This window comes from Sphingomonas sp. BGYR3, from assembly GCF_025153455.1.
Taxonomy (GTDB): Bacteria; Pseudomonadota; Alphaproteobacteria; order Sphingomonadales; family Sphingomonadaceae; genus Sphingomonas.
Genome location: NZ_JANZNT010000001.1, coordinates 2,180,580 through 2,295,922, shown reverse-complemented (window position 1 = coordinate 2,295,922; position 115,343 = coordinate 2,180,580). Strand labels below are relative to the sequence as shown.

Here is a 115,343-nt window from a genome sequence, read left to right as displayed (position 1 = left end):
TCGCCACTGCTGATTGCGCAGGATCACCGCGCGACCGAAGCGCTGATTGCCGCATCGGGCCTGTCCGCCACGGTGCTGCGCAACGGCTGGTACACCGAAAACTGGACCGGCACGCTGGGCGCCGCGCTGGAGGCAGGGGCGCTGATCGGCGCCGCCGGGGCCGCGCGGTTCACGCCCGCCACCCGCCGCGACTATGCCGAAGCGGTCGCCATCGTCGCGGCCGATGCGGGCCATGGCGGCGCAACCTATGAGCTTGGCGGTGATGAGGCGTTCACCCTGTCCGACCTTGCCGCCGAAGTCGCCCGTCAGACCGGCAAGGCTTTCCCGTACAACGACCTGCCGCCACAGGTGTATCAGGGCATCCTCGAAAGCTTTGGCCTGCCCGCCGGGTTCGCCGCGATGCTCGTGGATGTCGATGTAAAGGCCCCCGACGGATGGCTGGAGGACGAAAGCGGCACGCTTGCCCGCCTGCTTGGCCGCCCCACCGCCTCCCTCAGCAGCGCGGTCGCGGCGGCCCTCGGCTGATCCTTCGCGGCCCGTGTGCGGACAGCCATCAACCGGCTGTCCGCGCAACCATCCGGAGGGCGCAGACAACCCGCGCTTGACCCGCCCCCGCCCGCGCGCAATCCCCTGTCCATGCCGTCTGCCCCGCCATCGGACCTGGTCGCTCGCTTTCATGGCCATGCGCTGACGCTGCTGCCCCATCCCCCCGCCGCCGCCGCGCCGCTTGCCCTGGCGGTGTCGGGCGGGGCGGACAGCATGGCCATGCTGGCGCTTGCCCATGCCGCCTTTCCCGATGCAGTCATCGCCGCCACGGTCGATCACGGCCTGCGTACCGGCTCGGCGGATGAGGCGCAGATGGTGGCGGATCATTGCACCGCGCTGGGCGTGCCCCATGAAATCCTTGCCCTGACCGGCCTTGCCCGCGGCCCGGCGGTTCAGGAACGGGCACGCACCGCGCGCTATGCCGCGCTTGGCGAATGGGCCGCCCGCCACTGCGCGCTGGCGCTGGCGACCGCACATCAGGCGGACGATCAGGCGGAAACGATGCTGATGCGCGCCGCCCGCGGCGTCGGCCTTACCGGGATGCGCGGCATCCCGGCCATCGGCATGGCACAGGGCCTCGCCGTGATCCGCCCGCTGCTCGGCTGGACACGGGCCGATCTGCGCGCGCTCTGCTTTGCTCACGCCATCCCGTTTGCCGACGATCCCGGCAATGCCGACCCCGCCTATGAACGGGTGCGCGTCCGCGCGATGCTGGGGCAGCAGGCGTGGCTCGACCCCCGGATGCTGGCGCGCACTGCCGACCGGCTGGCACAGGCGGATGGCGCGCTCGACTGGGTGGCCGAACGCCTATGGACGGAACGCGCCAGCGCCGGGCCGGACGGGGCCGTCACCCTTGCGGCGGGCGATCTGCCGCGCGATCTCGCCCGGCGGCTGGTTCGCCGTGCGATCCAGCGGGTGCGCGCCGATGCCGGTATCGATTCGCCGGGCTTTGCCGATAGCGCCGATATCGAACCGCTGCTCGATGCGCTGACCGGCGGCGGCGGGGCCAGCCATGGCGGCGTCATGGCGCGCGCGAATGGCGAAAACTGGCAGTTCCGCCCCGCTCCGCCGCGTCGATTACCCTGATCGACACTGTTCCATTGCTATTAAGGGTCGCTGGCCTATCTTGGTGTTGGAAAGGTGTCTGTTTCATGAGCGACAACGAAAAGCCTACCGGTTCCGGCAACAATGGCGGCGGCAACAATCCCTGGATGAAAAGCCTGGCGATCTGGGTGGGCATCCTGGCGGCGCTGGCGCTGTTCGTCACCCTGCTGGACGGCACGCGCAGCGGCCAGGCCGCGGGCGCTGATCTGCCCTATTCGGCGTTCCTTGACCGGGTCGAACAGGGACAGGTGAAAACCGTCAACATCTCCGGCGAAGTCATCACGGGCGATCTGGCCGATGGTAATCGCTATCGCACCTATGCGGTGCCGGATCCCAACCTCACCGACACGCTGCGCAAGGCAGGCGTGACCATCAATGGTCAGCCGCAGGAGCGCACGTCGATCTGGCAGGTACTGCTCATTCAGTCGCTGCCGTTCGTCCTGTTCCTGGGCATCGCGTTCTTCGTGGTGCGCCAGATGCAGAAGAACGCCGGTGGCGGCGGCGCGATGGGCTTTGGCAAATCGCGCGCCAAGATGCTGACGCAAAAGGAAGGTCGCGTGACCTTTGACGACGTGGCTGGCATCGACGAAGCGCGTGAGGAGCTTCAGGAAATCGTCGAGTTCCTGAAGGATCCGACCAAGTTCGCCCGGCTGGGCGGCAAGATTCCGAAGGGTGCGCTGCTCGTCGGTTCGCCCGGCACCGGCAAGACGCTGCTCGCCCGCGCCATTGCGGGTGAGGCTGGCGTGCCGTTCTTCACCATCTCCGGCTCGGACTTTGTCGAAATGTTCGTCGGCGTCGGCGCAAGCCGCGTCCGCGACATGTTCGAACAGGCAAAGAAGAGCGCGCCCTGCATCGTCTTCATCGACGAAATCGACGCGGTCGGCCGCCATCGCGGTGCCGGCCTTGGCAACGGCAATGACGAGCGTGAGCAGACGCTCAACCAGCTGCTCGTCGAAATGGACGGGTTCGAGGCGAATGAAGGCATCATCATCATCGCTGCGACCAACCGTCCGGACGTGCTCGATCCCGCGCTGCTCCGTCCCGGCCGTTTCGACCGTCAGGTCGTGGTGCCGCGCCCGGATATCGAAGGCCGCGTGAAGATCCTTCAGGTCCATATGAAAAAGGTGCCGCTGGCCCCCGATGTCGATGCGCGCACCATCGCGCGCGGCACGCCGGGCTTCTCCGGTGCCGATCTCGCAAACCTCGTCAACGAGGCCGCGCTGACCGCCGCACGCAAGGGCAAGCGCCTGGTTGCGATGCAGGAGTTCGAGGAGGCGAAGGACAAGGTGATGATGGGTGCGGAACGCCGCTCCATGGTCATGACCGACGATGAAAAGCGGATGACCGCCTATCACGAGGCGGGCCATGCCATCGTCTCCGTCCACGAACCGGCGTCGGATCCGATCCACAAGGCGACGATCATCCCGCGCGGTCGTGCGCTGGGCATGGTGATGCGCCTGCCGGAACGCGACAGCTACAGCTACCACCGCGACAAGATGTACGCGAACCTCTCCGTAGCCATGGGCGGCCGCGTGGCCGAGGAAATCATCTTCGGCTATGACAAGGTATCGTCCGGCGCATCCGGCGACATTCAATATGCCACGGGCCTGGCCCGCGACATGGTGACGCGCTGGGGTATGTCGGACAAGGTCGGCCCGGTCGAATATGCACAGCCAGAGGGCGAGAGCTTCCTTGGCTATTCGTCCAGCCAGCCGGTGCGGATGTCCAACCAGACGCAGCAGCTGATCGACGCGGAAATCAAGTCGATCGTCGAGGGCGGCCTGGATCGTGCCAAGCACATCCTGACCACGCATATCGACCAGCTGCACAAGCTGGCCGAGGCGCTGCTGGAATTCGAAACCCTGTCGGGGGACGAGATCAAGCAGCTGCTCGACGGCGGCACGATCGACAAGGGCGGCGTTGCGGTGTCCGGCTCCAGCTCGGTTCCCGCTGGCGGCAGCGCGATCCCGAAGATCCGGCGGCCAAAGGGGCCGTTCGGCACCCCCTCGCCCCAGGGCGCGTGACCATCCGGTCACCGGCCGCAAGGCATTGAGCGATTTGGCCCGTCAGACCCGGTTCTGGCGGGCCTTTTCGTGGATCAGCACCAGCGCGGGACGCTGGCGCCCGGCCGCCTGGCCAACCCCTCCTCGATCAGCACGGCCCCGATCGACACGCCCTGCCGCATCACGATATGGCGCTCGGCTCCCCGCTTGCCCTTGCCGAGCGACTGCGGGGAAATGACGAACGGCCCATCATTCAAGAGCGACGCCAGCCGCGCCAACGAGCGCGCGCCAATGATCGCTTCTTCCTGACACGCCGGCAGGCGCGGATTGGGCACCTCTGCATCGGCCAGTTCCACGATGCGGTTGTTCCAGCGGAACTGCGCGCCGTCGATCACGCACTGCGTCACCCCGGACGAGCATCGCCGAAATCCCGAAACGCCCCGCGCGGCACCCTGTTGCGGCGCGATGCCACCGCGCGCCTCGCTCGCGGCTACCCGTTCAACGGCCGCATCCCAGCGCGGCGTGGCAACAGGCGCCGCCGCGTCCTGGCGCTGCTCCGTCCGCCGGCCAGTGTCTCGCTGCTTCGGGCCGAGCATCCCGCCGGACCGGGGGCGCTTCGTCCCCTGGCCTGCATCCGCCAACCCCTTGCCTGCGCCCTTGCCGGCCGGGGCCGCGCCCAGCATCGGGCCACGCCCGTCATCGCGGGCAAAGGCATCTGTGCTGGCCCCGACCACCTGTCGTTCCGCCGGCCATGCCATCCACACCAGACCGGCGATCAATCCCATGCCGCCCATCGACAGCATGATCCACTGGCGGATCTTCTGCGCCTGTTCCTCCTGCTTGCGGGCAAGCAGCTGCGGCGAGCCATCGTCGTCGGAACGAAAGGCGTAAAGCGGGTCCTGAAATTGACGCTGCCTGGCCATCATGACCGGAAACGCTAGCCGGAACCGGCTAATTTCCCGTTAACCGCACCCGCCCATGTTCAGCCGACGCGATTGGCGACCAGATCGTCGACCACCGCCGGATCGGCCAGGGTCGATGTATCGCCCAGCGACGACACATCGCCCTCCGCAATCTTGCGCAGGATGCGGCGCATGATCTTGCCACTGCGCGTCTTGGGCAGGCCGGGGGCGAACTGGATCGCGTCGGGCGTGGCAATCGGTCCGATTTCGTTGCGCACCCATTTGATCAGATCGCTGCGCAGCGCCTCGTCCGCCTCGACCCGCGCGTTCAGCGTGACATAGGCATAGATACCCTGCCCCTTCACCTCATGGGGAAATCCGACGACAGCCGCCTCCGCCACCTTCGGGTGCAGGACCAGCGCGCTTTCGACTTCCGCCGTCCCCATGCGGTGGCCGGACACGTTGATCACGTCATCCACCCGCCCGGTGATCCAGTAATAGCCATCCTCGTCCCGGCGGCACCCGTCGCCTGTGAAATATTTGCCGGGATAGGTGGTGAAATAGGTCTGGAAAAACCGGTCATGGTCTCCCCAAACGGTGCGCATCTGCCCCGGCCAGCTGCGCGCGATGACCAGATTGCCCTCGGTCGCGCCGTCCAGCACCCGGCCCTCGGCATCGACCAGCTGCGGCTCCACCCCCGGCAATGGCCGGGTGGCCGAACCGGGCTTCAGGTCGGTTGCCCCCGGCAGCGGCGCGATCATCGCCCCGCCCGTTTCGGTCTGCCACCAGGTGTCGATGATCGGGCACCGTCCCTCGCCCGCGACATCGTGATACCAGCGCCATGCCTCGGGATTGATCGGCTCCCCCACCGTGCCCAGCAGGCGCAGCGAGGCACGGCTCGTCGCCTTCACATAATCATCGCCATCCTTCATCAGCGCGCGCAGCGCCGTCGGTGCGGTGAACAGCGTCTGCACCTGATGCCGGTCGACAACCTGCCAGATGCGGCTGGCATCGGGCCAGTTCGGCACGCCTTCGAACATCACGGTCGTCGCGCCATTGGCCAGCGGGCCATACAGGATATAGCTGTGCCCAGTGACCCAGCCGATGTCGGCGGCGCACCAGAACACCTCGCCCGGCCGGTAATCGAAACACAGCTCATGCGTCAGGCTGGCCCACAGCAGATATCCGCCCGAACTGTGCAGCACGCCCTTGGGCTTGCCCGTCGATCCGCTGGTGTAGAGGATGAACAGCGGGTCTTCCGCGCCCATCGGCTCCGGCTTGCATTCGGCGGGAACGCCCGCCGCGGCCTCATGGTACCAGACATCCCGGCCCTCGGTCATCGCAACCTCGCCGCCGGTTGCACGGATCACGATCACGCGTTCCAGCACCGGCGCGCGCGATGCGGCGGCATCGACATTGGCCTTCAGCGGTACGCGCTTGCCGCCCCGGCATCCCTGATCGGCGGTGATGACGACGCGGCTGTCGCAATCGGTGATGCGTCCGGCCAGCGCATCGGGCGAAAAGCCGCCGAACACCACCGAATGAATCGCCCCGATGCGCGCGCACGCCAGCACCGCGAACGCCGCCTCCGGGATCATCGGCAGGTAAATGGTGACGCGGTCGCCCTTCTGGACGCCCTGGGCCTTCAGCACATTGGCAAAGCGGCACACCTCTGCGTGCAGTTCGCGATAGGTGATGCGGCGCGGCTCGGCGGCCGGATCGTCCGGTTCCCAGATGATCGCCACGCTGTCGCCGCGCGTCGACAGATGCCGGTCGATGCAATTCGCCGCGACGTTCAGCTTGCCGTCGGCAAACCACTGGATGTGGAAATCGGCCTCATCGAACGACCAGTCCCCGGCGATTTCCGGCCGCTTGATCCAGTCCAGCCGCCGCGCCTGTTCCAGCCAGAAACTGCCCGGATCGGCCAGCGCCCGCCCGTACAGCCGCTCATATCCTGCCGCATCGACGCGCGCCTTGCGACGCCATTCGTCTGGCACGGGATAGAGTGCGGCATCGGCCATTCTTGCTCTCCTTGGTCCGGTCGCGCGCTGTTTCCCCGCTGGCGATGGTCTTTGCAAGCACCTTCGGCACCGAAAGGCGGTATTGCGTGACAGCATCGCCGGTTCGATGGATGCTGCGATCCGAAACGGTCGCGATACATTTTGCGACACAAATGCCTTGGACTTGGGTGTCGGCTCGCTCGTATGCGCTTGGGGGATGTTGGTGAGACGATTCCTGTTCACGCTGGCCGTCGCCGCGCCGCTGGGCGCCTGTTCGGTCGGTCCGCAATACCGCCCGGCCAGCGGGGCCGCGCTTGGCCTGCCGGATGGCTATTCGGTCGGCACCGCGCCTGCCGCCACGCCGGTCGATCTGACGCAATGGTGGACGCAGTTTGACGATCCGTTGCTGACCGAACTGGTCGGCAGCGCGGCCACCACCAATCTGGACGTGGCCCAGTCGCTGACCCGCCTGCGTCAGGCGCGCGAACAGCTTGTCACCTCGCGCGCCGCATTGTTGCCCAGCGTTTCCGCATCCGGCAGCGGATCGCGCAACGAACCGCTGGTCGGCGGCACGCGCACCACCACGCTGCCCGATGGCACGATCATCGAATCAGGCGGCGGCAGCACCAATTTCTCGGTCGGCGGCGATGCGCGCTATCAGATCGACCTGTTCGGCGGAAACGCGGCCAATGTCCGGGCAACGCTCGCCCAATATCAGGCGTCGGGCTATGACCTGGCCGGCGTGCTGATCGCGGTGCAGGGCGAAATCGCCCGCAATTACGTGCAGGCCCGGCTGGCCCAGCTGCAACTGGCCAATGCCCGCGAATCGCTGGGCATCCAGGACGAAAATCTGGAGATTGCGGGCTTTCGGGTCCAGGCCGGCCTTGTTTCTTCGCTGGATGTCGAACAGGCACGGATTTCGCGTGCCCAGACCGCAGCCTCGATCCCGCAGATCGAGGCGTCGTACAACGCCGCCGTCAGCCGGCTTGGCGTGCTGACCGGGCAGGCGCCTGGCGCGCTGAAAAGCCGGATGGAGGCGGTTCGCCCGATCCCCACCGGCCCGGCCCGGATCGCGGCGGGCATCCCCGCCGATACGCTTCGCCAGCGGCCCGATGTCCGTTCGGCCGAACGCAACCTTGCCGCCGCAACGGCCCAGATCGGCGTGGCGCGGGCTCAGCTGTTCCCCGCGCTGTCGATCGGCGGCACCATCGACAGCAACGCCAATGCGATCGGATCGCTGTTCAATGTGGTCAACGGCCGCCTGTTCAGCAGCATCGCCCAGACGATCTTTGACGGCGGCCGCCTGCGCGCACAGGCGCGGTCGGCAGAGGCGGCGGCGGACGGCGCATTCCTCGCCTATAAATCCAGCGTGCTGGTCGCGCTGGAGGATATCGAGAACGCGATTGTCGCGCTTGATTCGGCCAACCGGCGCGAGGCGGAGTTTCAGCAGGCGCTGACCGCATCGACCAACGCCGCGATCCTCGCCCGCAGCCAGTATCGCGCAGGCCTCACCGATTTCACCACGCTGAACCAGACCGAAAACAGCCTGCTCAGCGCCGCAAACAGCCTGGCCCAGGCGCGCGCGGACAAGGCGACCGCCCTTGTCCAGCTGTACGGCGCGCTCGGCGGCGGCTGGAACCCCGACACCCCGGTACAGGCGATCGACACCGCGACGCCTGCCGCCCAAACCCGGAACGACTGATGGCAAATCCGACCACGCCCGATCTCGACAGCTTTCTCGGTGCCGATCGCAAGCCCGGCTGGCGCCGCGTGCTGGACAAACCGTGGATCAAATGGCCGCTGATCGTCATCGGCGTCATCCTGCTGGGCATCGCCGGGACAAAGGCGATGCAGGGGGATCAGGGCCCGCAATACACCACCGCCGATGTGCGGCAGGGCGATTTTCAGGTGACGGTATCGGCCACCGGCAAACTGGCCCCGACCAATCAGGTGACGGTCGGGTCGCAGCTGTCGGGCCTGGTCACCGAAGTCGTCGTGGACGTGAACGACCGGGTGACGGCGGGCCAGGCGCTGGCGCTGATCGATCCGGAACAGCTGGATGACCAGATCAAGCAGGGTCAGGCACAGCTTGCCGCCAATCAGGCACAGGTTGCGCAGGCGCGCGCCACCCTGACCGAAAGCCAGGCGACGCTCGCCCGGTTTGAGGAAGTGAGCCGCCTGTCGCAGGGCCGCGTGCCCGCCAAGACCGAACTGGATACCGCGCGCGCTGCCGTTGCCCGCGCCGCCGCCGCGCTGCGCGTGGCAGAGGCCAATGTCGTCGCCGCCCGCGCCCAGCTGTCCAGCAGCCAGACCCAGCGCGAGCGCGCCGTCATCCGCAGCCCCGTCAACGGCGTCGTTCTGGCGCGTCAGGTCGATCCGGGTCAGACCGTCGCCGCATCGTTCAACACCCCCACCCTGTTCGTCATCGCCGAAGATCTCAGCGCCATGAAGCTGGAAGTCGCCATCGACGAGGCGGATGTGGGCGAGGTGAAGGAAGGGCAGCGCGCGACCTTTGCCGTCGATGCCTTCCCCGGCGAACGCTTCCCGGCAACGATCACGCGCGTCGATGTCGGCTCCAACCTGTCCGCGCAGGAAGCGGCCAGCGGCAGCACGACCAGCACGACGACCACCGCCAATCAGGTTGTCTCCTATGCCGCTGTGCTGACCGTCGCCAATGCCAGGCAGCGGCTGCGCCCGGGCATGACCGCAACCGCCGAAATCGTGACGAACGAGGCATCGAACGTCCTGCTGGTTCCAAATGCCGCGCTCCGCTTCACGCCGCAGACGGCCGATGCCCAGGCGGCGGCGGGTCAGGCGGGCGGCGGTGTTGCCGGTGCGCTGGTGCCGCGCGGGCGGCGCTTTGGCGGCAATACCGCCGAAAAAAGCGCGACGATCGGTCGCGGCTCGCAACAGACGGTCTATGTGCTTGGCCAGGACGGCAAGCCGCAGGCGATCCAGATCACGACCGGCGACACCAATGGTCAGGTGACCCAGGTGACCGGCGGCGGCCTTCGCCCCGGGATGAAGGTGATCGTCGGCCAATTGGCCAGCGGGCAGCAATCGGCCGCATCGGGCGGCAGCGGCCAGCGTCAGGGCGGCGGGGCCGGCGGCGCGGGCGGCGCAGGCGGGGGCCAGCGTCAGGGCGGCGGGGGCCAGCGTGGCCAGTAATCCCCCCGCCCCGATGGCCGATCCCATCATCCGCCTGCGCGGCGTGACCAAGACCTATGGCGTCGGCCCGACGGCGTTTCAGGCGCTGAAGGGCGTGGATCTCGACATTGCGCAGGGCGATTTCGTCGCCGTCATGGGACCGTCGGGATCGGGCAAATCGACGACGATGAACATGCTCGGCTGCCTGGACGTGCCGTCCAGCGGCGAGTTTCTGTTCAAGGGCGTGCATGTCGAACAGCTCGACCGGGATCAGCGGGCACTGCTGCGCCGCAAATATCTGGGCTTCGTGTTTCAGGGCTTCAATCTGCTCGCCCGCACCAGCGCGCTTGAAAATGTCGAGCTGCCTCTGCTGTATCGCGGCGATGACCGGAAAAGCCGCCGCGATGCCGGCATGGCCGCGCTGGAACAGGTCGGCCTCACCAACTGGTGGAAAAACACCCCCGCCGAACTGTCCGGCGGTCAGCAACAGCGCGTTGCCATCGCCCGCGCCATCGTGACCAATCCCGACGTGCTGCTGGCTGACGAGCCGACCGGCAACCTCGACAGCGAACGCTCGGTCGAAATCATGGAACTGCTCAGCCGGCTGAACCGCGAACGCGGCATCACCGTGCTGATGGTGACGCACGAACCCGACATGGCCGCCTTCGCCCGCACCATCGTTCACTTCAAGGACGGGCTGGTGGAACGGATCGAAAGCGGCCGCGTGGCGGGGGCAGAGGTCGCGCACTGATGCTGGGCACCACCTTCACCCTCGCCGTCCGCTCAATCCTGCGGCACAAGCTGCGCTCGTTCCTGACGACGCTCGGCATCATCATCGGCGTCGCCGCCGTCGTGACGATGGTGACGCTGGGCAAGGCGACGACGGTTGCCGTGCAGCAACAGATCGCCTCGCTCGGCACCAACATCCTTCAGGTGCGGCCGGGCCAGGGCTTTGGCCGGGGCGGCGGCGGCCCCCGCCCGCCGGAGTTCGAGGATCAGGACGTCGATGCCATCCGCGATCAGGTGGCGGGGGTTGCCGCCATCGCGCCCACGGCACAGACCAGCGCCACCGCCATCTACAACGGCGCCAATTGGTCGACGCAGATCAACGGCACGACCAACGCCTTTTTCAGCATCCAGCCATGGAAACTGGCCGATGGCCGCCTGTTCAGCCCCGCGGAGGAACAGGCGGGCAAGGCGGTTTGCATCATCGGCAACACCGTCGTGACCAACCTGTTTCGCGGTGGCGGTGCGGTGGGCAGTCGCATCCGGCTGGGCAATGTCTCGTGCGACGTGATCGCGACGCTACAGGCACGCGGTCAGGCCGGGTTCGGCGGCGATCAGGACAATGTCGTCATCATGCCGATCAAGACGGTGCAGCGCCGCTTCACCGGCAACCGGGACATTGCGGCAATCCTGGTCGGCACCGACGCGAACTACCAAACCGCGACCGTCCAGTCGGCGCTCAGCGACCTGCTGCGCGAACGCCGGCGGATCCAGCCGGGTCAGGACGATAATTTCTTCATCTTCGACAGCCGCCAGTTCACCGATACCTTCACTCAGACGACGCAGCTGCTGACCACCATCGTCACGGCGGTGGCGGCGATCAGTCTGGTTGTCGGCGGCATCGGCATCATGAACATCATGCTGGTCAGCGTGACGGAACGGACGCGCGAAATCGGCATCCGCCTCGCCATCGGCGCGGTCGGGCGAGAGGTGCTGACCCAGTTTCTGGTCGAGGCGATCGTGCTGTCGATGCTGGGCGGGATCATGGGCTTGGTGCTGGCACAGCTGGCGATCGGCATCATCGCGCCGCTGGCCAAACTCCCATGGCTGTTCGATCCGGCGATCAACATCGGCGCCTTTGCGATCTCGGCGATTATCGGCGTGGTGTTCGGCTATTTCCCCGCACGGCGCGCTGCATCGCTGAACCCGATCGACGCGCTTCGCCACGAATAGCGGTCAAGGCGCGGACAGCCGGGCCAGCGCCTCGGGCGTGTCCACATCCACCAATGTGGCGGGCGGCGCGGTCACCAGCGCCGCATCGGCCAGCAATGCCCGCCCGCCGCGATCGCCGGACAGCCGGGTCAGCGCCGCGAAATGCGGACGGGTGAACAGGGCGGGCGGCATCGGCCCGCCCGGCCCCGCCATGGCGGCCATCCCGCGTTCGTCCAGCACGCTGAACAGCGCCTCGACCTGCGCCGCCGTCACGCGCGGCATATCGGCCAGCGCGATGACCACCGCCTCTGCCCCCAGCGTGTCCGCTTCTGCCACGCCGATCGCCAGCGACCGCCCCTGCCCCGCCGCCGGCTCGGGATTGGGAACGCATCGCCATCCGGGCAGCACGGGCACCGGATGCCCCGTTACCGCGATCCGCCAGCCAAAGGGCATGGCACCCAGCCGGTCGGCAGCGTGCCGGATCAGCGGCCTGCCCTCCAGCATCGCGGTCAGCTTGTCCGCCGCGCCGAACCGCTGCGACAATCCCGCCGCCAACAGGATCAGCGCGCTGTTCGCGATGCGGGGATCAGGCACCGGCACGCCAGGCACGCACCATGCCCGCCGCGACCGACAGCGCGATTTCGGACGGGCCGATGGCGCCGATATCCAGCCCCGCCGGCCCCTGAATCCGGGCCAGCTGCGCCGCGTCCAGCCCCGCCGCGTCCAGCCGCTCCAGCCGCGCCGCATGGCTCCTGCGCGATCCCAGCGCCGCGACATAGCCGGTTTCCGCCCTCAGTGCCGCGATCAGCGCCGGGTCGTCGATCTTGGGATCATGGCTCAGCGTCACGACCGCGCTGGCCGCATCCGGGCGCAGCTCGGCCAGCGCCTCGTCCGGCCAGCGATCGTCCAGCACGACGCCGGGAAACCGCTCCGCCGTCAGGAACCGGCCGCGCGGATCGATGACCCGCACCGCCACGTCCAGTTCGCGCGCAATCCCGGTCAGCGCCTGCGCGATCTGTACCGCGCCGATGACGAACAACCGGCGTGGCGGGTCATAGCGATTGGCAAAGCCGCCCGGTTCGGCCGCCGCTTCCTCCCGGCTGATGCCGGATTCAAGGTCGGTGACAATCGTGATCGATCGCCCGGCCGCCCGCGCGGCCTCGATTCGCGGGAACAGGTCGGGCGGAAACCCGCTGTCCGATACCGGCTGCACCAGCACCTCGATCTCTCCGCCACAGGGCAGGCCGACCTCCCATGCCGCAGCATCAGCGACGCCATAGCGGCGCAGCTGCGCCCGCCCGGTCTGCATCACCTCGCCCGCCAGCGTCAGGATATCCGCCTCCACACAGCCGCCCGAAACCGAACCGGCAAAGCGGCCATCGGCATGAACGATCAGCTGACTGCCGCGTGGCCGCGGCGCCGAACCCCAGGTGGAGATAACCGTGGCCAGCGCACAGGGCTGGCCCGCCCAGCCAAGGGCCGCATCGATCACGCGGTCATGATCGGCCATCATCGCTCCATCCTGTCATAATTGACGGCTATCCGCTGGGCGGCTCGACGAGAAGGGGAAAGATTTGACGATGCGCACCGCCATGATCCTGTTCGCCCTGCTGGCATCGGCCTGTGCGATGGGACAGGATGCCGCCATGTCGAGCCCTGCGCCCCTCACCGCCGACCACACCGCCGCCGCCCGCCCCATCGTCATCGCACATCGCGGCGCCAGTGGCGACCGGCCCGAACACACGCTTGCCGCCTATGATCTGGCCATTGATCAGGGCGCGGATTTTATCGAACCCGATCTGGTGCCGACCCGGGACGGACATCTGGTTGCGCGGCACGAAAACAACATCACCGACACTACCGATGTTGCCGCGCATCCCGAATTTGCCGCGCGGAAAAAGACAAAGACCATCGACGGAGAGACGCAGACCGGCTGGTTTACCGAGGATTTCACGCTGGCCGAACTCAGGACGCTGCGCGCGAATGAGCGCCTGCCGCAACTGCGCCCGGCCAACACCCGCTATGACGGGCAGTTTGCCGTTCCGACGATCGAGGAAGTGATCGCGCTGGCCAAACGGCGTTCGGCCGAAACGGGGCGCACCATCGGCATCTATCCCGAAACCAAGCACCCCACCTATTTCCGCGCCATCGGCCTGCCGCTGGAGGAAAAACTGGTCGCCGCGCTTCAGGCGGCGGGCTGGAACCGGGCCGATGCGCCGGTTTTCATTCAGTCGTTCGAGGTCGACAATCTGAAACGGCTGCATACGCTGACCCCCGTCCCGCTCATTCAGCTGATGGCGTCAACCGGTGGCCCGGCCGATGGCGCCGCGACCAGCTATGCCGCGATGGCGACGCCCGATGGCCTGCGCGCCATTGCCGCCTATGCCGCCGGAATCGGCCCGGAGAAGGCGATGATCCAGCCCGGAGACGGTCCCGCGACGACGCTGGTCGCCGATGCACACGCCGCCGGACTGAAACTCCATCCCTGGACCTTCCGTGCCGAAAGCTATTTCCTGCCGCCCTCGCTCAAGGTCGGCGGTCCGGCCGATCGCGGGCATCTGGACCGGGAAGTGCGCCGTTTTCTGGACCTTGGCGTGGACGGTGTTTTCAGCGATCATCCCGGCATCGCCGTCGCCGCCCGCGACCGCCCGTCGGAGTAATCGCCATGCGGCTTGCCGCCAGTCTCGCCCCCCTGCTCGTCCTGCCGCTGGTGACCGGCTGCATCGTCAAGACCGCCGCCGATATCGTCACCGCACCGGTGCGTGCCGGCGCTCAGGTCGTCGACTGGACCACGACCAGCCAGGACGAGGCCGACCGCAATTACGGCCGCGAAATGCGCAAGCGCGAAGCACGCGAGGGCAAGGAACGCCGCGCCTGGGAAAAGGCGTGCCGGAAACGGCCCGACGAATGTCGCCCCTATGACGGCTATGTCGCCAGCCGGCCGGACTGACCCCGGCTAAGCGGCGGGTTCAGGCCAGCCCCTCGGCCACCGCGCGCAGCACCGCGGCGCGGCACTGGACCAGCAAATGGCTGGATCGCACCTCGACCGCGCGGCAATTCGGATCATCGGCAGTCACGCAGTTCATCCCCTGAACGAAACCGTCGCTGCGGCTCCAGATCGCCGTGGATGGCACCGGCAACGGCCGCACCGCCTCGGCCAGCCGGTCGCGCACCTGCGGATCGTCGATCTTTTCCCCGGCCAGCAGTTCATAGACGCGCCAGACATTCGTCGCCCGCCCCGGCCCGGCGAAGGGGGAGCTGATCGTCACCACGCGGGACACCAGATCGGGCCGCCGATGCGCGACGAGCCGCGACAGGATGCCGCCCAGGCTGGTGCCGACCAGCGCGACCTTCTGTCCGCCCGCCGCCGCCGACATCGCCTCAACCCGGCCGATCAGCCGGCCCAGATCGGCGCCGACCGTCGGCACGCCGCGATTGACGCCAAGCCCCCATCCCTCCGCCCGATAGCCCAGCCGCAGCAGATAGCGTTTCAGGATGGTGCTCGACGCATCATTGTTGGCCAGGCCGGGCAGCAACATGACGGGGCGGCCGCGCCCCACCCGATCCATGGGCAAGGATCGCCAGCGCACCGCCAGTTCGGTCAGGCCGATCAGCGCGCGTGCCGGCTCGACGGCGAACAACAGGGCGGGGGGCGGCGTGTCGATGCTCATGGCAACTGCGCTACCACGGTCCAGGTGAACGGCGTCCAACGCCCCACCCGAACGCCCGCAGCGCGCAGCGCCTCCCCCACCCAGGCGTTACAGGTATGGACCGCGGAATATCGGCCGCGCCCGTCAAAGAAACTGTCCGACCGGAAATGCCCCGGCCGCCCCGCCCCGCCCGGCTGCGCCCAGCCGGCACGGATGAACATGGCCAGCCGCCGATATTCCTCCGGGCGCAGCGTGACGGCGCGCACCGACGGGCCGGGGACCGGGCGGGGCAGGTGCTGGACATGGATGACGGTCGCATCGCTGCCGATGGCGGCGTTCAGGATGGTGCCAATGCGCACATCGGCCCAGGTCGGCGTATCCTGATAAAAACCGCGCTCGCCCCATCCGATGGCCAGCCAGCCATGCCCGGCCATCCTCGGATCGCGCAGCGCCGCTGCCGGGGCCAGCGGCCGCCAGTCGATCCCGGCTGCAACCTTGGGCACCACGATCCCGGCATGAACGCCATTATCCTCGATATAGATGGTGATGCCGTCGTCCGGCGGCTGCCAGCCGGCATTGGCCGGGATCATGCCGCCGATCGTCCCGGCGATGACATACAGCACGACCAGCGCGGGAATCGCGGCGATGGCCAGGATCAGGCGGCGGATGCGGGCACGGTTTCGGGTCATCCGCTGGCTATGCTATAGCAACGTCATGGTTGATGAAACGCACGTTCTTGATCGTCCGCCGGCCGGGGCAAATCCCGACTGGACGATCCCGCAGGATTGGGAATCCTTCACCCCCGCGGAACATGCGGTGTGGGATACGCTGTATGAGCGGCAGATGAAGCTGCTGCCCGGCCGGGCCAGTGCCGCATTCCTGCGCGGACTGGACGCGCTGCGCCTGTCCGAACGCGGCATTCCGAATTTCGAGGAATTGTCCGACCGGCTTGAGGCGCTGACCGGATGGCGGGTCGTCGCCGTGCCGGGGCTGGTGCCCGACGACGTGTTCTTCGACCACATGGCGAATCGCCGCTTCGTCGCCGGCAATTTCATCCGCCGCCCGGACCAGCTCGATTATCTTCAGGAACCGGACGTGTTCCACGACGTGTTCGGCCATGTGCCGATGCTCGCCGATCCGGTGTTCGCCGATTATCTTGCCGCCTATGGCCGGGGCGGGCTGCGCGCGCTCAAGCTTGGCGCACTCAAGCAGCTGGCGCGGCTTTACTGGTACACGGTCGAATTCGGCCTGATCGAGGAAGCGGACGGCCTTCGCATCTATGGCTCCGGCATCGTGTCCAGCTCGGCCGAAAGCGTGTTCGCGCTGGATAGCGACAGCCCCAACCGCATCCGGTTCGACATGAAACGGGTGATGCGCACCGATTACCGGATCGACGATTTCCAGCAGAGCTATTTCGTCATCCCCAGTTTTGACGAACTGCTGCGCCAGACCGTCGAAACCGATTTCGCCCCGCTTTATGACGAAATCCTGCCCCTGCCATCGCATCCGGTGGACGCGATCGTTGCGGGCGACGACGTCCTCACCCGCGGGACACAGGCCTACGCGCTCAGCAAGGCGTAACCGGCCGGATCACCAGCTTCCGAAACCGGGCGCCGGGCTGGGCACCCTTGGCCCCGGCCGGGTGGTCCGGTCCGCCCCGAACCGGTGGCGGCGGACCAGGCGCAGCGTCGGCCACTGGCCCCGGTCGATCCGTCCGGCCAGCCGCATCCCCTGCCGCCGATAGGCGCGGATCACCGCCTCTGCCTGCGTATCCAGCAGCCCCGCCAGGATCAGCGTCCCGCCCGGCGCAACCGCGGCGCACAGCGTCGGGGCCAGGTCGATCAGCGGCCCGGCCAGGATGTTGGCGATGGCCAGGTCATAGGGCGCGCGGGCGATCAGCATGGGATGCTCCAGCCCCGGCGCGACGGCCAGCGCCAGCGTCCCCTTGCCCCGGCCCAGCGCCACGCCATTGGCCAGCGCATTGTCGCGCGTCACCTCGATCGACATGGGGTCGATGTCCGATGCGGTCGCCTGCGCCGTCGGCCACAGGTGCATCGCGGCAAAGGCGAGCAGGCCGGTGCCCGTTCCCACATCCACCACATGCCGGAACCGCGCGCCCGCCCGCTTCAGATCGTCCAGCATCATCAGGCAGCCACTGGTCGTCTCGTGCGTGCCCGTGCCGAACGCGAGGCCCGCCGGGATCATGAACGGCACGGCGCCCGCCGGCACATTGCCCTTGTTGGTGTCGGTGTGGACATAGAACCGGCCGGCCTGCACCGGCTCGATGCCCGACTGGCTCATCGTCACCCAGTCGGCATCGTCCAGCCGCTCCAGCACCGGCTTTGCCCCGGCCGCGCTTGGGGCCATCGCCAGGACGGCGGCAATCGCCGCCTTGTCGGGCTTGCCCTCGAAATACGCCTCGATCCGCCAGCTGTCGGGATCGTCCTCAACCGATTCGCTGGTCATCAGCACCGGCGTCGGCTCCAGCATGGCCAGCGCGCCCAGATCGGCGTCAATCGCCTCTGCCTCGGCACGGGTACAGGGCAGCGTCAGTTTCCAGCTTTCAGCGGACATAGCTGGCTCCGTTCACGTCCAGCACCGCGCCGGTCATGCTGGCGGGCGCTTCCAGCGCGCAGAACCGCGCCATCGTCGCCACCTCGTCCGGCATCGCCACCCGGCCCAGCGGAATGTCGGCCAACAGCTTGTCGCCGCCCCGGCTGGCCAGATACTCCTCGGCCATCCCCGTCATCGTAAATCCGGGGCAGATGGAAAAGGCCAGGATGCCCTGTGCGGCATAGGCGCGGGCGATCGTCTTGGTCATCGCGACCATGCCCGCCTTTGACGCGGCATAATGCCAGTGCGCGGGGCTGTCGCCGCGATGGGCGGCCCGGCTGGCGATGTTGACGATGCGCCCGCCGCTTTCCCGGCCCTGCCAGTGCAGTACGGCCAGACGGGACAGTTCGGCTGCTGCGGTCAGGTTGATCCGCATGGTCCGCTCCCACCCCGCCAGCCATTCGGCGTCGGAGCTGTCGATCGGCGTCGCCTCGAACACCCCGGCATTGTTGATCAGGACATCGATCCGTCCGTCCAGCGCATCCAGCGCCCGCTGCCACAGCGATGGTGCCGCGACGGGCTGGTTGAAATCGGTGGCCAGCGGCCCCGTCGTCGCCTGTGTGGCAAGCCGGATACCCGGTGCATCAAGGGTCGCGGCAATCGCCGCGCCGATACCCCTGCTGGCACCGGTTAAAAGGATATGGACAGTCATGCCCGGTCGATACCGGCTGGACGACGCGCGCGAAAGCCCGGTTCAGCGGTTGACGCTGTCGGAAAACCGCTCCGCCGCTTCCTTCAGGTCGACCAGCCGGTCGTCGACATGGCCGAAATCCCGTTCCAGCTGGTCCATCTCGCTTGCGACGCTTTCGGTATCTTCGCGGATGGCGGCGATGGTGGAAGACATGGAATCGGCGGCCAGCGCGGTTTCATCGACGGCGGCGGTGATCGCGGTCACGGTCTGCGCCTGCACTTCCATCGCGCTGCGGATGCGATCTGCGCTTTGCTGAACCTCGGTCACCGTCGACCGGATCGACACGTTGGTTTCCACCGTAGATCGCGTCGCCGACTGGATCGCCGCGATCTTGGCCGCAATGTCGTCCGTCGCCCGTGCCGTCTGGTTGGCCAGGCTCTTCACCTCCTGCGCCACCACCGCAAAGCCCCGACCGGCATCGCCCGCCCGCGCCGCCTCGATCGTCGCGTTCAGCGCCAGCAAATTGGTCTGGCTGGCAATGTCGCGGATCAGGCCGAGGATCGATTCGATCGACTTGGCATGGTCGGACAGCATCTCGCTCATCTCAACCGCCTCGCCCGCCTGACCGCTCGCCCGCGTCGCAATGTCCGCCGCCGCCTCAACCTCCGCCCGCGCATCCTCGATCGCCCGGATCAGGCCAGCCGCCGTCTGCGCCGCCTCCCGCATCGCCACCGCAGACTGCTCCGCCGCCGCCGCAACCTCCGACGCCTTGCCCAGCATCCCGCGCGCAGATGCGGAAACGGAATGGGCCTGCGCCCGGCTCCGGTTGCCAAGTCCGGATGTGCCGTCGATCAGTTCGGCGATGCTGTCACGGAACCGGCGCGCATCCTCGCGCCGGGCAGCATCGGTCTGGGTCGCGTCGCGCTCGCCCAGATGGCCGGCCATGATGTTTGCCTCGATCAGCGCCATGCGCTGCACGACCTCCGCCAGCCACCGCATCCGGGCCTTGTCGTCGCCGATCTGCTCTTCGATGATCTGCAGCGTCAGCCCGTGGGCATAGGCCAACGCGGCAAGCAGGGCCTGAAGCGGCATTTTTGCGCGGTGCGAATCGGCGGCATAGCGCCGCGCCGTCTGGACCCATTCGTCACCCAGCGGATCGACATATTTGACCAGCGCATAACGGGCTGAAACCATTACGGCTTCGGCCGTTCGCTGTTCGTCATAATAACCGCGAATGCCCTCGGCTGCGGGTAGCGACAGGTAATGGCGCCAGAAACTCTGGCCAAGCTCGATCGAGCGATCGCCGATCAGCTCGCCGACCTCGCGCGCTCCGGCGACCAGCCTGCCGTCCCAGTCATAGGCGCGCAGGCGATCCGCAACGGATCGCTCGTCCCGTGCCCATTGCCCGACCCTTGCGGATTTTGCAGCCGCCATTTCCCCTCCCCCAACCGCTCTTTATGCGGCAACCTTTGCCACGAATTCTCCGGCTCCGGTCTTCAGCGAACCGAGTTCGCTCTCCAGCACGGCAAAACCCTGACCGACGCGCTCGATGTCGCTTGCGACGCTTTCGGTATCTTCGCGGATGGCGGCGATGGTGGAGGACATCGAGTCGGCGGCCAGCGCGGTTTCATCGACGGCGGCGGTGATCGCGGTCACGGTCTGTGCCTGCACTTCCATCGCGCTGCGGATGCGGTCCGCGCTCTGCTGAACCTCGGTCACCGTCGACCGGATCGACACATTGGTTTCCACCGTCGATCGCGTCGCCGACTGAATCGCCGCGATCTTGGCCGCAATGTCGTCCGTCGCTCGTGCCGTCTGGTTGGCCAGGCTCTTCACCTCCTGCGCCACCACCGCAAAGCCCCGACCGGCATCGCCCGCCCGCGCCGCCTCGATCGTCGCGTTCAGCGCCAGCAAATTGGTCTGGCTGGCAATGTCGCGGATCAGGCCGAGGATCGATTCGATCGACTTGGCATGGTCGGACAGCATCTCGCTCATCTCAACCGCCTCGCCCGCCTGACCGCTCGCCCGCGTCGCAATGTCCGCCGCCGCCTCAACCTCCGCCCGCGCATCCTCGATCGCCCGGATCAGGCCAGCCGCCGTCTGCGCCGCCTCCCGCATCGCCACTGCAGACTGCTCCGCCGCCGCCGCTACCTCCGATGCCTTGCCCAGCATCCCGCGCGCGGAAGACGATGTTTGCGACGCCTGTGCACGCAGGCTGTGGCCTTCATGGCTGGCCCGCTCGACAGTCGAGCCGATGCTGTTGCGGAAATCCGCGGCCAGCCGCTCGCGGCTCACCTGTGCGCTGTACGCGCGATAGCCGGTGTAGATTTCGACGGTGATGTCGCTTTCCAGCGCGGACAGCCGCATCAGCGTGTCGACATGGCGAACCAGATCGGGATCGCCTGCCGGCATCTTCCGCATCAGCACTTCCAGCGCGGTGCGGTCGCTTGCCGAAATCATCGACAGCAGCGCCATCGGCGGCACACCCGCGCCATAGGCGGCGGCAACGGATCGCTCGATCGATTCGATCCAGTCGCGCCGTTCGGTATTCAGGAACCGGTCGCGCAGGAATGCGACGCCCAGGTCGATCATCTTTTCGGTCTCATGCGTCGCCCAGACCCGCTGGTCGGCAAAACAACGCAGCCATTGCAGCCAATATGCCTCTGAAATTGCACGGATATCCGCTTCAAGCACCGCCCAGACGGCCCGCGCGTTGTCGATCAGCACATGGTCGGTATCGAACACCCGCAGCCGGGCCTCCAAATCGACCATGGCCGAAATGCTGCCTGGCGTGGGCAGATCGGTTGCGCTGGATGATACGGTCACGTGATCCCTTTCGGCTCCCTTGCAAGACGGAATTTCCGCTCGGCCCGGTGATACCGGCGCAGGAGTTAAAGGCTGGTTAGTCATGGAACGGCGTCATTCGGCTTGAAACCTGCGCGCGCGGCCGTAGATAGGCAACGCAGCATTCAGGGGAACCCAATTGGCTACCGCGCGCCCGAAAAATCGACCGCTTTCACCGCATCTGAGCATCTGGAAATGGGGACCGCACATGCTGGTTTCCATTTTGCACCGCGTCACCGGGTCGGGCATGGCGCTGGTCGGCCTGGCGCTGCTGGTCTGGTTTCTGGCGGCGCTGGCGGGCGGCGAGGAAAGCTATGCCGCGTTCCGCGACGTGTTCACCTATCAAAGCGGCGCGCTGAACGCGCTTGGCTATCTGCTCGGCATCGGCCTGACGGTCAGCCTGTTCCAGCATATCGGCACGGGCGTCCGTCACTGGGTGCTCGACGTCGGCGCCGGCTATGAACTGCGCGGCAACAAGCGCGGCGCTCTGCTGACGATGGTCTGGTCGATCGGCGGAACGGTGCTGTTCTGGGCTTATCTGACGCACGCCCAGTGGCTGCCGCTGATTTCGGGGAAGTAAGATATGGGTACGGGAAGCAGCATCGGCCGCGTGCGCGGTCTTGGATCCGCCAAGGAAGGCGCGCACCATTGGTGGCATCAACGCCTGACTTCGGCGTCCAACCTGTTCCTGATGGTCTGGCTGCTGGCATCGCTTGCCATCCTGCCGGACTTCGGCTTTGCCCGGCTGACGGAATGGCTGGCCTCGCCCTGGGCGGCGGTGCCGATGTTCCTGCTGGTGCTCAGCCTGTTCTATCACGCCCGGCTTGGGCTGCAGGTCGTGATTGAAGACTATCAGAAGGACGAGACGCGGATCGTCTACCTTGTCCTTCTGAACGCCGCGGTGTTTGTCGGAGGGGCCATCGCCTTGTTTTCCATCGCGAAAATCGCATTCACGGGAAGCGCAGACTGATGACCGACAGTTACAAGATCATTGACCACACCTATGACGTCGTCGTGGTCGGCGCGGGCGGATCGGGCCTGCGCGCAACGATGGGCGCGGCCGAGGCGGGCCTCAAGACCGCCTGCGTGACCAAGGTGTTTCCGACGCGCAGCCACACCGTCGCCGCACAGGGCGGGATCGCCGCCAGCCTGGGCAACAACACGCCCGACCACTGGTCGTGGCACATGTACGACACCGTCAAGGGTTCGGACTGGCTGGGCGATCAGGACGCGATCGAATATCTGTGCCGCGAGGCACCCCAGGCGGTGTACGAGCTGGAGCATGCCGGCGTGCCGTTCAGCCGGAACGAGGACGGGACGATCTATCAGCGCCCGTTCGGCGGCCATATGCAGAACATGGGTGCCGGCCCGCCGGTGCAGCGCACCGCCGCCGCCGCCGACCGTACCGGCCATGCGATGCTGCACGCGCTCTATCAGCAGTCGCTGAAGTACGACGCGGACTTCTACATCGAATATTTCGCGCTCGACCTGATCATGGAAAACGGCACGTGCCGGGGCGTCATCGCCCTGTGCATGGAGGATGGCAGCATCCACCGTTTCCGTGCCCATGCCGTCGTGCTGGCCACCGGCGGTGGCGGCCGCGTGTATCAGTCGGCGACCTCGGCGCACACCTGCACCGGCGATGGCAACGCCATGGTGCTGCGGGCCGGCCTGCCGCTTCAGGACATGGAGTTCGTCCAGTTCCACCCGACCGGCATCTACGGCGCCGGCGTGCTGATTACCGAAGGCGCGCGCGGTGAGGGCGGCTATCTGACCAATGCAGAGGGCGAACGCTTCATGGAGCGGTACGCACCCTCGGCCAAGGACCTCGCGTCGCGCGACGTCGTGTCGCGGTCGATGGCCATGGAAATCCGGGAAGGACGCGGCGTCGGCAAGGAATCCGACCATATCTTCCTGCACCTGAACCATATCGACCCCAAGGTGCTGGCCGAGCGGCTGCCCGGCATCACCGAAACCGGCAAGATCTTTGCCGGCGTCGATCTGACGCGCCAGCCGCTGCCGGTGGTGCCGACCGTCCACTACAATATGGGCGGTATTCCGACCAACTATCATGGCGAGGTCGTCCATCTGAAGGACGGCAACCCGGACACGGTCGTCCCCGGCCTGTTCGCGGTGGGCGAGGCGGCGTGCGTGTCCGTCCACGGCGCGAACCGTCTTGGTTCCAATTCGCTGATCGACCTGGTCGTGTTCGGCCGCGCTGCGGGCCTGCGGCTCAAGGAGCTGCTCAAGCCCAACGCCCCGCACAACCCGCTGCCGCAGGATTCGGCCGAGCTGGCGATCGGCCGCCTCGACCATTTCCGCCACGCATCGGGCGGCACGCCGACGGCAAAGCTGCGCGGCGACATGCAAAAGGCGATGCAGAAGCACGCCGCCGTGTTCCGCGACAGCGCCCTGCTGGCGGAAGGCGTGACCAAGATGGACGCGCTCTATCAGGGCATGGCCGATGTGAACGTGTCGGATCGCTCGCTGATCTGGAACACCGACCTCATCGAAACGCTGGAGCTGGACAATCTGATCGGCCAGGCGGTCGTCACTATCCGTTCGGCCGAAAACCGCAAGGAAAGCCGCGGCGCGCACATGCACGAGGATTTCCCGGAGCGCGATGACGCCAACTGGATGAAGCACACCATCGCCACCTTCGACGGCTGGGGTGGCAAGGGCGGCAAGTGCGAAATCGACTACCGCCCGGTGCACGACTACACCCTGACGGACGAAATCGACTATATCGAGCCGAAGAAGCGGGTGTACTGATCCGCGGCGCGGCGGCGGCTCAGGCTGCCGCCGCCACCTGCGCCTTGGACCCCATGGCCTCTGCCGCGATCGTCAGGCTGCGTTTGCGCGCTGACTGGTCATAGATCGCGCTGGTCAGGATCAGTTCGTCCACGCCCGTCCGGTCGATGAACGCCCGCATCTGCCGGGCAACCGTGTCCGGTCCGCCAATCGCGCTGGCGCTCAGCACGCCGTCCAGCATCGCCCGCGCCTGCGGCGGCAGGCTGTCGCGATAGCCGGGGACCGGCCGCTTCAGCTTACCGGGATTGCCGGTGCGCAGCGCGACGAAGCTCTGCTCCATCGACGATGCCAGCAACGCGCCCTCCGCATCGCTTTCCCCGGCAAACAGGTTGAACCCCGCCATGGCATGGGGCGCGTCCAGCTGGGCGCTCGGCCGGAAATCGCGGCGGTACAGATACAGCGCCTCTTCCAGCATCTGCGGCGCGAAATGGCTGGCAAAGGCATAGGGCAGGCCCAGCGCGGCGGCGAGCTGAGCGCCATAGGTGCTGGACCCCAGGATATAGATCGGCACATCCGCCCCCGCACCCGGCGTCGCGCGGATGCCGGTGCTGCCATCATCGGCGAAATAACGCTGCAACTCGATCACATCGCGCGGGAAACCGTCGGGATCGGCCGTCAGCGTGCGGCGCAGCGCCTGCATCACCCGCTGATCGCTGCCCGGCGCCCGGCCCAGGCCAAGGTCGATCCGGCCGGGATGAAGCGCGGCCAGCGTGCCGAACTGTTCGGCGATCACCAGCGGCGCGTGATTGGGCAGCATGATGCCGCCCGCACCCACCCGGATGGTCCGGGTCGCGGCGGCGACATGGCCGATGACGATGGCGGCGGCACCGCCCGCAACCCCAGCCATCCCGTGATGCTCCGCCACCCAGTATCGGTGAAAGCCCAGCGTTTCGGCATGAGCGGCAATGGCGGCAGCATCGGCCAGCGCGTCGGCGACGCCCGCGCCCTCACGGACGGGGACCAGGTCCAGGAACGATAATCGGGTCATGCCTGCCAAGATAGGAACGACTGCCCCGATTTCCAAAGGCACCTGCCCTTTCAGCCCCCTTGACGCCCCGGTTCCGTGGGGGAAAGCTGGCGACTCATGGGGCATCCACGGATCAGGCGCTGGTCGACAGCCGGGGCGACGCTGCTTGCGGCGGTGTTTGCCGGTTCCGCTGCGCCCGGCCCGCAGGCGGGCTATACCCCGCCCGTCCATACCGGCCTTGCCCAGCAAGGCGTTGCCGCCGCCTCGCCGCAACAGCTTCAATCGATGGCCGATGCCGGGCTGGCCATGGAACGCGCACGACCCGCCGGATGGGCGCTCACTGAATCGCGGCGTCTGGCCGCCGGGGTCGATGCGCTGAAACCGCAGCGGCCCGGCGTGGTCGATGCCTATGTCCTCGTCGCCGGGATGGACAGCGATCCCGTGTTCGGGCGGGAGGCGAGAGAGGCCGCCCGCGTCCTTGAACGCCGGTATCAGGCGCAGGGACGCACGATCCTGCTGGCGGGAACCGACGGCACCGGCCCGTCCACCCTGCCCATGGGGTCGCCCGCCAATATCGAATCGGCACTGTCCGCGATCGCCGCGCGGATGGACCGCAAGGAGGATGTGCTGATCCTCTATACCACCAGCCACGGCGCACCCTGGGGCATTGTCTATCATGACGGGGACAGCGGTTTCGGCGCGATTTCGCCGTTTCGCCTGTGGTCCACGCTGGACACGCTGGAAATCGACCGGGCGATGGTGATGATCAGCGCCTGTTATTCGGGCGTGTTCATCCCCCTTCTGTCCAAATCGACGCGCGTGATCGCCACGGCGGCATCCTCGCGGCGGCCCAGCTTTGGCTGTGCGGCGGAAAATGACTGGACCTTCTTCGGCGATGCGCTGGTCAACCGCGCCCTGCGCAAGCCGCAGCCCTTTGCCGATGCCGCTGCAGAGGCGCAGGGCCTGGTCGCCGGATGGGAAAAGACCGCCGGGGTGGAATCCAGCGAGCCGCAGCTCTTCGTCGGCGAAGATGCCCGGACTTGGCTGACGGCGCTGGATGCCCGCGCGCCCCGGCTGGCGGGCAAGCCGGTGGGCCGCCCCGCCATGGCGATGCTCGATCAGTCCGCGCTTGCGGGCCGCTGACCCCCCGCGCATTTATTCGCCCGATCGCGAACCGGCGGGGAACCCTGCCCGCCACCGCCCGTTCGGCGCGCATGAACCAGTCCCCACATCCCTATCCGCTGTTCGCCCGACCTCATGTCGAGCTTGCCGGCCCCGTCGATCACGCGATGTTCGACCGCTTCCGGCAACAGGTCGATGCAGCGCCCGGCGACGGCCCGATCATCCTGTCGCTGTCAACCCTGGGCGGCGATCCGGAGGTCGCGCGCCTGATGGGGGACGAGGTGCGGATGCTGCGCGACTATACCGGGCGCGAATTGCTGTTTCTGGGCAAGGTCGCGGTCTATTCCGCCGGGGCCACGTTCATGGCGGCCTTTCCTGCGGACAAGCGGTTCCTGACGCGCGGCACGCGAATCATGATTCACGAACGCATCCTGTCAAAGACGGTCGAGCTCAGCGGCCCGCTCAAAACCTGTATCGCCAGCCTGAAGGCGGCCCTGCACGAAATCGAACATTCCATCCGGATCGAGGAGGAAGGGTTCGCCGATCTGGTCGCCGGCACGCGCATCGACCTTGACGACCTGAAAGCCCGCGCCCCGGAAAACTGGTATATCGAGGCAGAGCAGGCCCGCGATCTGGGCTTGGTGCTGGACGTCATTTGATACCGACTGTTCGATTCAATCCCGTCCCATGATCGCAAATTTCGTTTCTGCTGCATTTGCGAGCCCGGCCCGCCTGTTGTAACGCGTGCGGGTCTTGACTGGCGGCGTGCGCTCGCCAGATCGGTACAAACAGCAACGGGAAGTGACCATGGCCGAATTCGCCCTGCCAAAGAACAGCAAGATCAAGAACGAGGGCAAGGTTCACAAAGCGCCGCAAGGCGCCGCCCGCACCAAGCAGTTCAAGATCTATCGCTACGATCCGGACAGCGGTCAGAACCCGCGTTATGACACGTTCGAGGTCGACCTGGACGATTGCGGCCCGATGGTTCTGGACGCGCTCATCAAGATCAAGGGCGAGGTGGATCCCACCCTCACCTTCCGCCGCTCCTGCCGTGAGGGGATTTGCGGTTCCTGCTCGATGAACATCGATGGCAAGAACGCGCTGGCCTGCACCACGGCGATTGAGGATATCAAGGGCGCGATCCGCATCACGCCGCTGCCGCACATGGACGTGATCAAGGACCTGGTGCCCGATTTCACGCATTTCTATGCGCAATATGCCTCGATCAAGCCCTGGCTGCAGACGGTGACGCCGCCGCCCTCGGGCAAGGAACGGCTTCAGTCGCCGGAGGATCGCGCCAAGCTGGACGGCCTGTACGAGTGCATCCTGTGCGCCTGCTGCTCGACCAGCTGCCCCAGCTATTGGTGGAACAGCGACCGGTTCCTCGGCCCGGCCATCCTGCTTCAGGCCTATCGCTGGCTGGCGGACAGCCGCGACGAAATGACCGGCGAGCGGCTGGACGAGCTGGAAGATCCCTTCCGCCTCTATCGCTGCCACACGATCATGAACTGCGCCAATGTCTGCCCCAAGGGGCTGAACCCGGCCCGGGCCATTGGCGAGATCAAGAAGATGCAGGTCGAGCGCGTTCTCTGACGCGCGCCATGCCTGAACGGAATGGATGGGGACCGCGCTGATGAGCGCGGTCCTTTCCGCGTATCGCGCCCTAATTGCGGGTGGCGAACTGCGCCCGGACGCCACTCAGGCCGCGGCTGCGGAGCGGCTGGCCGAACTGGCCACGGCGCTGGAGGCGGTGCCGAAACGCGGATCGACCCTGTGGAAACTGCTCGGCCGCCTGCCCGATCCGCCGCGCGGCGTCTATCTGTGGGGCGATGTCGGGCGCGGCAAATCCATGCTGATGGACCTGTTCTTTCAGCATCTGGATATCCGGCGAAAGCGCCGCGTGCATTTCCATGCCTTTATGCAGGAGGTGCATCACCGCCTGCACATCGCCCGCGGCAGTCAGGTGCCCGACCCCATTCAGCCGGTCGCCGCCACCATGTCGGAAGAGGTGCGGCTGCTCGCCTTTGACGAGATGATCGTCAACAATCCCGCCGATGCCGCCGTCCTGTCGCGGCTGTTCACGGCGATGTTCGATCGCGGCGTCACTATCGTGGCAACGTCCAACCGCGCGCCGACCGACCTGTACAAGGACGGGATCAACCGGTCGCTGTTCCTGCCGTTCATCGACCTCATTCAGCAGAAATGCGATGTGGTCGCGCTGAACGGTCCGGTGGATTACCGGCTGGACCGGCTGGGCCGCATCGACACCTGGCTGGTGCCGAACGGGCCGGAGGCGACGGCCGCGCTTTCGGCCGCCTTTTTCCGCCTGACCGACTATCCGGTCGAGGACCGGGCGAAAGTGCCGGTCGAGGAACTGGACGTGGGCGGCGGCCGCATGCTCCACGTGCCCAAATCGCTTAAGGGCGTTGCGGTATTCAGCTTCAAACGGCTGTGCGGCGAAGCGCGCGGCGCAGCGGATTATCTGGCGGTCGCCCGCCGGTTCCACACCGTCATCCTGGTCGGCATCCCGCGCCTTGGCCCGGAAAACCGCAACGAGGCGGCGCGCTTCGTCACGCTGATCGACGCGCTGTACGAACACAAGGTCAAGCTGCTGGCCGCCGCCGACGCCGCGCCCGAGGACCTGTATGCCACGGGCGATGGCCGGTTCGAATTTCAGCGCACGGTCAGCCGCCTCAACGAAATGCGCAGCTTCGACTATCTGGCCAAGGGGCACGGCGCGGACTGAGCCTGCGCCGACGATCCGGTCAGCGCACGCCTTCGAACACGAATTTCTGCACGCGGCGGCCGGTATTCACCTCGGTCGCATAGATATTGCCCTGCGAATCCGTGTCGATGCTGTGCAGCCAGATGAACTCGCCCGCCTGCCGCCCGTTGCGGCCGATCGCGCCGAGCACCTGATGCGTTTCGCGCAGCAGGATCCAGATGCGGCCGTTCATCATGTCGGCGACATACAGATATTTCTCGTCCGGGCTCATCGCGATGTCGGTCACGGTCCGCGTGCCGCCGGTTTCCGGCGCGATCACCAGGTCGCGGACGAACTCGAAGTTGCCGGCGCGCTTGCGGTACAGCTGCGCCCGGTTGTTGCGCCGGTCGCAGACATAATAATGGTCGTCCTTCGTCTTGACGATGCAATGCACGATGTCGCCAAAGCTTCTGGACGCCGGATTGGCCCCGCCATCGCCGGTGCTGGTCGCCTGGCTCTGATCGAAATTGCCGGCACGGGCCGGGCCGGTTGCGGGACCGCCATAGGCACCGAACGCTGCCGTGTTCCGGTTGGTCCGGCTGTCGAACCCGATGATCCGCTTGTTCTTGTACCCGTCGGCGATCAGCAGCTCGCCATCCTCGTGAAACACGTCCGCCGGATTGCCGAATGTCGTGAGGTCCGCATTGCCGCCGGTCTGCTCGCGCCGGCCATAGGCGCGGATGAACTTGCCATCGGCGGTAAAGTTCAGCACCGCATGGTCGCCATCGCCATTGCCGCCGAACCACACCGTCTTTGCCGTGTCGACATAAACGCCGTGAATGCTTTTCGGCCACTGGTTCACCCCGTCCAGCACCGGGCCGGTATCGGGCAGGCCCCATCCGGCCAGATACGCGCCCTCCCGGCTGAACCGGACGACCGTGGGTGCCGGCTTGCAGCAGACGGCAATCGGCGGGGTCTGTGCGGCGCCCGTGTCGGTCGGGCCAAGCGAATGGGGGCGGTGGACGACCCACACATCGTCATCGCCATCGACGGCAACGCCCGAAACCTGCCCCAGCATCAGGTCGGCAGGCAGCGTCGGCCAGGCGGCGTCGACGCGGAACCGGGGCATCGGCACGCCCTTTGCCACCACCACGGTTTCCACTTGGGCCAGGGCGGGCGGGCGAACCCGCGGCGCCGGATCGGCCGCCAGCGCCGCCGCCCCGATTCCCGCAACCATCATGCCCGCACTCAGCAACCCGGCCCGAATCCGCTTCATCCGATCTGTGCTCCCATGGGAAAGAGAGCCGCAGCGTGCCAGAGCGCCTAACGCTTGTCACGCCCGCCCTTTGCCCGCCAAAAGTGCTTATTGCACATTATTCGCATATGCAAAGATTTCCCGGATTTTCATGATTCTTTAGTTGCCCCGGCTTATGGATCGGCTTAATGCCCACCCGTTTCCGCGGGTCGTGGAGAGTGCCCGCATGGCCCAGAAAGGGAGACCCATGGCTCGCAAGAAGATCGCGTTGATCGGCGCCGGCAATATCGGCGGCACCCTAGCCCACCTCGCAGCACTGAAGGGCCTTGGCGACATCGTCCTGTTCGACGTTGCCGAGGGTATTCCGCAGGGCAAGGCGCTTGACCTATCGCAGTGCGGCCCGGTCGAAGGGTTCGACGCCTCGATCACCGGATCGAACGATTACAAGGATATCGCGGGCGCGGACGTCATCATCGTCACCGCCGGCGTCGCCCGCAAGCCGGGGATGAGCCGCGACGACCTGCTCGGCATCAATCTCAAGGTGATGAAGGCAGTCGGCGAAGGCATTGCCGCCAATGCGCCCGACGCGTTCGTCATCTGCATCACCAACCCGCTCGACGCGATGGTCTGGGCGCTGCGCGAATTTTCGGGCCTGCCGCACAGCAAGGTCGTCGGCATGGCCGGCGTGCTGGATTCGGCCCGCTTCAGCCATTTCCTGGCCGAAGAGTTCAAGGTGTCGGTCAAGGACGTGAACAGCTTCGTGCTGGGCGGCCATGGCGACACGATGGTGCCCGTCCTCGAATATTCGACGGTCAGCGGCATCCCGGTCAGCGACCTGATTGCCATGGGCTTTTCGACCAAAGAACGGATCGACGCGATCGTGCAGCGCACCCGTTCGGGCGGCGGCGAGATCGTCGGCCTGCTCAAGACCGGTTCGGCCTATTATGCGCCCGCCACCAGCGGCATCGCGATGGCCGAGGCGTATCTGTATGACCAGAAGCGCGTCCTGCCCGCCGCGGCGCACCTGACCGGCCAGTATGGCGTCGACGACCTGTATGTCGGCGTGCCCGTCATCATCGGCGCGGGCGGCGTTGAAAAGGTGATCGAAATCAACCTGACGGACGAGGCCAAGGCGAACCTTCAGGTCAGCGTCGACGCGGTCAAGGAACTGCTGGTCGCGTGCAAGGCGATCGACGAGAGCCTGGCCTGAAATTAGCGCTGCCCCGGCCATTGCCGGGGAACAAGGGAGCGAAGACTAGATGAGCATCCTCGTCGACAAGAATACCAAGGTCATCACCCAGGGGATGACCGGCAAGACCGGCACCTTCCATACCAAGGCGGCGCTGGATTACGGCACGCAGATGGTCGGCGGCGTGACGCCCGGCAAGGGCGGCACGATCCATGAGGAACTGGGCCTGCCCAATTTCGACACCGTGGCCGAAGCGGTGGCAAAGACCGGCGCAACCGCGTCCGTCATCTATGTGCCGCCGCCCTTCGCCGCCGATTCGATCCTGGAGGCGATCGACGCCGAAGTGCCGCTGATCGTCGCGATCACCGAAGGCATCCCGGTGCTCGACATGGTCCGCGTCAAGCGCGCGCTGTCGGGGTCGAAGTCGCGGCTGATCGGCCCGAACTGCCCCGGCGTGCTGACGCCCGGCGAATGCAAGATCGGCATCATGCCCGGTTCGATCTTTTCCAAGGGGTCGGTCGGCGTTGTTTCCCGGTCGGGCACGCTTACCTATGAAGCGGTGTTCCAGACGACCAATGCGGGCCTGGGTCAGACGACCGCGGTCGGCATCGGCGGCGATCCGGTGAACGGCACCAACTTCATCGACGTGCTGGAACTGTTCCTGGCGGATGATGCGACCGAATCCATCATCATGATCGGCGAAATCGGCGGCAGCGCCGAGGAAGAAGCGGCGCAGTTCCTGAAGGACGAGGCAAAGCGCGGCCGCAAGAAGCCGATGGTCGGCTTCATCGCCGGCCGCACCGCCCCTCCGGGTCGCCGCATGGGCCATGCCGGTGCGATCGTGTCCGGCGGGCAAGGCGGCGCAGAGGACAAGATCGCCGCGATGGAAAGCGCCGGCATCCGCGTCTCGCCCAGCCCCTCGCTGCTCGGCGAAACGCTGGTCGAGGTGCTGAAGGGGTGAACCCTTAACCCTTCTCCCGCTGGCGGGAGAAGGATACGGAACCTTGGCGCCGCAAGCGCTTAGGTGCAGTTGGATGAGGGTGGCCTTCGCCTCAGCAAGGAAAGCCCACCCTCACCCAGCTTCGACTAAGCCCGGATCAGGTCCGGGCCAAGTCTGCGCAACCCTCTCCCGCCAGCGGGAGAGGGATGGAGGTTGTCATGGGTTACGAAGGTCTGGATTTCGATGCCGTCGCCGGGGTCAGCCCCGCGTTCGTCGAATCGCTCTACGCCAAATATCGGCAGGATCCCGGCTCGGTCGAACCGGGCTGGCAGGCCTGGTTCGACGGGCTGGAGGGCGCGGTGTCCGGGCCAAGCTGGCAGCGCAAGGGCTGGCCGCTGACCGAAACCGATGCGCTGACCGCCGGTCTCGACCCCACCCAGATGGAGGCCGCGCCCAAGCCCGCACGGCCCGGCGCCCCGGCCAAGGCCGCGCCCGCCGCGGCTCCCTCGGCGGAGCAGATCGCGCAGGCCGCGGGCGATTCGATCCGCGCGATGATGCTGATCCGCACCTATCGCGTGCGCGGGCACCTGGCCGCCAATCTCGATCCGCTCGGCCTGTCCAACCGCGAGCTGCCGGACGACCTGAAAACCGAATATCACGGCTTTCCCGACAGCGAGATTGACCGCCCCGTCTATCTGGGCGGCGCGCTGGGGCTGCAGACCGCGACGGTCCGCGAACTGGTCGATATCCTGCGCCGCAATTATTGCGGCAATGTCGGCCTGGAATACATGCACATCGCCGATGTGGAGGAGCGCCGTTTCCTTCAGGACCGGATCGAGGGTCAGGACAAGGCGATCGACTTCACGCCAGAGGGCAAGAAGGCAATCCTGTCCAAGGTGATCGAGGCCGAGCAGTGGGAAAAATTCCTCGGCAAGAAATATGTCGGCACCAAGCGGTTCGGCCTGGATGGCGGCGAAGCGATGATCCCTGCGATGGAAGCCATCATCAAATATGGCGGCCAGATGGGCGTGCGCGAAATCGTGTACGGCATGGCCCATCGCGGCCGGCTGAACATGCTCGCCAATGTGATGGGCAAGCCCTATCGCGTGATCTTCCACGAATTTGCCGGCGGATCGGCCAACCCCGATGAAATCGGCGGTTCGGGCGACGTCAAATATCACCTGGGGTCCAGCACCGACCGCGAATTTGACGGCACCACCGTCCATATGTCGCTGGTGGCCAACCCCTCGCACCTGGAAGCGGTCGATCCCGTCGTGCTGGGCAAGGTGCGCGCGCTTCAGACGATGCGCGGCGACCTTGAGGCGCATGAGCAGGTGCTGCCCGTGCTGATCCATGGCGATGCGGCGTTCGCTGGCCAGGGGATCGTTTGGGAATGCCTCGGCTTTTCCGGCATCCGTGGCTACAACACCGGTGGCTGCGTCCACTTCATCATCAACAATCAGGTTGGCTTCACCACCTCGCCGCAATTCGCCCGTTCCTCGCCCTATCCGTCGGACGTGGCAAAGGGGGTTCAGGCGCCGATCCTGCACGTCAATGGCGATGATCCGGAAGCGGTGACCTTTGCCTGCAAGATGGCGATCGAGTTCCGGCAGAAGTTCCACCGCGACATCGTCATCGACATGTGGTGCTATCGCCGCTTCGGCCATAACGAGGGCGACGAGCCGAGCTTCACCCAGCCGCTGATGTACGCAAAGATCCGCCAGCATCCGCCGGTCAGCGACGTCTATGGCCAGAAACTGTCGAGCCAGGGCGTGATCGACGCCAGCTTTGTCGAGGGCAAGGTGAAGCAGTTCACCGACCTGCTCGAAGACGAGTTCAAGGCCGGTGCCAATTACAAGCCGAACAAGGCGGACTGGTTCGCCGGGCGCTGGTCCGGCCTGTCCGCGCCTGCCGACCCCGAAAGCGCGCGCCGCGCCGTGGATACCGGCATCGATCGCAAGCTGTTCGACAGCCTGGGCCGCACGCTGACCGAGGTTCCGGCCAGCATTCAGATTCACAAGACGCTGACCCGCGTCCTCGATGCCAAGCGGCAGATGTTCGCCAGCGGTGAGGGCTTTGACTGGGCGACCGGCGAGGCGCTGGCGTTCGGCTCGCTGCTGTCCGAGGGGTTCGGGGTCCGCCTGTCGGGTCAGGATTCCGGGCGCGGCACCTTCAGCCAGCGGCACGCCGTCTGGGTCGATCAGACCGACGAGCACAAATACGTGCCGCTGATGGAAATCCCGCACGGCAGTTTCGAGGTGCTGGACAGCCCGCTGTCCGAATATGGCGTGCTCGGCTTCGAATATGGCTATGCGCTGGCCGACCCCAAGACGCTGGTGTTGTGGGAGGCGCAGTTCGGCGATTTCGCCAATGGTGCGCAGATCATGATCGATCAGTTCATCGCCGCGGGCGAGATCAAGTGGCTGCGCGCCAACGGCCTCGTCATGCTGCTGCCCCATGGCTATGAGGGTCAGGGGCCGGAACACAGCTCCGCCCGGCCGGAACGCTTCCTGCAACTGTGCGCTCAGGACAATATGCAGGTCGCGAACGTGACCACACCCGCCAATTATTTCCACCTGCTGCGCCGCCAGATGCGCCGCAATTTCCGCAAGCCGCTGGTGCTGATGACGCCGAAATCGCTGCTGCGGCACAAGATGGCGGTTTCGAAAACGCAGGACTTCCTGGACGACACGCATTTCATGCGCATCCTGTCCGATCCCAACGGGCCGGCCGATGCCGATGTGAAGCGGCTGGTGCTGTGCACGGGCAAGGTCGCCTATGACCTGATGGAAGCGCGTGACGCGGCAGAGGACAAGCACACGGCCATCGTCCGCATCGAACAGCTCTATCCCTTCCCCGGCGATCCGCTGACCGTGCGGCTGAAGCGGATGGCGAACCTTGAAGAGGTCGTCTGGGCGCAGGAAGAGCCGAAGAACAACGGCTACTGGTTCTTTGTCGAACCGCTGATCGAACAGTGCCTGATCGATGCCGGCGTCAAGCCCCAGCGGCCGCGCTATGCCGGCCGTGCGGGCGCCGCATCGCCCGCGACGGGCCTGATGAAGCGGCACCAGCTGGAGCAGGGCGCGCTGATCGCCGATGCGCTGGGCCATAATGTACGCGAAGAAGTCCGCCGGACGCGGAAGGGATAAGAAACGATGGCAACCGAAGTCAAAGTGCCCGTTCTGGGCGAATCGATCACTGAAGCGACCATCGGCGAATGGCTGAAACAGCCGGGCGATGCCGTCGCCGCTGACGAGCCGATCGCAAGCCTCGAAACCGACAAGGTGTCGGTCGAGGTGCCCGCCCCCGCCGCCGGGGTGATGGGCGAACATATGGCCAAGGTGGGCGACACGGTTCAGGTCGGCGCGGTCATCGCGATGATCGACGCTGGCGGCGCCGCTGCGGCCCCGGCCGCCCCCAAGGCGGAGGCGGCACCTGCGGCTCCGGCGGCTCCCGCTGCCCCTGCCGCTCCGGCTGCGCCTGCCGCTCCCGCCGCGTCGGCCCCGGCGCTCGACGCTGCGGCCCTGTCTCCGGCGGTGCGCCGTGCGGTGCTGGAACTCGGCGTCGATCCGTCCTCGATCAAGGGCACGGGCCGCGACGGCCGCATCACCAAGGAAGATGTCGAGGCCGCTGCTGCCGGCAAGTCGGCCGCGCCCGCCCCGGCGGCGCCCGCTCCCGCCGCAGCATCCGCGCCGGTCGCCAGCGAAAGCGCGCCGGGTCGCCGGGAAGAGCGGGTCCGCATGACCCGCCTGCGCCAGACCGTCGCCAAGCGGCTGAAAGAGGCGCAGGACACTGCCGCCCTCCTCACCACCTTCAACGATGTCGACATGACCGCGGTCATCGAGGCGCGGGCCAAGTACAAGGACCTGTTCGAGAAAAAGCACGGCGTCCGCCTCGGCTTCATGGGCTTTTTCGTGAAGGCCGCGTGCCAGGCGCTGAAGGACATTCCCGGCGTCAATGCGCAGATCCAGGGTGATGAAATCGTCTATCACGACTATGCCGACATCTCGGTCGCGGTTTCCGCGCCGCAGGGTCTGGTCGTGCCGGTGATCCGCAATGCCGAAAGCCTGACCGTCGCTGGCATCGAAAAGACGATCGGCGATTTCGGCAAGCGCGCCAAGGACGGCACGCTCAAGATGGACGAGATGAAGGGCGGCACCTTCACCATCTCGAACGGCGGTGTGTTCGGCTCGCTGATGTCGACGCCCATCATCAACCCGCCGCAGAGCGCAGTGCTGGGCCTGCACCGGATCGAGGACCGCCCCGTAGTGCGCGACGGCCAGGTCGTGGTGCGCCCGATGATGTATCTGGCGCTGTCGTACGACCACCGCCTGATCGACGGCCGCGAGGCGGTGACGTTCCTGGTCGCGATCAAGAACGCGATCGAGGACCCGACCCGGCTGCTGATCGACCTGTAATTTCGCCAAACCGCCCCCATGTTGCCGGGGGCGAATGGAGCAGAACATGGCTGAATATGACTATGACGTCCTGGTGATCGGTGCCGGTCCCGGCGGGTACGTCGCTGCGATCCGCGCGGCGCAACTGGGGCTGAAGACCGCGTGCGCGGAAAGCCGCGAGACGCTGGGCGGCACCTGCCTCAATGTCGGCTGCATCCCGTCCAAGGCGCTGCTCCACGCATCCGAGCTGTTCGAGGAAGCGGCCGGCGGCAAGCTGGCCAAGCTGGGCGTCAAGTTCGACAAGGTGAGCCTCGACCTCGACGCCATGCACGCGCAGCGGCTGGATGCGGTGAAGGGCCTGACCGGCGGCATCGAGTTTCTGTTCAAGAAGAACAAGGTCACCTGGCTCAAGGGCCGCGCCGCGTTCACCGACGCCCACACCGTCACCGTCGGCGATCAGACGGTCAGCGCGAAGCACATCGTCATTGCCACCGGTTCCTCCGTCACCCCGCTGCCCGGCGTCGAGGTGGACCAGCAGGTCGTGGTCGATTCCACCGGCGCACTCGAACTGCCCAAGGTGCCTGAGCATCTCGTCGTCATCGGCGGCGGCGTCATCGGCCTTGAACTCGGCAGCGTGTGGAAGCGGCTGGGCGCAAAGGTGACCGTGGTCGAATATCTCGACCAGATCCTTCCAGGCTTCGACGGCGATGTGCGCAAGGAATCGCTGAAGCTGTTCAAGAAGCAGGGCATCGAATTCAAGACCGGCACCAAGGTAACCGGTGTTGCGGTGGATGGCGGCAAGGCGACCGTCACGATCGAACCGGCCAAGGGCGGCGATGCCGAAACCCTGACCGCCGACACGGTGCTTGTCGCCATCGGCCGCCGGCCCAACACCGACGGCCTGTCGCTCGACAAGGCGGGCCTGTCGGTCAACCAGCGTGGCCAGATCGAGGTCGATCACAGCTTCAAGACCGCCGTCGACGGCATCTGGGCGATCGGCGACGTCGTCCCCGGCCCCATGCTCGCCCACAAGGCAGAGGATGAGGGGATCGCGGTTGCCGAAAACATCGCCGGTCTGCACGGTATCGTGAACCATGATCTGATCCCGTCGGTCGTCTACACCATGCCCGAAATCGCGGGCATCGGCCTGACCGAGGAAGCGGCCAAGGAAAAGGGCGAGGTCAAGGTCGGCAAGTTCCCGATGGCCGGCAACAGCCGCGCCAAGACCAACCACGAGCCGGACGGCTTCGTAAAGGTCATCGCGGATGCCAAGACGGACAAGGTGCTGGGCGTGTGGATCATCACCTCGGTCGCGGGCACCATGATCGCTCAGGCGACGCAGGCGATGGAGTTTGGTGCGACGAGCGAGGATATCGCACTGACCTGCCACGCCCACCCCACGCATCCGGAGGCGCTGAAGGAAGCGGCGATGGCCGTGATGGGCAAGCCGATCCACATCTGATCCGCGTCGGCGAAGGGATCAGCCCTGCTGATCCCGGGCGCACAAGACGCGGACGGCATGGGCTTTGCCCGTGCCGTCCGGCCGGATAATCGAATTGCCATGATCACCGACCGCGCCGCGCTTGAATCCCGCTGGCTGGCGCTGACCCGCCAAGACCTTCCCGGCATTGCCAGTGCACGTCGCTGGCCGATCCGCGCCGATCATTGCTTTCAGCGCGTGCTGCTCGATCATGCGGCAGGCGGCGTCTGGTACGATCACATCGCTGGCCGCCCGGCCTATGCCCATGCGGATGCCGCCCTGCTCGCCCGCGCCGTGGCGCTGGGGGAGGCGGTGCTGGCCGGCACCGCCGACTTGCCCGCGCTGAACCGACAGTCCATCGCATGGCGACGCAGTCGCAAGCAGGAAGCGGCAGGCTGACCCGGCAAAGCCGTCCTGACCGGCTCGGCTGATCGCGCTCGCTTGTCGCTTCATCGCAATCGTTCATTTGCAGGCAACCCTCGGCCGCCTGATGCGCTCACTGCGCAACAACCGGACAAACAGGGGATAATCCCATGCAGCGCAAGAATTTGGCGCTGACGGGCGCGGCCATCGGTGTGGCTGCGGCTGTCGGCGGGCTATTGGCCATCGGCAGCCGCACGCGGAGCGGCACAGGATCGCATGATGACGCGCCCGGCCGAACGGCCCGGCGCAAGCCTTCGGACGACAAACGGGTCACCGGCAAGACGGTCCTGATCGCAAAGCCATCGCGCAGCGAACTTTACGATTTCTGGCGAGATTTCAGCAACCTGCCGCTGGTCATGGAAAATCTGGAAGCCGTCGAGCGGATCGACGATGAACGCAGTGGGTGGCGGATCAAGGCGCCGGGCGGCGGTACGGTCAGCGTGGAAACCATCGTCGCACAGGACCGGCTGGGCGAACTGATCGCGTGGCGCTCCACCGAAGCGTCAGAGATCGAAACCGAGGGCCGCGTTACCTTCCGCGATGCCCCGGCCAATCGCGGCACCTATGTCGAACTGGTCATCGCCTATCAGCCGCCGCTCGGGGTGGTCGGACAGGCTGTGGCCAGCCTGCTCCAGCGCGAACCGGCGATCCAGTCGCGCCGCGACCTGCGGCGGTTCAAGATGCTGATGGAAACCGGTGAGGTTGCCACCGCCAGGAACCGCCTTGATCATGAGGAGACGGTCTGATGCGCGCCCTTTGCTTTCACGGAACCAAGAATGTCAGCGTCGACACGGTTCCGGACCCCATGATCGTCAATCCCCGCGATGCGATCATCAAGGTGACAAGTACGGCGATCTGCGGATCCGACCTGCACCTGTTCGACGGCGTGATCCCCGGCACCCGGCCGGGCGACATTCTGGGCCACGAATTCATGGGCATCGTCGAAGAAACTGGCCCAGGCTCGACATTGAAGCGCGGCCAGCGCGTGGTGGTGCCGTTCACCATCTCCTGCGGCAGCTGCTATTTCTGCGGCAAGCAGCAATTCAGCGCCTGCGACAATTCCAATCCGGTCGAAACCCAGGAAATGGGCGAAACCATCTACGGCTATCCGATGACCGGGATCTTCGGTTATTCGCACCTGACCGGCGGCTATCCGGGCGGACAGGCGGAATATGTCCGTGTCCCGTTCAGCGATGTCGGACCCATCGTTATCGAGGATGACGGGCTGGACGACGACAGGGTGCTTTTCCTGTCCGACATCCTTCCCACCGGCTGGATGGCGGCGGAAAACGCCGCGATCGAGCCGGGCGATACCGTTGCCGTCTGGGGCGCGGGACCGGTCGGCCTGTTTGCCGCTCAAAGTGCCCGCATCATGGGTGCGGAACGCGTCATCGTAATCGATCATTATCCCCGCCGGCTCGAACTGGCGCGCGGCCTTGGCTGCGACATCATCAACTTCCGCGAAACCCGTGTGCGCGAAGCACTTGCCGAGATGACCGGCGGCGTTGGGCCGGATGCGGTGATCGACGCGGTCGGGATGGAGGCGCACGGCTTCGCCATCGACAACATGATCGATATCGCCAAACAGACCATCGGTATCGGGGCGGACCGGACCTCGGCGTTGAAACAGGCGATCCTGTCGGTACGCAAGGGCGGACGGATTTCGGTCCCTGGCGTCTATGGCGGCCTGACCGACAAGTTCCCGATCGGCGCGGTGATGGAAAAGGGCGTCACGCTCAGGACCGGTCAGACCCATGTGCAGAAATATATGGGCGACCTGCTGGCGATGATCTCGGATGGAGTGATCGACACGACCTTCCTGATCTCGCACCGCCTGCCGCTCGAACAGGCAGCGGACGGCTATCGCCATTTCCGCGACGAACAGAATGAATATACCAAGATCGTGCTCAAGCCGGGGATGGCGGCATGATCCGGCAGAAACCCCTGAACCAGCAGGTCATGGTCATCACCGGCGCGTCGTCCGGCATCGGCCTGGCCACCGCACGCATGGCATCCTCGGCTGGCGCGAAGGTGCTCTTGGTGGCGCGCAACGACGATGCGCTGGCACAGGCCGTGGCGGATATCCGTCAGGCGGGCGGCACCGCCGACCATCTGGCGGTGGATGTTGCCGATGCAGACGCAGCGCAAAGGATCTCCGCCAAGGCGTTGGCATCGCTTGGCCCGATCGACACCTGGGTCAACAATGCGGCCGTCGCTTTGTTCGCCCGGCTGGATCAGACCACGCTGGACGAACAGCGCCGGGTGTTCGACGTCGGCTATTTCGCCACTGTCGCTGCATCGCTGCATGCGGTCGAACAGATGAAGGCGACCGGCGGCGGCACGCTGATCAATGTCGGATCGGTCCTGTCCGAACGCGCCGCCCCGCTGCAGGGCGCCTATTCCGCCATGAAGCACGCAGTTCTGGGCTTTACGGAGGCGCTGCGCAGCGAGTTGCAACAGGAAGGGGCGCCAATCCAGGTCACCCTGATCAAGCCCCACGGCATCGACACGCCCTATCCCGAACACGCCCGCAACCGGCTGGGCAAACCGGCCCAGATCCCGCCGCCCTTGTACAGCGCCGATCTGGTGGCAAAGGCCATCTGCTTTGCCGCTGCCAATCCCCGCCGCGAATTGCTGGTCGGCGGGGCCGGCATGTCGGCCACCATCGTCGGCAATCTGGTGCCCGGCCTGTCGGACTGGCCGATCGCCAAGCTGTTCGGCCGATGGAACCAGACCACGGATCAGCCGCCGGAACCGGGTACTTCGGATAACCTGTTCGAACCGCGCAGCGACGGGCGCGTGGCGTCCAATCAGCGGCGCTTCGTCCGGCAATCCAGCCTGGCGCTAGCCGCACAGCTCCACCCGGCGCGTATCGCGGGCGGGGCACTGGTTGCTGGCGGCCTTGCCTATTGGATGCTCCGCGGTCGGATGCACCGGACCGGCGACTGACGACAAGACCATCTGTCCTGCTCTTGTTGTCCGACAGCGGATGGGCGACAGTCGCGCGGAATGGACGCTTCGCCAACTAAAGCCGCAGGGATGCCGGAACGCACGCCGTCCCGGCCGCTGCGGGTCGTGGTCGCGGGTGGCACGGGCACGATAGGCAGGGCCACCGTGGCCGAACTCGTGATGCGCGGCCACCGGGTCCTGTGCCTGACCCGTCCGGATCGACCGTCATCGTCAGGCTTGCCGGCGGGCATCGACACTTGTCGCTTCGATCCAGTCGGCCCGGATGACAATCATCGGCCATGGCTTGAAGGCGGTGCTGTGGACGCCGTCATCTCCTGCATGGCGTCGCGCAGCGGCGTTCCGGCGGATGCCTGGGCGGTCGATCACGCCGCCAATCTCGCACTGCTGACCGCAGCCCAACGGGCGGGCGCGGCGCACTTCGTCCTGCTGTCCGCCATCTGCGTTCAGCGGCCCCTGCTCGCCTTTCAGCATGCCAAGCTGGCGTTCGAGGCGGAGCTGATGGCATCCGGCCTTGCCTGGTCCATCGTCCGGCCCACCGCCTTTTTCAAATCCCTGTCGGGCCAGATCGGCCGGGTGCTGGCGGGCAAGCCGTTCCTGCTGTTCGGGGACGGCACGCTGACGGCGTGCAAGCCGATCAGCGACCGGGATCTTGCGCGCTACCTTGTCGACTGTCTCAGCAATCCCGACCGGACGAATCGCCTCCTGCCGATCGGCGGCCCCGGCCCGGCCCGGACGCCGCGCGATCAGGGCATGGCCCTGTTCGACCTGTTGGGCATGCCGCCCCGTTTCCGTTCGGTCCCGCCCGGCCTGCTTTCCGCCATCGCATCCGGGCTTGGCATGGCGGGCCGGATGTTCCCCGCGCTCGCCGCAAAGGCGGAACTGGCGCGCATCGGCCATTATTATGCGACGCAATCCATGCTGGTGCTGAATCCGCAAACCGGCCGTTATGACGCCGATGCAACGCCGGAAACGGGCACCGATACGCTCATCGACCATTACCGTTCGATCATCGAAGGACGCGCCAGCGCAGACCGCGGCGACCATGCTGTGTTCTGATTGCTGATGCGGCGCGGCAATCGCCGCGAAACGCTGGAGCGGGCGAAGGGATTCGAACCCTCGACCCCAACCTTGGCAAGGTCGGCATCACCAGTTTTTGGCGCTATCTCCGTTCATGCCGTTCCCGGATTTCTGCCATTCTTCAAATACCAGTGTTTTAGCCGTTTTCGAGGTTTACCGATCTTTTTGAGCGTTCCCAGTGGGGATTCAGTGGGGCGAAATCCGCACCGCATTACGCACCATCTCAAAATTCCCCACTCGATTCCCCACTGGAATTGATGCTAGGCGGCTTGCAATGCAACCGGGAAGGGTTTGGACATGGCAGGAGTTAAGCGCCCAATCGGTCGGCCAGGTCGATATGCGAAATATGAGGCTTTGGAAGCGTCACTCCCCGACGTGATGACCAAGCGCCCGGTCTATTGCGACGGGATCGGGCTTTTCCGGGGTGCAAAGTCCTTCACAGTCTGGATCAAGGTCCGGCTCCCTCACGGGGGCAGCTATAACAACCGCTCAGTGCCTCCCGGCGGCTCCATCGAGCATAAGGCGGGCAACAGGGCATCATGGACGTGGCAACAGCTTGAAGCCGAACGGGACCGCCTACAGGGCTTGGCGGATCGGAATGAGCCGCTGGAACAAGCACAGGTCGAAACCTTCGCGGCCTATGCGGCTGCATGGCTGGAACGACGCAAGCCGACGCTCAAAGGCTACGGGATCAGCAACGGCCACGTGAAATCTGCGCTCAATCCAACATTCGGAAAGATTGCTTTGAATGCGATCACGGTGGCGGACGTGAACCGCTGGATTGGAAAGCAAAGTGCCACACTCGCCCCTGCTACCGTCAAACGGCAACTGAACACCTTCAATTCGATAATGAATGAAGCGGTGAAAGAGGGCTTGATAGCCGCAAATCCATCGCAGCACGCCAAGCGGGTCAAGGCGGGTGAAGAGCGACAGCGGTTTGTGACCGAACAGGAATGGCAAGTCATTCTGCAAACTTGCGACCGGATCGAACAGGAGCAAGAAGAGCGGCGCGAATTGATGCCACATGAGAAACGTGGCTGGCTGAGGCACTTCGTCGCTTGGGCATACAACTCCGGCATGCGCCGTTCGGAAATCTTGGCGCTGGAATGGGACAATGTGCGGGAGGTGGATGCAGATCATACCGTTGTCGAAGTGCTGAACTCGAAAAACGGCAAGTCTCGCTACGTCACCTGCACGGCAGAAATGCGGAGTATCCTGACGGCGCTAAAAGCATTGCCTCGGGAGGACGGCGATAACCGGCTATTCCCCGTGTCACTGACGACACTCAAACGCGCTCTCACTTCGCTATGGAAAGCAACTGGACTGGGGGACGTGCGCTTGCATGACCTTCGCCGCAGCCATGCGACAATCTTGATCGGACGAGGCGTAGATGTTCGCACAGTCGCTGGGCGCCTTGGCCATACCGGCACCGCCATGCTTGCGAAGCATTATGCAGTCGATCGCGGCGACAAGGAGGCGGCCGGAATTTTCTCGCAGCTTTAACCATTAATGTTTCTGGACTCCATTTGAACGTCAGTTATGCGTGGATGAACCAGTCACATGATCAGGCGATAAGCGGCTCTATGTCGCGGGACACTTGATCTGCCGAATGCTGACATGGGTATTTGGAAGGCGTTAACCGGGCGTCCGTTGGTAAGGGTCCCTTATTGGCAGGGACCTGAAGCGACCCGGCTAAACTAACCGTCACCTTAAAAAGACGGAAAGTGAAGCCTCCTATGAACATGACACCTGAATTCTATGCCGACAAAGACATCGCCAAAATCCTGAACATGTCCCCCGAATGGGTAAGGGGACAGCGCCATCGGCGCAAGCATGGCCTGCCCTGCATTCTCGATCTTGAACCCCGCTATATCGGTGCCTGCCCGCGTTATTCCCGCGACGACGTGGAAGCGTTCGTGGCGGCTCTTAAGGGGTGATAGTCATGGATGCCGTCGATCACGGGCTACGCCCCGTTGGCCATCCGCAGAATGCGGTCCAAGAAGATAAAGCAGCGCAGATCCTCGAACCCGGCCGGGGGGTGTTTTTCGATCCATATTTGGAACTCCGACATCCGGAGGGCAGTGCATTTGCCGAGCACATCCTGTGCGAGCTGGATCGCCTCAAACCGCCTAAGCGAAAAAGGTCGCTCAAGAACGAGGAAAACCATTCTCGCCGCATATGCGCCATCCTGGCCAACGGCATCCTAGCGCACTTCTACCGTCACAACGGCGCGGTACTGTTTTTCCGTAAGGCGGATGCAAGGCAGTATGTCGATTGCCCATCGTGGATGCAGCATGGCTCGCTTGGGAGGGGTGTCGATGCTCTGGTCGATGCGGGAATGCTTGTTTCCATCAAAGGCAAGGCAATGCCCGGAAACGGGAAGCGTCCTGGCTGGGCATCATCCTATGCCCCCACCGACAAGCTGATCGAAACCGCCGAGCAATTCGGTGTTTCAAGCGATACTGTGTGCCACCGCCTTCCGGCTGATCAACTCGTCCGATTGTATGGCCCAAAACCAGCAAGGAAGTATGATTGGCAGGAAAGAAAACTGGTCCAAGCTGGCAAGGCGGAGGCGATCCCCTTTAATGATACCGTTGAAACAACCGATTGGCGTGATTGTCTGAAAGTGATCAATGCCCATTATCGGCAGCAACGCATCGGCCTTGCATTACCGCCTGGCGGCATGGACGATTTGGTTGAAAAGCTGAACCAAGATCGAGGAAATCAGGGTCCGCCCTATAGACTGCCAGAGCTGATCCGAACGGACCTGTATCGACGGTTCAATAATGGCAACCGGGATGATCCTCGGTTTGACGAAGGGGGTCGGCTGTTTGGCGCATGGTGGATGTACATCCCCTCAGCCTTGCGAACGTCGATCACGATTGAGGGTCGGCCAACGATTGAGCTGGATTACGGGGAGTGCTTTCCCCGGATGCTGTATCACCAGCAGGGGCTGGAGGTCGAAGCCCCGTATTTCATTCCAGAGATTGCCCAGTACGAAGCAGATGGTTTGATGCCGGCAGGCTCCAGCCGCAAATGCGCAAAATGGCTGTTTAACCTGTTGATCAACGGCAAGGGAAGGGCGGATTTAGCCGAGGTACCCCCTGACGTCGTTCTCCCAATCGGCGTGAAGCCGTCAGATATCCTGCCGTTCTTGGAAGCCAAGCATCAGCCCATTGCCGCCTCTTTCAACACAGGAGCCGGGTTCCGGTTGATGCGATTGGAGTCAGACATTGCCCTTGAAATCGTCTGGTCAGCCATTGTGGAGGGGTGGACCATCCTCCCCATCCACGACTCATTCATCACAACAGCAGACAAGGAAGAGAGGCTGAGGGATTTGATGATTGGATGTTATCAACAACAGCTGGGTTTCATGCCGGTGCTTAACAAGGTTTAGCATCGCACCCAAAGCTAAGGGGTATAGACCCCCACCCCTGAACCCTTTCTAGGAACTCATAACGATCCATATGCCTTGTTGGCGAGTTTCCGCAGCTCGTCGGCAAGCAGTTGCTGGGCGTCAGCCATTCCCATCCGATACATTTGCTCTTGCTCGCTTTCAGATGGACGGCTGGCGCTCATGGCTGCCAACTGCGCAGTACGGTCGGCAAGACGCGTAAGGGTTTTGGCATACATTTCGGTTGCCTCAACCTCGATGACAGCCTGCATCTCATCATCGTGCGCTTCTTCATCAACGCTTGAAGCATCCCCATTCGGTGCACCGTTGTTGGGGTTGGCGATGCGAAAGGTGCCGTTACGAAGAGCCTGAGCCGCTCGTGTTGCCCCAAAGCTGTTTGCGGCATTCCACATGCAGAGCACCCCCGGTACCAGCGCCCACCACCAGGAGGGGGCAAGGAACCAGACAACTCCCGCTGTTATTAGCCATCCCCAAAAGGCGCTGGCATTGCGATTGGCTGCACGGTCAAAATCGGCTGCCGTAGCAGATCGGGTATCCACCATCGCGTTCCTCACCGTTGCCATTCCCTTCAGGCAAGCATGCATGAAGCTGATGCAAAACCGTCAGGAGCTATGGGACATGGGCATTCGTCAGTATCCAACTCGATAAAGCCAAAAACTAAATGAGGTATAAATGCCCGTGGACTGATAGTCCGCCGATCAGGCCTATCCTCGACGATGGACGAGGATGCGATCCTGCTGGAATTAGGCAACCGGATTAGGACACAACGGAAAGCTATCGGCTTGACCCAAGAGGCTCTTGCCTTGGCTGCTGGCGTGGATCGCTCATATTATGGCGCAGTCGAGCGAGGGGAACGCAACGTGACCTTCACAGTTCTGTGTCGCCTCTGCATCGCTCTTCGGTGCGACGTGGCTAAGCTGACGAGCAAGCTACCCGAGCGGCAATAGAATGTCGCCCTGCAAGGGTATTCATTTTAAAGCGTTCTTAGCGTTATTTGACTGTCCGGCACCAACTATCCAGATCGATGGCTTTTGCGTCTGTACGCGCAGCTATGGGCAAAATGGCGCTAATCGGAATGCAAATTGCCTCATTTACGAAAACGCAAAACACAATCGCCCATGGCAAATGTCATTACCCCATCAGTATCGTCCGCAGGCTCGATGACCTCGACTTCACCCAACTCCCATATGCCGACATATGATTTCCGTCGGCGGATGCCGTCTGGTCCGGGCGGATGGCTCGTAGTGACAATGGCGCGTCTCTGGGATCGCAATTCAGCAATAAAGCCCGGCCATGCCGTATGGCCATTGACGCGATCATCAACGTAGACGCCCCGCACAATCCGATGCTGATGAATGCATGGAATTTTTTCACCGTCCCATTCAGCAAACCAAGAACCGGGATGGCCTTTTGGGAGACGCATCTTTTACACCATAGGATCAAAAGAATGATTGCTGTTTATCGGCGTATGCTTGGCAACCCTCAATAAAACTCTGGCTCTTGCCGCCGCATTGATCGGGATCGGTTATTCCCTTTTGCTCGGCCCATTCATAGCCAGCGCGATGCCCACTACAATCTTGGGTACACCGTCGCCCCGCAAAGCTCGCAGCAGGCGCGTCATCATCTTCGTCGCTGTCCCCATCTTCCGCGTAGCGTTCATCATCAACGGGCTCATCGCTTGTCGCCCTAGCCTCCAATCTCGCCTGGAGATCATGCCGGGCCATATCATCGAAGCGGCATTATGCAGCAAATGCACCAATGCATAGATGACTGTCATCCCTCGCGGTGGCGGCTTTCATCGTTTGCGCTTTAGGTGTTAATTACGGGGCCTTGCATTTCTGCAACGGCGACGTGCGGGCCTTTGCTTCCAAACCGGATCAGGGCTCGAATGAAATCATCTCCGTCAATTCCGTAGCCCGAGTATTTAACCACGAGAACGACGCGGAACTCTCCCAAGCCCTCGTGGACATAAGCTGCTTCTTTCTCCCAAGATCCTTGTGGCGCTATGTGAGCACGCTGAATGTGGCCCGGGGCCATATCCCTGCCGACAGCAATTTCGGCATCCGGGATAGACCATCGGTCTTGGGTATTCGGACAATAGCACCAACTGAACGCGACTCTAATTTTGCTAGCGGGGGTCTGCCCAAAGTTTTTCAATATTACGCATATTTCTGCGATAGAGGGGCTAGCCTCTTCTGGCTCGATTTTCTCGATTTGAACGTAAGGACGAAGCTGCCTACCACTGGTCTCTACCGCGATCCTATTCGATTCGCGCATCTCCTTCGTGGCGTCTCCGGTGTCTTTCACCGCTTCACGAGTAAGCTTGATTTGCTCGTAAAGCAGGATAGTCCCGATCGCTGTTACGGCAGTGCCGGCGAACGAGACAACAACAACCCAGAACGACCAGACTGCCGACGCCTCTTGTGCAGCCAAGTCACGCCGTTCGGTCTCTGTGGCTTCCTTGGGATCGGGATTGGATATGTAGCTTTCCGCAAGCGCCGGGATGCCCGCTCGGTTACGGTCGATCTGATCGGTTTGCTGTCGGCTACTATTGGCGCGCTCTTCGTTGTAGCGGCGCTCCTCGCTAGCGTTCAGCCCTAGTCCAGCAAGTGCTAAGCATCCCCCAATCGCAAAGACGATGCCCCAATCGCTTCTACACATTGGACAAGAAACACCGCTGTAAATTTACCCCGACTTATGTTGTTCCTGATATTCGGCTCAGAGTCCATCACGCCTAAGCTTATCAGACGTTCTGCGAGCTGCGTTGGCCGGAAACGGATGGCGAAGCGGTTTGCCCCAAAGTGCGGCTGTGTCGAAATTTACAACATCATGTCGGGCCGCCGCTTCAAATGCGTTGGCTGTCACCACCAGTTCAGCGTCACCAGCGGCACCATCTTTGCGAGCCGCAAGCTGTCGTTCACCGATCTGCTCGCCGCCATCGTGATCTTTGTGAACGGCGCTAAGGGCGTTTCCGCGCTCCAGGTGAGCCGCGATCTGGACGTGCAATACAAGACTGCGTTAGTCCTCTCGCACAAGCTGCGCGAAGCGATGGCACTGGAAATGGCCAACCGCCAGCTTAACGGCACGGTGGAAATCGACGGCGCATATTTCGGCGGTTACGTGAAGCCGGAGAACGCCAAGGCCGACCGCAAGGATCGCCGCCTAGTCGCCAACCGCACCGGTAAGCGCCAGTTCGTTGTCATCATGCGCGATCATGTTGGCACGCTCGCCACCATCCATGCCGACGAAGGCACCGGTTGGGATGCTCTCCACGCCGGTTGGAAGACGGAGCGCGTCAATCACTCGGTCCAGTTCATGGACAAGGGCGTCTGCACCAATCAGGCGGAAAGCTATTTCAGCCGCCTTCGGCGCATGGAAGTGGGAACGCGCCACCATATCGCGGGGCCGTGTCTGTTTGCTTATGCCGGTGAAGCGTCATGGCGCGAGGATAACCGCCGCGTGTCGAACGGTGATCAGGCGATGCTGGTTGGTGCGTCGGCTATGGCTAGCCTGGTGTCGCGCAAGTGGGCGGGGTATTGGCAGCGCACTCTGTAAACTCTCAGTTTACTCGAAAAAAACTTTGCGCAGTAAATCATTGATATAGAACGAATTTTGTAATTCGTCTCCCGCGCCTCTCACATTTCCCGCAAATCCCCATTGACTTTTGCAATGGTTAATGCAATAACAACAAAATCGGCCCAAGCTATACAGCTTGACCGTTTAACAACTTGGTATGGGACGGGTGGTCGAGCGGTCTAAGGCACCCTACTGATAATAGGGCGTACGGAGCTGCAACTCCGTACCGTGGGTTCAAATCCCACCCCGTCCGCCAGGGTACATGGGAGTCAACCGTTGGTGGAATACGATCTAGAGGCTCTGACTTCTTTTGTCAACGAGCAAATCTCGTTTCATAGCCAGCTTACTGAGCAGGCGGCACGTACTGGCGATGATCGCCGGGCGATGCGTCATCAGACCATAATGAAGCGTTACGGCGAACTGATCGGCGTACTAGCTGAGCAGAAAACAAAGCCGACTAAGGCGGCTCAGCGTCTCGCTCTCACATGGGAAGAGGTTCACGACCTACCGCAAGAGCTTTTAAAGGAACTCAGCGTCTCTGACAGCGACAAGCTAGAATTTCAGATAATCAAAACGATAGAGGATCTCGGCGGCGTTGCATCACTCGACCGGCTTCTCGTCGCGCTGTATCGACAGACGGGCGAAATTTATCAGCGCACATGGCTTAACAATCGCCTCTATCGGATGTGCCAGAAGGACATGATTTTTTCCGTACCTGGGCGCAAGGGCGTGTACTCGCTGGAATCCATAGATAAGGAGACGGCGGCAGCACTGGTTTAAGGTCCTAGCCAGCCAACCCGTAACACACTTGCGCAACGAGAGTGTGTTACGGGGCCGCCTAATTTATCTGACAATCTCCCACTGCAACCAAAGCCCGGTTTCCTCAATCGACCGGACCAGCCACGCCTCTCGCTTGTCCCGTAGGACGTGGCCGACGCGCCGGGTCATCACGTTCAATATCCCCGCGTCATGCTCTAGGCCGCGCTGGGCGACGATCTGGGCGGCATTCTCCCGCGTGGATCGCGGACCCTTCGCTACCCGAAGGATCGACAGGACGGCCCGGCTCATCTCCCCTCGCTTGCTCCATGACTTGGGAGGGGTGAATACCTTTGGCAGCACGCTCTCCGCTACGAAGTCAGGGGCGAACAGCCGTAGCGTTTCGTCCAGATGCTCCAGGTCCGCCGATAGCTTGGCTAGGTCCGCGTGGCACCGTGCGATCTGCCCGGTTATCTCAGCGCGCTTCCGTTTCAGCGCCTCTAACGCAATATCGCTCATACGATGACATTAGGAGCAGCGGGCGATCACATCGATCCAGACGTTGGTGCATTTGCTACATAATGCCGCATTCAAGCGATTGCAGCCTCGTTCTTTCGCCATTTGATCAAGGCGTGGCTCAGATTGCTCAGGCGAAGAGCAGGCGGCCAAAATTGTTATGGCCACTGCCGTGAACAAACGGATTATCATTCAATGTCTAGCTTGGGTAAACCTCGCACGATTTTCATCGTCTCCAAGCTGACGGTTATCATGCGCTGAAATAACAGCAACGGATAGGCGGGATCACCTACCGTCTCGATGGCGTAGCGGTTGGCATCGTTGACGATCCCGCTGGCCTTGTCGGTTTTCACACACTGGCGTTCCATCACCCATTCGAGCGCGGGCTTGCCGTTGACCACATAGTCATAGGCTTCCAGCGGAATGCCGGTCATCGTGATATGGGCGTTGTAGATGACCATGGATTTGTCGTGCTTCCCCTGCTTGCCCGCGAACTTCATCTTTTCCACTCGGTAAAACTTTACCGGGTCCGGGATATGGGCCAGCGCCAAGGCACCTTGGGCGATGGTGACGGGGAACGGTTCCACCTCTTCATAATTCACATGCAATGCCGCCAAGGCGCGGCCTGCCTTGGAGAAATGCCAGAAATCGGCAGCGGCCTTCACGCGGGGGATACGCGGCAACTGCTTGGTAAGGTTGTCGGCAAAGCGGGCGCGATAGTCCTCCGAATGCAGCAGGCCATAGACGTAGTAGAACAGGTCTTTCTTACTGATCACCTCCCCCGGATAGGCGGCTTGGAAGTGGGCAAGCCCCTCATCGGTAATGCCATCGCGCCGGACTATGCGGGTTTGGGTCTGCGGCTGCTCAAAGAGGCCGGGTTGGCTGTCGCTCATTCCTCGTCCTCCATCTCGTAGAGGAACATCGGAAAGCACTGACTGCCCTCGATATCCGCCATGTGCAAGCTGGGAATGGCGTTGCTCATCAGCGCCGTGAAGGGCAGCTTCTGGCCCCCGCCCGACGCGCAGATCACCAGATTGCGTTCTTGTTCCTCCGTCAGCGTCGGATATGATTGTGCTGTGCTGTGCTGTGCTGTGCTGTGCTATCCCTGCGTCCGCCTCGTAGAGATATTCGGGAAAGCACTGCGCTCCCCCGTCGGTTTGCAGTTCGGGGATGGCATTGACCATCAACGCAAGTTGCCCCCCTTCAACGGGGCGAGCCTTCACCATAATAGCCTGATTTGTCGCTTCCCGTTCAGGGAAGAGCTTCGGCATTTGATAGATCATGTCATTGAATGTGCGGCTGAAATACAGCCATTGGCGGGTGAAGGGACGATATAGGCTAGGCGTCACGCACGCTTGGTCAAACTCAAAAGTCCTGCCTTTTACCAGCTCGGCTTTGAGGCCACGGTTCCAACTGATTTTGGTGGCGTCTGCGTCAATGAATCCGTCCACCGCTGCTTCACGCGCCTTGCGATCAGCATTGGGGTGCGACTTGTTGAAGCGATCCACTTCGGCGTTGTAGAAGCTGATCATGGCAAGCATGTTTTTTTCAACAGCTTCGCGGCTACCATTGTAGCACCAAGCATCTCTTGCAGTTGCTACGCCTCTCGAAAAATTCGCAAACAGCGCCGTCGCGCCCTTTGTGTCCTTGTCGCCCATTGCGATGAAGGTGTCGAAACTCTTGTCCCGCTGCCCCAGCCAGTCGCCATGGTCATCGGGCTTGATGAACTGCCATTTGCCCGCTTTTGAAATGCCGCCGATGCTGCCGAACCGGGCAACGATATCCAGCTTTTCCTCTCGGGTTAGATAGTCCCCGATATCGTGGAAACGGATTTGCCCATGGTCCGCTGCATCCGGGTTCTTGACCAGCAGAGCGATGGCAACAGGAGTGCGGCTGCCCGAACCAAAAATCTTGCCGCCTTCACGCCGTGAACGCTCCCCGGACGTGCGTTGGTTGCCGCGCAAATGGAAAACATGAATGCTGGCGAACTCCTCCGCCAAACACAGGCGCAACCCGTCAGCGGTGTTAGCATCAAGCCATCCAGCATTCGAGACATAGGCTACGACACCCTTGTCGCCTATGCGGTCACTAGCCCAGCGGATTGCCCTAATATAACTATCATACAGGGCGTTCTTGTTGGTCGCGTCGGATCGGGCCGCATAGGTTGCCCGAATGCGTCCATCCAGCTTGGCATAAGTCAGATTGGCAGCATTGTCGTTCGCGCTGCCCTGCCCAACAGAATAGGGCGGGTTGCCGAATATGACGCGAATATCGAGTTCCTTTTGCCGCGTCCGCCGGTTGCTGTTGTCGGGCATCAGCTTGGCGAGCAAATCCTTGTCCTGCTCATACAGCTGGAATGTGTCGGTCAGGCAGATACCGTCAAAGGGCGTGTACTGCCCGCCGGAAAGGTTGTGATAAACTGCCTCGATGTTGATCGCCGCGATGTAGTAGGCGAGCAGCACAATCTCGTTGGCATGGATTTCATGCCGGTATTTGTGTTCCAGCTCCTCCGGCTTTATCAGCCCGGATTGCAACAGGCGGGTGATGAACGTGCCGGTGCCGGTGAAGGGGTCTAGGATGTGTACTCCCCTGCTGCCCAGCGTCTGCCCGAACTCGGCTTGTAACACCTCATCAACCGAATGAATGATGAAATCGACCACCTCAACCGGGGTGTAAACGATGCCCAGCCGCTCGGTCATCTTCGGAAAGGCGTTGCGGAAAAACTTGTCGTACAGTTCCACAACGATGCGCTGCTTGGCTTCCGAATTGTCGATGCCAGCCGCACGACGTTTTACGGACCCATAGAAGCGTTCTAGGCTATCCGCCTCCTTGTCCAGCCGGTGTTCGTCCAAGGCGCTGAGAACGGCTTCCATCGCCTTTGAGACAGGGTTATTACGGGCGAAACTGTAACCTTCAAACAGGGCATCAAAGACCGGACGCGTGATCAGGTGTTGTGCCAGCATCTCGATCGCTTCGGCCTGGCTGATACTGTCGTTCAGATCGTCCCGGATTTCGGCAAGGAAGCTGTCAAACGCCTCCCGCTCGCTCGTGCCATCCTTAGATACCAGCGCCGTTATGCGGGTAATGTGCGTCTGCGCGATCTTGGCGATATCGCCCGCCCAATCCTCCCAATAATCGCGCCGTCCGCACTTTTTGACGATCTTTGCCATGATAGCGCGGGAGAACTCATCAAAGACGAACGAGTTCTGGCCTTCGACGCTTTCGCGCGGCTTGCTGTCACCGTCCGTCCGCTCTTCATCGTCCCCTGTTGCACCACCGCCCCCGATGCCAGCCACCCCCTTCTTTGCTGACTTGCCAGCGGGTAGTTTGTTGCTGACTGCGATAACCTCGATCTTGCTGCTGATATCCACGCCAAGGTCGGCTTGGTTCAATTGCGCATCGAACCGTTCGTCATGGGAACGAAGCGCATTCAAAATCTGCCAGACGACGCGATAGCGTTCGTTGTCGTTCAGCGCCTCTTCCGGGGACATGCCTGCCGGAACGCCAATCGGCAGGATGACATAACCCATGTTCTTGCCCGGTGCCCGGCGCATAACGCGCCCCACCGACTGCACAACATCAATCTGGCTCTTGCGGGGATGCATAAACAGGATGGCATCGAGGGCAGGAACATCCACCCCTTCGGACAGGCAACGGGCATTGGTCAAAATGCGGCAAATATGGTCGCCATGGGTTTCTTTAAGCCATTCGAGATGCAAGCCGCGTTCCTTGGCCCCCATGGTGCCGTCAACATGGTGCAACTCGCATTCCAGTGGCTCGATATCGCCCAGCGCCTCCCGCCCTTCATCGGACGCCAGATATTCACTGACAACGGCTGCAAACTCACTGCGGATCAGCTTGGAGGAGGCGATATCTTTGCAGAATGCCAAAGCCCGCTGCATCGGCTGCGGATCGGTAAGAAGTTCATCCTTGAGGCCGGATTTGATCAGCGCCTTGTAGCAGCCGATGATCTTGGTAGCGTCGTCCAGCCTCAGCTCGGATGTGCCGTCCGCAAGGCGGGTTTGGACGCCCCCGCTGACCATGGCTTCATCGACGGCCAGGACCAGCACTTTGTAATCGGTCAACAGCTTGTTTTCGACCGCCCAGCCGAACCCTCGCGTGAACAGCGTTTCGCCATACAGCGCCGCATCGTCCATGGATGCCAGTTCCGCAGAAACCTCGCTGGCCTTGCTCTTGACCGAATCGCCAAACACGCGGGGCGTTGCCGTCATGTAGAGGCGCTTCTTGCCAGCTATGAAATCCTGATTGTGAATCTTGACGAAGTTGCTTTCGTCCTCGCCCGCCAGCGTTGCTCCTGTCGTCCGGTGCGCTTCATCGCAGATGATCAGATCGAACTCTGGAAAGCCATGCCGCTTTTGGGCGTCGGAAATGACCTGGATCGACTGATAGGTGGAAAACACCACCGTCATGCGGTCGCCCGCCGGATGGGATGACCGGGACGCCAGCTTGGCCGCATTAGTCGTCGCCGGATAATCAAGATCATGCAAATCGACCTCGGCAACATCATCAGCATCGCGACGCCGCCTGCCTACCTGCACGTCCGAACAAACAGCATAGGACCGCAAGGGGGTCTGACTGTCGATCGTCCATTCCCGGATGGTCTGACTCATCAATGCCAGCGAAGGTACCAGCACCAGCACCGTGCCGCCTTCTCCAACCAAGTCCTCAGCAATCTTCAAGCCGGTAAAGGTCTTACCTGTCCCGCAGGCCATGATCAGCTTGCCACGGTCCGCCTCTGCCAACCCCTCCCGAACCGCCTTCAAAGCATCCCATTGGTGGGGACGCAATTCCTTGGGCGGGGCAACTCGGATTTCATCTCGCTGGAAATAGGCTGCCCAATCAATCGGGCTGGCTTCCAGCCGGTCGATATCAATGGTCGTGACGTTCAAATCGTCCAACAAGGCGGTAGCGTTTCCGCTCCATGGCGCCCCTGTTGTTTCAATGATCAGCCCGCGCGAAAAATGCTTGGTCTGTGCACTACTCAGGAAGCTGTCGATATCGCTCTTCTGGATGCGATAGCCTTCCCGGTAAAATTTGCACTGGATGGCGCAATAGCTGTCCTCGCCCCTGATCTTGGCAACAGCGTCAATCCCGATATCCCTGCCATCGAGCCGATTGAGCTTGGCCCAGTCGCTAAACAACCAACAGTCCTCATATTCCTGCTGCATCCCGGTGTCGTTCTTGATGAACGCAACAGCCAGACGCTCGAAATACGTACCCTTCTCTCGCTCGCTCTTTGATGCAGCCCGATATTGAGCAAGCAATTGCCGAAGGGGAGTTGTCATTGTGTCCCTGTCTCCAGTTTTTTATATTCAGCTAGGCGGCTTGGTTGGCCAGCCATTCTATACCTAGAATGCTCAAGCAATTTTTTGAAAATTTTGTATCATGCGCCAGGCGGGTTTTAAGCGCGAAATGGAAGTTGGGAGTTTACCCCTCCCCCCCCGGTGCTCATCCACAAAGATTGATTGACGCAGATCGAACTGACACGCCTGGCAAAAGAGCTGAAGCCGTCGTTACGTCTCCAAGCGGGCATAAGGCAATTTCAAATCTGGCCAGTGGGGATATGGTGGGGCGTTTTTTTGCAGGGCTCGCCGTCTCGGCGCTAAACCCTTCAAAACGCTGGAGCGGGCGAAGGGATTCGAACCCTCGACCCCAACCTTGGCAAGGTTGTGCTCTACCCCTGAGCTACGCCCGCTCTGGCATTGCGGTCCGGGCAGTGGATGCCGGTGGACCGGGGCAAGGCGCGTGCCACTAGCACCCACCCCACCCCCTTGCAAGCCCCTTTGCCGATTCGTTTTCCGGGCTTGGTTTGGCGGCATGAAAGTCCCAAATAGGGCGTCGTGACATCGGCCCGCATCGCTGGCCGCCCCTTGACCGCCGGCACGCCGGCCGAATGATTGGAGCATCTGCCGTGGCCACGCTGGGAATGAGCCCTGCCGACAAGGAAGCCGTCGAAGCCTTTCGCCGGACCGTCGTCGAACCGTCGATGACCAAATTGGTCATCATCGATTTCTGGGCCGAATGGTGCGGCCCGTGCAAGGCGCTGGCCCCGATCCTGGACAAGGTCGCCGCCGAATATGCCGACAAGGGCGTGGTGCTGGCCAAGATCGACACCGACAAGGATCAGTTCATCGCCGCCCAGTTCCAGATCCGGTCGATCCCCACCATCTATGCGATGTTTCAGGGACAGCTGGTCGCCGACCTGTCGCAGGCGCGCACCGAATCGCAGCTGAAACAGACGCTGGATCAGCTGCTGCGCCAGTTGCCCGTCGATCCGTCCGCCGCCGCGCCGGGCGAGGATGACGGCATGGACGACATCGCCCCGCTGATCGCGATGGGCGACGATGTGCTGGCCGGCGGCGATGCCGCACGCGCGCTGTCGATCTTTGACCAGATTGCCGACATGGCACCCGATGTGGCGGAGGCGCAGGCGGGCCGTCTGCGCGCACTTGTCGCACTGGGCCGGATGGACGATGCGGCGGCCGTGCTCGCCGCGCTGCCCGATGATGCGGCAAAGCTGCCCGGCGTCGATCAGGCGCGGGCCGCCATCACCTTGGCTGCCGAGGCGCAGCCGGTGGACGATCTGTCCGCGCTGAAGGCGCAGGTCGCGGCCAATCCGGACGATCATGCCCTGCGCTATGACCTGGCCGGAGGTCAGATGGCGGCGGGCGACCGCGACGGCGCGGTCGATTCGCTGCTCGCCATCATCACTGCCGAACGCGACTGGAATGACGGCGCGGCGCGGCAGCGGCTGCTCAAGCTGTTCGAGGCGGTGGGGCTGGAGGATCCGTGGGTCTCGGCCCAGCGCCGCCGCCTGTCCGCCGCGCTGTTCGGTTGACCGCGGTGAGCCAGCGCATTTCCATCTTTCCGCTGGGCGGCGCGCTGCTCTTTCCCGGGCTGCACCTGCCGCTGCACATCTTTGAACCGCGCTACCGGGCGATGGTGTCCGACGCGCTGGCCCGCGACCGCCGGATCGGCATGATCCAGCCGCGCGAGGCGGGCGACCGCCCCGCCCTGTTCGATATCGGCTGTGTCGGCCAGATCATCGATGTCGAGGCGATGGAGGATGGCCGCTACGACATCGTGCTTCAGGGCGTGTCCCGCTTTCGCGTGCTGCGCGAACTGGATGTCACCACCCTGTTCCGCCAGGTCGAGGCGGAATTGATCGACGAACCGTCGGACGAGGTGCTCGGCCTTGGCGCGCGCGCCGCGCTTGAGCTGGAATCGCGCCGATTCGCCGATGCTCAGGGCTATGCCGTGGATTGGGATGCGGTCGGCAAGCTGGACGACGTGTCGCTGGTCAACGGCATTGCCCAGATCGCGCCCTTTGACCTTGCCTCCAAACAGGCGATGCTGGAGGCGAATACGCTGGCCGACCGGACCGAACTGATCATCCAGCTGATGCAATTTTATGGCCGCCGCGACGGCGATGACATTGCAACGCTTCAGTGACGATGCGCTGAGCGGACAGAATTAATCATAGGATAGCGCTACCACCCCCGTTGCGCGGTCGCATTGCTTTCGACATGGTGCCGCCAACAACGAATTGGGGAGAGGTTGATCGTGCAGGAAGAACCAGCGGGAGCGCCGCGCCACCACCGCGCCACCCGCAGTGAAAAGCTGGTTATCGCCGCTTCTTCGCTGGGCACCGTGTTCGAATGGTATGATTTCTACCTCTACGGTCTGCTCGCCACGATCATTTCGGCGCAATTCTTTTCGGGCGTCAACGAAACCACCGGTTTCATCCTGGCCCTGGCCGCGTTTGCCGCCGGCTTTGCGGTGCGGCCGTTCGGCGCGCTCGTCTTTGGCCGGATCGGCGACATTGTCGGGCGCAAGAACACGTTTCTGGTGACGATGGGCCTGATGGGCCTGTCCACCTTCGCCGTCGGCCTGTTGCCCAGCTATGCCAGCATCGGCGTGGCCGCCCCGATCATCCTCGTCAGCCTGCGGCTGGTTCAGGGGCTGGCGCTGGGCGGCGAATATGGCGGTGCCGCGACCTATGTGGCGGAACACGCGCCCAACAACAAACGCGGCCTCTACACCAGCTGGATTCAGACGACCGCGACGATGGGCCTGTTCGCCGCGCTGCTCGTCGTCATCGGCCTGCGCACGCTGATGGGGGAGGATGCGTTCCGCGACTGGGGCTGGCGCCTGCCCTTCATCATCTCGATGGCGCTGCTCGCCGTGTCGATCTGGATCCGGCTGCAATTGTCGGAAAGCCCGGTTTTCCAGAAGATGAAGGAAGAAGGCACCACGTCAAAGGCGCCGCTGACCGAAGCGTTCGCCCGCTGGGGCAACCTGAAATGGGTGCTGGTCGCGCTGTTCGGTGCAGTCGCGGGTCAGGCGGTGGTCTGGTACACCGGTCAGTTCTATGCGCTGTTCTTTCTGGAAAAGGTGCTGCGCGTCGATGGCGCGACCGCCAACATCCTGATCGCGGTGGCGCTGGCGATCGGCACGCCCTTCTTCATCTTCTTCGGCTGGCTCAGCGACCGGATCGGGCGAAAGCCGATCATCCTTGCGGGCTGTGCCCTGGCGGCGATCAGCTATTTCCCGCTGTTCGGCGCGCTGATCGGCGCGGCCAACCCGGCGCTGGCCGCGGCTCAGGCCAGCGCACCGGTCACCATCACCGCGAACGCAGCGGAATGTTCGACGCAGTTCGATCCAGTCGGCGGCAACAAGTTCGACAGCACCAGCTGCGACATTGCCAAGGCCTATATCGCCAAGGCGGGGCTGAATTACGCCAATGTCGCCGCCGACCCCGGCACCATCGCCAGCATCGCGGTGGGCGATACCGTCATCGTCGCGCCCGACCCCGCCCGCCTTACCACGGCAGAGGCACGTGCCGCCGGGATCAAGGCGTTCCAGACCCAGGTGAAGAGCGCGCTGGATGCGGCGGGCTATCCCGCCTCGGCCGATCCGGCGGCGATGAACACGCCGCTGGTCATCGCCATCCTGACCGCGCTGGTCCTGCTGGTGACCATGGTCTATGGCCCAATCGCCGCGATGCTGGTCGAATTGTTCCCGACGCGCATCCGCTACACGTCCATGTCGCTGCCCTATCATATCGGCAATGGCTGGTTCGGCGGCTTCCTGCCCACCATCGCCTTTGCAGTGGTGGCGGCGACGGGCAGCGTGGTTGCCGGCCTGTGGTATCCGGTGATCATTGCCAGCGCGACGGTCGTGATCGGCCTTGTCTTCCTGCCAGAGACGAACAGGCGCAGCATCGACGACTAAGCACGAAGGGCGCTTTCCTTCGGCGGTCCCGTGTCTATGCTGCACCGCATGATCCGCGCCGCACTGCTCCTGCTGCTGGCCCTTGCCGCCCCCGTGGCGGCGCAGACGCCGGTTGCCAATCGCGTGGCCGCGCGGCTGGCAGAGGCGGGGCCGGGGCCGCGCTTCGGCCTGGTAGTACTGGACGAGGCGGGGCGAGAGATCGTGGCGATCCGCCCGGATGAACGCTTCATCCCGGCCAGCAATACCAAAATCGCAATCACCGCCACCGCCTATGCCACGCTGGGCGACCTGACCCGGCCCCAGCCCGGCGGCGGCACCCGCGTGCGGATGGAGGGCGAGGATGTGGTGATCGAGGGGCGCGGCGATCCGTTCCTGTCCGTCGCGCCCGATTGCATCAGCGACTGCCTGTCCGCGCTGGCCGATGCCGTCGCCGCCCGGACGCGGCGGGTGCGCGACATCATCGGCGATGCCCGCTGGTTTCCGGATGAACGCTGGCCATCGGGGATGAGCTGGAACAACATCCCCAGCCGGTCCGGCACCGCAATCGCCGCGCTGACGCTGGACGACAATGAAACTGTCCTCACCATCCGTCCCGGCCCGCCCGGTGGCCTGGCACTGGTCGATCACAATGGCTGGTATGCCATCGACAACCGTATCGTCACCGCTGCGGAAGGAGCCGCCGATATCGGTTACGACCGGCCCGTGCACGGCCGCACGCTGACCCTGACCGGCACCATCGCCGCCGATGCCCCGCCCCGCCTGCTTCGACTGGGGATCGACGATCCTGCGGAATACGCGGCATGGACGTTCCGGCGGCTGCTGGCCGAACGCGGCGTCCGGGTGACGGGGGACGTGCGCTCACGCTATCGCAGCGTCGAAGCGGCAGCAGCAGCGGACACGCCGCCGCTCGCCGCGCTCGATCTGTCGCCGCTGGCGCAGGATATCGGCGTGATCCTGAAGGATAGCCAGAATCATCATGCCGATCTGCTGCTGCGCCGGATCGGGCGGATCGGCGGGACGGGATCGGTTGCCGACGGACTGGCGGTGGTGAAATCGACGCTGGCCGCTGCGGGCGTGCCGCCCCATGCGGCTCACTTTGCCGATGGGTCGGGCATGTCGACCTATAACCGCATGACCCCGCGCGGCAACGCCACCCTGCTGCGCTGGATCGATGCCCAGCCCTGGGGGCAGGCATGGTTTGCCGGCCTGCCCGTCGGCGGCACCGACGGCACGCTGAAGGGCCGCTTTGCCGGGACGGCGCTGGACCGCCGCATCTTTGCCAAGACGGGCAGCCTCAATGCCACCAGCGCCCTGTCCGGCGTGATGCTGACCCGCAGCGGCCGCCGCCTGATCTTTTCCGCCTTCGCCAATGACGTGCCGGACGATGTGTCCGGCACCGCCATCCTGGATGCCGCGCTGGTCGATCTGGCCGGGGCGCTTTAGTCCGCGAACAGCAGGACCGGCGTCTCGATCAGCTTCTTCAGCGCCGCGACGAAACTGGCCGCATCATGACCGTCCACCACCCGGTGGTCGCAACTGATCGACAGGTTCATCAGCTTGGCCCGCACGATGTCATCGCCGACAAAGACGGGCCGCTCGACGATCTTGTTCGGGCCGATGATCGCGACCTCCGGCCGGTTGATCACCGGCGTGGTCACGATGCCGCCCAGCGGACCCAGCGAGGTGACGGTCAGGGTGGAACCGCTCAGCTCCTCCGACTTCGCCTTGCCCGTCCGCGCCGCATCGGCCAGCCGCGCAATCTCGCTCGCCAGCTGCCACACATTCATATCCTGCGCATCGCGGATCACCGGCACCATCAGGCCCGCATCGGTCTGTGCCGCCATGCCCAGATGCACGCGGCCATGACGTGTCACAACGCCGGCTTCGTCGTCATAGCGCGCATTGATCATCGGGAATTGCGGGATCGTCCGGCAAATCGCCACGATCAGGAACGGCAACATGGTCAGCTTGGGCCGCGCGCCGCGATTGGCGTTCAGGTCCGCACGCATCGCCTCCAGCGCGGTCACGTCGATTTCGTCGACATAGGTGAAGTGGGGGATCGCCCGCTTCGATGCGGCCATGTTCTCGGCAATGCGGCGGCGCATCCCGATTACCTTCACCGCCTCGTCCTCACGCGCGCGGCTGGCATGTGGCGCGTGATAGCCCTGCGCCGCGCCATAGCGCAGGAACGCGTCCAGATCGGCATGGCGAATCCGCTCGCCCTCGGCCGGCTTCACCTGGGACAGGTCGACGCCCAGTTCGCGCGCCCGCTGCCGCACCGCGGGCGATGCGAGCACCTGATGCGTCTGTGCGACCGGAGCCACTGCCGGGGCCGGAGCGGCGACAGGGGCAGCGGGTGCAGCCGGAGCAGCAGGCGCAGCCGGAACCGCCACCTCGACCGGCACCGGCGTTTCCGCCGCCTCGACCCCCGGCGTCTCGGCGCCCAGCTGTTCCTCGACCTCCTCGGCCATCGCCACGCGCTGGGCTTCGTCGCTTGCCTGCGCGTCGGCCGTCTCGATGACGACCAGCGTCGATCCGATCGGCACCATGTCGCCAACCTCGCCGGCCAGCGCGATGACGGTGCCCGCCACCGGGCTTTCCATCTCGACCGTCGCCTTGTCGGTCATCATGTCGGCCAGGCTCTGGTCCTCGGCCACGGTGTCGCCGACCTTGACGTGCCAGGTGACGATTTCGGCCTCGGCAATGCCTTCGCCGATATCGGGCAGGCGGAATTCGAAACGAGCCATTGCGGGATCAGTCCTTCAGCAATTTCTTGAGCGCCATGCCGATACGGACAGGGCCGGGGAAATACGCCCATTCCAGGCTGTGCGGATAGGGCGTGTCAAAACCGGTAACGCGCATCACCGGCGCTTCCAGGTGATAGAAGCAGCGTTCGGTGACCAGCGCGGAAAGCTCCGCACCGAACCCCTGCGTCCGCGTCGCCTCGTGCACGATCATGCAGCGGCCGGTCTTTTGCACCGACGCCTCGATCGTCTCGATATCCAGCGGCAACAGGGTGCGCAGATCGACGATTTCCGCATCCACGCCCATCTCCGCCACCGTCTCGGCAACGACATGGACCATGGTGCCGTAACACAGGATGGTCACCGCCTCGCCCGCACGCGTGATCGCCGCCTTGCCCAGCGGGATCTTGTAATATCCCGTCGGCACCTCGCCCAGCGGGTGCTGCGACCAGTTCTTGGCCGGGCGATCCCAATGGCCGTTGAACGGGCCGTTATAGATGCGCTTGGGTTCGAAAAACACGACCGGGTCATTGTCCTCGATCGCCGCGATCAACAGCCCCTTGGCATCATAGGGGTTGGACGGGATGACCGTCTTTACGCCCGAAATATGGGTAAAGATCGCCTCGGGCGACTGGCTGTGCGTCTGCCCGCCGAAAATCCCGCCGCCAAAGGGGGAGCGGACCGTGATCGGCGCGACATATTCGCCGGCCGAACGATAGCGCAGCCGCGCCGCCTCGCTGACCAGCTGGTCCAGCGCGGGATAGATGTAATCGGCGAACTGGATTTCCGGCACCGGGCGCAGGCCATAGGCGCCCATGCCGATGGCGACGCCGATGATGCCGCATTCGGTGATCGGCGTGTCGAACACCCGCGTCTTGCCGAACTTGGCCTGCAGCCCGGCGGTTGCGCGAAACACGCCGCCGAAATAGCCGACATCCTCGCCCATCACGATCACGTTGGGATCGCGCGCCATCATCACGTCCATGGCGGAATTGATCGCCTGGATCATGTTCATGCGCGCGCTGTCGCCCTCGGTCGGGGCGATGCGCTCCATCGGTTCGCTCATTTCCGTGCCCATGGCCGCCCGCTTTCCTCTTCCTCGGCCAGCATCTGTGCCCGTTGCTCCTTCAGGTGCCAGGGCATTTCCTCGAACACCCCGTCGAACAGCGTGTCGAGCGGCTGGTGCAGGCCATGGCCCAGGATGCCGTTGGCCTCCGCTTCCTTTTGCGCCCGCTTCACTTCCTCGGCCAGTTCCAGGTCCATGGCGGCGTGGCGTTCGTCATCCCATTCGCCAATGGCGATCAGATGCGCCTTCAGCCGCGCGATGGGATCGCCCAGCGGCCATTCGCTGGCTTCCTGCGCGCTGCGATACTGGCTGGGGTCGTCCGACGTGGAGTGTCCCTCGGCGCGATAGGTGAAATGCTCGATCAGCGTCGGGCCCTGATTGGTCCGCGCCCGCTCTGCCGCCCATTGCGTGGCGGCATAGACGGCCAGCGCATCATTGCCATCGACGCGAAGGCCCGCAATGCCATAGCCCACGGCCCGCGCGGCAAAGGTTGTCGCCTCTGCCCCGGCAAAGCCCGAAAAGCTGGAAATCGCCCACTGATTGTTGACGATGTTCAGGATGACGGGCGCGCGATAGACGCTGGCAAAGGTGCAGGCGGAATGGAAATCGCCCTCCGCCGTCGATCCCTCGCCGCACCAGGTGGCCGCGATCCGGCTGTCGCCCTTGGCCGCGCTGGCCATCGCCCAGCCGACCGCTTGCGGATATTGGGTGGTCAGGTTGCCGCTGATCGAAAAGAAACTGTGCTCGCGGCTCGAATACATGATCGGCAGCTGCTTGCCCTGCAGCTTGTCGCCCCGGTTCGAATAGATCTGGTTCATCATCTCGACCAGGCTGTAGCCGCGCGTGATCAGGATGCCCTGCTGACGATAGCTGGGAAAGCACATGTCGTCGGCGGCCAGCGCCATGGCGGCGGCGATCGACACCGCCTCCTCGCCCGTGCACTTCATGTAGAAACTGGTCTTGCCCTGCCGCTGGGCGCGGAACATCCGCTCGTCGAACGCGCGGGTCAGCGCCATCAGGCGCAGCATCCGGCGCAGCGCGTCCGGCGACAGCCGCGGGTTCCACGGGCCGACCGCCTGACCCTGTTCGTCCAGCACCCGGATCAGGGTAAAGGCCAGGTCGTGGAACGTATCGGCGGGGGCGGCACTGTCCGGCCGCGGCGCACTGCCCGCCGGGGGCACATCGACATCGGCAAAATCGACCGCGTCGCCCGGCCGGAACTTGGGTTCCGGCACGTGCAGGTGCAGGGCGGGCCGATTGGCGCCGGGGCGCTCGTCAGTCATTGTCTCTCCCATTGCCGGCTGCCTGCCGGGACTCGCTGGCTTGCTTGTTATTTTATTTCAAGCCGCTTGGCGAGCGTCAGCAATGCCCGTCCGCGCAAAAGAACGGATGATGCGCGAAAGCCACAGGCAGCGCAGGATCGTTTCCGTCCCTGTCGCAATCCTGTCATCCCCCCTCGCCAACATGACTGTTTTTTGGCAACGGCGGCGCCAGGCGAAGCAATAATCGCCATGCCGCAGGAGTGGATGCTACCATGCCGCCATCCGGCCGCGCCCGACCAGACAGGGCGCGGCCGGATCAGATTGCACCCGGGGGATTCAATGGCACGCTTCACGCTTTCTCGGGCGATGTTCGTCCGCACCGCATCGGTACTCGCCGCCATTGCCGCAGCCTCGCCTGCGCTGGCACAGGACGCTACTACCGATGACGGGCAACTGACCGACATCGTCGTCACCGCCCAGCGCCGCAGCGAGAATATCCAGGACGTGCCGGTATCGGTCGCGACGCTGGATCAGGACCGGCTTCAGACGATTTTCGATTCGGGCAACGACATCACCGCGCTGGCCACGCGCGTACCCGGCCTGTTCGCCGAAAGCTCGAACGGCCGCGTCGCGCCGCGCTTCTACATCCGCGGCCTTGGCAACACCGATTTCGATCTGGCCGCATCGCAGCCGGTGTCGGTCATCATGGACGAGGTTGTCCTCGAAAACGTCGCCCTGAAATCCTCGCCGGTGTTCGACGTGGAACGGGTCGAGGTGCTGCGCGGGCCGCAGGGCACGCTGTTCGGCCGCAACACGCCGGCCGGCATCATCAAGTTCGACACGGTCAAGCCGGGCAATGAACTCAGCGCGCAAGGCTCGCTGTCCTATGGCAGCTACGGCACGCTCAGCGGCGATTTCGGCGTCGGCGTGCCGCTGGTTCAGGACGTGCTCTCGATCCGCGTGTCGGGCCTGTATCAGCATCGCGGCAACTGGATCGACAACACGTTCACCGGTCAGGACGACGCATATGGCGCCTATGACGAAGTGGCGGGCCGCGCCCAGTTGCTGTTCACGCCGGGCGACCGGTTCCGCGCGCTGGCCAATGTCCATTTCCGCGACTTCAACGGCGCGGGCGCGGCGGCAATCTTCCGCGCCAACATCCTTGGCCCCGGCAACAACGACCTCAATGGCAATTTCAAGCGCGACGAAGTGGCGCTGGATGCCGGCGGCGGCAACAAGCAGCGGTACAAGGGCTGGGGCAGCTCGCTGCGCATGGATTATGAATTCGGCGGCGCGACGCTGACCTCGATCACCGCCTATGAAACCGTCAACGGCCGCAGCCGCGCCGATGTGGACGGCGGCAACCTGGTCACCGGGCCGGGCTTCATCCCCTTCCCGTCGGACACGCAGGATTCGATCGACCTTGACCAGTGGACGCAGGAAGTGCGCCTGGCCAGTGACACCGATGGCCCGCTCGCCTGGCAGGTCGGCGCCTTCTTCTTCGACAGCGACTTCACTGTCCTGACCGAGGGCTTCAGCTTCCCGCCCCCCACGCTGGTGCGGCACAAGAACCAGAGCTGGGCCGCCTTCGGCCAGGCGACCTATCAGCTGACCGACGCGTTCAAGGTGACGGCGGGCGCCCGCTATACCGAGGATGACAAGCAGTTCAGCGTCGTCGGCGGCTCGCCCGCCAATGACCGCGAAGTCGGCGACGAACGGGTCAGCTGGGACGTCAGCGCCATGTACGACCTGACCCCGTCGTTCAGCGTCTATGCCCGGGTGGCCGACGGCTTCCGCGCACCGACGATCCAGGGCCGCGACGTCGCTTTCTTCGCCGCCCCCTCGGTCGCGCGGTCGGAAACGATCCTGTCGTTCGAAGGCGGCTTCAAGTCCGAACTGTTCGACCGTCGCGTCCGCCTGAACGGTGCAGTGTTCACCTACACCGTCAATGATCCGCAGTTCACCGCCGTGGGCGGCGCGGGCAACCTCATTCAGCTGGTCAATGCCGATCAGGGCAAGGCATGGGGCTTTGAATTCGACAGCGAAGTGCGCGTCACGCCCAACTTCGTGCTGACCGGCGGCGTCAGCTATAATGATACGAAGATTCAGGACGACACGCTCGCCGTCGGCATCTGCGCCCAGTGCACCGTCACTGATCCGACCGTCAGCATCGGCGGCAGCACCCGCGCGCTGGTCGATGGCAACCCCTTCCCCAACGCGCCGGAATGGATTGCGGACATCACCGCCCGCTATTCGATCCCGGTCGGCAATGGCGGCGAACTGTTCGCATTCACTGACTGGGCGTATCAGGGCTACACGAACTTCTTCCTCTATCAGTCGCGCGAATTCTTCGCGAACGACCAGTGGGAGGGCGGCCTGCGCGTCGGGTACGCCAAGCAGGACGGCAGCTTCGAAGTCGCCGCCTTTGCCCGCAACATCCTCGATGCCAAGAATGTGAAGGGCGGCATCGATTTCAACAACAACACCGCCTTCGTCAACGAACCCCGCATCATCGGCCTGTCGCTGCGCGGCCGGATGTAATCGCGGGGGGCAACGCCCGATAAAAAAGAGGGGCCGGAAGCAACCCGCTTCCGGCCCCCTTTTTCATTCGCGCCCGCTTATTCGGTGGGAAAGCCGCGGCGCTTGAACAGCGCCTTCACATCCGGGTCGCGGCCACGGAACGCGCGATATGCGGCCTTGCGGTCCGTCTCGTTACCGGTGGACAGCAACGTCTCCCGGAACTTGTCGGCCGTCGCCTTGTCCCACACGCCCTTTTCCTCGAACAGCGCCCAGGTGTCGGCGTCCATCGTTTCCGACCACAGATAGCTGTAATATCCCGCCGAATAGGCGTCGGACGAAAACAGGTGATTGAACTGCGGCAGGCGGTGCCGCATCACGATCTCCTTCGGCATCCCCAGCGCGTTCAGCGTGTCACGCTCGAACGCATCCGGGTCGGTCACCGGCGTCGTGCGGTCATGCAGCTTTATGTCGACGATAGCGCTGGACAGATATTCGACCGTGTCGAATCCCTGATTGAACGTGCTCGACGCCTCGATCTTGTCGACCAGCGCCTGCGGCATCGGCTCACCGGTCTTGTAATGCTTGGCGAACCGGTCGAGCACCTCGCGGGTCAGCAGCCAGTTCTCGTTCACCTGGCTGGGATATTCCACGAAATCGCGCGGCGTCCCCGACAGGCCGGGATAATAGACATTGGTCAGGAACCCGTGGATGGCATGGCCGAATTCGTGGAACAGGGTGGATGCGTCATCCACGCTGATCAACGTCGGCTCGCCCGCCGCGCCCTTGGTGAAATTGTTGTTGTTCGACCCCAGCCGGATCGTCTCGCCGGTCAGGCCGGATGCGCCGCGATAGCTGGTCGCCCAGGCGCCGGACCGCTTGCCCGCCCGCGCGAAATTATCGAGGTAGAAAATGCCAACGATCTTGCCCTCGCGCCGCACCTCGAACGTGCGGACATTCGGCTCGAACACCGGAATGGTGCCGGTATTCTCCTTGAATTCCAGGCCATACAGCCGGTTGGCCGACCAAAACATGGCATCGACCATGTTATTCAGCTCAAGGTACGGCTTCACCTCGCTCTCATCCAGGTCGTACTTCGCCTTGCGCACCTTCTCGGCGTAAAAGCGGTAATCCCATGGCTCGATGGTGATCTTGGCGCCTTCCTTGTCGGCCACCGCCTGCATGTCGGCGACTTCCTGTTTGACGCGCGCGACGGCGGCGGGCCACACCGCCATCATCAGCTTCATGGCGTTTTCCGGCGTTTCCGCCATGGTGTCGTCCATGCGGAAATGGGCGTGCGTCTTGAACCCCAGGATGACGGCCCGCTCCTGACGCAGCTTCAGGATCTCGGCGATGGTCGCATTGGTGTCATTGGCATCGCCATTGTCGCCGCGGTTGATGAACGCGGTATAGACCCGTCGGCGCAGGTCGCGATTGGTGCCGTACATCAGCAAGGGCTGAACCGACGACCGGGTATTCTTGATCGCCCATCCGGTCTTGCCCATCGCCTTGGCCTCTTCGGCCAGCGACGCCTTGAAACTGTCGGGCAGTCCGGCCAGCTCGGCCTCGCTGGTGACCAGGATCGCGGTTTCCTCGTCCTTCAGCACCTTGCTGCCGAAATCGGTATACGCCTTGGCCAGCGCCTGATTGATCGCCTTGACCTTGGTCTTCTGCGCCTCGTCCAGCAGCGCGCCAGAGGTGACGTAATCGCGATAGCTGCGCTCAAGCAGGCGCATCTGCTGCGCGTTCAGCCCGGCAGAGGCGCGGTTGTCGTACACCGCCTTCACCCGCGCGAACATCTTGGGGTCCAGGCTCAGCTCGCTGAAGAACGCCGACAGCTTCGGGCTCCATTCGCGGGCGATCGCCTGCACTTCCGGGCTGGCCAGGTTCGACTGATAGACGCCCCAGACCGCGAACAGGCGGCTCATCTGCTCGCCGGACTTTTCCTGTGCCTCGATCGTGTTGGCGAATGTCGGCGCGGCCGGATTGTCGCGGATCGCCGCGAACTCCTTGCGCGCATTGGCCATCGCCTGTTCGAACGCGGCCGGGAACATGGCGGGCTTTACCTGGTTCCACGGCGGCACGCCGTTATACGGCCCGGTCCATTCGGTCAGCAGCGGCGCCGGATCGACCGCAGCAGCAGGCGCAGCTGCAGTCTGGGCCATCGCGCTCATCGGCATGGCGGCACCCAGCAACAGGGACAGGCAAAGGGCATGGCGGCTCAACTCGGTTACTCCCGGCAAATCGGTGGATGGCGACAGCCTAACCGCCCCGCGCCCGAACGCAACCGGGTGAATTACTCCGCTAACGCACGCGCGCTGCCCGCCCCCGCCTGCGTTCAGGCCGCGACCACCGTCTGTTCGATCACGCCGAAAATCGGGTGGTGCCGGTCATCCTCGGCCCAGATGCGCACCGTGTCGCCGGGTTTCAGGAACGGCGTTTCGGCCGCACCGCGCAGGATCGTTTCCACCGTCCGAACCTCGGCAATGCAGCTATAGCCATGGCCGCCCTCCGCAATCGGCTTGCCCGGCCCGCCATCCGCGTCGCGATTGGACACCGTGCCCGATCCGATGATCGTGCCCGCACCCAGCGCGCGCGTCCGCGCCGCATGGGCGATCAGCGTGCCGAAATCGAACGTCATGTCCTCGCCCGCCTGCGCCCGGCCGAACGGCTGACCGTTCAGGTCGACCATCAGCCGCCGGTGCAGCTTGCCGTCCCGCCACCAGTCGCCCAGCGCGTCGGGAGTGACGAATACCGGCGACATCGCGCTGGCCGGCTTGGACTGGAAAAATCCGAACCCCTTGGCCAGTTCGCCGGGGATCAGGCCGCGCAGCGACACATCGTTGGTCAGCCCGACCAGCCGGATCGCCGCCAGCGCCTCGTCGCGGCTTGCGCCCATCGGCACGTCGCCGGTCACCACCACCACCTCGGCCTCCAGATCGCAGCCCCAGGCTTCGTCCTTCAGCGGAATGGGATCGCGCGGCGCCAGAAAACCGTCGCTGCCGCCCTGATACATCAACGGATCATGCCAGAAGCTGTCCGGCATTTCCGCGCCCCGCGCCTGCCGCACCAGCGCAACATGGTTCACATAGGCGCTGCCGTCCGCCCATTGATAGGCACGCGGCAGCGGCGACGCCGCCTGCCGTTCGTGAAACCGCATCATCGGGATCGCCTCATGCGCCAGGTCGGTGGCCAGGTTGCGAAGATCGCCCTCGACCCGGTCCCATTCGTCCAGCGCCGCCTGTAGCGTGGGGGCGATATGTCCGGCATCGGCGCACCATGCCAGATCGTCCGAAACGACGACCAGCCGTCCGTCACGGCCCTGCTTCAGGCTTGCCAGCTTCATGCGATCCTCTCCTCGATCCTGCTATCCCCCTGACATAGCTGCTCCACATCGCCTGTCGAGCGGTTGACACCGTCCCGCGCCACCCCCATCGCAGGGGGGATGGGGATGCGCTTTCTTGACCATGGCGGGGATATAGCCCGGCGCATCCGTGCGATCGACTGGGCGTCGACGTCGCTGGGCCCCATCGAACACTGGCCTCATGCGCTGCGAATCACGCTGGGGCTGGCACTGGGATCGACCTTTCCCACCGCGATCTATTGGGGGCCGGACCTTCGGCTGCTCTACAACGATGCCTGGGCATTCATTCCCGGCGATCGCCACCCCGACTGCATCGGAATGCCCGCGGCACAGGTCTGGCACGACATCTGGGACGCGATCGAACCCCAGTTCCGCATCGTCCTGGAAACGGGCGAGGGTTTTTCGACGTTCGATCAGCTTCTGATGCTCGAACGCGGCGGGGTGCCTACCGAAACCTACTGGAACTACAGCCTGACGCCGATCCGCGATGACAGCGGAAATATCGTCGGCATCTTTAATCAGGGGAACGAAACGACCGAACAGGTGCTGATGCGCCGTCGCCGGTCATCAGAGATTGAGCGCCTGCGCGACCTGTTCGAACAGGCGCCGGGGGCCATCGCCATCCTGTCCGGCCCGGATCATGTCTTTGAAATCGCCAACCAGGCCTATTTCGAACTGGTCGGGCGCAGCGCGATCATCGGCATGCCGGTTGCCGCAGCCCTGCCCGAAGTGGCGGAACAGGGTTTCGTCGCCATTCTGGACCAGGTCTATGCGACCGGTATTCCGTATCGCGCCGAACGCACGCCGGTCACGCTGCAGCGCGGCCCGGATCAGCAGCCGGAAGAGCGCACCCTCGATTTCGTGTTCGAGCCGGTTCGCAGCGCGGATGGCCAGGTCACCGGCATCTTCATCCAGGCACAGGACATTACCGATCGGGCGGCCGCAGAACGCATCGCGCGTGAAAATGCGAGCAACCTTGAGGCCGCGATCAGCATGCGCAGCTTCCTTGCCGATCTCGACGCCCGGCTCCGCTCGGCCCGTGATCCCGCCACCGTGCTGGAAATCACGTCCGCGGCGATCGGGCAGCAGATCGGGGCCGACCGTGCCGGCGTGATCCGGCCCGGCGGTGCGGGGTCGCTCGATTTCGTCAGCTGCTGGACCGGCGGCGCGCTTCCGCCCCTGCTCGGACCGATTCCGTCGGATATCCTCAGCGGCCCGGTGCTCGACCGGTTCCGCCAGGGTCAGGTGGTGGCGATCCGCAACGCGGCGACCGAACCCGAACATGCCGAAACGCGCTCGGCTCGGATGTCGCCGGCCGGGATCGCCGTCCCGCTGATGCGCAATGGCCAATGGGTCGCCAGCTTCTATGTCAGCAGCGCCCAGCCCCGCGACTGGACCGAGGACGAGATCGCGCTGATGCTCGCCGTGGCGGAAACCAGCTGGGACGCGGTCGAGCGGGCCGAGGCGGTCGAGGCGCTGCGCGAGAGCGAGGCAAAGTTCCGCGCCATCGCCAATTCGATCGACCCGATGGTCTGGTCGACCCGCGCCGACGGCCATCACGATTATTTCAACGACCGCTGGTATGATTTCACCGGTGTCCCCGCCGGCTCGACCGACGGCGCAGGCTGGTCGGACCTGTTCCATCCCGACGATCAGCCGCGGGCATGGGAACGGTGGCGGCACAGCCTTGATACCGGCGCGCCCTATCGCATTGAATATCGCCTGCGCCATCGCAGCGGCACCTATCGCTGGGTGCTGGGCCGCGCCGCGCCGGTACGCGATGACCAGGGGCGGATCACCCGCTGGTTCGGCACCTGCACCGACATTCAGGAAATCGTCGACGCCCGCGAAGTGCTAGCCCGCTCGCGCGAGGATCTGGAACTGCTGATCGAAGAACGCACGCGCCAGCTGATGGCGGCCGAGGAACAGCTGCGCCAGGCGCAGAAGATGGAAGCGGTGGGCCAGCTGACCGGCGGCATCGCGCATGATTTCAACAATATGCTCGCCGTCGTGATCGGCGGGCTCGACCTGCTCGAACGGCGGCTGGCCACTGGCGAGCGCGATGTCGGCCGCTATGTCCAGGCCGCGCGCGACGGTGCCGAACGCGCCGCCGCGCTGACCCAGCGTCTGCTTGCCTTTGCCCGCCGGTCGCCGCTTGCGCCAAAGCTGATCGATCCCGGCGCGCTGATCGCCGGGATGACCGACATGCTCAACCGCACACTTGGCGAAACGGTGCGCGTCAGGACGCGGCTCGGCCGCAATCTGTGGCCGGCGCTGGCAGATCCGGGCGAGCTGGAAAACGCGCTGCTCAACCTGTGCGTCAATGCGCGCGACGCCATGCCGGGCGGCGGCACGGTGACGCTTGCGTGCGCCAACGCGACGCTCGATGCTGCGGCCGCCGATCTGTGGCAAGTGACGCCCGGCGACTATATCGAACTGGCGGTTGCCGATACCGGCAGCGGCATGGCGCCTGAAGTCATCGAACGCGCGTTCGAACCCTTTTTCACGACCAAGGCGGTGGGCAAGGGCACTGGCCTGGGCCTCAGCCAGATTTTCGGCTTTGCGCGCCAGTCGGGGGGATCGGTCCGCATTGAAAGCGCGCTGGGTCAGGGGACGCGCGTTGTCCTGATCCTGCCGCGCGCGCCCCTTGGCACGGTCGCATCCGGCCGCGACACCGGCCCAGTCGACCCGGCGGCGATGCCCATGGCCATTCCCGGCGAATCGGTTTTGCTGGTCGAGGATGAACAGCGCGTGCGCTCGCTTTCGCTCGATGCGCTCGTTTCGCTGGGCTATCGGGTGCATGAGGCGACCGACGGACGCACTGCGCTGGCGCTGATCGAATCGGGCTTGCGGCCATCGCTGCTGTTCACTGACATGGTGATGCCCGAAATGGGCGGCCGCGCGCTCGCCGCAGCTGCGGTCGAGCATTTGCCTGGCCTGCCCGTGCTCTTCACCAGTGGCTATGACCGGGATGCGGCCGAACAGGGCGGCGACGGACCCTGGGGCGAGACGCGGCTGCTGGCCAAGCCGTTCGGTATCGTCGAACTGGCCCGCGCCCTTCGCGCCGCGCTTGACGCCGCTGCCCCGCGGGGGGTGGACGCCAGCGCGCCCAGCGCCTAGGGCGCACCCGGTTTTCCTTCATCTGAACAAGGGTTCTCAGTCGTGGCCAATGTCGCAGTGATCGGCGCTCAATGGGGCGACGAGGGCAAGGGCAAGATCGTCGACTGGCTGGCGGAACGCGCCGATGTCGTCGTTCGGTTTCAGGGCGGGCACAATGCCGGCCATACCCTGGTCGTCGGCGACAGCGTGTACAAGCTGTCGCTGCTCCCCTCCGGCATCGTGCGCGGCACGCCCAGTGTCATCGGCAACGGCGTGGTGCTCGATCCCTGGGCATTGAAGGCAGAGGTGGAAAAGCTGCGCGGACAGGGCGTGGCGATTTCGCCCGACACGCTGATGATCGCGGACAATTGCGCGCTGATCCTGCCGTTCCACCGCGATCTGGATGCGATGCGAGAGGATGCGAGCGGAGCGGGCAAGATCGGCACCACCCGCCGCGGCATCGGCCCGGCCTATGAGGACAAGGTCGGCCGCCGCGCGATCCGGGTGTGCGATCTGGCCCATCTGGACAGCCTGGATCCCCAGCTCGACCGGCTGTGCGCGCATCACGACGCACTGCGCGCCGGATTCGGCGTCACGCCCGTTGACCGGGCCGAACTGATCGCCGCGCTCAAGGAAATCGCCGGGTTCGTCCTGCCCTATGCCCGTCCGGTATGGAAAATGCTGGCCGAGGCGCGGGCGGCGGGCAAGCGCATCCTGTTCGAAGGGGCGCAGGGCGTGCTGCTCGACATCGACCATGGCACCTATCCCTTCGTCACCTCCTCCAACACCATCGCCGGTACGGCGGCGGGCGGATCGGGCCTCGGCCCCTCGGCTGTCGGCTTCGTCCTGGGCATCGCCAAGGCATATACGACGCGCGTCGGCTCCGGCCCCTTCCCCACCGAGCTTGAGGATGAAACCGGCGAGCGGCTGGGCGTGCGCGGGCACGAATTCGGCACCGTCACCGGGCGCAAGCGCCGATGTGGCTGGTTCGACGCCGTGCTGGTCCGTCAATCCGTCGCGGTCAGCGGCGTGACCGGCATCGCGCTGACCAAGCTCGACGTGCTCGACGGGTTCGACGAAATCCGCATCTGCACCGGCTATCGCCTGAATGGCGAGCTGCTGGATCATTTCCCCGCCCATGCCGCGGATCAGGCGGCGGTGGAGCCGGTCTATGAAACCATGCCCGGCTGGCACGAATCGACCGCCGGTGCGCGCAGCTGGGCACAGCTGCCGGCTCAGGCGATCAAATATGTCCGCCGGATCGAGGAACTGATCCAATGCCCCGTGGCACTCGTCTCGACCAGCCCGGAACGGCAGGACACGATCCTGGTCCGCGATCCGTTTGCGGATTGATCTGCGCCGTCAGACCCGCACCAGCCCCTCGCTCAGCGCGCGGACGATCGCGCTGATCCGGTCGTTGACGCCCAGCTTGTCGTACAGCCGCCGGACGAACGTATCGACCGTGGCGGGCGACAGGCCCAGGATGACCGCGATGTCGGCATTGGATTTGCCCCGCGCCATCCAGTGCAGCACCTCGCTTTCCCGCGCCGATACCCGCACCGGCTCCTCGCCCCGGTCCGTCAGCAGCTCGACGACGCGGCGATGGCCCATCTGGGCGATGGCCACCATCCGGCCGATCATCATCCGGTCGCCCGGCACCAGATCCCGGTCGAACCCGATCCCGCAATAGGCATCGCGTCCGTTCGGCCCGAACAGCGGGATGCCGACGCCAGCGGGCACCCCCAGCGCCCTGAATGCGTCAAGGAACGCCTGCTGATCCGCATTCAGCGTCTGGGCCGCGGTTGCCGCATCCCATCGCATCGGCCGCCCGGCCTGCATGATGAACTCCGTTACCGGGTCGTGGCGCCGGAAATCGGGGTCGCGATAGCGCTCAATCCACGGTTCGGGGAAACCGAACTGGGAAAGGATCACCTTGTCCCCGGTCTGCGATCCGAATGCGGCGGCGAAATGATAGCTGATCATTGCCGCCCCGCGCGCCAGGATCTCCTCCCGGCACAGGTCGAGCACGCGCGTGATGCGGTTGGCGCCGGTAATCCGGTCGATCCAGCTGGCCAAATGCCACCTCCCCGCTATGCAGGATGCCGCGTCACACCATAAAAATCCAGCGCCGGATAAGCGAATAGCAGAATGAATAACGCAATGCACCATCACGGGCTTTTCCGCCGCCCCAACCCTTGCTATCCGCCGCCCGGCATAGACAGGACTCCATCTGCACGGGCGGTGGATGACAAGGGACCGGGTGGCCAGCCGCCGCCCCCCTGCCGCCCGGCACAATGAACTTTGGAAGGACGCGCATGACCGCCATCGGCCAGGATACGCTCGGCACCCGTGACAGCCTGACTGTCGCAGGCAAGACCTACACCTATTTCTCGCTGCCCAAGGCGGCGGCAAAGCTGGGCGATATCAGCCGGCTGCCCTTTTCGATGAAGGTGCTGCTGGAAAACATGCTCCGCTTCGAAGACGGCGTGACCGTCACGACCGACGATGCGCAGGCGATCGTCGACTGGCAGCAGAACCCGAACGCGCCGGAACGGGAAATCCAGTATCGCCCGGCCCGCGTGCTGATGCAGGATTTCACAGGCGTGCCCTGCGTCGTCGATCTGGCCGCGATGCGCGATGCGATCACGAAGCTGGGCGGCGATGCGGCCAAGATCAATCCGCTGGTCCCCGTCCACCTTGTCATCGACCATTCGGTGATGGTCGACGAATTCGGCACGCCCAAGGCGTTCGAGGACAATGTCGAGCTGGAATACAGCCGCAATTCCGAACGCTACGAATTCCTGAAATGGGGATCGAAGGCGCTCGACAATTTCAAGGTCGTGCCCCCCGGCACCGGCATCTGCCATCAGGTGAACCTGGAATATATCGCTGACGCCGTCTGGTCCTCCACCGCCACCGACGGTGCGATCATTGCCTATCCCGACACCTGTGTCGGCACCGATAGCCACACCACCATGATCAACGGGTTGGGAGTCCTTGGTTGGGGCGTCGGCGGGATCGAGGCAGAGGCCGCGATGCTGGGCCAGCCCGTTTCGATGCTGATCCCCGAAGTCGTCGGCTTCAAGCTGACCGGCAAGCTGCGCGAAGGGATCACCGCCACCGATCTGGTGCTGACCGTCACGCAGATGCTGCGCGCCAAGGGCGTGGTCGGCCGCTTCGTCGAATTTTACGGCCCCGGCCTCGATTCGATGAGCCTGGCCGACCGTGCGACCATCGCCAACATGGCACCGGAATATGGTGCCACCTGCGGCTTCTTCCCGATCGACGGCAAGACGATGGACTATCTGCGCCTCACCGGCCGCGACGAAGCGACCGTGGCGCTGGTCGAAGGCTATGCCAAGGCGCAGGGTCTGTGGCGCGAGGCGGATGCGGTTGACCCCATCTTCACCGACACGCTCGAACTCGACATGGGCACCGTCACCGCCAGCCTTGCCGGGCCGAAGCGTCCGCAGGACCGGGTCAGCCTGGAAAATGTCGACAACGTGTTCAACGGCGACCTGTCGGCGGTCTACAAGAAGGCCGCTGCCGAACGCACGCCGGTCGAAGGCCGCGACCATGACATCGGCGACGGCGACGTCGTCATCGCTGCGATCACCTCGTGCACCAACACGTCCAACCCGTCGGTGCTGGTCGCCGCCGGCCTGGTCGCGAAAAAGGCGAACGCGCTGGGGCTGAAGCCGATGCCGTGGGTCAAGACCTCGCTTGCACCCGGGTCGCAGGTCGTGACCGACTATCTGGTCAAATCCGGGCTTCAGGCGGAACTGGACGCGGTCGGCTTCAACCTCGTTGGCTATGGCTGCACCACCTGTATCGGCAATTCCGGCCCGCTGGCCGAACCGATCAGCCGCGCGATCAACGGCAACAACATCGTCGCCGCCAGCGTCCTGTCGGGCAACCGCAATTTCGAAGGGCGCGTGTCGCCCGACGTGCGTGCCAACTTCCTCGCATCGCCGCCGCTGGTCGTCGCCTATGCGCTGAAGGGAACGGTGACCGAGGACATTACCGAAACCCCGATCGGCGAAGGCACCAACGGCCCCGTCTATCTGAAGGACATCTGGCCGACCAATGAAGAGGTCGCGCTGACCGTGGCGGCGAACATCGACGATGCGATGTTCCGCAACCGCTATGGCAATGTCTATGCCGGCGACGCGCATTGGCAGAAGATCAGCGTCGAAGGATCGGGCACCTATTCGTGGCGCGCCGGTTCGACCTACATCGCCAACCCGCCCTATTTCGAAGGGATGACGATGACCCCGGCTCCGGTCGCGGACATCATCGAGGCAAAGCCGCTTGCCATCCTGGCCGATTCGATCACCACCGATCACATCAGTCCGGCGGGCAGCATCAAGGCGGACAGCCCGGCGGGCCTGTTCCTTCAGTCGCATCAGGTGGCCAAGGCGGACTTCAATTCCTATGGCGCGCGCCGCGGCAACCATGAAGTGATGATGCGCGGCACGTTTGCCAACATCCGCATCAAGAACGAAATGGTGCCCGGCATCGAAGGCGGCATGACACATTACAATGGCGAAGTGATGCCGATCTATGATGCCGCCATGCGGCACAAGGCCGACGGCACGCCGCTGGTCGTGATCGCTGGCAAGGAATATGGCACCGGTTCGTCGCGCGACTGGGCGGCAAAGGGCACGAACCTGCTGGGCGTGCGCGCCGTCATCGCGGAAAGCTTTGAGCGCATCCACCGCTCGAACTTGGTCGGCATGGGCGTCCTGCCGCTTCAGTTCGCTGAAGGCACCAGCCGCGAAACGCTGGGGCTGAAGGGCGATGAACGCTTCACCATCCGCGGCGTCGCCACCCTGTCGCCGCGTCAGGATGTTGAGGTGATCGTTACCCGCGCCGACGGCACCAACGCGACCTTCCATGCCAAGTGCCGCATCGATACCGCCAACGAACTGGATTATTTCCTGAACGGCGGCATCCTGCACTACGTCCTGCGCAAGCTGGCGGCCTGATCGCTGGCGCTTTCGCCCCGGTCTTCGGGCCGGGGCGGCGCTCTGCCACAATTCCGCCCCAAGCCGCTGGCCTAACCCGCTGAAACTTCTGGGGAGTGCATCATGCGGGCCATGGCGATTCTGACGGCGACGTTCCTTCTGGCCACTCCAGCGCTGGCTGCCGCACCGCAGGCGATCACCGGCCGCTGGCTGACCCCCGGCAACAACGCCATGGTCGAAATCGCTCCCTGCGGCACGTCGCTGTGCGGCCGCATCGCCAAAATCCTTGATCCCAAGGCACCGAAAAACGCCAAGGACACGAACAATCCCGATCCGGCCAAGCGCACCCGGCCGATCGAGGGGATGAACATCCTGACCGGCTTTACCGCGGCCAAGGCCGACTGGCGCGGCCAGATCTATGATCCGCGCAGCGGCAAGACCTATCGGTCGATCGTCAAGCGCACCAATGCGGGGCTTGAGGTCAAGGGATGCTGGGGCCCCTTCTGTCAGAGCCAGATCTGGACCCCGGCGAAGTAACGCTCCCGGCCCGCAGCCTCAGCGAAGCGCCCGCCCGGCCACCGCGTCCAGCCTGCCCAGCAATTCCGGATCGCGCACATCCAGCGCGGTGATCAGCGCCGCGTCCAGACAGGTGTCGATGGGACTGGCGGGCCGCACCTCGGGCAGCGCGCGGATCAGGTTCACGACCAGCGCGCGTGCCTTTTCCGCATTGGCCGACAACTGACGGATGACGGCCGCGACATCCACCGCCTCCTCGCCCTCGCGCCAGCAGTCATAATCGGTGACCATCCCGACCAGCGCATAGGGCAGCTCCGCCTCGCGGCACAGTTTCGCCTCCGGCATCGCGGTCATGCCGATGACGTGGCAACCCCATTGGCGATACAGGTTGCTTTCCGCCCTCGTCGAGAATTGCGGCCCTTCCATCACCAGACAGGTCCCGCCGTCATGCACGGTCGCGCCCGCCGCGATGGCTGCGTCGCGGGCCAGCGTGGACAGGCGCGGACAGACCGGATCGGCCATCGACACATGGGCGACCATGCCCGACCCGAAAAAGCTGGACGGCCGGCCGCGCGTCCGGTCGATGAACTGATCAACGATGGTGAACGTGCCCGGCGCCCGCTCCTCGGCCAGCGATCCGACGGAGGAAATGGACAGCACGTCCGTCACGCCCAGCCGCTTCAGCACATCGACATTCGCCCGCGCATTCAGCTCGGACGGGCTGATCCGGTGCCCGCGCCCGTGCCGGGGCAGGAACACGACCTTTACATGGCCGATCCGCCCGACGAACAGCTCGTCCGACGGCTGGCCCCAGGGCGAATGCACCTCCACCCAATGGCCGTCCTCGACCCCCTCGACGCCGTACAGCCCCGATCCGCCGATGATCCCGATCGTCCAGCCGCTCATGCCAATTTCCTTCCGTGGGTCGGCGGGCGTCCTACCCATCCGGACCGCTGCCGCCAAGCCGCTGCGCCGTTCCCGGCGTCAGTTTTCCGGCCGGATCGACGGCGAATAATCCGTTGCCGTCATGAAGATGCTGTCGACCATGCGGACCAGCTTGCCGTTCGCCTCCGATGCCCTGGCCACGGCCTGCCATTCGGGATCGGCGACAAACGCGGCCCAGGCTGCATCGCGGCTGGCCCGATCGGCATAGGCCAGCACGTAAACGACCCGGCCCTCCGGCGCGTCGGCGGACGGCGCATCGTTCCAATAGGCGATGTTGGTCATGCCGTGCCGCGCGAACAGCTTGGTCGTATGGCCCCGGAACCGGGCGTTCAGCGCAGCCAGCTTGCCGGGTTCGGGATAATAGATGCGCAGTTCGAACAGGCGGGTGTCCGCCCCGGCTGTCGGCGCGGGCGGCGCGACGGGCACGGCATCCTGCGCCGCGGCGGGGCGGGGAGACAGCGCCAGCGCGCCGGCAATCACCAACATCGTCCTTTTCATGCCCGCGATCCTAGCATCCGGCGCCCGCGCGACAAGCGCCCGCCCGCCCGCGTTAACCATTTGCCAACCCTTCCAGTCAATAAACCGTCAACCATGATCTTGGTGTGCCAACAGGGGATTTTTGGCCATGGCGATGAAGCTTCAGGTGCGCGGATATGAACTGCCGGGCCTGATCGACCGGATACCGGACGGCGTGACCACGCTGTCGCTCGATTGCTGGGATACGCTGGTCTGGCGCAACACCCATGCCCCGCGCGACGTGATGGCCGATCTGGGCATCGCCGGCGGGCTTGAACCCCGCTTCTGGGCCGAAACCGCCTGTCGCCAGATCGTGAAGAATGCCGAGGGCCGCGACGAAATCGTGATGCCCGACATTTACGGCCGGATGCTCCCCAATGCCGCGCCCGACCGGATCGACGCGCTGATCGAGGCGGAGCTTCAGGCGGAGGAACGCCATGTCTGGGCCTTTGCCCCCACCATCGACCTGATGCGCGCCGCAAAGGCACGCGGCCTGTCGATCATCCTCGTTTCCGACATGTACCTGACCGAGCATCAGCTGCGCCGCCTGGTCGCCCATGCCGCTGGCGACGACGTGCTTGCGCTGGTCGATCGCGTCTTCGTCTCGTCCGCCTATGGCACGCACAAGGCGGGCACCCTGTTCGACATCGTGCTCGATGAACTGGGCCTGCGCCCGGACCAGATGTTCCACATCGGCGACAATCCCCGCGCCGATTATGCCCCGGCGATCAAGCGCGGGATCCATGCCGCCCATCTCGTCCAGTTCGACAAACAGGCCGAACAGCGCCTGCGCCTTGAAAGCGCGGCGGCCACCATGGTCGATCCGACCATGCGCGTCAGCCGCCCGATCCTTCAGCCGCACCGCGCCGCCATTGCGATGCGCCAGGAAACCGACCCGGCCTATTCGCTTGGCCATGACGTGTTCGGCCCATCGCTCCACGCCTTTGCCCTGTGGCTGCGGCAGGAGATTGACGAAATGGCGGCCCGCACGGGCAAGCGGGTGAAGCCGCTGTTCCTGATGCGCGACGGCTTTCTGCCGTGGAAGATCTTTGACGCGACCTTCCCCGACTATGGCGCCCAGCCCATCGAAACCAGCCGCTTCGTCTCGATGCGCGCCGGCATCCACGACGATGCGTCCATCGACACCTATGTCCATGAATGGCTGAACCGCATCCCGCCGGAAGCCGTCGCCCGCAACCTCCTGCTCTTCGAAAATGAGCACAAGGCGTTCACCAAACTGGTCAAGGGCGTCGATCCGCGTCCCGCCTTCGTCAAGGCGATCCGCAATCCCGCCCTGCGCAAGAAAATCCTGACCCGCACGCACAAGTTTGCGGACAAGCTGATCGCGCATCTTGCGCGGGCCGGCGTGGAACATGGCGATGCGGTGATGATGATCGATGTCGGCTATAACGGCACGGTTCAGAACATCCTGACGCCGATGCTGACCAGCCGCATGGGCCTGACCATTGCCGGCCGATACCTGTTCATGCGCGAGGAACAGCTGACCGGCTATGACAAGCGCGGGATGGTCGACATCCGCAACTATGATTTCCGCCTTGTCCAGGCGCTTGGCACCTGTGTCGCGGTCGCCGAACAGCTGTGCAACGTGGCGCAGGGATCGACCATCGACTATCAGGCCGACGGCACGCCGATCCGCGAAAAGGCGGATATCAAGGGGCAGCAGAACGCCACCCGCGACGCGGTTCAGGCCGGGGCGCTTGCCTTTGCCCATGCCGCGAACCAGTCGCTGGGCCAGCGCGCGCCCGCCGCATCCGACACCGTCGATGCCCGCACCCGCATGGCCGCCGCCGCGATGACCCGCCTGTTCTTCATGCCGACGGGCGAAGAGGCAAAGCTGTTCGAAAGCTTCGATCAGGACGTCAATCTGGGCACCAACCAAATGCTGAAATTCGTCGATCGGACCCATGCCGAAACGGGCCTGCGTCGCCGCGGCCTTTCCTACATCAACGAAACCAGCCGGATGTACATTCCGGGCGAGCTGCAAAGCTTCGGCCTGCCGCTCAACCTGTCGCTGTTTGCTGCCAGCCGCTTTGCGCTCGATATCCGCAATTCGGATTTCGAAGTGGGCGGCGTGGACATCCCCGTCATCATGACCAGCGCCGATGGACAGCTGGTGATGCCCTTTACCGCCCGGCCCACCGCCGATGGCTGGTACCGGATCGCCGTGCCGATCGGGGCGGGCAAATTCACCCCCGCCATTCAGCTGGGCGCCATCGCCGAATGGGTGCAGATCGAGGATGCAAGCTGGCACCGGGTCAGCGATTTCGACGACAACGGCCTGCCAAAGGGCGCGCCCGCGACCACGATCACAGAGGGGATGGGCGAAATGGACGACGATCTCTATCGCTGCACGCCCGACGCCTTTCTGCTCGCCCCGGCACCCGCCATCAAGGAGCCACTGGTGCTGACGGTGATCTTCCGCCCGGTGAAATGGCGCGGCACGGCGGCACGGGAACAGGCAACGCTGGCCGCCTGATACGGGAAAATACGCAACGGGCTTAGCGATGCATTTACTGCGGCTGCGCTAACCAATGCCGGGATGGGGATGTTTCGGTTTTCGGCACGGGACATGATGGTCGCGATCGGCGGCGGGGGGGCCTATTGCCTGCTGGCCGCCGGTACCATCTGGCTGACCAGCGACGGGCGCGGTCACGCTGCGCTCTGGCTGGCCGATGCGGTCGTCCTCGCGCTGTTACTCAATCATCGCCGGGTCAAATGGCCGGCGCTGTTGATCGCGGGATGGCTGGGCAATCTGGTCGCCAACTGGGTGATGCGCGGCTGGGCGCCGGTCCTCCCCTGTTATGGTGCCATCAACATGGCACAGGTGCTCTTTGCGGCGCTGATGCTGTCGCGGCGGATGCGGGCGGGCGGGCTTCTGGCCGATGCCCGGATGCTGGGCCACTTCGTCCTCTGGGCGGGCCTTGTCGCTCCATTCTTCGGCGCGCTGGCAGGTGCCTGCCTGACCAGCCTGGCCTTTGGCGAGGCCTTCTGGCTGCAATTCCAGCGATGGTTCCTCAGTAACGGGCTCGGCCTGCTCGTCCTGACACCCTTTGCACAGGGGCTGTTTGCCGGCGACCTGTTCCGCGAATGGCGGGTCAGCGCGCGCGAACAGGCCATCAGGGCGGGTCTGATGCTGCTGATGGCGGCGGTCAGCTATGGCGTGTTCTTCGTCTCGCCCATCCCGCTCCTGTTCCTGCCGTTCGTGCCGCTGTTGCTGATCGCGTTCCGCACCGGGCGACTGGGCGCGCAATCGGGCGTCATGATCGTCGCGGTGATCGGCGCGCTGGCGACCTTGTGGGGCCATGGCCCGCTGCCGGCGACTTCCGACAATCCGGGGTTTCAGGTGTTCGCGCTTCAGGTCTATCTGCTCTGCCTGTCGCTCACCACCCTGCCCGTCGCGGCGGTCGTCGGATCGCGCGCCGATACGCTGGCCGACCTGTATCAGCGCAAGGAAAGCCTGAAACTGGTGATGGCGAACGCGGTCGACGTGCTGCTCGATTTCGATGCCACCGGCCGCTGCCAGTCGGCCCATGGCGCGACAGAGGGGTTGCTCGGCCTGTCCGCCGATGCGCTTGCCGGCGTGCCGGTGATGGCGCTCGATCCTGACCGCAGCCGCCTGCTTGGTCATGCTTGGGCCCGCGCGCTGGCCAGCGATCAGGTCCAGCATGTCGAGATCATGCCGCCGGGTCAGCCCGGGACGACGGCGGAAATCGCGTTCAAGGCGGTGCGCGGCGAACAGTCGGTGCTGCTGGGCGTCGTCGCCACCATCCGCGACATTTCGGACCGAAAGGCCCGCGAACTGGCGCTGGCCCAGGCGGCGGAAACCGATGGCCTGACCGGCATTGCCAACCGCGCCGGATTCGAACGGCAATTGACGCACCGCATGGCCGCCTATGCCGATGGCCCGCTCACCCTCGCCCTGATCGATGTCGACCGGTTCAAGGGCGTGAACGACAGTTTCGGGCATCAGGTCGGCGACATGGTGCTACAGGAAATCGCCCATCGCCTGAAACTCGGCACCCGGCCCGACGATCTGGTCGGGCGGCTGGGCGGCGACGAATTCGTGATCCTCTTTGCCTGCGGCCCGTCGGCGGCACGCATGGCCTGCGAACGCATCGCGGCCGCCATTGCCCGCACGCCCGTCCATGACGACAGCGGCACGGCGGTGCTTTGCTCGATCAGCTGCGGCCTCGCCGCCCATCATCCGGGCCAGACCCCGGTCGATCTGGTGCGCGAAGCCGACAGCGCCCTCTACGCCGCCAAGCGCGAGGGCAGGAACCGGGTCCGCACCGCTGCTTAAGGGGCGGTCCTTACGCCGGGCACTTCGCGCCGCTTTCCACCCAGGCCCGCGTCAGCTCGCCGAACTGCGCCTGGGTGCCCGGTGCGGGGGTGCGGCCCTTGCCGGGGTTCCAGCCCCAGCCGACCAGTCCGTCCTCGGCATTGTGCGCCACGATCTGGTCCAGCGTCTTGCCGCCGTTGCGCTTCCGGTCCTTCAACTGCTCGCAGATTTGGCGCAGGCTCTTGCCCTCCCATGCCATGCTGGCCGGGGCCAGATGCCATTCGGGATGGCCGGGGATGCTGCCCGTGCCATTGGCATAGGTGACATTTTCCGGCCCGTGACAGGTCGAACATTCCATCCCGGCAACGCCATGCCCGTCCTTGCCGCGCTCGACCGGCGGCATATGGAACCGCCCCTCATCGCCCTGCAGCGGCGAATCGGTGCGCGGATGACAGTTCACGCATCGCGGATGCTGCAGCACCTTGCCCATTTCGGTAAAGATCGCCGCCGAACGCGCGTCCCGGTTGGCGATGCTGGAAAAGGATGCTGCCGATTTCAGGTTGGCTTCACTCTCCGCCGCCCCGCTCGCCCAGATCGCCGCCGGGACCGTCATCGCCGCCAGCGCCAGCACGGCCCAGCCTGCCTTGTTCGCCCCGCTCGTCATGCCACGTTTCCTGTATTATCCGTGTGAGTGAAGGGCAGCCGCCGCACCGCCCGTCCGGTCAGCTTGCGCCACGCATTGGCGACCGCGGGGGCCGATGGCGGCACGCCCGGCTCGCCCACCCCGGTCGGATCGGCGCCGGACTTGATGATGTCCACCTCCACCTCCGGCATCTCGTGGATGCGCAGGCTGCGGTAATCGTTGAAATTGCCCTGGTCGACCATGCCGCCCTCGGCAATCGTCACTTCGGCATACAGGGCGTGGCCGATGCCGAAGCCGATGCCGCCCTCCATCTGCGCGCGGATGACATTGGGGTTCACTGGCACGCCGCAATCGACCGCGCACCACACCTTGTGCACGCGGGGCAGGCCGTCCTTCCCCTTCGACACCTCAGCCACCTGCGCGACATAGGTGCCGAAACTCTTGTGCACGGCGACGCCCAGCGCCCGGCCCTCGCCCAGCGCCCGGCCCCAGCCGGACCGTTCGGCAACCCGGGTCAGCACGCCCTTCGCCCGCACATCCTTCAGCAGCGCCAGCCGTCCCTCGACCGCATCCTTGCTGCCGATGCTGAGCAACTCATCGATGAACGTCTCTCCGGCATAGGCAGTGTGCGTATGCCCGACCGACCGCCACCACAGCGTCGGCACGCCGTTCTGCATCACGTGACACGACAGGCGCGTGTTCGGGATCGCATAGTTTTCCGGGCCGGATCCCTCGTACATGCTGGCATCGTCGCGCTCCTGGGTCTGACCCTCGGTCGGCGGCGGCAGCATGAACGACTGGGCGGCGATCACCTGATCCCATCCCACCACATTGCCGGCGGCATCGACCATGCCGGTCAGCTTGTGGACGGTCAGCGGCCGGTAACGCCCGCCGCGAATGTCATTCTCGCGCGTCCACACATGCTTGACCGGCACCGGCTGGCCAAATGCCTTTGCCGCCATCGCCGCCTCGACGACAAAGCCGTTGTCCGGCTCGGCCCGCCGCCCGAAACTGCCGCCGGCATATTGCTGGTGCAGCGTCACCTTGTCCGGGGACAGGCCCAGCACGCCGCCGATCGCCTTCATCTCGCCGACCTGGAACTGGCTGCCCATCCACACATCGGCCTTGCCGTCCTGGGCATGGATGATGATGTCCAGCGGCTCCATCGGCGCATGGGCCAGGAACGGAAAGACATAGGCCGCCTCAACGGTGCGCACGCCCGTCTGGTTCAGGTCGCCGCGCGTCTCCTTGGCCACCACGCGGCCGGGCTTGGCGGCCGCCGCGATATAGCTTTGCGCCATCGCCTCGCTCGACCGGGTTTCGGCCTTGGCCATATCCCATTCGGCGGTCAGCGCGGCGCGGCCCAGCTGTGCCGCATGAAAGCTGTCGGCATAGACCACGATGCCGCGCGGGATCGCCTTGACCGCCCGCACGCCCGGCACCGCCAGTGCGGCGGCATCGTCCATGGATTTCAGCGTCGCGCCAAATGCGGGCGGGTGCAGGATCGCGGTCTGCACCGTGCCGCCGGGTTTCAGGTCCATGGTGAACCGCGCCGACCCGTCGGTCTTGATCGCGGTATCGACCTTGGGCACGTCAGTCCCGATCAGCGTCCATTGCTCCGGCGTTTTCAGCACCGGCTTTTCCGGCGGGGTCAGTTTCGCCGCGTCCGCCACCAGTTCGCCGAACGTCGCCCGCCGGTCCCCTGCGCTCACCACGCCCTTCGCCACGCTGACCGCGTCCGCCTTCACGCCCCAGCGGCGCGCCGCCGCCTCGATCAGCATCGCGCGGGCCGACGCGCCTGCGGTGCGCATCTGCGTCCAGCTGTTGGCCATCGCGGTCGATCCGCCCGTGCCCATCGTGCCGAACATCAGGTTCTTGTAGAGCGGGTCGTTGGCAGGGGCCATTTCGACGCGCATCTGGCCCCAATCGGCATCCATCTCGTCCGCCACCAGCGTCGCCAGCCCGGTTGCCGGGCCTTGCCCGAACTCGATATGCTTGATGATGACGGTGACGCTGTTGTCGGGCGCGATCTTGACGAACGCATTGGGCTGGATCGCCTCTGCCGCTGCCGGGCCGGCGGCCGCCCGCGCTGCCCTGCCGCCGATCGGCAGGGTCATGCCAAAGATCAGCGCCCCGCCGGTCAGGAACCCGCGCCTTGTCGGTGTCACCGCGTTCATGCCACCGCTCCTTCGCCCAGCTTTGCCGCGGCGTCCTTGATCGCCTGACGGATGCGGACATAGGTGGCGCAGCGGCAGATATTGCCCGCCATCGCCCCGTCGATATCCTCGTCCGTCACCTTGGGCTTGGCGGCCAGCAGGCCGATGGCGCTCATCACCTGGCCCGACTGGCAGAACCCGCATTGCGGCACGTCGATCGCGGTCCATGCCGCCTTCACCGCTTCGGCCACCGGCCCGGCGACGCCCTCGATCGTCGTCACGTCATGCCCGCCGACGAACTTGACCGGCGTGACGCACGACCGCTTCGGCTTGCCGTCCAGATGCACGGTGCACGCTCCGCACTGGGCGATGCCGCAGCCATATTTGGTGCCGGTCAGCGCCAGCTCGTCGCGCAGCACCCACAGCAGCGGCGTATCGGGATCGCCCTCCCACGCCACGGATTTGCCGTTCAGCCTGAATTGCGTCGCCATGCCGCTGCTCCCTGTATTCCGCGCGGCGGGCAGGATAGCCCGCCCCCCGTCCTGCGACAAACCCGAACTTCGCCCCGCCGATGGATTCGCCGCTTGGCTTTCCGTGTCAAAAGGGGGAGACAGGGCAACACCGAAACGACCCGCACTGCCGGGCGCGGGACAGGGGGATCGGCCAGCATGACCGGGGGCAATGCCGAACATCCGCTGCGCCGCACCTTTTCGGAACTCATGCACCTGCGCATGCTGCCGCTGGTCGCACCGCCCTTTCGCGTGCGGCAATGGTTGCTGTTGCAAAACGGACCGGTGCGCGATGCGACCCGCGACTGGCTGGCCGGCATCGGCGCCCCTGCCGAGGCGCTGGACAAGGGCCGGTTTGAACGGCGCGACGGCGATGCCACCCGCATCTGGGAACAGCATACCGAATTTGCGACGATCACCGAATTGCTGTCGGACGATGCCGACGATCTGATCCCCGATTCGCCCTGGCTGGATGGCCTGCCCGGCGCTGTGTTCCGCTCGATCGAGGTGGTGGTCGCCCCGCGCGGTGCGCCCGCGCCCGACCCTGCACAGTTCGATCCCGCGCGTCTGGTCAGCGCGTTCGTGTTCGACGGCGCGGCCCGGATCTGGAGCGATTATTCGCTGAAGGCGGAGGGCGCGGGCCGCATCTGGATCGAGGATCTGGCCCTTGCCAATGACGAGCCAGCCCGCCTTGTCCAGACGCTGCTTGAGGTCGGCAATTACCGGAAACTCGCCCTGCTCGGCTTTCCCGAGGCGCGCGGCCTCCTCCCCTGGCTCAGCGAGGCGGAGGATCGCCACGCCTCGCTCGCCCGCGCGCTGACTGCGCCCGACGGCGATGACGAGGCGCTGCTTGGCGCGCTCACCCGGCTGGCGACAGAGGTGGAGGACCGCGCCGCCGCCATCCGCTTCCGCATGGGCGCGACCTTCGCCTATCAGCGGCTGACGCTCGACCGGCTCCATTCGCTCCGCGAAACCCGCATCGCCGGCTATTCCGGCCCGACCGAATTCATCGAACGCCGCCTCTTGCCCGCGATCCGGACCTGCGAAGTGGTGGAGCGCCGGCTCACCGACCTGTCCGAACGGATCGCGCGCACCTGCAACCTTATAAGCCTGCGTCAGGGTCTGGCGCTTGAGCGGCAGAATCAGGCGATCCTGACCAACATGAACCGGCGCGCCGACCTTCAGGTCCGGCTGCAACAGCTGGTCGAGGGATTTTCGGTCTTCGCGCTCAGCTATTATGTCCTCGGCCTGCTCGGCTATGTCCTGAAGCCGTTCGGCGACAAGGATCACGGCGCCGCCTACTGGATGGCGATGGCCACGCCCGCTGTCCTCGCCCTGGTCTGGCTGGGCCTTACCCTGGTCAAACGCCGCGTCCATACCGAAGTGGACCCCTGACCCGTTACGATCCTCCCCCGCCCTGTCCTACAGATAACCAGATGGGTTAAGATGATCTCCTGACGACAGGAGGAACGACCCATGGACATCGACACGCTGATTGACGCCGTCATCGACCGGGAAGGGGGCTATACCGATCACCCCGCCGATCGCGGCGGCGCCACCCGCTATGGCATCACGCAGCGGGTTGCGCGGGCAGAGGGCTATCATGGCCCGATGCGCCACCTGCCCCGCGCCGTCGCGGAATCCATCTATCGACGGCTGTACTGGACCCGCCCGCGGCTGGATCGGATCGCCGAGCGCGCGCCGGCACTGGCGGCGGAATTGTTCGACACCGGCGTCAATATGGGGCCGTCCGTCGCCATCGGCTTCCTGCAACGCGCGCTCAATGCACTGGACCGCGACGGCACGCTGCTGCTGCCCGATGGACAGGTCGGGCCGCGCACCCTGGCGGCGCTCGACGCCTTTCTTGCCCAGCGCCCGACGCTCGGCGAAACCGTGCTGACCCGCGCCTGCGATGCGCTTCAGGGCGAACGCTATGTCGCGCTGACCGAACAGCGTCCGCTGAACAAGGCGTTTCTCTACGGCTGGCTGGCGAACCGCATCGGTTCGACGGACTGACGGTGAAAACCCTGCAGCTTTGTCAAAACTGTCAGCCGAACTGTCAAGCGAAAGGATCCTTCATGAGCATTCTCGGCACCCTGATCGGCCCCGTCGCCGGTCTTATCGACAAGATCATTCCCGACCCAAAGGCACGCGATGCGGCCAAGCTGGAACTGCTGAAGCTGGAGGCCGCGCATGAGCTGGAGGGGGTTCGGACGCAACTGTCCGCCATCATCGCAGAGGCGCAATCGACCGATCCCTGGACCAGCCGGGCCCGGCCCAGCTTCCTCTATGTGATGTATGCGATCCTCTTGTTTTCCATCCCCATGGGCCTGCTCGGCGCGGTCCGGCCCGAAATGGCATTGGGCATCGCGGCCGCGATGAACGCCTATCTCAACGGCCTGCCCGAACCGCTCTATGCGCTCTTTGCCACCGGCTATCTGGGCTACACCGCCGCCCGCCAATGGGGAAAGGCAAGGGGGGTGGACCGTTGATCGAGGGAGCGGTCCGGGGCCTTCTGCGTTGACGCGCCATGCCCCGGCCCTGTTACGGTCGGGGCACGACCCTTTTTGCCAAGGAACCGCTCCATGTCCGACCTGATCCGCGAAGCTGCCCTGATCGATGGCGAATGGGTTTCGGGGGACGGATGGATCGATGTCGATGATCCCGCCACCGGGCGGATCATCGGCCGCGTCCCCGATCTGGGGGAGGCGGAAACGGACCGGGCGATCGCCGCCGCCGCCCATGCCATGGCCGAATGGCGGCAATGGACGGCGGCAGAGCGCGCCCGCGTCATCCGCCGCATCTTCGACCTGATGATGCAGCATCAGGACGCGCTGGGCGAACTGATGACGCTGGAACAGGGCAAGCCGCTGGCCGAGGCAAAGGGCGAGATCGCCTATGCCGCCAGCTTCTTCGAATGGTTCGCCGAAGAGGGCAAGCGGGCCTATGGCGACGTGATTCCGGGGCATCAGCGGGACAAGCGGATTGTCGTCCTGAAACAGCCGGTCGGCGTCGTTGCCGCGATCACGCCGTGGAATTTCCCGGCCGCGATGATTGCGCGGAAACTGGCGCCCACGCTTGCCGCGGGCTGCGGCATGGTCCTGAAACCCGCGCTGCAAACGCCGTTCAGCGCGCTGGCCATCGGCGCGCTGGCGCTGGAGGCGGGGCTGCCAAAGGGGCTGTTCAACATCGTCACGGGCGATTCGGCGACCATCGGCGGCGTGCTGACCTCCGACCCGCGCGTCGCGAAACTCAGCTTCACCGGCTCGACCGCGACGGGCGCGAAACTGATGGCCCAGTGCGCACCGACCATCAAGAAGCTCAGCCTGGAACTGGGCGGCAATGCGCCCTTCATCGTATTCGACGATGCCGACCTGGATGCCGCGGTAGAGGGCGCTATCCAGTCCAAATATCGCAACAACGGCCAGACCTGCGTCTGCGCGAACCGCATCTATGCCCAGGCGGGCATCCACGACGCCTTTGTCGAAAAACTCGCCGCCGCCGCGTCGAAACTGAAACCCGCGCCGGGCACCGATCCCGATGCGAAACTGGGTCCGCTGATCGACAAAAAGGCGCTGGAAAAGGTGGAGGCGCACGTCGCCGATGCGCTGGAAAAGGGCGCGACGCTGGTGACCGGCGGCAGGCGCGCCGATGCCGGGGCGCTGTTCTACGAACCCACCGTGCTGACCGGCGTCACCGCCGACATGATCGCGACGCAGGAAGAAACCTTCGGCCCCGTCGCCCCGGTGCTGAAGTTCGAGACGGAGGAACAGGTGATCGCCGCCGCCAATGACAGCCCCTTCGGCCTGTCCGCCTATTTCTACGCCCGCGACCTTTCCCGCGTCTGGCGGGTGGCAGAGGCGATCGAGGCGGGAATGATCGGCATCAACACCGGCCTCATCTCCACCGAAGTCGCGCCCTTTGGCGGCGTCAAACAGTCCGGCATGGGGCGCGAGGGATCGCTGTACGGCCTCGATGACTATCTGGAGACCAAATATCTCTGCATCGGTATCTGACCTGTTCAGATCCTCCCCCGCCAGGGGGAGGTGGCCCGCGCCAGCGGGTCGGAGGGGGCGGGTGCCCGGTCAAGTGCCGTGCCTCCGCCCCCTCCGCCGCCCTTGGCGGCACCTCCCCCTGGCGGGGGAGGATGATCGCGTTCCCCAACCCCCACCCTTGAACACCCCATCCGCCACATCCCATATCCCGGGGCATGAGCGACAAGATCCAGTGGCACGGCACCACCATCCTTTCCGTGCGCAAATCCGGCAAGGTGGTGATCGCCGGCGACGGCCAGGTGTCCGCCGGCCAGACCGTGATGAAGCCCAACGCGCGCAAGGTGCGGCCGCTGGGCGATGGCAAGGTGATCGCCGGGTTCGCCGGGGCGACCGCCGATGCCTTCACCCTGTTCGAACGGCTGGAGGGCAAGCTGGAACGGCATCAGGGCCAGTTGCTGCGCGCCGCGGTCGAACTGGCCAAGGATTGGCGGACGGACAAGTATCTTCGCAATCTTGAGGCGATGCTGATCGTCGCGGACAAGGATGTGACGCTGGTCATCACCGGCAACGGCGATGTGCTGGAACCGGAAGCGGGGATCGCCGCGATCGGATCGGGGGGCAACTTCGCCCTCGCCGCCGCCCGCGCTCTTGCCGATTATGAGCCAGACCCGGAGGTGCTGGCGCGAAAGGCGATGGCGATCGCCGCCGACCTGTGCGTCTACACCAACGACCGCCTGACGGTGGAGACGCTGGACGCCGCGACCTAGCCCCTCCCCTTCAGGGGAGGGGTTGGGGTGGGGCCTATGCGTCTCACCGAGCCCATCGCCTGCTGGACTGCCCCACCCCCAACCCCTCCCCTGAAGGGGAGGGGCTTGAGAAGAGACCCATGAACGACACCCTCACCCCAAAAACGATCGTCCGCGCGCTGGACGACCACATCATCGGCCAGGCGGATGCCAAGCGCGCCGTCGCCGTCGCGCTGCGCAACCGCTGGCGCCGGCAACAGCTCAGCCCCGATCTGCGCGACGAGGTCAGCCCGAAAAACATTCTGATGATCGGCCCGACCGGCTGCGGCAAGACAGAGATCAGCCGTCGTCTGGCCAAGCTGGCCGACGCCCCGTTCGTCAAGGTCGAAGCGACCAAGTTCACCGAAGTCGGCTATGTCGGCCGCGACGTCGAACAGATCGCCCGCGACCTGGTCGAGGAATCGATCCGCCTTGAAAAGGAACGCCGCCGCATCGCGGTGAAGGACAAGGCAGAGGAGGCCGCCCTGGCACGCCTGCTCGACGCGCTGACCGGCAAGGACAGTTCCCAGGCAACGCGGGAGGCCTTTGCCCAGCGGTTCCGCGACGGCCATCTCGATGACAAGGAAATCGAGATCGAGGTGGAGGCTGCGCCGCAGATGCCGTTCGAAATCCCCGGCGGCGCCAATGTCGGCATGATCAACCTCAGTGAAATGATGGGCAAGGCGTTCGGTCAGAACAACCTGAAGCGCCGCAAGCTGGCCGTTCCCGCCGCCTGGGCCAAACTGGTCGAGGAAGAGGCGGACAAGCGGCTCGACCAGGACGATGTGGCCCGCGTCGCGCTTGCGGATGCAGAGGCCAACGGGATCGTGTTCCTGGACGAGATCGACAAGATCGCGGTCAGCGACGTGCGCGGCGGATCGGTCAGCCGTGAAGGCGTGCAGCGCGACCTGCTGCCCCTGATCGAGGGGACGACGGTCGCCACCAAATATGGACCGATGAAGACCGATCACGTGCTCTTCATCGCCTCGGGCGCCTTCCACGTCGCCAAGCCGAGCGACCTGTTGCCCGAGCTTCAGGGCCGCCTGCCGATCCGCGTCGAGCTGAAGGCGCTGACGGTCGAGGATTTCGTGGCGATCCTGTCGGACACAAAGGCATCGCTGCTTCAGCAATATGTCGCCCTGCTCGGCACCGAACAGGTCAGCGTCAGCTTTACCGATGACGGCATCCTCGCCATCGCCCGCATCGCGGCGGACGTGAACGACAGCGTCGAGAATATCGGCGCGCGGCGGCTTCAGACGGTGATGGAAAAGCTGCTGGAAGAAGTCAGCTTCGATGCAGAGGATCGCACCGGCCAGACGCTGACGGTCGATGCCGCCTATGTCGAAAAACAGCTGTCGGGCATCGCCCGCAACACCGATCTCAGCCGCTACGTCCTGTAATGCCCTTCGGCCGGGCGGGGGTCACTCCGCCCGGTCATAGGGGACGAAATCGCCGAAGAAGCAATAGGCGCCGGGAATGGTGTTCCCGCGCTGCACGACGCGAAACCGGTCGTTGCGACAGGTCTGTCCGCCGAACACCTCGGCAATGATGATGCTGTCCTGCGGGCGAAGACCCGGGCATTCGCTGCGCAGCTGCGTCACCCAGATGCGCTTGCCGCCCTGGCGATAGATCAGCCGGTCGTTGCCGATGATCTGCGGCCCGTCCACGCCGATATTCTCGATGCACTGCTGCGGCTTGCCGGCAACGCGGCCCTTGGTCGCCGTGGCAAAATCCTTCGCCGCCTCGGCCTGGTCACTGGCGATCTGTTCGGGGGTTGCGGCGCATCCGGCGATCAGCAGCGCCGCTGCGGTGACGATAGCTGATCTCATGACATGCCCTCTCCCTGTTCGGATGCAGCAATATACCCGATCTTCAGCGTCGGCCCTATCCCCTGAACGCATCCTTTACGGCGCGCAGTTCGGCCAGCTGCTCCGCCGTCGTCGCCCGCATGAACGGATTGGTGGCCAATTCCGCCGCGATGCTGGTCGGCACCGTCGCCTCCCCCCGCTCGCGCATCGCCGCCACTTCGGCCAGCCGCGCCGCAATTGCCCTGTTACCGGGCTCGACATGCGCGGCAAAGCGGCCATTGGACAGGGTATATTCGTGGGCACAGTAAACGGAGGTATCGGGGGGCAGCAGCGCCAGCCGCTGCATATTGCCGAACATCTGCGCCGCCGTCCCCTCGAACAGCCGCCCGCAACCCATGGCGAACAGCGTGTCGCCAACGAAAATCGTGGCGGCATCGGGCAGATGATAGGCGATGTGACCGGCCGTATGGGCCGGCACCGCCAGCACCTGTGCCGACACTACGCCAAGCATCACCCGGTCGCCCTCGGCCACCAGACGATCGGCGGTGGGAATCTTTGCCGCCTCTGCCGCCGGCGCGATCACCGTTGCGCCGGTCGCGTCCTTGATCCCCTGATTGCCGCCGGTGTGATCCGGGTGCCAGTGCGTGTTCCACACCGCCCCGATCCGCCAGTCGCGCGCATCCGCCGCCGCCAGGACGGGTTCCGCCACCGCGGGATCGACCACGATCGTCTCACCCGACACCGGTTCGTGGACCAGCCAGACATAATTGTCGCTGAGCACGGGGATCCGGACGATCTCCAGCGGCGCGGTCATGACCTTACCAGACGCCGGTATTGGGCATCGACGCCCAGGGTTCGGCCGGGGCAAGGGCATCGCCCGCCTGAAGCAGCTCGACCGAGATATTGTCCGGCGTGCGCACGAACGCCATGTGCCCGTCGCGCGGCGGCCGGTTGATCGTCACGCCGGCATCCATCAGCCGCTGGCAGGTGTCGTAGATATTGTCGACGCGATAGGCGAGGTGCCCGAAATTGCGGCCGCCGGAATAGGTTTCCGGCGCGCTGCCATCCTCGGGCGGCCAGTTATAGGTCAGCTCGACCTCCGCCTTGCCCCGCCCGGTCGCGGGATCGATATCGCCCGGCGCGGCAAGGAAGATGAGGGTGAAGCGTCCGCCCTGGCTGTCCATCCGCTTGGTTTCCTGAAGGCCGAGCAGGTTGAAGAAGCGGACGGTCGCGTCGGGATCGGTGACGCGGATCATGGTATGCAGGTAATTCACGGGTAACAGGCTCCCTGATGCTGGCGTCCAGATAGGAACGATGCCGCCATCGTCCAAGCACTGCCGCTTCGCACCCCTGTCCAAAACGGCTAGGACCGGGCGATGACGGAAACACTTTTGCTGGCCGTGGGTGCCGGGATGCTGGGCGGTGCGATGAACGCGCTGGCGGGCGGCGGCACCTTTGCCACCCTGCCCGCGCTGATCGCGCTCGGTCTGCCCGCGACCGTCGCCAATGCCACGTCCAACATGGCTCTGCTGCCCGGCGCGATCACCAGCGCCTGGAGCTTTCGCCGCGAACTGCGCCCGCTGGGCGGAGTCGCCGTTCCGCTGCTGGTTGCGATCTGCTTTGCCGGCGGTCTGCTGGGCAGCCTGTTGCTGGTCCTGACGCCGACCCGCACGTTCGATGTGATCATCCCCTGGCTGCTGCTGCTGGCGTTCGTCGTCATCGCCTTTGGCAAGCGGGCGGCGGACTGGCTGCGCGCGCGGACGACCATCGGGCGGCGGACGCTGCTGACGGCACAGGGGGTGCTGGGCATTTACGGCGGCTATTTCGGCGGCGGTGTCGGCATGATGATGACGGCGACCTATGGTCTGCTCGCCGGGCTTGATCCGCGCAGCCTGTTCGCGCCGCGCACGCTGATGCTGGCTGCGGCCAACATGGCGGCGGCGATCGTGTTCATCGGTTTTGGGATGATCGACTGGAAAAGCTGCCTGCCGATGCTGGCGGGCGCGATCCTGGGCGGATGGGGCGGCGCGCATCTGGGCAAGCGGCTGCCGCCAGCTGCGGTCCGGCTATGGACGCTGGCGGTGACCGCCGCGACGACGATCGTCTTTTTTGCCCGCGCCTATGGCTGAACCCGCCAGCGCCGCATTGAACGGGGCACCGGCCGTCCCGTCCTGCGCCCGTCCCCGGATCGCAGCGGATGGCCGGCCCGCCTTATCCCTCGACGCTTTTTGACGCCTGTTCAAACAGGTCCTTGCTCAGCCCCGGCTGGGCAAGGATGCGCGACAGTTCCGCCCGCATCTGTTCGCCCCGCGCCGCATCGAACCGGCGCCACCGACCCAGTGGCGGCAACAGCTTGGCGGCGGTCTGCGGGTTGATGCGGTCAAGCGCGATCAGCTGATCGGCAAGGAACCGATAACCGCTGCCATCGGCGCGGTGAAACGCCCGCTGATTGACCCCGAACGCCCCGACCAGCGATCGCGCGCGGTTGGGATTGGCCAGCGAGAAATCGGGGTGGGTGGCCAGCGCCATCACACTTTCCAGCGCGTCGTCGCGCGACGACAGCGCCTGGGTGGTGAACCATTTGTCCAGCACCAGGGCATTGTCGCGATACCGCTGATAAAAGATATCCAGCGCGGCGATCCGCTTGTCCGACTGGGAATTGGTCAGCGTGGACAGCGCGCCCTGCCGGTCGGTCATGTTGTCGGCACGATCGAACTGGGCAAAGGCCAGATCGGCGGCATCCGGCGCGCCCGATGCGGCGATATAGCCGAGCGCCACGGTCTTGATCCGCCGCAGCCCCTTGGCCGCCGGCGAATATTCGAACCGGTTGACGTGCGCGCGGTCATAGGCGGCACGCCATTCGCCCTCCATCGCCCGCCCGATATCCCGGCGCAGCGATTCGCGTGCGCGAAAGATCGCTTCGGGATCGACGGTCGCCATCTGATCGCCGATGAACGCTTCGGACGGCAGCAACACCGCCTCTGCCACGAATGCGGGATCGAGTTCGGCATTGGTCAGCGTGCCGCGCACCGCCTCCACCACCGGCTGATGATCCGCGCGGCCCTCGGCCACCGCCGTCACCAGCGTTTCCAGCATCAGCTGCTGCATCGCCTCGTACCGCGCGAACGGATCGTCGTCATGCGCGGACAAAAAGGCGAGGTCGCGGGGCGACCGGTTGCCCTCCACCACCACCGGAGCGGAAAAGCCGCGATTGATCGACAGCACCGGCCGCTCGGCAATATTGGCGAACGTCACCACCGTCTGCTCGTCGCGCATCTCGATCAGCTGTTCCGGGCCAAGCGGCCCCGTGCTTTCCGAACCGAACAGGCGGGTGCGCAGCGGCAGGTGCATCGGCTGCTTGGACGGCTGGCCCGGCGTTGGCGGCACGCTCTGGCGCAGGGTCAGCGTCGCGGTGGCCGCGGCGGGATCATGGTCGAGCCGCGCCGACACGCGCGGCGTTCCGGCCTGCGAATACCACAGGCGGAACTGGCCAAGGTCGACGCCGCCCGCCTCCTCCATGCACGCGACAAAATCCTCGCACGTCGCGGCGGTGCCGTCATACCGGTCGAAATACAGGTCGCTGCCCGCCCGGAACCGGTCGGGCCCCAGGATCGCGGCCATCATCCGGATCAGCTCCGCACCTTTATTGTAAATGGTCGCGGTGTAGAAGTTCGAGATTTCCAGATAGCTTTCCGGGCGCACCGGATGCGCCAGCGGCCCGGCATCTTCGGGAAACTGCGCCGCGCGCAGCGACCGGACATCCTCGATCCGCTTGACGGCGGCGCTGCCCTGATCGGCCGAAAAGCTCTGATCGCGATAGACGGTAAAGCCTTCTTTCAGGCTCAGCTGAAACCAGTCGCGGCACGTGACGCGATTGCCCGACCAGTTGTGGAAATATTCGTGGGCGACGACCGCCGCCACCGCATCGTAATCATAATCGGTCGCGGTTTCGGGATCGGCCAGGATGTAGCGGCTGTTAAAGACGTTCAGCCCCTTGTTCTCCATCGCGCCGAAATTGAAATCATCGACCGCGACGATGTTGAACACATCCAGGTCGTATTCGCGGCCATAGACCTCCTCGTCCCAGCGCATCGCGGTCTTGAGCGCGGCCAGCGCATGGCCCGTCTTGTCCAGATCGCGCTCGCGCACCCAGATGCCCAGCTGGACCACCCGGCCGCTCATCGTGGTGAAGCTGTCCCGCGCGGCGGCCAGATCGCCGGCGACCAGCGCGAACAAATAGCTGGGCTTGGGAAAGGGATCGTTCCATTCGGCCCAGTGCCGCCCGTCCGGCAACTCGCCCGAACCGACCGGATCGCCGTTGGACAGCAGGACGGGATAGCGCGCCTTGTCCGCCGTCATCCGCACCGTGTACCGGGCAAGGATGTCGGGACGATCGGGGAACGGCGTGATCCGGCGAAACCCCTCTGCCTCGCACTGGGTGCACAGATTGCCGCCAGAGGCATAAAGCCCCATCAGCTGGGTATTGCTGGCCGGGGCAATCGCGACCGTGGTGGTGACGCGGTGGCTGTTCCCGGTCAGCGGCAGCGTCAACCGGCCGTCCTCGATCGTCGCGGGATGATCGGTGCCGTCGATCGACACGGACAACAGCTCCAGCGCATCGGCATCCAGCACCAGCGGCCGGTCATGCGCGCCGCTGCGCGTCACGCTGAGCGTCGCCGTCACGATCGTCCGATCCGCATCCAGCGCGAAATCCAGCGCCACTTCCGGCACCAGCCAGTCGGGCGAGCGATAGGCGTCGCGGCGGATCACCGGCGGGCTGGCTGGGGCGGACATGGCGTCGAGCATCTGCGCTACCTTTTGGGCCTGAACATGGGTGACGGCGCGATGCGTCCGTCCTGAACGGCGATTTGGGCCGAGTGTATAACTTGTGCAAGACGGCAAGCCTGCTAGGCTTTGGCTATCCTTACTTTTGCCGAGGTTGTCCATGATCCGTGCTGCTGCTTCGTTGCTTCTGTTTTCTGCCAGCCTGCCCGCAGTCGCGCTCGCCCAGACCGGGCCTGCCGCACCGCCGGAACAACAGGTGCCCGCCGTTCAGCCCCTGACGGACGCGGAAGCGGCGATGAAGGCGCACGTCATGTTCCTCGCCTCCGACCAGCTGAAGGGGCGCGAAGCGGGGACGGCGGACTATGAGGTTGCCGCGCAATATGTCGCATCGCAGTTCTATGCCGCCGGGTTGCAGCCGGCCGGTGACAAGGGCAGCTATTTCCAGCGCGTGCCGCTGATCGGCTACAAGACAGCCGACAAGGGGAATTATGTCCTGACCGGCCCTGCGGGCAGCACGACGCTCGAATTCGGCAAGGATTACATCCCCAGCCCGGATTCGGAGAAGGCCGAGCGCGTGACAGAGGGCGATGTCGTGTTCGTCGGCCAGGGCGTCGTCGCCCCGCATCGCAAGCGCGATGATTATGCGGGCGTCGATGTGCGCGGCAAGATCGTGGCGCTGTTCAGCGGCGCGCCGGCCAGCTTCGATGGCGAAGAGCGGGCGCATTTCGGTTCGGTGGCCAACAAGATCGCGGTTGCCGCGAAAAAGGGCGCGATCGGCGTCATCGTCCTGCAAACTGCCGCGGCCGAGCAGGTGCGGCCGTTCGAGCGTCAGGCGCAAAGCTATGACGCGCTGCGCGTCACCTGGGGCCGCCCGGACGGCAGCGGGGCCAGCGCCGCTGCATCGACCCCCAGCCTTGGTGTGCTGAGCCAGGCGGGCGCCGCCAAGCTGTTCGCCGGATCGCGCACGCCATGGGAACAGATTTCGGCCAAGGCAGCGGACGCCAATGCGGTGTTCAAGCCCTTTGCGCTGAAGACGCGGCTCAAGGCGGCGACCAAGACGACGCTGTCCAAGCTGGAAAGCTCCAACGTCGCGGGCCTGCTGCCGGGCAGCGATCCGGCGGTGAAGGACGAGGTCGTGGTGCTGACCGCGCATCTCGACCATGTCGGCGTGGGCCGGGCCAAGGATGGCGACACCATCTATAACGGCGCGATGGACAATGCCGTCGGCATCGCCTCGCTGATCGAGGAGGCAAAGCGGTTCAAGGCATCGGGCAAGCCGCCGCGCCGGTCGATCCTGTTCCTGGCCGTCACGGCCGAGGAAAAGGGGCTGGTCGGTTCCGACTATTTTGCCAACAACCCGACCCTGCCCAAGGACAAGCTGGTCGCGAACGTCAATCTCGACATGCCGATCATCACGTACAAGTTCGAAGACGTGATCGCCTTTGGCTCCGACCGCACCACGCTGGGGCCGATGGTCCGCCAGGCTGCGGCCAATGCGGGGGCAACCTTCTCGCCCGATCCCATGCCGGAACAGGGCCTGTTCGTCCGGTCCGACCATTACCGCTTCGTGCAGCAGGGTATTCCGTCGGTGTTCCTGTGGCCGGGCACCAAGGGGCCGGGCAAGGCGGCGGTCGATACATTCCTGTCGACCCATTATCATCAGGCCAGCGACCAGCTGGATCAGGTGCCGACGATCGACTGGTCGTCGGGCGTACGCTTCATCGACGTGAATTATCATATCGCGCGCGAAATCGCCGACGCACCGGAAAGGCCGCGCTGGAACAAGGGCGATTTCTTCGGCACGCTCTATGGCGGCATCGGCGCGCAATAAGCCGATGCGTCTGAACCTGTTGCTGGCCGGGGCGGCGATCGCGGTGATCGCCACCACCCCTGCCCGATCCGCCCCCGATCCCGCGCAGGAATCGCAACTGCGCGGCCATGTCACCTTCCTGGCCGACGACGCCCTGCGCGGGCGTGAGGCGGGGACCCCGGATTACGACGTCGCCGCCGCCTATGTGGCGGCCCAGATGCTGGCCATCGGGCTGGAACCTGCGGGGGCGGACGGCAACTGGTATCAACCCGTGCCACTGGTGACTGCCAGCGCGGCCGCCGAACCGGAAATGACGCTGACGCGCGGCGGCACTGCGACGCCGCTTGCGTTCGGCACGGACTTTACCCTGCGCGCTGTCGCCGGGCCGGAACGGGTGCAGGTTTCGGCACCTGTCGTCTTTGCCGGATACGGCATCAGCGATCCGGCAATCGGACGCGACGATTATGCCGGGCTGGACGTGCGCGGCAAGATCGTCGCGATCCTCTATTCCGGGCCAAAGGGGCTGAACAGCGAGATCAGCGCCCATCTGGGCAGCCGGGCCGACCGCGCGGTAACGGCGGGGCGCAAGGGCGCGGCCGGCATCCTCTATCTGATGACCAGCCAGATCGAGGGGGCCTATCCCTTCGATCAGATGAAGCGGGCATGGCAATCGCGCGCCATGGCCTGGGCCAATGCCGACGGTACCCCGCGCGATCTGGGCGCGCCGGCGCTGGGCGTCGTCAGCTTTGCCGGGGCGGACAAGCTGTTCGGGGCAAAACGATGGGCGGCGATCCGCGCTGCCGACGATGCGGGCAAGCCGCTGCCGCATCGCGGCCCACTGGACGCGGCGATCGCCACCGATCAACGCTTCACGGTGGAGCGCACGACCAGCCCCAATGTCGTCGGCCGCATTCCGGGCAGCGATCCGTCGCTGGCAGCGGAAGCCGTCGTCCTGACCGCGCATCTCGACCACGTCGGGACCAGGGCGACGGGCGAGGGCGACCGGATCAGCAATGGCGCGATGGACAATGCCATCGGCATCGCCGCGATGCTGGAGGTGGCCCGCACCCTGCGCGCATCGCCCACGCCGCCGCGCCGGTCGATCCTGGTCGTCGCCGTCACGGCCGAGGAAAAGGGGCTGATCGGTTCCGATTACTTCGCCCGGTTTCCGACCATCGCCAGGGACCGGATCGTCGCCAACGTCAATCTGGACATGCCGATCCTGACCTATCGCTTTCAGGATCTGGTCGCCTATGGCGCGGACCGGTCCAGCATCGGGGCGGCGGTGGACCGGGCGGCGCGCGCCGGCGGCTTTGCGCTGGTGCCCGATCCCGATCCCGGCCAGGCCAGTTTCGTGCGCACCGATCATTACAGCTTCGTCCGGCAGGGCGTGCCGTCGGTTTCGCTGGAACCCGGTCCCGGCGGGGCGGGTCAGGCCGCAACCAAACTGTTCCTGGACGAACATTATCATCAGGTGTCGGACGACATGAAACAGCCGTTCGACTGGACGGCGGCCAGCGCCTTTGTCCGCGTCAACGCCGATATCGCGCTGGATCTCGCCAATGGCGATGCCCGGCCGACCTGGAAAAAGGGGGATTATTTCGGCCTGCTGTACGGGGGGCCGGGGGCGAAGTGACATGCGCCTCTTAATCTTCGGCATGGGCTATACCTCGGCGCGGATCGCCGCACTTGCCTCGACCCATGGCGCGGTGGTGATGGGCACCACGCGCGACGGGCGGGACGGGACGATCCGGTTCGACGATGCCCATGCCGTATCGGCGGCGATGGCAGCGGCGACTCACCTTCTTTCCTCCGTCCCGCCCGATCCGGCGACCGGAGGCGATCCGGTGATCGATCGGTATGGCGATGCGCTGCGGGTGCATGGCGGCTGGCTGGGCTATCTGTCCGCAACCGGCGTTTACGGCGACACCGGCGGGGCGTGGGTCGATGAACGCGCACCCATCGGTGCGGGACGGCGCAGCGCGCGGGCGGCCGCCGATCTGGCGTGGCAGGCGCTGGGGGCCAGCATCTTTCGCCTGCCCGGCATCTATGGCCCCGGCCGTTCGGCCATCGACCGGGTGCGCGAAGGTCGGGCCAACCGGATCGACCTGCCTGGTCAGGTATTCAGCCGCGTCCATGTCGACGATATCGCATCGGGCGTGCTGGCCGGCATGTCGGCGCCTGCCGGCATCTACAACCTGGCCGACGATCATCCGTGCAGCCAGAATGACGTGATCGCCTATGCCTGTCTGCTGACCGGCCTGCCGCTGCCGCCGCTGCTGACGCTGGAACAGGCAAAGCTGTCGCCGATGGCCCGCGATTTCTATGCGGAAAACCGCCGGATCGCCAATGGCCGCGCCCGTCGGGTGCTCGGCTGGCGGCCCGACTATCCCGATTATCGAACGGGCCTGCGCGCCCTTAACGCCACCACCAGCCCGACCAGCACCAGCACGCCGCCCAGCGCGGCCAGCACCGACCAGCGATAGCCTTCGAACAGCGTCGACAGCAGCATCGCGATGACGGGCACGACCACGCCGTTATAGGCCGCCCGCGCCGGGCCGATCGCCCGGATGACCCCGTAATAGAGGGGAAATGCAATCGCCGAACCGGCAATCCCCAGGAACAGCAGCCCGGCGATATAGCCCGGTCGCCAGTCGAACACCGGCGGCCCGACCAGCGCCAGCGCCGCCAGCGCGTCGATCACCGCACCGATCAGCATCGCATGGCCCAGCATCGTCGCCATGGGATAAGCACGCGCTGTCTGCGTCCCCTGCAGCACATTGGCGCTGGATGCGCTCATCACACCCAACAGGGTGATCCCGATGCCCAGCGCGACATCGCCGGCACCATTGAGATCGGCGCGCAGTTCGTGGATGAACAGCAGCGCGGTGCCCGCCATCGCGATCGCCGATCCGATCAGGAACCCGCGCGTCACCCGCTGGCCCAGAAACCGCCACGACAGGACGGCATTGGGCACGATCAGCAGCGCAAAGACGACCGCGACCAGGCCAGAGGTGATGAACCGTTCCGCCTGATAGACGAAGTTGAAATTCAGCACGAACTGGGTGACGCCCAGCATCGCGGCAAAGCGCCAGCCGCGCGCGTCCAGCCGCATCGGCTCCCGCCGGATCGCGGCCCAGGCCAGCATGGCGACCCCGGCAATGGCAAAGCGATAGGCGACCGACCAGTTGGCCGGCACCACGCTCAATTGATCGCGGATGACGATCCAGGTCGATCCCCAGATCAGCGTGACGATGGCAAAGGGGATGAGGACAGAGGCGCGCGACGCCGCGGGGGCAGGGGCGCCGGCGTTCACAGGGCGCGGATCGCGTCGGCCAGCGGCCGCACCGCCGCCGCATCCTGATCCCAGCTGACGACAAGCCGCGCCTCGCCCGGCCCCCAGTCGTAGAAATCGAATCCCTGTCCGCGCAGCGATGCGGCCTCATCCGCCGTCACGCGCAGGAACACCTCATTCGCCTCGACCGGATGGATCAGCCGCGCGCCCGCCGCATCGGCCAGCATCGCCGCGCCCGCATTGGCGGCCCGTGCATTGGCCAGCCACACATCGCCGTCCAGCATCGCCAGCAACTGCGCCGCCAGATACCGGCCCTTGGATTGAAGCTGGCCAGCCCGCTTGCGCCGACGCCGGGCGCCCGCCGCCAGTTCGGGGCGGAAGAACACCAGTGCCTCCGCACTCATCCCGCCGTTTTTGATAAAGCCAAAGCTCAGCGCATCGACGCCCGCCCGCCAGGTAATGTCTGCCGGGGTGCAGCCGCGATTCGCCACCGCATTGGCGAAACGGGCGCCATCCATGTGCAGACCAAGGCCATGGGCACGCGCAACCGCGCCGATCGCCGCCACCTCGTCCGGGGTATAGGACAGGCCCCATTCCGTCGCGTTGGTGATTGAAATGGCATGGGCCTGCACCTGATGCACGTCCGGCCGGATCGCCCCCAGCGCGGCGGTCAGCACATCCGGGGTCAGCTTTGCCCCCCCGCCCTCCAGCGGCATCAGCCGCGCGCCATGGGTGAAAAACTCCGGCGCGCCTGCTTCATCGACGATGATATGCGCCTCGCGGTGGCACAGGATGCCGCCATCGGGCGGGCACATCGCCGCCAGCGCCAGGCAGTTGGCGGCCGTGCCCGTCGCAACCCACAGCACGGCGACTTCCGTTTCGAACAGCGCCGAAAAGCGGGCATCGAGCGCCCCGCTCAGCGCATCCCCGTCATAGGCGGTGTCCTGCCGGTTCGCGCTCAGGATCGCGTCGATCACGGCCGGACAGGCAGGCGCGGCGTTGTCGGAGAAAAAGCGCATGAAGCCCTGCTGCAAAGACCGGTGGGAAGAGTGCGCGCAGCCCTATGCCCCAGCCGGGCCGCCCGTCAATCGCGCGGCTATTCCCCCTCCCCCTGCGGCTCGGGCGGATCTGCCCGGGGCGCGGGCGCGCGGGGGCCGCGCAGGTCAAGCTGGATCGGCGCATCGCGGCGCTGCTGGCGGCGATCCTCCGGCCGGACCAGCTCAACGCCGCCCTCCCGGTCGATGACCACGCTGGTGCCATCGCCCAACTGGGCGTCGAACACCGGTTCACCCTGCTCCGGCTCGCCGCCGTCCTCGCCAACCCCGTCGATCAGATTGCCGAGATCGAGCCCCTCCGTCTCGTTGGTCAGCACCGGCTCATCCTCGGGCAGGTCGATCGCTCGCCGCATCACGTCGCGCCACAGCCGCGCGGGCAGGCCGCCGCCCGACAGACCCGGATTGGGCGTATTATCGTCATTGCCCAGCCACACGCCGACGACGACACCCTCGGCATAGCCGATGAACCAGCCATCGCGGCTGTCCTGCGTCGTGCCCGTCTTGCCATAGACGGGCACGGGCAGCCGGGCGGCACTGCCCGATCCCTTGTCCACCACCGCCCGCAACAGCTGACGCATATCCTCAAGCTCGCGCGAACCGATGCTGCGCCGCCCGCTGGTCAGACGGCTCAGCCAGCTGGAATCGCCGCCCGCATCCTCGGCCAGGCCGCGCGGCTTCACCGGATATTCGCCCGCCGCAATGGCGGCATAGGCGGCGGTCAGTTCCAGCAGCGACACCGATGGCGTACCAAGCGCAATCGTCGCCTCGGCCGGGATGGGCGATGTGACGCCCAGGTCGCGGGCCGCCCGGATCACCGCGCGCGGCCCCACTTCATTGGTCAGCCGGGCGGCAGCGACGTTGCTGGACCAGGCAAAGGCCCCTTCCAGGCTCATGCTGCCGCGATAACGCCCGCCGTCATTCTTGGGGCTCCACCCCGCGATGGTCAGCGGCGTATCCTCCACCCGGTCGCTGGGCCGCATCCCCGAACGCAGCGCCGCCAGATAGACGAACAGCTTGAACGTCGATCCCGGCTGCCGGTTGGCTGCCGTTGCCCGGTTGAACTGGTTCTGCCGGTAATCCTTGCCACCCACCATGGCGATGACCCGCCCGTCGGGCCGCATGGCGACGATCGCCACCTGCGCTTTGGTCAGGCGAGCGGATTTCACCGCGCCCTCGGCCGCCTTCTGCATCCGGGTTTCCAGCGTGGTGCGGATCTGCACGCCGTTTTCGACGCCGCCGGCCCGGTCGCGCGCCTCGGGCAGCACCCAGTCGCTGAAATAGGTGCCGGTCGGCACCGTATCGCTCTTTTCGACGCGCAGGCTGGCGGGGCGCACCGCCTCTGCCGCGTCCTTGGTCAGGAACCCGGCCTCGACCATCGCCTGCACCACCAGCGCCTGCCGCGCCCGTGCGCCGGCAAGGTTGGTCGTGGGGGCCAGCCGCGACGGCGCCTTGACCAGCCCGGCCAGCATCGCCGCCTGCGCCGTGGTCAGGTCCTCTGGCCCCCGGCTGAAATAATGCCGGGCGGCTGCGCGCAGGCCATAGACATTATCGCCGAAATAGACGTTCGACAGATAGCGCGACAGGATCTCGTCCTTGGTCAACCACGCTTCCAGCCAGAAGGCGATCAGCACTTCCCGCGCCTTGCGGGTAAAGGTGCGGTCGGAATTGAGGAAGGCGTTCTTGGCGAGCTGCTGCGTGATCGTGCTGGCACCCTGCGACCGGCCATCGCTGAAGCTGTTGTGGAATACCGCGCGCAGGATGCCGCGCGGATCCACGCCCCAGTGCGAGCGGAACCGGCGATCCTCGATAGCCAGGAACGCCTCGACGACATGGTCGGGCAGCTTGGCCGCATCCACCGGATCCTCGATCCGTGCACCCGATCGGGCGATCGGCGTGCCCTCTGCGGACAGCAATGTGATCGACGGCGGCACGGGCGGTTCCAGCGATTTGGACAGCGGCGCCGTCAGCGCCAGCCAGCCGATCGCCAGGATCAACAGCACCAGAAGGATGCCTGTCACCCGCGAGGCCATCCGCCAGGTTAGCCAGCGCCGCTTCGCAATCGCGGGCAGCGCCGCCTCCGCACCGCTGCGGCCAGCGGGCATGAACTCCGCGCCGGGGGCAAGGGGATCGGGCGTCGGCGCCTTGCGAAACCATTTGAACATGATGTGGTGTTTTACTTATCTAATACGCCGTCGGCAAGCACGGACGGCTAGGCCACGGGCATCGATATCCCCGACACCCTGTCGCTGCAATAAACGATGGCGCAACCGCGGCCATGCGCGGGTCACGCTTCCAGTTCGATGTCCCAGTACAGCCAGTCGTGCCACGTATCGTGCAGGTAATTGGGCGGGAACCGCCGCCCATGTTCCTGCAACTGCCAGTTGGTCGGGCGAATGGGCGCGATGTGCAGCGGCATTGCGGCCTGTTTCGGGGTCCGCCCCCCTTTTTTCAGGTTGCACGGCGCACAGGCGGTGACGACATTTTCCCACGTGGTCCGGCCGCCCTGAGCGCGCGGCACGACATGATCGAACGTCAGGTCGCGCGGGCTGCCGCAATACTGACAGGCGAACTTGTCGCGCAGGAACAGGTTGAACCGCGTGAACGCCGGGAATTGCGACGGTCGCACATATTGCTTCAGCGCGATGACGGACGGCAGCTTGATCCGCGCCGTCGGGCTGCGAATCTCGCGCTCGTAATGGGCGACGATATCGACGCGTTCCAGGAACACGGCCTTGATCGCTGTCTGCCACGGCCAGACGCTCAGCGGATAATAGCTGAGCGGCGTATAGTCCGCATTCAGCACCAGCGCGGGGCACCCGTCGGGATGCCGGATCAGATCGGGATGAAACATCCTGTCTCCCTCACCATGCGCGCCACCCTTTCGCCGGAAAGGATGACGGCACTATGACAGCATGGCCGCTTTGGCGGGGTCAACCCGAATATGTTGAGGAATCTGTGGATAAGTTTGTGGTCACCCGTTTTGCGCCCAGCCCCACCGGGCCGCTGCACCTGGGCCATGCGCTGTCGGCGGTGACGGCGGCACGGCTGGCGGCGGAGGCGGGCGGCCGGTTCCTCGTGCGGATCGAGGATCTGGACGCCGGGCGAAGCCGGCCCGAATTCGTCGATGCGATCTTTGCCGATCTGAACTGGCTGGGCCTGGCATGGGAACGCCCCGTCTGGTTCCAGTCGGAACGGCTGGGTGCCTATGGCGCGGCGCTGGCCCGGCTGCGGGCCGATAAACTGGTCTATCCCTGTTTCTGCACCCGCGCCGACATTGCGCGCGAAGTGGCGGCCAGCCTGTCCGCCCCGCATGGGCCGGATGGTCCGCTTTATCCCGGCACGTGCCGCGCGCTGCCTGATGCGGAACGGCACGCCCACCTTGCCGCGGGCGACGCGCATAGCTGGCGGCTGGACATGGCCGCCGCCATTGCCCGTGCCGGCCCCCTGACGTGGCGCGATGCTCGAACAGGCCGGGTCGACGCCCGACCCGACCTGTTCGGCGACGTCGTGCTGGCGCGAAAGGATGCGCCGGCCAGCTATCACCTGGCGGTAACGGTGGATGACGCGGCACAGGGGGTAACGTTGGTGGTGCGCGGAGAGGACCTGTTTCACGCCACCCATGTCCACCGCCTGCTGCAATCGCTGCTCGGCCTGGCCGTGCCGGATTATCATCATCACGCCCTGATCGGGGATGCGGACGGGCGCCGGCTGGCCAAGCGGGACCGGGCGGCATCGCTGGCCGATCTGCGCGCGGCCGGCATGGATGGCACGGCGTTGGCCGACGGGCTGCGACAGGGGCAACTGCCGCTTGGATTTCGCCTGGTCGCACCTTAGATAAGCATCATGCAGACCTTCCTCATCATCCTGCTCGTCGCCGCCATGATCGCCACGCTGGTGGCGCTGATCCGCGGCATCATCGCATTCCTGCAGACCACGGAAGCGGAGCTGAAGGGGGAGGGTCCTGCCACATCCAGCGTCAAATCGAACAAGATGATGCAGGCGCGCGTGATGTTTCAGGCGCTGGCCATCCTGATCGTCGTCGTGATCCTGTTCGCCGCCGGGCGCACCTGATACGCGCTTCGGGGGCATCGACATGGTCAAGCTGAACCGCATCTATACCCGCACCGGCGATGACGGCACGACCGGGCTGGTCGATGGTTCGCGGGTCGCCAAGCATGATCCGCGCCTTCACGCGATCGGCGAGGTGGACGAGGCAAACAGCGCGGTCGGCGTCGCTCTGGCCGCACCCGGCCTGTCCGCCCCGGTTCAGGCGATGCTGACCCGAATTCAGAACGACCTGTTCGATCTGGGTGCCGATCTTGCCACACCGATTGTCGCCGATGAGGCGCCATCGGCTGCGCTGCGGATCGTGCCGGAACAGGTATCGTGGATCGAGGACAGGATCGACCGGCTGAACGACGATCTGGCCCCGCTGACCAGCTTCATCCTGCCCGGCGGCACCCCTGCTGCGGCGGCATTGCACCTGGCGCGCGCGATTTCGCGCCGGGCCGAACGCGCGGCCGTTGCCGCCGCAGCCGACTGCGCGATTAATCCTGATGCGCTCCGTTACCTGAACCGGCTGTCGGACTTGCTTTTTGTTCTGTGCCGGACAGTGAACCAAAACGGGTCCGGCGACGTTCTATGGCAACCAGGGGCATCGCGGGCGACCTGACGACCGGCCGCATCACCTCCCGATGCCGGCCGTAACGCTGCGGCCGGCACGAACGAACCCCAGCCGTCAGGGGGAATGCCGATGCGCGACGAACGGGCGGTCAAGAGCAACGATCGGGATCTGACCGATCACTATCTTCAGGTTCGCCGGTTGAGCGAGGCGCTGGTCGAACGCCTCAGCGATGCGGACGCCACCGTTCAGTCGATGGACGATGCCAGCCCCGCCAAATGGCATCTGGCGCATACGACATGGTTTTTCGAAACATTCATCCTGCGCGATCACCTGCCTGGCTATCGCCTGTACGACGATCGCCTGCCCTATCTGTTCAACAGCTATTACGAGGCGGAGGGCCAGCGGCACGCCCGGCCCCGGCGCGGCATGGTCACGCGCCCGACACTGGATCAGGTCATCGAATGGCGCCGCGCCGTCGATGCCGCGCTGGCCGATGCGCTGCCCATGTTGTCCGACGAGGCACGGGCACTGATCGAACTCGGCTGTCATCACGAACAGCAGCACCAGGAGCTGTTGCTGACCGATATCCTCCACCTGTTCGCGCAAAATCCGCTGGAACCGGCGATCTGGCCCGGTGAGCCGAAACAGCCCGTGGCCATGCCCGACCCGGTCCGCTGGATCGAGGGTGCATCCGGCCCGATCGACATCGGCCATGACGGCACCGGATTTGGCTTCGACTGCGAAGGGCCGCGCCATGCCGCCCTGCTGGCGCCCCATGCTCTGGCCGACCGCACGGTCACCAATGGCGAATGGGCAGATTTCATCGCCGATGGCGGCTATGCAACGCCGCGCTGGTGGCTGTCCGATGGCTGGGCTTGGGTGCAGGCTGAACGGATCGAAGGCCCCCTCTACTGGCGGCGCGACGGGCGGACCTGGACCCGGTTCGGTCTGGACGGCCGCCGTCCGCTCGATCCCGCAGCGCCGGTCACGCATATCAGCTTTTACGAAGCGGACTCCTATGCCGCATGGGCGGGCGCACGCCTGCCAACCGAGTTCGAATGGGAAGCCGCTGCCGCGCGCCACGATCCCCATGCGGGCAATTTCCTGGACCGGGCCGGACCGGTCGAACCGCGCCCGGCACGCGGAGGACCTGCCTTTTTCGGCGATGTCTGGGAATGGACCGGCAGCGCCTATCGCCCCTATCCCGGCTTTCGCACGGCCGAGGGGGCCGTCGGCGAATATAATGGTAAGTTCATGAGCGGGCAGTTCGTCCTGCGCGGCGGCAGCTGCGCAAGCCCACGCGGCCATGTCCGGGCAAGCTATCGCAACTTCTTTCATCCGCATCAGCGTTGGCAGTTCACTGGCCTCCGCCTTGCAAAGGACCTGTAAGCGCATGTGGACCGATCAGGATCAGGCAGTCGCCACCCCCGCCATCTCGACGCTGGACGCCGATCCGGCCTTCCTCGCCGATGTGCTGGCGGGCCTTGCCGCCAGTCCAAAGGCGATACCGGCGCGCTGGTTCTATGACCGGCGCGGCTCGGAACTGTTCGAGGCGATTACGGCCCTGCCCGAATATTATCCCACCCGCACCGAAGCTGCCCTGCTGGAACGCGCGGGCGATGACCTTGCGGGTCTATGCGATCCTGGCTGCGCGGTAATCGAATTTGGCTCCGGCTCGTCCGCCAAGACGCCGACCCTGCTGCGCCATATCGAACCGGCCGCTTATGTGCCGATCGACATTTCCGGCGATTTCCTGCGCGAATCGGCGCGCGGCATTGCTTCTGCCTTTCCGGGCATGGCGGTGTTTCCGGTCGAGGCAAACTTCATGGCCCCCGTGCCGCTGCCTTCCGCCGTGCAGGGCAGGCCGAAATTGGGGTTTTTCCCCGGTTCCACGATCGGCAATCTGACCCCGCTGGCCGCCACCGACCTGCTGCGCACCATGCGCCAGTCGCTGGGCGACGGTGCGCGGCTGCTGATCGGGATCGACCGGATCAAGGACGAATCGGTCCTTGTCCCCGCATATGACGATGCCGCAGGCGTCACGGCCGACTTCAACCTCAACCTGCTGACGCGCATCAACCGGGAACTGGACGGCACGCTGCCCGTCGACCGGTTCCGCCACCGGGCGATCTGGAACGATTCGCTGGCCCGCATCGAAATGCATCTGGAGGCGCTGGACGATCTGGCGTTCCACGTCGCCGGCCGCCGGTTCACGATGAAGGCGGGTGAGACGATCCACACGGAAAACAGCCACAAATACGGCGCGCGCGATGCCCGCACCTTGTTACTGGCCGGCGGCTGGACGCCGATGGCCGAATGGCAGGACGATCGCGGCTGGTTCGGCCTGATCCTGGCCGAGGCGCGGCCGCACCCGATGGCCCCTTAAGGCCGGATGGGCTTGTGCTGACGATGGGGGAAATGGATGCCCGACAAGGATTCGAACCTTGATTGACGGAGTCAGAGTCCGCTCTCTTACCATTAGAGGATCGGGCAATGGTGTGGGGCAGATAGGTTCAGCGTTCCAGCCTGTCAACGCCTTCCCGGCCCGCATCTGCCCGGCTTGCCGCCCTGTGCCGGCTTCGCTACCCTGATAACCAAGCACCGAACGGCGTGTCGCCGCGACGGAAGAACGATAAGCGAGTGGGTTTACATGGGGGATCAAAGTGCCCCGGAGATGGCGACGCGTCGGCGCCCGCCCGGGCCGCGCAATGCCGGCAAAGCGCGTGGTCGGGGCGGCCAGCCCCGGCTGTATGCCGCGCTTGACCTTGGCACCAACAACTGTCGCCTGTTGATCGCCCGCCCGCAGGGCGACGGGTTTGCCGTTGTCGACGCCTTTTCCCGGATCGTCCGGCTGGGCGAGGGACTGGCGGCGAGCGGCCGCCTGTCCGATGCCGCGATCGAACGCACAATCGCCGCGCTGCGCGTCTGCGCGGACAAGCTGAAACGGCGTCAGGTCACGCTGGCCCGATCCGTCGCGACCGAGGCGTGCCGCCGCGCCAGCAATGGCAGCGAGTTCATCGCCCGGGTCCGCGCCGAAACCGGCATCCGGCTGGACATTATCTCTGCCGAGGAAGAGGCGCGGCTGGCAGTGCTTGGCTGCCATGCGCTGCTGGAACCGGGTGACGGCCCGGCGCTGGTGTTCGACATTGGCGGCGGATCGACCGAACTGGTGCTGATCGACGCGACGGAACCGGTGCCCCGCGTGCTTGACTGGCATTCCGCCCCCTGGGGCGTGGTGTCGCTGACTGAGGCGCATGGCGAGCGGGCGGGCGGCGGGCACCGCGCAGCCTATGACCGGATGTACGCGGTTGCGACGGAAAGCTTCGACGCTTTTGCCCGGCGGCTGGCGGAACGCGGGATGCCGCCCGGCGACACCGATGTCCGGCTGCTCGGCACCAGCGGCACCGTGACCACACTGGCCAGCGTGCATCTGGGCCTTGCCGCCTATGACCGGGCGCAGGTCGATGGCCTGATCGTGCCTGCGCCCGCCATGCGCGGGATCAGCGCGCGATTGGCCGACATGGACATGGCAGCGCGCGCGACCGTTCCCTGCATCGGACAGGAACGGGCCGATCTGGTCGTGGCGGGCTGTGCGATCCTTGAGGCGATCCTGGACTTGTGGCCCGCGCCCCGACTGGGCATTGCCGATCGCGGTATCCGCGAGGGCATCTTGCGGCGATTGATGGATGGAGACCGGGCATGAGCCGCGGGGGATCACGGGGCGGTCATCAGCGGGTCCGCACCGCGCGCGGGCGGTCGGCCCAGTCGACGCGCTGGCTGGAACGGCAGCTCAACGACCCGTATGTGCGCCGCGCCAAGGCAGAGGGCTATCGCAGCCGCGCCGCCTACAAGCTGATCGAGCTGGATGAAAAGTTCGATTTCCTGAAGGGCGCGCGCCGCGTCGTCGACCTTGGCATCGCGCCGGGCGGCTGGACTCAGGTCGTGCGCCGACGCCTGCCAAAGGCCGCCGTGGTCGGCATCGACTTGCTGCCCGTCGATCCGATCGACGGCGCGGTCATCCTGCAGATGGATTTCATGGACGATGCCGCGCCCGACCGGCTGGTCGAATCGCTGGGCGGCGCGCCCGATCTGATCGTGTCCGACATGGCGGCGAACACCGTCGGCCATCCGCAGACGGATGCGCTGCGCACTATGGCGCTGGTCGAGGCGGCGGCCGATTTCGCGATCCGCACGCTGGAACCGGGCGGCGCGTTCATTGCCAAGGTGTTTGCGGGCGGCGCCGATTCGTCGCTGGTTGCCGAAATGAAGCGCAATTTCGCCACGGTGAAACACGCCAAGCCCCCGGCCAGCCGCAAGGGGTCGGTCGAATGGTATCTGGTGGCACAGGGGT

Annotated in this window: 97 protein-coding genes, 3 tRNA genes and 1 pseudogene (2 of these 101 cut by a window edge); 63 read left to right on the top strand and 38 right to left on the bottom strand. The window is 65.2% G+C overall.

The genetic code is table 11. The features are described 5' to 3' along the window. The 3 genes from NYR55_RS10825 to ftsH all read left to right on the top strand — a co-directional run. Window positions 1-525, top strand: the 3' portion of a protein-coding gene (locus tag NYR55_RS10825) for an NAD(P)H-binding protein (protein ID WP_260021311.1). 324 nt of this gene lie to the left of the window's left edge; the window shows 525 of its 849 coding nt (coding positions 325-849); its start codon lies beyond the left edge, outside the window; the stop codon is at window positions 523-525. A 111-nt stretch (window positions 526-636) separates the two neighbouring features. After that, the gene (gene tilS, locus NYR55_RS10820) at window positions 637-1,632 is read left to right on the top strand and encodes a tRNA lysidine(34) synthetase TilS (protein WP_260021310.1); all 996 of its coding nucleotides are present in this window, start codon (window positions 637-639) and stop codon (window positions 1,630-1,632) included. A gap of 65 nt (window positions 1,633-1,697) precedes the next feature. Further along, window positions 1,698-3,674 (top strand): ATP-dependent zinc metalloprotease FtsH, encoded by a 1,977-nt coding sequence (gene ftsH / locus NYR55_RS10815; protein WP_279338689.1) that lies wholly within the window; start codon window positions 1,698-1,700, stop codon window positions 3,672-3,674. Between the two features lie 74 nt (window positions 3,675-3,748). On the opposite strand, the gene NYR55_RS10810 is transcribed toward ftsH, so the two are convergent. Together NYR55_RS10810 and acs are read right to left on the bottom strand one after the other, a co-directional pair. Next, window positions 3,749-4,579, bottom strand: a complete 831-nt coding sequence (locus NYR55_RS10810) for a hypothetical protein (RefSeq protein WP_260021308.1) — start codon at window positions 4,577-4,579, stop codon at window positions 3,749-3,751. A gap of 56 nt (window positions 4,580-4,635) precedes the next feature. Further along, window positions 4,636-6,576: an acetate--CoA ligase gene (gene acs / locus NYR55_RS10805; protein WP_260021307.1), complete on the bottom strand. Its 1,941-nt coding sequence runs from the start codon at window positions 6,574-6,576 to the stop codon at window positions 4,636-4,638. Between the two features lie 196 nt (window positions 6,577-6,772). Between acs and NYR55_RS10800 the strand changes: the two genes are divergently transcribed. Genes NYR55_RS10800 through NYR55_RS10785 form a run of 4 tightly spaced genes read left to right on the top strand, consistent with a single transcriptional unit; the run spans window position 6,773 to window position 11,661 of the window. Continuing rightward, a complete protein-coding gene (locus tag NYR55_RS10800; RefSeq protein ID WP_260021306.1) occupies window positions 6,773-8,257 on the top strand; it encodes an efflux transporter outer membrane subunit in 1,485 nt (494 codons plus the stop codon). After that, window positions 8,257-9,723 (top strand): efflux RND transporter periplasmic adaptor subunit, encoded by a 1,467-nt coding sequence (locus tag NYR55_RS10795; RefSeq protein ID WP_260021305.1) that lies wholly within the window; start codon window positions 8,257-8,259, stop codon window positions 9,721-9,723. Before NYR55_RS10800 ends, NYR55_RS10795 begins: the two co-directional genes overlap by 1 nt. Before the next feature lie 13 nt (window positions 9,724-9,736). Then, complete coding sequence (locus NYR55_RS10790) at window positions 9,737-10,453, top strand: ABC transporter ATP-binding protein (RefSeq protein WP_260021304.1); 717 nt, start codon at window positions 9,737-9,739, stop codon at window positions 10,451-10,453. Then, entirely contained in the window at window positions 10,453-11,661 is a 1,209-nt protein-coding gene (locus NYR55_RS10785; RefSeq protein WP_260021303.1) for an ABC transporter permease, read from the top strand. The genes NYR55_RS10790 and NYR55_RS10785 overlap by 1 nt, the downstream gene beginning before the upstream one ends. 3 nt (window positions 11,662-11,664) lie before the next feature. Here the strand turns inward: NYR55_RS10785 and NYR55_RS10780 are convergent, their stop codons facing one another. Together NYR55_RS10780 and NYR55_RS10775 are read right to left on the bottom strand one after the other, a co-directional pair. Beyond that, complete coding sequence (locus tag NYR55_RS10780) at window positions 11,665-12,234, bottom strand: nucleotidyltransferase family protein (protein ID WP_260021302.1); 570 nt, start codon at window positions 12,232-12,234, stop codon at window positions 11,665-11,667. Further along, window positions 12,227-13,150, bottom strand: a complete 924-nt coding sequence (locus tag NYR55_RS10775) for an XdhC family protein (RefSeq protein WP_260021301.1) — start codon at window positions 13,148-13,150, stop codon at window positions 12,227-12,229. The genes NYR55_RS10780 and NYR55_RS10775 overlap by 8 nt, the downstream gene beginning before the upstream one ends. Before the next feature lie 136 nt (window positions 13,151-13,286). Between NYR55_RS10775 and NYR55_RS10770 the strand changes: the two genes are divergently transcribed. After that, window positions 13,287-14,300 (top strand): glycerophosphodiester phosphodiesterase, encoded by a 1,014-nt coding sequence (locus tag NYR55_RS10770; RefSeq protein ID WP_260021639.1) that lies wholly within the window; start codon window positions 13,287-13,289, stop codon window positions 14,298-14,300. Between the two features lie 5 nt (window positions 14,301-14,305). After that, window positions 14,306-14,590, top strand: a complete 285-nt coding sequence (locus tag NYR55_RS10765) for a hypothetical protein (RefSeq protein ID WP_260021300.1) — start codon at window positions 14,306-14,308, stop codon at window positions 14,588-14,590. 19 nt (window positions 14,591-14,609) lie between these two features. Here the strand turns inward: NYR55_RS10765 and NYR55_RS10760 are convergent, their stop codons facing one another. Together NYR55_RS10760 and NYR55_RS10755 are read right to left on the bottom strand one after the other, a co-directional pair. Further along, entirely contained in the window at window positions 14,610-15,311 is a 702-nt protein-coding gene (locus NYR55_RS10760) for an alpha/beta fold hydrolase (protein ID WP_260021299.1), read from the bottom strand. After that, on the bottom strand, window positions 15,308-15,979 hold the full coding sequence (locus tag NYR55_RS10755; protein WP_260021297.1) for a TIGR02117 family protein: 672 nt from the start codon (window positions 15,977-15,979) through the stop codon (window positions 15,308-15,310). Before NYR55_RS10755 ends, NYR55_RS10760 begins: the two co-directional genes overlap by 4 nt. Window positions 15,980-16,004: 25 nt before the next feature. On the opposite strand from NYR55_RS10755, the gene phhA reads away from it, so the two are divergent. Beyond that, a complete protein-coding gene (phhA, locus tag NYR55_RS10750) occupies window positions 16,005-16,871 on the top strand; it encodes a phenylalanine 4-monooxygenase (protein WP_260021295.1) in 867 nt (288 codons plus the stop codon). Window positions 16,872-16,880: 9 nt separating this feature from the next. Here the strand turns inward: phhA and NYR55_RS10745 are convergent, their stop codons facing one another. Genes NYR55_RS10745 through NYR55_RS10730 form a run of 4 tightly spaced genes read right to left on the bottom strand, consistent with a single transcriptional unit; the run spans window position 16,881 to window position 21,333 of the window. Next, on the bottom strand, window positions 16,881-17,864 hold the full coding sequence (locus NYR55_RS10745) for a 50S ribosomal protein L11 methyltransferase (RefSeq protein ID WP_260021293.1): 984 nt from the start codon (window positions 17,862-17,864) through the stop codon (window positions 16,881-16,883). Then, entirely contained in the window at window positions 17,854-18,555 is a 702-nt protein-coding gene (locus NYR55_RS10740; protein WP_260021291.1) for an SDR family oxidoreductase, read from the bottom strand. The genes NYR55_RS10745 and NYR55_RS10740 overlap by 11 nt, the downstream gene beginning before the upstream one ends. Before the next feature lie 42 nt (window positions 18,556-18,597). Next, the gene (locus NYR55_RS10735; protein ID WP_260021289.1) at window positions 18,598-19,968 is read right to left on the bottom strand and encodes a methyl-accepting chemotaxis protein; all 1,371 of its coding nucleotides are present in this window, start codon (window positions 19,966-19,968) and stop codon (window positions 18,598-18,600) included. A gap of 21 nt (window positions 19,969-19,989) precedes the next feature. Continuing rightward, a complete protein-coding gene (locus NYR55_RS10730) occupies window positions 19,990-21,333 on the bottom strand; it encodes a methyl-accepting chemotaxis protein (protein WP_260021637.1) in 1,344 nt (447 codons plus the stop codon). 253 nt (window positions 21,334-21,586) lie between these two features. Between NYR55_RS10730 and sdhC the strand changes: the two genes are divergently transcribed. From sdhC to sdhA, 3 genes are read left to right on the top strand one after another with little or no spacing between them, the layout of a single operon-like run. Then, window positions 21,587-21,958 carry a succinate dehydrogenase, cytochrome b556 subunit gene (gene sdhC, locus NYR55_RS10725; protein WP_260021288.1) on the top strand — a complete coding sequence of 124 codons (372 nt, stop codon included), beginning with the start codon at window positions 21,587-21,589 and terminating at the stop codon, window positions 21,956-21,958. A 3-nt stretch (window positions 21,959-21,961) separates the two neighbouring features. Beyond that, on the top strand, window positions 21,962-22,348 hold the full coding sequence (gene sdhD / locus NYR55_RS10720; protein WP_260021287.1) for a succinate dehydrogenase, hydrophobic membrane anchor protein: 387 nt from the start codon (window positions 21,962-21,964) through the stop codon (window positions 22,346-22,348). Further along, window positions 22,348-24,150, top strand: a complete 1,803-nt coding sequence (gene sdhA / locus NYR55_RS10715; RefSeq protein WP_260021286.1) for a succinate dehydrogenase flavoprotein subunit — start codon at window positions 22,348-22,350, stop codon at window positions 24,148-24,150. The genes sdhD and sdhA overlap by 1 nt, the downstream gene beginning before the upstream one ends. Before the next feature lie 19 nt (window positions 24,151-24,169). Here the strand turns inward: sdhA and NYR55_RS10710 are convergent, their stop codons facing one another. After that, on the bottom strand, window positions 24,170-25,177 hold the full coding sequence (locus NYR55_RS10710; protein WP_260021285.1) for an LLM class flavin-dependent oxidoreductase: 1,008 nt from the start codon (window positions 25,175-25,177) through the stop codon (window positions 24,170-24,172). 96 nt (window positions 25,178-25,273) lie between these two features. Here NYR55_RS10710 and NYR55_RS10705 point away from each other — a divergent pair, with 96 nt between their 5' ends. From NYR55_RS10705 to zapE, 4 genes are all read left to right on the top strand, one after another. After that, window positions 25,274-26,299, top strand: a complete 1,026-nt coding sequence (locus NYR55_RS10705) for a C13 family peptidase (RefSeq protein ID WP_260021284.1) — start codon at window positions 25,274-25,276, stop codon at window positions 26,297-26,299. Between the two features lie 71 nt (window positions 26,300-26,370). Further along, on the top strand, window positions 26,371-26,937 hold the full coding sequence (locus NYR55_RS10700; RefSeq protein WP_260021283.1) for an ATP-dependent Clp protease proteolytic subunit: 567 nt from the start codon (window positions 26,371-26,373) through the stop codon (window positions 26,935-26,937). A gap of 148 nt (window positions 26,938-27,085) precedes the next feature. Next, window positions 27,086-27,871, top strand: a complete 786-nt coding sequence (locus tag NYR55_RS10695) for a succinate dehydrogenase iron-sulfur subunit (protein ID WP_260021282.1) — start codon at window positions 27,086-27,088, stop codon at window positions 27,869-27,871. A 40-nt stretch (window positions 27,872-27,911) separates the two neighbouring features. Continuing rightward, a complete protein-coding gene (gene zapE / locus NYR55_RS10690) occupies window positions 27,912-29,024 on the top strand; it encodes a cell division protein ZapE (protein WP_260021281.1) in 1,113 nt (370 codons plus the stop codon). Window positions 29,025-29,043: 19 nt separating this feature from the next. Here the strand turns inward: zapE and NYR55_RS10685 are convergent, their stop codons facing one another. Next, window positions 29,044-30,258, bottom strand: a complete 1,215-nt coding sequence (locus NYR55_RS10685; RefSeq protein WP_260021280.1) for a hypothetical protein — start codon at window positions 30,256-30,258, stop codon at window positions 29,044-29,046. 226 nt (window positions 30,259-30,484) lie between these two features. Here NYR55_RS10685 and mdh point away from each other — a divergent pair, with 226 nt between their 5' ends. From mdh to NYR55_RS10620, 13 genes are all read left to right on the top strand, one after another. Beyond that, a complete protein-coding gene (mdh, locus tag NYR55_RS10680; RefSeq protein ID WP_260021279.1) occupies window positions 30,485-31,447 on the top strand; it encodes a malate dehydrogenase in 963 nt (320 codons plus the stop codon). A 49-nt stretch (window positions 31,448-31,496) separates the two neighbouring features. Next, window positions 31,497-32,387 carry a succinate--CoA ligase subunit alpha gene (gene sucD / locus NYR55_RS10675; protein WP_260021278.1) on the top strand — a complete coding sequence of 297 codons (891 nt, stop codon included), beginning with the start codon at window positions 31,497-31,499 and terminating at the stop codon, window positions 32,385-32,387. Between the two features lie 197 nt (window positions 32,388-32,584). Next, on the top strand, window positions 32,585-35,515 hold the full coding sequence (locus NYR55_RS10670; RefSeq protein ID WP_260021277.1) for a 2-oxoglutarate dehydrogenase E1 component: 2,931 nt from the start codon (window positions 32,585-32,587) through the stop codon (window positions 35,513-35,515). A 6-nt stretch (window positions 35,516-35,521) separates the two neighbouring features. Further along, the gene (gene odhB, locus NYR55_RS10665) at window positions 35,522-36,784 is read left to right on the top strand and encodes a 2-oxoglutarate dehydrogenase complex dihydrolipoyllysine-residue succinyltransferase (protein WP_260021276.1); all 1,263 of its coding nucleotides are present in this window, start codon (window positions 35,522-35,524) and stop codon (window positions 36,782-36,784) included. 46 nt (window positions 36,785-36,830) lie between these two features. After that, entirely contained in the window at window positions 36,831-38,225 is a 1,395-nt protein-coding gene (gene lpdA / locus NYR55_RS10660; protein ID WP_260021275.1) for a dihydrolipoyl dehydrogenase, read from the top strand. 99 nt (window positions 38,226-38,324) lie between these two features. Then, window positions 38,325-38,642, top strand: coding sequence for a GCN5-related N-acetyltransferase (locus tag NYR55_RS10655; protein WP_260021274.1), 318 nt, complete (start codon window positions 38,325-38,327; stop codon window positions 38,640-38,642). Window positions 38,643-38,776: 134 nt separating this feature from the next. Next, the gene (locus NYR55_RS10650) at window positions 38,777-39,412 is read left to right on the top strand and encodes an SRPBCC family protein (protein ID WP_260021273.1); all 636 of its coding nucleotides are present in this window, start codon (window positions 38,777-38,779) and stop codon (window positions 39,410-39,412) included. Next, window positions 39,412-40,596, top strand: a complete 1,185-nt coding sequence (locus tag NYR55_RS10645; protein WP_260021272.1) for a zinc-dependent alcohol dehydrogenase — start codon at window positions 39,412-39,414, stop codon at window positions 40,594-40,596. The genes NYR55_RS10650 and NYR55_RS10645 overlap by 1 nt, the downstream gene beginning before the upstream one ends. Continuing rightward, on the top strand, window positions 40,593-41,615 hold the full coding sequence (locus NYR55_RS10640) for an SDR family oxidoreductase (protein WP_260021271.1): 1,023 nt from the start codon (window positions 40,593-40,595) through the stop codon (window positions 41,613-41,615). The genes NYR55_RS10645 and NYR55_RS10640 overlap by 4 nt, the downstream gene beginning before the upstream one ends. Window positions 41,616-41,675: 60 nt before the next feature. Further along, window positions 41,676-42,692 (top strand): NAD(P)H-binding protein, encoded by a 1,017-nt coding sequence (locus NYR55_RS10635; protein ID WP_347709667.1) that lies wholly within the window; start codon window positions 41,676-41,678, stop codon window positions 42,690-42,692. 318 nt (window positions 42,693-43,010) lie between these two features. Next, entirely contained in the window at window positions 43,011-44,216 is a 1,206-nt protein-coding gene (locus tag NYR55_RS10630; RefSeq protein ID WP_260021269.1) for a site-specific integrase, read from the top strand. A gap of 233 nt (window positions 44,217-44,449) precedes the next feature. Further along, window positions 44,450-44,650 (top strand): helix-turn-helix domain-containing protein, encoded by a 201-nt coding sequence (locus NYR55_RS10625; protein WP_260021268.1) that lies wholly within the window; start codon window positions 44,450-44,452, stop codon window positions 44,648-44,650. A gap of 5 nt (window positions 44,651-44,655) precedes the next feature. Next, a complete protein-coding gene (locus NYR55_RS10620; protein ID WP_260021267.1) occupies window positions 44,656-46,110 on the top strand; it encodes a hypothetical protein in 1,455 nt (484 codons plus the stop codon). A gap of 56 nt (window positions 46,111-46,166) precedes the next feature. Here the strand turns inward: NYR55_RS10620 and NYR55_RS10615 are convergent, their stop codons facing one another. Then, window positions 46,167-46,682: a hypothetical protein gene (locus NYR55_RS10615; protein WP_260021266.1), complete on the bottom strand. Its 516-nt coding sequence runs from the start codon at window positions 46,680-46,682 to the stop codon at window positions 46,167-46,169. Between the two features lie 162 nt (window positions 46,683-46,844). Here NYR55_RS10615 and NYR55_RS10610 point away from each other — a divergent pair, with 162 nt between their 5' ends. Next, window positions 46,845-47,075 carry a helix-turn-helix transcriptional regulator gene (locus NYR55_RS10610; protein ID WP_260021265.1) on the top strand — a complete coding sequence of 77 codons (231 nt, stop codon included), beginning with the start codon at window positions 46,845-46,847 and terminating at the stop codon, window positions 47,073-47,075. A gap of 140 nt (window positions 47,076-47,215) precedes the next feature. Here NYR55_RS10610 and NYR55_RS10605 read toward each other — a convergent pair whose 3' ends face one another. Beyond that, window positions 47,216-47,551, bottom strand: a complete 336-nt coding sequence (locus NYR55_RS10605) for a hypothetical protein (protein WP_260021264.1) — start codon at window positions 47,549-47,551, stop codon at window positions 47,216-47,218. Between the two features lie 49 nt (window positions 47,552-47,600). Here NYR55_RS10605 and NYR55_RS10600 point away from each other — a divergent pair, with 49 nt between their 5' ends. Further along, window positions 47,601-47,894: a hypothetical protein gene (locus tag NYR55_RS10600; RefSeq protein ID WP_260021263.1), complete on the top strand. Its 294-nt coding sequence runs from the start codon at window positions 47,601-47,603 to the stop codon at window positions 47,892-47,894. 43 nt (window positions 47,895-47,937) lie between these two features. On the opposite strand, the gene NYR55_RS10595 is transcribed toward NYR55_RS10600, so the two are convergent. After that, entirely contained in the window at window positions 47,938-48,789 is an 852-nt protein-coding gene (locus tag NYR55_RS10595; protein WP_260021261.1) for a hypothetical protein, read from the bottom strand. Between the two features lie 77 nt (window positions 48,790-48,866). Here NYR55_RS10595 and NYR55_RS10590 point away from each other — a divergent pair. The 3 genes and pseudogenes from NYR55_RS10590 to NYR55_RS10580 all read left to right on the top strand — a co-directional run. Next, window positions 48,867-49,683: pseudogene (locus NYR55_RS10590) on the top strand (IS1595 family transposase); the annotation flags it as partial. A 181-nt stretch (window positions 49,684-49,864) separates the two neighbouring features. Beyond that, window positions 49,865-49,960, top strand: a tRNA-Ile gene (locus NYR55_RS10585). Between the two features lie 20 nt (window positions 49,961-49,980). Then, window positions 49,981-50,484 carry a hypothetical protein gene (locus tag NYR55_RS10580; RefSeq protein ID WP_260021260.1) on the top strand — a complete coding sequence of 168 codons (504 nt, stop codon included), beginning with the start codon at window positions 49,981-49,983 and terminating at the stop codon, window positions 50,482-50,484. Between the two features lie 63 nt (window positions 50,485-50,547). Here the strand turns inward: NYR55_RS10580 and NYR55_RS10575 are convergent, their stop codons facing one another. The 3 genes from NYR55_RS10575 to NYR55_RS10565 all read right to left on the bottom strand — a co-directional run bounded on the left by NYR55_RS10575 (window position 50,548) and on the right by NYR55_RS10565 (window position 56,692). Continuing rightward, the gene (locus NYR55_RS10575; RefSeq protein WP_260021259.1) at window positions 50,548-50,979 is read right to left on the bottom strand and encodes a hypothetical protein; all 432 of its coding nucleotides are present in this window, start codon (window positions 50,977-50,979) and stop codon (window positions 50,548-50,550) included. A gap of 185 nt (window positions 50,980-51,164) precedes the next feature. After that, on the bottom strand, window positions 51,165-56,282 hold the full coding sequence (locus NYR55_RS10570; protein ID WP_260021258.1) for a type ISP restriction/modification enzyme: 5,118 nt from the start codon (window positions 56,280-56,282) through the stop codon (window positions 51,165-51,167). Window positions 56,283-56,617: 335 nt separating this feature from the next. After that, window positions 56,618-56,692, bottom strand: a tRNA-Gly gene (locus NYR55_RS10565). A 231-nt stretch (window positions 56,693-56,923) separates the two neighbouring features. Between NYR55_RS10565 and NYR55_RS10560 the strand changes: the two genes are divergently transcribed. From NYR55_RS10560 to dacB, 4 genes are all read left to right on the top strand, one after another. Further along, window positions 56,924-57,835, top strand: a complete 912-nt coding sequence (locus NYR55_RS10560) for a tetratricopeptide repeat protein (RefSeq protein ID WP_260021636.1) — start codon at window positions 56,924-56,926, stop codon at window positions 57,833-57,835. Between the two features lie 5 nt (window positions 57,836-57,840). Continuing rightward, a complete protein-coding gene (locus NYR55_RS10555; RefSeq protein ID WP_260021257.1) occupies window positions 57,841-58,449 on the top strand; it encodes an LON peptidase substrate-binding domain-containing protein in 609 nt (202 codons plus the stop codon). A 111-nt stretch (window positions 58,450-58,560) separates the two neighbouring features. Next, entirely contained in the window at window positions 58,561-60,231 is a 1,671-nt protein-coding gene (locus tag NYR55_RS10550; protein WP_260021256.1) for an MFS transporter, read from the top strand. A 48-nt stretch (window positions 60,232-60,279) separates the two neighbouring features. After that, window positions 60,280-61,674 carry a D-alanyl-D-alanine carboxypeptidase/D-alanyl-D-alanine-endopeptidase gene (gene dacB / locus NYR55_RS10545; RefSeq protein ID WP_260021255.1) on the top strand — a complete coding sequence of 465 codons (1,395 nt, stop codon included), beginning with the start codon at window positions 60,280-60,282 and terminating at the stop codon, window positions 61,672-61,674. Here the strand turns inward: dacB and NYR55_RS10540 are convergent. The 3 genes from NYR55_RS10540 to NYR55_RS10530 are packed head-to-tail and all read right to left on the bottom strand — an operon-like array spanning window position 61,671 to window position 65,324. Then, window positions 61,671-62,978 (bottom strand): dihydrolipoamide acetyltransferase family protein, encoded by a 1,308-nt coding sequence (locus NYR55_RS10540; RefSeq protein ID WP_260021254.1) that lies wholly within the window; start codon window positions 62,976-62,978, stop codon window positions 61,671-61,673. The genes dacB and NYR55_RS10540 overlap by 4 nt on opposite strands. 7 nt (window positions 62,979-62,985) lie before the next feature. Further along, entirely contained in the window at window positions 62,986-63,990 is a 1,005-nt protein-coding gene (locus NYR55_RS10535; protein ID WP_260021634.1) for an alpha-ketoacid dehydrogenase subunit beta, read from the bottom strand. Window positions 63,991-64,037: 47 nt separating this feature from the next. Continuing rightward, complete coding sequence (locus NYR55_RS10530) at window positions 64,038-65,324, bottom strand: 3-methyl-2-oxobutanoate dehydrogenase (2-methylpropanoyl-transferring) subunit alpha (RefSeq protein ID WP_260021252.1); 1,287 nt, start codon at window positions 65,322-65,324, stop codon at window positions 64,038-64,040. Window positions 65,325-65,642: 318 nt separating this feature from the next. On the opposite strand from NYR55_RS10530, the gene NYR55_RS10525 reads away from it, so the two are divergent. Then, on the top strand, window positions 65,643-67,844 hold the full coding sequence (locus tag NYR55_RS10525; protein ID WP_260021251.1) for a TonB-dependent receptor: 2,202 nt from the start codon (window positions 65,643-65,645) through the stop codon (window positions 67,842-67,844). 77 nt (window positions 67,845-67,921) lie between these two features. Here the strand turns inward: NYR55_RS10525 and NYR55_RS10520 are convergent, their stop codons facing one another. Then, a complete protein-coding gene (locus tag NYR55_RS10520) occupies window positions 67,922-70,045 on the bottom strand; it encodes a M3 family metallopeptidase (RefSeq protein ID WP_260021250.1) in 2,124 nt (707 codons plus the stop codon). A 113-nt stretch (window positions 70,046-70,158) separates the two neighbouring features. Then, window positions 70,159-71,166 (bottom strand): fumarylacetoacetate hydrolase family protein, encoded by a 1,008-nt coding sequence (locus NYR55_RS10515; RefSeq protein ID WP_260021249.1) that lies wholly within the window; start codon window positions 71,164-71,166, stop codon window positions 70,159-70,161. Window positions 71,167-71,271: 105 nt separating this feature from the next. On the opposite strand from NYR55_RS10515, the gene NYR55_RS10510 reads away from it, so the two are divergent. After that, a complete protein-coding gene (locus tag NYR55_RS10510) occupies window positions 71,272-74,304 on the top strand; it encodes a PAS domain-containing protein (protein ID WP_260021248.1) in 3,033 nt (1,010 codons plus the stop codon). 42 nt (window positions 74,305-74,346) lie between these two features. Further along, entirely contained in the window at window positions 74,347-75,636 is a 1,290-nt protein-coding gene (locus tag NYR55_RS10505; protein ID WP_260021247.1) for an adenylosuccinate synthase, read from the top strand. Between the two features lie 9 nt (window positions 75,637-75,645). Here the strand turns inward: NYR55_RS10505 and NYR55_RS10500 are convergent, their stop codons facing one another. Continuing rightward, window positions 75,646-76,359 (bottom strand): LuxR family transcriptional regulator, encoded by a 714-nt coding sequence (locus NYR55_RS10500; RefSeq protein WP_260021246.1) that lies wholly within the window; start codon window positions 76,357-76,359, stop codon window positions 75,646-75,648. A gap of 239 nt (window positions 76,360-76,598) precedes the next feature. Here NYR55_RS10500 and acnA point away from each other — a divergent pair, with 239 nt between their 5' ends. Further along, a complete protein-coding gene (gene acnA, locus NYR55_RS10495; protein WP_260021245.1) occupies window positions 76,599-79,271 on the top strand; it encodes an aconitate hydratase AcnA in 2,673 nt (890 codons plus the stop codon). A gap of 111 nt (window positions 79,272-79,382) precedes the next feature. Further along, complete coding sequence (locus tag NYR55_RS10490; RefSeq protein WP_260021244.1) at window positions 79,383-79,787, top strand: DUF2147 domain-containing protein; 405 nt, start codon at window positions 79,383-79,385, stop codon at window positions 79,785-79,787. Between the two features lie 18 nt (window positions 79,788-79,805). Here NYR55_RS10490 and mtnP read toward each other — a convergent pair whose 3' ends face one another. Both mtnP and NYR55_RS10480 read right to left on the bottom strand, forming a co-directional pair. After that, window positions 79,806-80,672: an S-methyl-5'-thioadenosine phosphorylase gene (mtnP, locus tag NYR55_RS10485; RefSeq protein ID WP_260021243.1), complete on the bottom strand. Its 867-nt coding sequence runs from the start codon at window positions 80,670-80,672 to the stop codon at window positions 79,806-79,808. Window positions 80,673-80,750: 78 nt separating this feature from the next. Beyond that, window positions 80,751-81,209 (bottom strand): NIPSNAP family protein, encoded by a 459-nt coding sequence (locus NYR55_RS10480; RefSeq protein WP_260021242.1) that lies wholly within the window; start codon window positions 81,207-81,209, stop codon window positions 80,751-80,753. A gap of 127 nt (window positions 81,210-81,336) precedes the next feature. Here NYR55_RS10480 and NYR55_RS10475 point away from each other — a divergent pair, with 127 nt between their 5' ends. Beyond that, a complete protein-coding gene (locus NYR55_RS10475; protein WP_260021241.1) occupies window positions 81,337-83,724 on the top strand; it encodes an HAD family hydrolase in 2,388 nt (795 codons plus the stop codon). A 93-nt stretch (window positions 83,725-83,817) separates the two neighbouring features. Beyond that, window positions 83,818-85,548 carry a sensor domain-containing diguanylate cyclase gene (locus NYR55_RS10470; RefSeq protein ID WP_260021240.1) on the top strand — a complete coding sequence of 577 codons (1,731 nt, stop codon included), beginning with the start codon at window positions 83,818-83,820 and terminating at the stop codon, window positions 85,546-85,548. A gap of 10 nt (window positions 85,549-85,558) precedes the next feature. Here the strand turns inward: NYR55_RS10470 and NYR55_RS10465 are convergent, their stop codons facing one another. From NYR55_RS10465 to NYR55_RS10455, 3 genes are read right to left on the bottom strand one after another with little or no spacing between them, the layout of a single operon-like run. Then, entirely contained in the window at window positions 85,559-86,191 is a 633-nt protein-coding gene (locus tag NYR55_RS10465; protein WP_260021239.1) for a cytochrome c family protein, read from the bottom strand. Beyond that, window positions 86,188-88,347: a xanthine dehydrogenase family protein molybdopterin-binding subunit gene (locus NYR55_RS10460; RefSeq protein ID WP_260021238.1), complete on the bottom strand. Its 2,160-nt coding sequence runs from the start codon at window positions 88,345-88,347 to the stop codon at window positions 86,188-86,190. Before NYR55_RS10460 ends, NYR55_RS10465 begins: the two co-directional genes overlap by 4 nt. Beyond that, window positions 88,344-88,817 (bottom strand): (2Fe-2S)-binding protein, encoded by a 474-nt coding sequence (locus NYR55_RS10455; protein WP_260021236.1) that lies wholly within the window; start codon window positions 88,815-88,817, stop codon window positions 88,344-88,346. The genes NYR55_RS10460 and NYR55_RS10455 overlap by 4 nt, the downstream gene beginning before the upstream one ends. 177 nt (window positions 88,818-88,994) lie before the next feature. Between NYR55_RS10455 and NYR55_RS10450 the strand changes: the two genes are divergently transcribed. From NYR55_RS10450 to hslU, 6 genes are all read left to right on the top strand, one after another. Next, complete coding sequence (locus NYR55_RS10450) at window positions 88,995-90,230, top strand: DUF3422 domain-containing protein (protein WP_260021235.1); 1,236 nt, start codon at window positions 88,995-88,997, stop codon at window positions 90,228-90,230. An 81-nt stretch (window positions 90,231-90,311) separates the two neighbouring features. Beyond that, window positions 90,312-90,851 carry an N-acetylmuramidase gene (locus NYR55_RS10445; RefSeq protein ID WP_260021234.1) on the top strand — a complete coding sequence of 180 codons (540 nt, stop codon included), beginning with the start codon at window positions 90,312-90,314 and terminating at the stop codon, window positions 90,849-90,851. A gap of 62 nt (window positions 90,852-90,913) precedes the next feature. Then, window positions 90,914-91,327: a holin family protein gene (locus NYR55_RS10440; protein WP_260021231.1), complete on the top strand. Its 414-nt coding sequence runs from the start codon at window positions 90,914-90,916 to the stop codon at window positions 91,325-91,327. A 93-nt stretch (window positions 91,328-91,420) separates the two neighbouring features. Continuing rightward, complete coding sequence (locus tag NYR55_RS10435) at window positions 91,421-92,851, top strand: NAD-dependent succinate-semialdehyde dehydrogenase (protein WP_260021230.1); 1,431 nt, start codon at window positions 91,421-91,423, stop codon at window positions 92,849-92,851. Between the two features lie 194 nt (window positions 92,852-93,045). Continuing rightward, window positions 93,046-93,597 carry an ATP-dependent protease subunit HslV gene (hslV, locus tag NYR55_RS10430; RefSeq protein WP_260021229.1) on the top strand — a complete coding sequence of 184 codons (552 nt, stop codon included), beginning with the start codon at window positions 93,046-93,048 and terminating at the stop codon, window positions 93,595-93,597. 119 nt (window positions 93,598-93,716) lie between these two features. Beyond that, a complete protein-coding gene (gene hslU / locus NYR55_RS10425) occupies window positions 93,717-95,015 on the top strand; it encodes an ATP-dependent protease ATPase subunit HslU (RefSeq protein ID WP_260021228.1) in 1,299 nt (432 codons plus the stop codon). A gap of 21 nt (window positions 95,016-95,036) precedes the next feature. On the opposite strand, the gene NYR55_RS10420 is transcribed toward hslU, so the two are convergent. The 3 genes from NYR55_RS10420 to NYR55_RS10410 are packed head-to-tail and all read right to left on the bottom strand — an operon-like array spanning window position 95,037 to window position 96,679. Beyond that, window positions 95,037-95,444, bottom strand: coding sequence for a DUF6491 family protein (locus NYR55_RS10420; RefSeq protein ID WP_260021227.1), 408 nt, complete (start codon window positions 95,442-95,444; stop codon window positions 95,037-95,039). A 55-nt stretch (window positions 95,445-95,499) separates the two neighbouring features. Beyond that, window positions 95,500-96,237, bottom strand: coding sequence for a hydroxyacylglutathione hydrolase (gloB, locus tag NYR55_RS10415; protein WP_260021226.1), 738 nt, complete (start codon window positions 96,235-96,237; stop codon window positions 95,500-95,502). Window positions 96,238-96,241: 4 nt separating this feature from the next. After that, a complete protein-coding gene (locus NYR55_RS10410) occupies window positions 96,242-96,679 on the bottom strand; it encodes a VOC family protein (RefSeq protein ID WP_260021632.1) in 438 nt (145 codons plus the stop codon). Window positions 96,680-96,799: 120 nt separating this feature from the next. Here NYR55_RS10410 and NYR55_RS10405 point away from each other — a divergent pair, with 120 nt between their 5' ends. Continuing rightward, window positions 96,800-97,552 carry a sulfite exporter TauE/SafE family protein gene (locus NYR55_RS10405; protein WP_260021225.1) on the top strand — a complete coding sequence of 251 codons (753 nt, stop codon included), beginning with the start codon at window positions 96,800-96,802 and terminating at the stop codon, window positions 97,550-97,552. An 82-nt stretch (window positions 97,553-97,634) separates the two neighbouring features. Here NYR55_RS10405 and pepN read toward each other — a convergent pair whose 3' ends face one another. Next, complete coding sequence (pepN, locus tag NYR55_RS10400; protein ID WP_260021224.1) at window positions 97,635-100,229, bottom strand: aminopeptidase N; 2,595 nt, start codon at window positions 100,227-100,229, stop codon at window positions 97,635-97,637. A gap of 160 nt (window positions 100,230-100,389) precedes the next feature. Here pepN and NYR55_RS10395 point away from each other — a divergent pair, with 160 nt between their 5' ends. The 3 genes from NYR55_RS10395 to NYR55_RS10385 are packed head-to-tail and all read left to right on the top strand — an operon-like array spanning window position 100,390 to window position 104,504. Further along, window positions 100,390-102,039, top strand: a complete 1,650-nt coding sequence (locus NYR55_RS10395; RefSeq protein ID WP_347709666.1) for a M28 family metallopeptidase — start codon at window positions 100,390-100,392, stop codon at window positions 102,037-102,039. Between the two features lie 4 nt (window positions 102,040-102,043). Beyond that, window positions 102,044-103,654 carry a M28 family metallopeptidase gene (locus NYR55_RS10390; protein WP_260021220.1) on the top strand — a complete coding sequence of 537 codons (1,611 nt, stop codon included), beginning with the start codon at window positions 102,044-102,046 and terminating at the stop codon, window positions 103,652-103,654. 1 nt (window position 103,655) lies between these two features. Then, window positions 103,656-104,504: an NAD(P)-dependent oxidoreductase gene (locus tag NYR55_RS10385; RefSeq protein WP_260021218.1), complete on the top strand. Its 849-nt coding sequence runs from the start codon at window positions 103,656-103,658 to the stop codon at window positions 104,502-104,504. On the opposite strand, the gene NYR55_RS10380 is transcribed toward NYR55_RS10385, so the two are convergent. The 4 genes from NYR55_RS10380 to NYR55_RS10365 form a co-directional block, all read right to left on the bottom strand. Beyond that, window positions 104,414-105,334: an EamA family transporter gene (locus tag NYR55_RS10380; RefSeq protein WP_260021216.1), complete on the bottom strand. Its 921-nt coding sequence runs from the start codon at window positions 105,332-105,334 to the stop codon at window positions 104,414-104,416. The two genes, NYR55_RS10385 and NYR55_RS10380, sit on opposite strands and share 91 nt — an antisense overlap. Continuing rightward, complete coding sequence (locus NYR55_RS10375) at window positions 105,331-106,332, bottom strand: beta-eliminating lyase-related protein (RefSeq protein ID WP_260021215.1); 1,002 nt, start codon at window positions 106,330-106,332, stop codon at window positions 105,331-105,333. The genes NYR55_RS10380 and NYR55_RS10375 overlap by 4 nt, the downstream gene beginning before the upstream one ends. A gap of 77 nt (window positions 106,333-106,409) precedes the next feature. Then, window positions 106,410-108,530 carry a PBP1A family penicillin-binding protein gene (locus NYR55_RS10370; protein ID WP_260021213.1) on the bottom strand — a complete coding sequence of 707 codons (2,121 nt, stop codon included), beginning with the start codon at window positions 108,528-108,530 and terminating at the stop codon, window positions 106,410-106,412. A gap of 122 nt (window positions 108,531-108,652) precedes the next feature. Then, a complete protein-coding gene (locus NYR55_RS10365; protein WP_260021211.1) occupies window positions 108,653-109,219 on the bottom strand; it encodes an HNH endonuclease in 567 nt (188 codons plus the stop codon). 104 nt (window positions 109,220-109,323) lie between these two features. Here NYR55_RS10365 and gluQRS point away from each other — a divergent pair, with 104 nt between their 5' ends. From gluQRS to egtD, 5 genes are all read left to right on the top strand, one after another. Then, window positions 109,324-110,202, top strand: a complete 879-nt coding sequence (gene gluQRS / locus NYR55_RS10360; protein ID WP_260021209.1) for a tRNA glutamyl-Q(34) synthetase GluQRS — start codon at window positions 109,324-109,326, stop codon at window positions 110,200-110,202. A gap of 9 nt (window positions 110,203-110,211) precedes the next feature. Then, the gene (locus NYR55_RS10355) at window positions 110,212-110,439 is read left to right on the top strand and encodes a twin transmembrane helix small protein (protein ID WP_260021208.1); all 228 of its coding nucleotides are present in this window, start codon (window positions 110,212-110,214) and stop codon (window positions 110,437-110,439) included. 22 nt (window positions 110,440-110,461) lie between these two features. Beyond that, entirely contained in the window at window positions 110,462-111,040 is a 579-nt protein-coding gene (locus NYR55_RS10350; RefSeq protein ID WP_260021207.1) for a cob(I)yrinic acid a,c-diamide adenosyltransferase, read from the top strand. Window positions 111,041-111,121: 81 nt separating this feature from the next. Further along, the gene (gene egtB / locus NYR55_RS10345) at window positions 111,122-112,381 is read left to right on the top strand and encodes an ergothioneine biosynthesis protein EgtB (protein ID WP_260021206.1); all 1,260 of its coding nucleotides are present in this window, start codon (window positions 111,122-111,124) and stop codon (window positions 112,379-112,381) included. Window positions 112,382-112,385: 4 nt separating this feature from the next. Continuing rightward, on the top strand, window positions 112,386-113,378 hold the full coding sequence (egtD, locus tag NYR55_RS10340; RefSeq protein WP_260021205.1) for an L-histidine N(alpha)-methyltransferase: 993 nt from the start codon (window positions 112,386-112,388) through the stop codon (window positions 113,376-113,378). 33 nt (window positions 113,379-113,411) lie between these two features. Here egtD and NYR55_RS10335 read toward each other — a convergent pair. After that, window positions 113,412-113,485: transfer RNA gene (locus NYR55_RS10335), tRNA-Gln, on the bottom strand. Window positions 113,486-113,666: 181 nt separating this feature from the next. Here NYR55_RS10335 and NYR55_RS10330 point away from each other — a divergent pair. Both NYR55_RS10330 and NYR55_RS10325 read left to right on the top strand, forming a co-directional pair. Continuing rightward, window positions 113,667-114,695, top strand: a complete 1,029-nt coding sequence (locus NYR55_RS10330) for a Ppx/GppA phosphatase family protein (protein ID WP_260021204.1) — start codon at window positions 113,667-113,669, stop codon at window positions 114,693-114,695. Next, window positions 114,692-115,343, top strand: partial view of an RlmE family RNA methyltransferase gene (locus NYR55_RS10325; RefSeq protein WP_260021203.1) — the 5' portion only. It continues 44 nt past the right edge of the window; 652 of the gene's 696 nt are visible here — the first part of the coding sequence; it begins with the start codon at window positions 114,692-114,694; its stop codon lies off the right edge, out of view. Before NYR55_RS10330 ends, NYR55_RS10325 begins: the two co-directional genes overlap by 4 nt.

Coding starts and splice junctions, on each gene's coding strand:
- tilS (WP_260021310.1), top strand. CDS start 637: ATGCCGTCTGCCCCGCCATCGGACCTGGTCGCTCGCTTTCATGGCCAT.
- ftsH (WP_279338689.1), top strand. CDS start 1,698: ATGAGCGACAACGAAAAGCCTACCGGTTCCGGCAACAATGGCGGCGGC.
- NYR55_RS10810 (WP_260021308.1), bottom strand. CDS start 4,579: ATGATGGCCAGGCAGCGTCAATTTCAGGACCCGCTTTACGCCTTTCGT.
- acs (WP_260021307.1), bottom strand. CDS start 6,576: ATGGCCGATGCCGCACTCTATCCCGTGCCAGACGAATGGCGTCGCAAG.
- NYR55_RS10800 (WP_260021306.1), top strand. CDS start 6,773: ATGTTGGTGAGACGATTCCTGTTCACGCTGGCCGTCGCCGCGCCGCTG.
- NYR55_RS10795 (WP_260021305.1), top strand. CDS start 8,257: ATGGCAAATCCGACCACGCCCGATCTCGACAGCTTTCTCGGTGCCGAT.
- NYR55_RS10790 (WP_260021304.1), top strand. CDS start 9,737: ATGGCCGATCCCATCATCCGCCTGCGCGGCGTGACCAAGACCTATGGC.
- NYR55_RS10785 (WP_260021303.1), top strand. CDS start 10,453: ATGCTGGGCACCACCTTCACCCTCGCCGTCCGCTCAATCCTGCGGCAC.
- NYR55_RS10775 (WP_260021301.1), bottom strand. CDS start 13,150: ATGGCCGATCATGACCGCGTGATCGATGCGGCCCTTGGCTGGGCGGGC.
- NYR55_RS10770 (WP_260021639.1), top strand. CDS start 13,287: ATGTCGAGCCCTGCGCCCCTCACCGCCGACCACACCGCCGCCGCCCGC.
- NYR55_RS10765 (WP_260021300.1), top strand. CDS start 14,306: ATGCGGCTTGCCGCCAGTCTCGCCCCCCTGCTCGTCCTGCCGCTGGTG.
- NYR55_RS10760 (WP_260021299.1), bottom strand. CDS start 15,311: ATGAGCATCGACACGCCGCCCCCCGCCCTGTTGTTCGCCGTCGAGCCG.
- NYR55_RS10755 (WP_260021297.1), bottom strand. CDS start 15,979: ATGACCCGAAACCGTGCCCGCATCCGCCGCCTGATCCTGGCCATCGCC.
- phhA (WP_260021295.1), top strand. CDS start 16,005: ATGGTTGATGAAACGCACGTTCTTGATCGTCCGCCGGCCGGGGCAAAT.
- NYR55_RS10745 (WP_260021293.1), bottom strand. CDS start 17,864: ATGTCCGCTGAAAGCTGGAAACTGACGCTGCCCTGTACCCGTGCCGAG.
- NYR55_RS10740 (WP_260021291.1), bottom strand. CDS start 18,555: ATGACTGTCCATATCCTTTTAACCGGTGCCAGCAGGGGTATCGGCGCG.
- NYR55_RS10735 (WP_260021289.1), bottom strand. CDS start 19,968: ATGGCGGCTGCAAAATCCGCAAGGGTCGGGCAATGGGCACGGGACGAG.
- sdhC (WP_260021288.1), top strand. CDS start 21,587: ATGCTGGTTTCCATTTTGCACCGCGTCACCGGGTCGGGCATGGCGCTG.
- sdhD (WP_260021287.1), top strand. CDS start 21,962: ATGGGTACGGGAAGCAGCATCGGCCGCGTGCGCGGTCTTGGATCCGCC.
- sdhA (WP_260021286.1), top strand. CDS start 22,348: ATGACCGACAGTTACAAGATCATTGACCACACCTATGACGTCGTCGTG.
- NYR55_RS10710 (WP_260021285.1), bottom strand. CDS start 25,177: ATGACCCGATTATCGTTCCTGGACCTGGTCCCCGTCCGTGAGGGCGCG.
- NYR55_RS10705 (WP_260021284.1), top strand. CDS start 25,274: ATGGGGCATCCACGGATCAGGCGCTGGTCGACAGCCGGGGCGACGCTG.
- NYR55_RS10700 (WP_260021283.1), top strand. CDS start 26,371: ATGAACCAGTCCCCACATCCCTATCCGCTGTTCGCCCGACCTCATGTC.
- NYR55_RS10695 (WP_260021282.1), top strand. CDS start 27,086: ATGGCCGAATTCGCCCTGCCAAAGAACAGCAAGATCAAGAACGAGGGC.
- zapE (WP_260021281.1), top strand. CDS start 27,912: ATGAGCGCGGTCCTTTCCGCGTATCGCGCCCTAATTGCGGGTGGCGAA.
- NYR55_RS10685 (WP_260021280.1), bottom strand. CDS start 30,258: ATGAAGCGGATTCGGGCCGGGTTGCTGAGTGCGGGCATGATGGTTGCG.
- mdh (WP_260021279.1), top strand. CDS start 30,485: ATGGCTCGCAAGAAGATCGCGTTGATCGGCGCCGGCAATATCGGCGGC.
- sucD (WP_260021278.1), top strand. CDS start 31,497: ATGAGCATCCTCGTCGACAAGAATACCAAGGTCATCACCCAGGGGATG.
- NYR55_RS10670 (WP_260021277.1), top strand. CDS start 32,585: ATGGGTTACGAAGGTCTGGATTTCGATGCCGTCGCCGGGGTCAGCCCC.
- odhB (WP_260021276.1), top strand. CDS start 35,522: ATGGCAACCGAAGTCAAAGTGCCCGTTCTGGGCGAATCGATCACTGAA.
- lpdA (WP_260021275.1), top strand. CDS start 36,831: ATGGCTGAATATGACTATGACGTCCTGGTGATCGGTGCCGGTCCCGGC.
- NYR55_RS10655 (WP_260021274.1), top strand. CDS start 38,325: ATGATCACCGACCGCGCCGCGCTTGAATCCCGCTGGCTGGCGCTGACC.
- NYR55_RS10650 (WP_260021273.1), top strand. CDS start 38,777: ATGCAGCGCAAGAATTTGGCGCTGACGGGCGCGGCCATCGGTGTGGCT.
- NYR55_RS10645 (WP_260021272.1), top strand. CDS start 39,412: ATGCGCGCCCTTTGCTTTCACGGAACCAAGAATGTCAGCGTCGACACG.
- NYR55_RS10640 (WP_260021271.1), top strand. CDS start 40,593: ATGATCCGGCAGAAACCCCTGAACCAGCAGGTCATGGTCATCACCGGC.
- NYR55_RS10635 (WP_347709667.1), top strand. CDS start 41,676: ATGGACGCTTCGCCAACTAAAGCCGCAGGGATGCCGGAACGCACGCCG.
- NYR55_RS10630 (WP_260021269.1), top strand. CDS start 43,011: ATGGCAGGAGTTAAGCGCCCAATCGGTCGGCCAGGTCGATATGCGAAA.
- NYR55_RS10625 (WP_260021268.1), top strand. CDS start 44,450: ATGAACATGACACCTGAATTCTATGCCGACAAAGACATCGCCAAAATC.
- NYR55_RS10620 (WP_260021267.1), top strand. CDS start 44,656: ATGGATGCCGTCGATCACGGGCTACGCCCCGTTGGCCATCCGCAGAAT.
- NYR55_RS10610 (WP_260021265.1), top strand. CDS start 46,845: ATGGACGAGGATGCGATCCTGCTGGAATTAGGCAACCGGATTAGGACA.
- NYR55_RS10605 (WP_260021264.1), bottom strand. CDS start 47,551: ATGCGTCTCCCAAAAGGCCATCCCGGTTCTTGGTTTGCTGAATGGGAC.
- NYR55_RS10595 (WP_260021261.1), bottom strand. CDS start 48,789: ATGTGTAGAAGCGATTGGGGCATCGTCTTTGCGATTGGGGGATGCTTA.
- NYR55_RS10575 (WP_260021259.1), bottom strand. CDS start 50,979: ATGAGCGATATTGCGTTAGAGGCGCTGAAACGGAAGCGCGCTGAGATA.
- NYR55_RS10570 (WP_260021258.1), bottom strand. CDS start 56,282: ATGACAACTCCCCTTCGGCAATTGCTTGCTCAATATCGGGCTGCATCA.
- NYR55_RS10560 (WP_260021636.1), top strand. CDS start 56,924: ATGAGCCCTGCCGACAAGGAAGCCGTCGAAGCCTTTCGCCGGACCGTC.
- dacB (WP_260021255.1), top strand. CDS start 60,280: ATGATCCGCGCCGCACTGCTCCTGCTGCTGGCCCTTGCCGCCCCCGTG.
- NYR55_RS10540 (WP_260021254.1), bottom strand. CDS start 62,978: ATGGCTCGTTTCGAATTCCGCCTGCCCGATATCGGCGAAGGCATTGCC.
- NYR55_RS10535 (WP_260021634.1), bottom strand. CDS start 63,990: ATGAACATGATCCAGGCGATCAATTCCGCCATGGACGTGATGATGGCG.
- NYR55_RS10530 (WP_260021252.1), bottom strand. CDS start 65,324: ATGACTGACGAGCGCCCCGGCGCCAATCGGCCCGCCCTGCACCTGCAC.
- NYR55_RS10525 (WP_260021251.1), top strand. CDS start 65,643: ATGGCACGCTTCACGCTTTCTCGGGCGATGTTCGTCCGCACCGCATCG.
- NYR55_RS10515 (WP_260021249.1), bottom strand. CDS start 71,166: ATGAAGCTGGCAAGCCTGAAGCAGGGCCGTGACGGACGGCTGGTCGTC.
- NYR55_RS10510 (WP_260021248.1), top strand. CDS start 71,272: ATGCGCTTTCTTGACCATGGCGGGGATATAGCCCGGCGCATCCGTGCG.
- acnA (WP_260021245.1), top strand. CDS start 76,599: ATGACCGCCATCGGCCAGGATACGCTCGGCACCCGTGACAGCCTGACT.
- NYR55_RS10490 (WP_260021244.1), top strand. CDS start 79,383: ATGGCGATTCTGACGGCGACGTTCCTTCTGGCCACTCCAGCGCTGGCT.
- mtnP (WP_260021243.1), bottom strand. CDS start 80,672: ATGAGCGGCTGGACGATCGGGATCATCGGCGGATCGGGGCTGTACGGC.
- NYR55_RS10480 (WP_260021242.1), bottom strand. CDS start 81,209: ATGAAAAGGACGATGTTGGTGATTGCCGGCGCGCTGGCGCTGTCTCCC.
- NYR55_RS10475 (WP_260021241.1), top strand. CDS start 81,337: ATGGCGATGAAGCTTCAGGTGCGCGGATATGAACTGCCGGGCCTGATC.
- NYR55_RS10470 (WP_260021240.1), top strand. CDS start 83,818: ATGATGGTCGCGATCGGCGGCGGGGGGGCCTATTGCCTGCTGGCCGCC.
- NYR55_RS10465 (WP_260021239.1), bottom strand. CDS start 86,191: ATGACGAGCGGGGCGAACAAGGCAGGCTGGGCCGTGCTGGCGCTGGCG.
- NYR55_RS10460 (WP_260021238.1), bottom strand. CDS start 88,347: ATGAACGCGGTGACACCGACAAGGCGCGGGTTCCTGACCGGCGGGGCG.
- NYR55_RS10455 (WP_260021236.1), bottom strand. CDS start 88,817: ATGGCGACGCAATTCAGGCTGAACGGCAAATCCGTGGCGTGGGAGGGC.
- NYR55_RS10450 (WP_260021235.1), top strand. CDS start 88,995: ATGACCGGGGGCAATGCCGAACATCCGCTGCGCCGCACCTTTTCGGAA.
- NYR55_RS10445 (WP_260021234.1), top strand. CDS start 90,312: ATGGACATCGACACGCTGATTGACGCCGTCATCGACCGGGAAGGGGGC.
- NYR55_RS10440 (WP_260021231.1), top strand. CDS start 90,914: ATGAGCATTCTCGGCACCCTGATCGGCCCCGTCGCCGGTCTTATCGAC.
- NYR55_RS10435 (WP_260021230.1), top strand. CDS start 91,421: ATGTCCGACCTGATCCGCGAAGCTGCCCTGATCGATGGCGAATGGGTT.
- hslV (WP_260021229.1), top strand. CDS start 93,046: ATGAGCGACAAGATCCAGTGGCACGGCACCACCATCCTTTCCGTGCGC.
- hslU (WP_260021228.1), top strand. CDS start 93,717: ATGAACGACACCCTCACCCCAAAAACGATCGTCCGCGCGCTGGACGAC.
- NYR55_RS10420 (WP_260021227.1), bottom strand. CDS start 95,444: ATGAGATCAGCTATCGTCACCGCAGCGGCGCTGCTGATCGCCGGATGC.
- gloB (WP_260021226.1), bottom strand. CDS start 96,237: ATGACCGCGCCGCTGGAGATCGTCCGGATCCCCGTGCTCAGCGACAAT.
- NYR55_RS10410 (WP_260021632.1), bottom strand. CDS start 96,679: ATGATCCGCGTCACCGATCCCGACGCGACCGTCCGCTTCTTCAACCTG.
- NYR55_RS10405 (WP_260021225.1), top strand. CDS start 96,800: ATGACGGAAACACTTTTGCTGGCCGTGGGTGCCGGGATGCTGGGCGGT.
- pepN (WP_260021224.1), bottom strand. CDS start 100,229: ATGCTCGACGCCATGTCCGCCCCAGCCAGCCCGCCGGTGATCCGCCGC.
- NYR55_RS10390 (WP_260021220.1), top strand. CDS start 102,044: ATGCGTCTGAACCTGTTGCTGGCCGGGGCGGCGATCGCGGTGATCGCC.
- NYR55_RS10385 (WP_260021218.1), top strand. CDS start 103,656: ATGCGCCTCTTAATCTTCGGCATGGGCTATACCTCGGCGCGGATCGCC.
- NYR55_RS10375 (WP_260021215.1), bottom strand. CDS start 106,332: ATGCGCTTTTTCTCCGACAACGCCGCGCCTGCCTGTCCGGCCGTGATC.
- NYR55_RS10370 (WP_260021213.1), bottom strand. CDS start 108,530: ATGTTCAAATGGTTTCGCAAGGCGCCGACGCCCGATCCCCTTGCCCCC.
- NYR55_RS10365 (WP_260021211.1), bottom strand. CDS start 109,219: ATGTTTCATCCCGATCTGATCCGGCATCCCGACGGGTGCCCCGCGCTG.
- NYR55_RS10355 (WP_260021208.1), top strand. CDS start 110,212: ATGCAGACCTTCCTCATCATCCTGCTCGTCGCCGCCATGATCGCCACG.
- NYR55_RS10350 (WP_260021207.1), top strand. CDS start 110,462: ATGGTCAAGCTGAACCGCATCTATACCCGCACCGGCGATGACGGCACG.
- egtB (WP_260021206.1), top strand. CDS start 111,122: ATGCGCGACGAACGGGCGGTCAAGAGCAACGATCGGGATCTGACCGAT.
- egtD (WP_260021205.1), top strand. CDS start 112,386: ATGTGGACCGATCAGGATCAGGCAGTCGCCACCCCCGCCATCTCGACG.
- NYR55_RS10330 (WP_260021204.1), top strand. CDS start 113,667: ATGGCGACGCGTCGGCGCCCGCCCGGGCCGCGCAATGCCGGCAAAGCG.